Origin of the sequence: Streptomyces sp. GD-15H, from assembly GCF_045291515.1 — a bacterium.
Taxonomy (GTDB): domain Bacteria; phylum Actinomycetota; class Actinomycetes; order Streptomycetales; family Streptomycetaceae; genus Streptomyces.
Window position 1 is genome coordinate 2,640,343 of the sequence record NZ_CP149447.1, and the last position, 113,915, is coordinate 2,754,257.

Sequence of the window (113,915 nt, forward strand, 5' to 3'; positions counted from 1 at the left end):
TTTTTCTGGGTCCGCCGGGCACCGGGAAGACACACCTGGCGATCGGGCTGGCGGTCCGCGCCTGCCAGGCCGGACACCGTGTCGCGTTCGCCACCGCCGCCGAGTGGGTCGACCGCCTGGCCGCCGCCCACCACGCCGGACGGCTCCAGCAAGAGCTCACCAAGCTCTCCCGCTACCCGCTGATCGTGGTGGACGAGGTCGGCTACATCCCCTTCGAGGCGGAGGCGGCGAACCTGTTCTTCCGGCTGGTCTCGAACAGATACGAACGCGCGTCCGTGATCGTCACCAGTAACAAGCCCTTCGGACGCCGGGGAGAGGTCTTCGGCGACGAGACCGTGGCCGCCGCCATGATCGACCGCCTCGTCCACCACGCCGAGGTCCACTCCCTCAAAGGCGACTCCTACCGCATGCGAGGACGCGAACTCGGACGCGTCCCCACCACCAGCGACAACGACTGAAACAACCGAAACCGAAGACACCCGGGTCAGATTTCAACCGGCCAAAGTGGGTCCAAGTTCAGCCGCCGCCGACAATCGGTCAGTGACGGCCATTCCGGCCGCTGGGCGGGCCCGGAGGGACGCCACCGTGCGGGGGCGGTTGCTGGGGTTGCGGTACCTGGCTGCTGTACCGCAAGATCCAAACGGCGGGTGACCACGGAACGGCATGTGCTGGAATCGCTGTTGGCCGGTGATGACGAGGCATCCGTGATAGCTCTGGCCACCCTCCGCAGCGGCGCCACCTACTGGGTGGCAGACCGGGCACAACCCGCTGGCGCGCATGCCGGAGTCTTCAAGCGCCGACTTCAGCGCATGCGGATGCACGGATTCGAACCTCTTGGGCTGGAACGAGCAGTGCAGCTCATCCGCGAACATGGCCAGCCCGTGCGCACAGGGCTGATCGATGCTGCCGATCGGACATGGACCACCCTGCTCTTCCTCACCGAGGACGGCAGCGCACTAGTGGCCTGCGCCGGCTGGCCGCTGCCGTTGGTTGCCAGGAAGCCACCGCTTTAGGAGTGAGGTAGAGCGATTTGGCCGTTGACCTGCGTGCCACTGGCATCCGACTCTGCTGGCTGTGGCCTCCGCCCGCACCCGCGATTCCCTGCCCGATCTGGCGCGGTTGTGACACGGGCTAGGGGTCGCTACATGAACAACATGCCCACCGTGATGAGTGCGAGTCCACCGAGCGGAACGGCGTACCGGAAGGCCCAAGTAGGAACGGCCGCGTACAGACGCTTGAGAGGTCCTGTCTGCAGTCTCTCTTGCGTCCGCGAGTTGAGCTTTCCGACATCGAGGGCCAGCGCCAGACAGAACACAACGAAGACCAAGTAGCTGATCAGTGGGCCGTAGTCCCCCGAACGTGCAGCGTGCAGCATGGTCCCTCCCAGATTCTATCTCTGCGCCCAGCATGCCCGGGCGCTCTGACGAGCACCAGTTTGGAAGATCCCGTACGTGGATTCCGGTTGACCTGCCAGTTCGCTGACCTGCAGGGGAGCGGCTTCGTCACTCTCGTTCCCCGTGGCTCCCCCTCGCCCCCGGCCGATCGGGCACGCGTGGGGCACGGGCACCCGCCAGGCGCGCAGATCGCCGGATCGAGCATCATGTGCGCATGCTGCTGACATTCGGTCCCGACCGCCAGACTCGCGAGTTCACGTGCGACTGCTGCAATGCCCCCATTGAGCGGGCGTGGGACTTCATCTATGCCGACGGTGCTCCGCACGCCGTGTACTTTGCGAACTGCTACCACCACACTGACCGAGACCACGATGCCTGGATAGACGTCATCTTCGGTACGTGGGGCGAGGGGCCAGATCAGTGGAGTGACCACGTTGCCTTCGCCTGCCGTGTCGGTCCGGTGATGGGGCAGACCACGCCTGCCTCCACGCTTGTGACCGCTGGCCTGGCCCACCCCGATGGGCCGCTCTTCGGGCGCAAGCTCGATCGCGAAGCCGCCTTGCAGCACCCGCGGCTGAACGAGTTCTGGAAGGTCTCAGACTTCGCCCTGGAGAACGACCCACTGGTGCGAGGGCACATCTACGGCCACTAGGAGACGAGGTCGGCGGAGTCTCAATGGGCGAGTCAAGCTCCATCGAGCGCGATCAGTAGCCGAAGAAGTGAAGGGCCGGGTCTCTGACCTGCGGCCGTGTAATCGATCAACGCTGCGACCTGCGACTTAGCTGTCGGTGGTTGTCAGCGTTGGTCATCGTTGAGCACCCTCCGACGGCCCAGAGACGGCCCGGGGACGTCTAGAGCTGGTCTCGCCACCACGGGACGTCGGGGGAATGAGCGTGGATGACCTTGGCTCGTCTGAGGATCTTGGAGTCGAGACCCCATACGAGCTTGCGCAGCTCTCGTGCTGACTTCTTGGGTAGGGCATGCATGATCTCTTCGAGGTGATCGCGGGAGTAGCCCGGATCGCAACCACACTCTGGGATCCCACACCTGGTCGAAGTGAAGGGATCAGCGATCCTCTTCAGTGGGCCGTGAGCGAGAGCAGCCCAGTGACAGAAGGCCTTCTCCGTGGCGCCTGGCCAGAAGCGCCGATGTTCGAGCCTGCGGATGTGGGCTTTGCACGCCCCGGACAGCCTATTGATCGGCGGATACGGGTAGCGGAAGTAGTGTCTGGGGAGGCGTACGGGGAGATCGTCCCGTACGGCAGATGGGCGCCTACGCGGCATTGCCCTTTCGGTTGTGAGTCATGGTGGCAAGGTACCGTCGGCTGCGCCGATGATCTAGAGCCTGTGCGTGGGCACGCGGTCGGCGGAGCGGCTTTGGGCTGGAGCTGCTTTGGGGCGAGTGATCATGGCCCCGTAAGCTGATGGCGAGTCGGGCAGTCTGTGGACCTGCCCGTTAAAGCACGACGTTGGGGCCATGATCTTAGAGGCTCGCGCCAAAGTGGCTGCCTAAAGCCGTGGAGCCGACCGCCCCAGCCACGACGTGTTCTGACCTCATGCCCGTGTGCCTGCCTCTTGGGCGGGAGCGGGCGGCCGGCGGTGCCGAGCGGGGCGGAGACATGAGCGCGGGCGCCGCCGGCCGCCCGCGCCCGCCCGGAGGAGCGGAGCGACGACGGGTGCTTGATGAGGTAGAGAAACCTGTAACAACTGGCCCGGCGTCCGTGGAGTCTCGTGCCTTCGAGCGTCAAGCAGAGGGCGTGCCCGCCATGAGGAGCCGGCTCGTGAAGCCGCTTTGGCACAGTCGCTCGTATGCCTCGCTGACGTCGCCCGGTACCGGCTGGCTGACCATGAACCCCTGCGCCGGGTAGATCACCAGTCGCTGGAGCGCGCCTACCAACATGTCGATCACCAAACGAGCGTCACCGATGGAGTCGACGTACTCGGCGAACGTCATCGGAGTGGAAGCGCTCACGATCTCGACGTCGGGCCAGAGCTTGCGTGCTGTGGCGTACGCTCGCCGCTCCTCGTACGGCTTGCTGATCAGGAGGACGGAGGACACGTCGACGCCGGCCTCTTCCAACAGGTCTCGGGAGAAGCGGATGTTCTCACCCGTGTTGCGGGCGCGGGGCTCAACAAGCACGGCTGAGCTAGGAACACCAAGTTGAAGGGCCCGCTCCTGGTAGTGGACGGCTTCGCCTCGCGGCATGCGGTCCCGCGTCGTCGGGCTGGTGGCTCCGGTGAACACGAGCAGTGGGGCCATGCCGCGCTTGTACAGGTCCACCGCCGTGTCGGCGACCCCTAGGTCGTGGCTGCCGAGACCGATGGCGACCGAGCATGGCCGGAGCGAGTGGCCCATCTGGTGGTACTCCCACAGGCGCCGCGCATCTGCCCAATCCTGCGTCGAGATCACTGTTGACCTTCCCTGTCCTTCGCTGAGTCCGGCACCTTGAAGTCGTACTCCCAGGCAAAGCGTGAAGCCGCGTGTACCCCGATGGCGAACTCAACCACTGTGTCTGACGCCGTATAGGTGGTCCGGTGCAGCTCCACCACCGGTTCGCCCGGTGGCAATTGAAGCGACTTCACCTCATCCGGTGTGGGAGCACGGGCATAGAGTTCTTCCTTCATGTGATCGATCTCGTAACCCGCGTCGTACAGCACGCGAAATCCTCCGCCCCGGCCGGCCGGTCCTGGCGTGGGGTCCACCAGGCGCGTGCCTTCCACGTGCTCGGGACGGTAGTAGCTGGTCAGCGTGTGTGTTGGCTGCTCGCCTTCCTTCACGAGCCGCGCGCGTGCGTAGACCTCAGCGCCCACCGGTAGGCCATGCGCGGCGGCTACCTCGGGGGGTGCTTCAACGAGACTGATCGTCTGGGTCTGCTCGTTACGGCGATACCCGCGCCCAGAGGCCACCCTGTCCGCGATGAACGCCACCTCGTCGCCGTCCCGCCACTTGGCTTTGTCGTAACGGGCGATGCCGAGTCGCTTGAGCGGCACTTGCTGTCGCACGACGGTGCCGTGCCCCCGCGAGGAGGTAACCAGGCCTTCGGCTTCCAGCGCCTTGTACGCGGCATGGACGGTGGACTTGGAACCCTCGCCGACCTCGACAAGCTCTCTGATGTGCGGCAACTGCTGGCCCGGTGCGTAGTCACCCCTCTTGATCTGCTCAGCCAGCCTGTCAGCCAGCTCTCGCCACTTGGGCGCCATCTCGAACCCCTCTCGACGGGTCCAGTGAAACATAGTCCCAGGACTGCGGTGCACTATCTCTCTTAGTTGCTAGCAGTCCTAGGACAGTGGGCTCCGGGGGCCTTCTTTGGGCTGCCCGACGTCAACGCAGGGAGAAGTCATGCCGTCCTTCAAGATCGACCTTTCGTCCGCCGTGGTGTTCGTGGCGACTGCCCCGGAACCCAAGATGGCCAACAAGAAGACCGGGGAGCGGGCCCTGGACCGGGAGACCGGTGCGGGTCTGTCCACCGTCGGCCTGTTCGTCTCGGACGAGGGGGAGGGCAACCTGTACCAGGTCACCATCCCGGAGACCGGCTACCCGGAGGGCCTGGTGCCGGGCATGCCGGTGCGGGTGGTCGGCCTCAAGGCCCGCGACTGGGAGAACACCTTCAACGGTGAGAAGCGGCACGGCATCTCGTTCCGCGCGGTCGCGATCACGGCGGCCTGACCATGGCCGACCTGACAGTGTGGCTGGAGGCCACGGGAGCCATAGCGGGGGCCGGCGGGCTCGGCTACGCGAAGGTACGCGCACCCCGCGTGTACTGGTCGCTGGTCGGCCTGCCGGTCACCTGGGGCCGCTTCACCTTCTCCTACCGGTCGACCATGGACGTGTGTGGCCTGACGGTGCAGCCGTCCGGCCTGCGGGCGTTCATGACCCGCAACGTCGCCCGCCGCGAGGTGCAGCCGGTGCCCCCGAAGATCCGTCGAATCCGGCCCACCTCGACCGGACTGCGGGCCACGCTGCGGCTCCCGGCCGGCCTGGAGCCCGCCGACGTGGCCGCCTCCTCCGAACGGCTGCGGCACGCCTGGGGGGTGCACTCGGTGACCGTGGTGGAGACCCGGCCCGGCTTCGTCGAGCTGCGCATGACCGGCTACGACGTGCTGCGCCGGGTACGCATGCCGCGCCACGCCGCACCGCGTGACCTGGTCGTGCCGGTGGCGCTGCGGGAGGACGGGACCGCCTTCGAGCGGGACTACCGCAAGGCCCCCATGGCCCTCACGCTGGGCGCTAACCACTCGGGCAAGTCGATGTATCAGCGCAACCTGATCAAGGGTCTGGCCCGGTTGCCGGTGGCGCTGGTCGGCATCGACTGCAAGCGCGGGGTGGAACAGTCCGCGTTCGCGCCCCGGCTGTCGGCGCTGGTCACCACCCCCGACGATGCCGCCTCGCTGCTCGCCGTCCTGGTGGCGGAGATGGAAGACCGCTTCGACCTGCTGAGCGGGCACGGCGTCTCCGACGTGTGGGAGCTGCCCGAGCACCTGCGGCCGGTGCCGGTCGTCGTCCTGGTCGACGAGGTGGCGGAACTGTTCCTGATCTCCTCGAAGAAGGACGAGGAACGCCGCGAGAAGATCGTGACCGCGTTGATCCGGCTGGCGCAGATGGCCCGTGCGGTCGGCATCTACCTGGAGATCTGCGGGCAGCGCTTCGGCTCCGACCTGGGCAAGGGCGCCACCATGCTCCGCGCCCAGCTCACCGGCCGTGTCGTGCACCGGGTCAACGACAAGCAGACCGCCGAAGTGGGGTTGGCCGACGTGGCGCCGGACGCGGTCCTGGCCGCCGGCCTGATCCCGATGGAGCGCCCCGGCACGGCTGTCGCGGTGGACTCCGCGGGCGGCTGGTCGAAGATCCGCACCCCGCACACCTCCCGCGCGGACGTGGTGGCGGCCTGCCGGGAGTTCGCCCACCTGGTCCCGGACTTCCCCGCCCTCGACCCGTTCCGCCCCCACGTGCCCGACGTGCCCGTCGAGGCGCCGACGGCCGGTCCGTCGCTGGTCAAGCCCCGCCCGGTCACCGACTGACCACCGGGGCCGGGCGGCCGGACACCGCTGCCCGCCCGCCCTCGGCCCCACCCCTTCGAAGGGAGGTGCCCCATGCTCCGCTCGATCCGCATCGACGCCGTGCTCGTCCAGGCCGTCATCGCCGGCGCGCTGTCCTTCGCCCACCTGCACGACCTGGCCGAAGCCGCCGGACAGACCGGCTGGAAAGCCTGGGCCTATCCGGTCTCCGTCGACCTGCTCCTGGTCGCCGCCTGGAGCCGACTGCGCACGGCCCGCCGGGACCGCTCGGCCTGGACCTGGTTCGTGATCGCCCTGTTCGCCTCACTCGGCGCGAACATCGCGACCGCCGGACTCCTCGACCTGCACCACGTGCCCGACTGGCTGCGCATCCTCGTCGCCGGCTGGCCCGCCCTGGCCTTCCTCGGCGGAACCCTGCTGGTCCACACCCCCGCCGCCAAGCCGACCCCCGCACCACCCGTGGACGACGAACCGGCAACCCCGCCGGAAGTCGACGTGACCCGCACCGACACCCCCGCGCCGACCCCGGTCCCGGCGCCCGCCGCACCGGAACTGACCCCGGCGCCGCCTCCGCCCGCCGAGGTGCCCACCGTCCCGGCCGCGCTGCTGGACCACGCCCGGAAGCTCGCCGACGCCCATCAGGCGTCCACCGGCGCCCCGATGCCCGCCGAGGCACTTGCGGCCCGGCTCGGCCTGCCCGCCCCGATGACCAACGCGATCGCCGCCCAGCTCCAGCTCACCTGACCGCCCACCCCGCACAGGAGGAAAGCCCATGCAGACCTTCGACCGCCCGTCCGACTACATGGACGCGGCCCGTGAGATGGCCGCCGCCGGCCGCCCGACCCTGGCCCGCCTGCTCGCCGAGGAGGCCGCCGACCGCACCTCGAACCCGCAGGACAAGGCCCGCATCCTCGCCGAGTTCCCCGGCCACAGCCTCCGACAGGAGGGCTGACCTCATGGCCGTGTACCGCCGCTTCCGCGACCGCATCCGCATCGGTCCCGTGCAGGTCGGCACCTACTACGACGGCCGGGGCCGGGAGATGCACACCGCCGCCTGCACCGCCCCACGGTGCGGCTTCTCCGCCGACTACCACGACCGCTCGGCCGCCGAACTCGCCGCCCGCACCCACCGCTGCACGGCATAGGAGGACACCGCGTCATGGACGTTCCCCTCTGGCTCGCCCTGATCGTCGTCGGCTGGCTCGGCGTCAAGCTCATCCGCCCGCCCTGGTGGCTGATCACCGTGCTCCTCCTCGGCGGCTACCTCCTCGCCGACAGCCTCTTCGCCCCGGTCATCGGCACCGCCGTCAAGTAAGGAGATCCGCTCATGTTCCGGCCCAAGCCCCCGACCATGCCCCAGCCCACCGGCCTGGTCGCTCCGCCCGCCGTCGTCGAGCCGACCACCATCACCCCCGCCGCCTCGGCCCCGCCGCCGGCCTCCATCGCCCCGGCGCCGTCCCGCCCGACGGTTCAGTTCACCCCGGGCACCGCGCTCGCCCTGGTCGGCGGCGGCACCGCTGTCGTCCTGGTCGTCGGCGCGGTCCTGGTCTCCATGCTCCTCGCGGTCGCCATCACCGCCACCTCGGTCGCCGTCTGCGCCGTGGTCCTGCGCTCGCTGGTCGGCTCGCAGCACAAGAACCGCTGAACGGCCCCCGGAGCGGCATCCTTCGCCAGATATCCGCCGCTCCGGGCGCCTGCACCCCCTCCAGATCCACCGGACCCGAAAAGGGAAACCCCATGATGCCCCAGCGCACCCGGACCACGCGCGTCTGCCGCGCCTGCGACGGCTTCCCGGTCGTCGCCGTCACCACCGGCACCCGCCACCGCGACGGCACCCGCACCACCCTCCGCATCACCTGCCCGACCTGCCAGGGCACCGGCCATGCCCTCCTGACGGCCCGGCAGGAGGTGTTCGCGTGACCGACACCGCCACTGCGGCGGGCCTGGATCCGGCCACCCTCGCCGATGTGCTGAGGCTGGCCGGGTCCCCCGGCTTTGACCGCGTCCAGGAGCAGCTCCGCCGCACCGGCGGCTGCACCGACCCGATCCACCTGCAGGGCTCGACCGTCACCCGCGATGCCGCGACCGGGCAGGTGCTGCACTCCTACTCGACCGAGACCGAGCCCGGCGGACGCCTCCGGGTCGCTTGCGGCAACCGCCGGGCCTCCCGCTGCCCGGCCTGTGCCTGGACCTACGCCGGGGACACCTACCACCTGATCCGCGCCGGCCTCGTCGGCGACCCGGCCAAGGGCACCCCGCACACCGTCCGGGACCACCCGCGGGTGTTCGCCACCCTCACCGCCCCCTCGTTCGGCCCGGTGCACAACCGGCCCGGCAACCGGCCCTGCCGCTGCGGCACCCGCCACACCGAGGACGCCCCTGAGCTGGGCACCCCGCTCGACCCCGAGAGCTACGACTACGCGGGCGCGGTGCTGTGGAACAACCACGCCTCCGAGCTGTGGCGCTACTTCACGATCTACCTCCGCCGGGAGATCGCGAAGCGGGCCGGGCTCACCCAGAAGGACGCCCGCGAGCAGTCTCGTGTCTCCTTCGGCAAGGTCGCCGAGTACCAGAAGCGCGGGGCCGTGCACTTCCATGCCGTGATCCGCTTCGACGGACCCGCCGGGCCCGACGACCCCGCCGGCCTGGGCCACCCTCGACCTGCTCACCGACGCCATCCACGCAGCCGCCACCCGTGTGGAAGTCGACGTGCCCCCGGCCGGGGACCAGCCCGCCCGCACGCTGCGGTGGGGCACTCAGCTCGACGTCCGCCCGATCCAGGCCTTAGGCGACGGTGAGGAGATCAGCGAGCAGGCGGTCGCCTCGTACGTCGCCAAGTACGCCACCAAGGCCGCCGAGACCACCGGCACCGTGGACCGCCGGATCGGCAACAAGGAGGCCCTCGTCCTGCTCGGCGTCGCCGACCACCCCCGCCGGCTGATCGAGGCGTGCCTGGACCTGCACGCGCTCTACCCGGACCGCAAGCTCCGCGACTGGGCCCACATGCTCGGCTTCCGCGGCCACTTCTCCACCAAGTCGCGCAGCTACTCCACCACCCTGGGCGCCCTGCGCCAGACCCGCGCCGACTACCGCGCGGCCCAGCAACGCGAAGCCCTGGGCCTGCCCGACCCCGACAACGAGGAGGCAACCACCCTGACCCTCGCCCACTGGACCTACGCCGGCCACGGCCACACCCCCGGCGAGTCCTGGCTCGCCGCCAACATCCGCCGCGACATCCAGCACAACCGCGAAACCGCCCGCGAGGAACTACCCGCCCTGCTCGCCGACGAAAGGAACTGCTGACCATGGCCTCAGAGCTGCCCAACCGGTTCCTGACACCTGAGGACCTGGTCGAGATGTTCGAGCTTCCCAGCGTGGAGACGGTCTACCAGTGGCGCCGGAAGCGCACCGGTCCCCGTGGCTTTCGGGTTGGCCGGCATCTGCGCTTCGACCCTAGTGATGTGCGGGCCTGGGTGAACTCTCAACTTGGCGAGGCTGCCTGATGGCTGGCCACATCCAAGACCGCTGGTACAAGACCGAGTCCGGGTCGAACGGCAAGCCTGTCAGGGTCAAGACCGAGCGATATGGCACCGGCATGCGCTATCGCGCTCGATACGTCGGCCCGGACGGCACGGAGAAGTCCAAGAGCTTCCCAGATCGACAGAAGCGTCTCGCTGAGCAGTGGCTGACCGACATTGCGTCGGACATGTCGCGCGGCCAGTATATCGACCCGCGTGCAGCTCGGGTCACCTTCAAGAGCTACGCCGAGAAGTGGCTCAAGACGCACGGCATCGACCCGGCCAGTCAGGTCGTGGTCGAGCAGCGGTTGCGCCTGCACGCGTTCCGACTGATCGGCTCTCGGCCGTTGGATTCTTTCCGCCCGGAGCACATCCGCGGCCTGGTGAGCGCACTGGAGAACGACCCGGCCGTGAGCGGCGGCTATGCACGGAACATCTACGGCGACGTGCGGGCCGTGCTCAGTGCTGCGGTTGACGACGGGCTGTTGCCCCGCAACCCCTGCGCCGCGAAGTCTGTCCGTCCGCCTGCCGCCGAGCAACGCCGGGTTGTGCCGTGGCTGCCTGCTCAGGTTCGGGCGGTCCGTGCAGCGCTCCCCCAGCGCTACCGGCCCATGGTGGACGTGGGTGCCGGGTGCGGGCTCCGTCAGGGCGAGATCGTGGGACTGGCTGAGGATGCGCTCGACTTCGATGGCGGCATCATTCGGGTGGTTCGGCAGGTGAAGCTGATTCGGGGCAAGGCCGTGTTCGCTCCGCCGAAGTGCAACAAGGAGCGGGACGTACCGTTGCCGCCCTCGGTCGTTGAGGCACTGCGGGACCACATGGACGCCTTCAAGCCTGTCGAGATCACCTTGCCCTGGCGTAAGCCGGACGGCCCGAGGGTGTCGGCTCGCCTCCTGTTCACGAACACCGCGAGCGGGCTCGTCTGGCGCAGCAACTTCAACATCCAGGAGTGGAAGCCCGCCCTCGCATCGGCTGGCTTGATCGCGGAAGCCGGGGAGGACGGTAAGTACGAGTCCGCTCGTGAGCACGGCATGCACGCGCTGAGGCACTTCTACGCCTCGGTGCTGCTGGACGCTGGCGAGAGCATCAAGGCCGTGAGTGAGTACCTGGGGCACTCCGACCCTGGGTTGACGCTGCGGGTGTACGCGCACCTGATGCCGTTGAGCCAGGAGCGTACGAGGAAGGCCGTGGATCGGGTGCTTCTGCCGGCCCCGCGTGAGCCTGACGGCCCAGAGACGGCCCAGTGACCTGAGCCAGGCCCCCTATCCGCGCCAAACGCGCTGGTGGGGGGCTTTTTGCTGCCCAGTCACTGCCAGTTCTCCGGGCTTAGGCATGGCCGTACCAGTGTCGCAGATCCAACCGGGTGACCGCGCGAGCCGGCCGAGGGCGCCCGGGACTGCTCGGAACGACCCGCCGACCACAGCTGCGGCCCATGAGCCGTAGCTCTTCCAGCGGTGGGACATCCGGCGGTACAGGCGCGGTGTGCGCCGCCCGCCCCGGTCGATCAAGGTGCCGCACCAACCGGCACGGCAGTTCACCCCGGTACCTGCCGTCGTCCCCTTAGCCGTGCCTGCGCCATGGCGGAACCCTGCCTGTGCGCGCACGCGCCGGACAGGGCGGGGAGAACGGCGGTGGACGTGCTCGGGGCGGCCGAGCCCTCCCTTCGACGGGCCGAGCCCCCGCGTCCGGCAGGACGTGGGGGCTCGAAGAGGTGCCGGGGCCGACGGGATCAGCTGCCGACGAAGAGGACCAGCAGGAGCCAGACCACCGGGGCCGTGGGCAGCAGGGAGTCCAGGCGGTCCATGATGCCGCCGTGGCCGGGGAGCAGGGTGCCCATGTCCTTGATGCCCAGATCCCGCTTGATCATGGACTCGCCCAGGTCGCCGAGGGTGGCGCTGACGGCGACCGCGAGACCGAGCAGCAGCCCCTGCCACCAGCTGCCGTCGTCGATCAGGAACTGCATGCACAGCGCGCCCACCACCATCGCGAACCCGACCGCGCCCAGCAGGCCCTCGCGGGTCTTGCCGGGGCTGATGCGCGGGGCGAGCTTGTGCGTGCCGAAGCGCCAGCCGACGGCGTACGCACCGGTGTCACTGATGACCGTGAGCAGCAGGAACACCAGGACCCGCCAGTGTCCGTCGTCCGCGGCCAGCATCATCGTGACGAAGGTCGCCAGGAACGGCACGTAGAACGCGGCGAAGACCCCCGCCGTGACATCCCTGAGGTAGTTTTCGGGCGGTTCGGTCATCCGCCAGACCAGCACCGTCAGCGCGGTGAGCGCCATGGCGACCCAGGCGCCCTCGGAGCCCCGGACGTACCCGGCGACGACCATGGCGGCGCCGCCGAGCGCGAGCGGCACGAGCGGCGCCCGGATGCCCTTGCGTTCCTCCAGCCGCTTGGTCAGCTCCCACAGGCCCACCACGACGGCGGCCGCGACGACGCCGACGAAGGCGGCCTTGACGACGAACAGCGACACGGCGATCACCGCGCCGAGCCCGACGCCGACCCCTATCGCGGCACCCAGGTCACGTCCCGCGCTCTTCTTCTGCGGCAGGGGCGCCGGCTGCGGGGCGTCGGGCATGGGCTCCGGATTCTGCGGTATCTCCCCCGGATGGGGGCGCGCCCGCGTCGTCTCGTCTTGGAACAGAGGGCCGCTCAGCCGAGCGGTCCCCCGGTCCATGTCCTGATCAGCGCCGGGTTCGGGGAGGTCGGGCACGATGGGCATGGGGCGAGTCTGCTGCGCGTAGTGCGCATCGTACGTGGGACCCGCCGGGACAGCTCCCTGGACGGGCCCCTGCTCGGGCGGCCCCCAGTACCCGGCCTGCGGCGGCGCCCCCCAGGAAGAGTCGTTCATCAGACCTCGAGCAGTTCCGCTTCCTTGTGCTTCAGGAGCTCGTCCACCTGCGCGACGTACTTCGCGGTGGTGTCGTCGAGCTCCTTCTCCGCCCGGCGGCCCTCGTCCTCGCCGACCTCGCCGTCCTTGATCATCTTGTCGATGCCGTCCTTGGCCTTGCGGCGCACGGCACGGATGGAGACCTTGGCGTCCTCACCCTTGGCCTTGGCGACCTTGATGAACTCGCGGCGGCGCTCCTCGGTGAGCTCGGGGAACACCACTCGGATGATATTGCCGTCGTTGCTCGGGTTGACGCCCAGGTCGGAGTCGCGGATGGCCTGCTCGATGTTGCGCAGGGCGCTCTTGTCGAACGGCGTCACCACGGCCATGCGCGGCTCGGGCACGGAGAACGAGGCCAGCTGGTTGATCGGCGTCAGTGCGCCGTAGTAGTCCGCCACGATCTTGTTGAACATCGCCGGGTGCGCACGACCGGTGCGGATCGCGGCGAAGTCCTCCTTGGCGACCACGACGGCCTTCTCCATCTTCTCCTCGGCCTCGAGGAGGGTCTCTTCGATCACCACTTGCTCCTGCGTGTCTTGAGTAGGCCCGGCCGCGGTTCCCTGTCGGGGCGGCGGCCGGCTGCGTCGCGTCTTCTTCCTGCACGGTTCCCGACCGGCGGGACGTTGTCCATCCCCCGGCCGGCCCGTCCCGTCCGTCCCCAGAAGTGTCCTCCCTCGGACGGGTGGTTCTGGTCCGGTCAGTTCTGGTCCGTCTGGTCACCCACAAGCGTGCCGATCTTCTCACCCTTGACGGCGCGCGCGATATTGCCCTCCGTCAGCAGCTCGAAGACGACGATCGGGAGCTTGTTGTCACGGCACAGGGTGACGGCCGTGGCGTCGGCGACCTTCAGGTCACGCGTGATGACCTCCCCGTACCCAAGGTGGTCGAACTTCACCGCGTCGGGGTTGGTCTTCGGGTCGGAGTCGTAGACCCCGTCCACACCGTTCTTGCCCATCAGCAGCGCCTCGGCGTCGATCTCCAGGGCGCGCTGGGCGGCGGTGGTGTCGGTGGAGAAGTACGGCATGCCCATACCGGCGCCGAAGATGACCACGCGGCCCTTCTCCAGGTGCCGTACGGCTCGCAGCGGGATGTAGGGCTCCGCGACCTGGCCCATGGTGATGGCGGTCTGCACCCTGCAGTCCACGCCCTCCTTCTCCAGGAAGTCCTGGAGCGCCAGGCAGTTCATCACGGTGCCGAGCATGCCCATGTAGTCGGAGCGGGCCCGGTCCATGCCGCGCTGCTGCAGTTCCGCGCCGCGGAAGAAGTTGCCGCCGCCGATGACGGCGGCGATCTGCGCACCGTCGCGGACGACCGCCGCGATCTCGCGTGCGACGGCGTGTACCACGTCGGGATCGACGCCCAGGCCCCCGCCACCGGAGAACGCCTCTCCGGACAGCTTCAGCAGAAACCGGCCGTGTACTTTGCCGTCGTCGCTCTTCTCGGCCTTGGTGGTCATGGGGATCCCGCCTCTTTCACCTGTTGCACATACGAAGGAGGCCACTGCCGGTGGGGTGTGCTTCGCATCCCATGCGGCAATGGCCTCCTCGTCAGATCTGCTGTCACCCGGCACGCGCGCGTGCGTGACGGCGTGTCCGAGCGACTACTGACGACCCTATCGGGGTCGCGCGCCCGTCGCGGTACGGACTCAGATGCCGACCTTGATGCGCGTGAAGCGCTTCAGGCTGACACCGGCCTCATCCAGGACCTTCTGGACGGACATCTTGTTGTCCAGCGCGTAGGGCTGGCCCAGCAGCGTGGCCTCCTTGAAGAAGCCGTTGAGGCGACCCTCGACGATCTTCGGCAGGGCGGCCTCGGGCTTGCCCTCCGCGCGGGTGGTCTCCTCGGCGACGCGGCGCTCGGTCTCGATGACCTCGGCCGGCACGTCCTCCTTGGAGAGGTACTTCGGCGCGAACGCGGCAATGTGCTGGGCGACGCCCTTGGCGACCTCGGCATTCGGCTTGTCGAGCTCGACGAGGACACCGATCTGCGGGGGCAGGTCGGGCATCGTGCGGTGCATGTACGCCGCCACGTAGCCGTCGGTGAACTGGGCGAAGCGGTCCAGGACGATCTTCTCGCCCAAGTTGGCGTTGGCCTCGTCCACGAACGCCTGGACGGTCTTGCCGGCCTCGATCTCGGAGGCGAGCAGGGCCTCGATGTCGGCCGGGGAGGTCTTGGCGACGTGCTCGGCGATGGCGGCGGCCACGCCCTGGAACTTCTCGCCCTTGGCGACGAAGTCCGTCTCGCACTTCAGCTCGACGAGGACGCCGGAGGAGTTGTCGTCGGCGATGATCGAGACCACGGCGCCGTTCTCGGCGGAGCGGCCCTCGCGCTTGGCGACGCCCTTCTGGCCCTTGATACGGAGCGCCTCGACGGCCTTCTCGACGTTGCCCTCGGCCTCGTCCAGCGCCTTCTTGCAGTCCATCATGCCGGCGCCGGTGAGCTCCCGGAGCTTCTTGACGTCGGCGGCGGTGTAGTTCGCCATGAGTCTGTGAGTCTTCCTCGAAGTCTGGAGAATCGGAGATCTGCGGGGCCTGCGGTCCACAGCGGACTGTCCGAGCTGGGGAACCGTGACGCGCCGCGCACCTACGGGTGAACGGCGGGAGCGGACTTCTTGTCACCCGCTCCCGCCGTCATCAGCACTGACGGGCCGGTCAGGCCTGGTCGGCCTCGGCGGCCGGTGCGGCCTCGGCGGCGGGGGCGGCCTCGGCGGCGGGGGCCTCGGCCGGCTTCTCAGCCTCGGCGGCGGCGGCCTCGGGAGCCTCGGCGGGCTTCTCGGCCTCGGCGGCGGCCGGGGCCTCGTCGGCCTTCTTCTCACCCTCGAGCAGGTCGCGCTCCCACTCGGCGAGGGGCTCTCCGACGGCCTTCTCGCCCTTGCCCTCGGTGGCGACACCGGAGCGGGAGATGAGGCCCTCGGCGACCGCGTCGGCGATCACGCGGGTGAGCAGGGTGACCGAGCGGATCGCGTCGTCGTTGCCCGGGATCTTGTAGTCGACCTCGTCGGGGTCGCAGTTGGTGTCGAGGATGGCGACGACCGGGATGTTGAGCTTCCGGGCCTCGCCGACCGCGATGTGCTCCTTCTTGGTGTCCACGATCCAGACGGCGCTGGGCACCTTCTGCATCTCGCGGATACCGCCGAGGGTCTTCTCCAGCTTGGCCTTCTCGCGGGAGAGGACCAGCAGCTCCTTCTTGGTGAGGCCGGATGCGGCCACGTCCTCGAAGTCGATCTGCTCGAGCTCCTTGAGGCGCTGCAGACGCTTGTAGACGGTCGAGAAGTTGGTGAGCATGCCGCCCAGCCAGCGCTGGTTGACGTAGGGCATGCCGACGCGGGTGGCCTGCTCGGCGATGGCCTCCTGCGCCTGCTTCTTCGTACCGACGAACATGACCGTGCCACCGTGGGCGACGGTCTCCTTGACGAACTCGTAGGCGCGGTCGATGTACGACAGCGACTGGAGCAGGTCGATGATGTAGATGCCGTTGCGCTCGGTGAAGATGAAGCGCTTCATCTTCGGGTTCCAACGGCGGGTCTGGTGACCGAAGTGGACGCCGCTTTCCAGCAGCTCCCGCATCGTGACGACGGCCATGGCCGTATCTCCTTGGGTTCTCGGTTGTGCCGCGGAGCCGGCGGTTCCCGCGCCTGACGCCCACGACGCGCCGTTGCCACAGAGGACCGAGGGGCGCTGACACCGGGAGCGGTCGTGACCGGACCTGGTGTCGGGGCGTGCGAAGTCGACCCGGTGACCCGGATCGCCATCAGAAGTGTACGGGACCCGCGGGGCACCGGGTGACGTCGTTGTCCACAACTGGGCGGTGGTCCACAGGTCCCGGCCGTGATCACGGATCTCGGGGAGGCTTCCCGCATGCGAGTGAGCCGATTTCTGAGGACGTGTGCGCGCGTGGCCGTCCTGCTGGTACTGACGCCGGCGGTGCTGCTGTCACCACCGCCGCCTTCGCTGCTGCCGCTCGCGGCTCGGACGGGTGACACGGCTCCGCCGGATGCCGACGCCGATATCACCGGTGCCGGTTCCGGCTCCGGGGCGGCGGCCCCCGGGTCCGGGGTGCCGGTCGTCGGGCGGGTCTGGCCCGTGGGGGTACGGCCACGGGTACTGCGCGGCTGGGAACCGCCGGAGACCAGGTACGGGCGCGGGCACCGCGGTGTGGATTTGACGGCGGCGCCGGGGACACCGGTACGGGCGGTGGCTGCGGGCCGGGTCTCCTACGCCGGCCGGGTGGCCGGCCGGGGCGTCGTCTCGGTGGAGCTGTCCGGCACGGGTGTCCCACCGCTGCGTACGACCTACGAGCCGGTCCTGCCGTCGGTGGAGAAAGGGGCCGAGGTGGCGCCGGGCGAGGTGATCGGCACGGTGGCGGCCACGGGCTCCCACTGCACGGCCCCCTGCCTGCACTGGGGCCTGCTCAGAGCGGACGTCTACCTCAACCCGCTCGCCCTGCTCCCGCCCCAACTCCTCGGCGGCGGCCCCTCAAGACTCCTCCCGGTCCTCGGCGTGCCCCTGCCGGAGTAACCAACCGGCACGGCTCAACCGGCCCGAGCCGCACCGTGGCGAGCCTCGCGGGGCCGGGCTGCCGCCGTCAGGGACGGACGCCTCGGAGGGTCATGGAGACCGCTGCCTCCGTGATCGTCTCCGGCTTTTCCGCGGCGCCCAGTTCGATCCGGCGCACTGCGGCGTCGACCACCCCTTGGAGCAGCATCGCCGCGAGCCGGGGCTGCTCGTGGCCCAGTTCGCCCAGCGCCTCGACGATCATCGCGATGAGCCCGCCGTGCGCCGCGCGGATCTTCTCCCGGGCGCCCGCGTCGAGCTCGCTCGCGGAGATGGCCACCACGGCGCGGTGGCGCCGGTCCCCGACCAGTTCCAGCTGTTTGCGGACGTACGCCTCGATCTTGGCCTCGGCGCCGTCGGCCGCGGCCATCGCGAACTCGACCTCGGTCGCCCAGACCGGGAAGTCGACCTCGCACAGCTCCTCGACGACGGCCGCCCGGGAGCGGAAGTACTCGTACACGGACGAGCGCGCCAGGCCGGTGCGCTCGGCGAGGGCCGGGAAGGTCAGCGCCTCCGTACCGCCCTCGGACAGCAGGGAGCGTGCCGCGTCCAGCAGGGCGGCTCGCTGCATCGACCGGTGCTCGGCCACGGAGGCCGCTCGAATCCTTGGCACGCCCACCACTTTACGGACGCCCCGCGCGAGGTGGGAGTCCTCCGGCCGTAACCGCAGGTCGGACGGCCATACCCACGGTCCGCCGAGTCAGCGGCCAGGCAGCGGGCCCGGTGCGGGCCCGGTGCGGGCTCGTCGCCGGTTCAGCTCGGGTTCAGCCGCCGAAGCTCGCCAGTTTCGCCCTCAGCTGGAGTACGGACTTGGTGTGGATCTGGCTGACCCTGCTCTCCGTGACCCCCAGCACATGGCCGATCTCGGCCAGGGTGAGCCCTTCGTAGTAGTACAGCGTGACCACGGTCTTCTCCCGCTCCGGGAGCGTGTTGATCGCCCGCGCGAGGAACCGTCGCAGCTCCCGGCCCTCGACCACCTCCACCGGGTTGTCGGCGGCGGTGTCCTCCAGGGTGTCCATCAGGCTGAGCCGGTCGCCGCTGTCGCCGCCGGCGTGCAACAGCTCCTCCAGGGCGACGACGTTGGCGAGGGACAACTGGCTGAAAACCGCGTGCAGCTCCTCCACGGCGATGCCCATCTCGGCGGCGACCTCGCTCTCCGTCGGCGTGCGCCTGAGCCTGGCCTCCAGCGTCGCGTACGCCCGCTCGACGTTGCGCGCCTTCTGCCGCACCGAGCGCGGGATCCAGTCCAGGGCCCGCAGCTCGTCGATCATCGCGCCCCTGATACGGGTGATCGCGTAGGTCTCGAACTTGATCTCCCGGTCGACGTCGAACTTCTCGATCGCGTCGATCAGCCCGAACACCCCGGAGGAGACGAAGTCCGCCTGGTCCACATTGGGCGGCAGCCCCACGCTGACCCGGCCCGCGACGTACTTCACCAACGGCGAGTAGTGCAGGATCAGCTGCTCCCGCAGCCGCTCGTCCCCCGTCGCCTTGTACGACCGCCACAGCTCGTCGAGCGTCGAGGGAGCGGGCGGCCGCACGCTGCCACCGTCACGGGCGGCTGGGGGGATCGCCGCCCGGTCGGACCCGGAGGTGTGCTGGGGCATTCGTCGCCTTGTGCCGTTCTGCAGTGGACCGTTGCCGCCTGCGTGAGCTGTCTGTCCGATACCGAGCCGCCTGTCTGCGCCTGCCCGTATCGCCTGCCGTGGTGCCTGCCGTGGTGCCTTCCGTACTGTCTTTCCGTATCGGGACGCTTGTGAGCGTAGCGTGACTGCGGGGTCGCGGTGCGCGAAGAAGTGAGGTCGGGGCGTGCGTGGAGGTGTCCCGCCCCCGGCCCCGCCGGGTCACACTCGTCGCTCTGCGTGTTCACCCGGGTGTCCCAACTGACGCATTTTCCAAGGGCTGTAGACGTTCCCCCGGACGGCCGAACACACTCCGTCAGTGATCATCGGACCCGTCGCCGACCGGGATCACCGCCTGGCGTGTCAACTTCCAGTCGTCGCCATGTCGTTCGACGTACCCAAGTGCTCGCAGTTCGTACAGTCTCGCGATCGCGTCGTCGCGGGTGGTGCGCGCACCGCGCGCGATCTCGTCCACCCCGGCCGTCGCGCGCGCCGGCAGCGCGTCGAGGACCTGGCGGGCGGCCGGTTCCAGCAGGTCGCGGGGCAGTACCGGGCCGCGCCGGTCCGGGGCCAGTTCGCCCATGTCTCCGACCAGTTCGATGATCTCCGCGGCGTCGGTGACGAGCACCGCCTCCCGCCGCAGCAGTTCGTGCACCCCGGCGGAGCGCCCGCTGGTGGCCGGCCCGGGTACCCCCATCATGTGGCGCCCCAGGCGCCGAGCCGCCCTGGCGGTCACCAGGGAACCGCTGCGGTGGGCGGCCTCGACGACCACGGTGCCCCGGGTGAGTGCGGCGATGACCCGGTTGCGGAGGATGAACCTGCTCGGTGTCGGATGGTCACCGGGCGGCAGCTCGCCGATCACCAGCCCCTGTTCCGCGATCCTGGTGATCAGTCCGGTGTGTCCGCGCGGGTAGGGCCGGTCGACTCCGCAGGCGAGTACGGCGACGGTGGCGCCGCCCGAGCCGAGCGCGCCGCGGTGTGCGGCGCCGTCGACCCCGTAGGCGCCGCCGGAGACCACGACCCATCCGCGTTCGGCGAGTTCGGCGGAGAGGGTGGCGGCCATGTGGGCGCCGTACTCGGTGCAGGCGCGGGCACCGACGACGGCGACCGAGCGCAGCGCCCACATCCGCAGGTCGGCGGGGCCACGCACCCACAGCCCGAGGGGCCGGCCGTCCCCCAGGTCGTCGAGCTGCCGGGGCCACTCGGCCGTCCCGGGGCAGACGAACCGCGCCCCGGCGTCCCGCGCGACGGCGAGATCCCGGCCCGGTTCGGCCCGCTCGGCCCGCGCCAGCAGTCCGGCCCACCGCCGGCCGCTCACCCCCGGCAGCGGCGCGGTTCCTTCCCTCAGCCGCGACACCACCTCCCGCGCACCCAGTTCCCGCACCCACCGGCCACCGGTCTCGTCACCGGGTTCGAGGACACGTGTGAGGAGGATCCGGGCGAGGAACTCGTCACCGGGGCCGTCGGCCGGTTCCCCGGCGGATCGGTCCACGCGTACCGACGGCTCGCCGGCGCAGCTCATGTCAACGCTCCGATGGCCATGGGCACACCGCGGGGAACGCCGGTGCGCAGTTGCAGCGCGAGGGCGACGTCCGTGGCGTCGGGCCGGCCGTGGCCGACCAGGTCGGCCACGGTCCAGGCGACCCGCAGCACCCGGTCGAGTCCGCGGGCGCTGAGCACACCGCGCTCCAGGCTCCGCTCGGCATCCTCCATCGCGCCGGGCGCCGCGTGCCAGCGTCGGCGCAGCTCCCGTCCGGGGATGTCGCCGTTGGTCCGCCACGGGGTGCCGGTGAGCCGCGCGGCGGCACGTTCACGGGCCGCGCGCACCCGGTCGGCGACCGTGGCGGTGGATTCGCCGCGGGCTCCGTCGGCGGTCAGTTCGGCGCGTGTGACGCGCTCGGCCTCGACCCGCAGGTCGACCCGGTCGAGCAGCGGGCCGGACAGCCGGGCCTGGTAGCGGCGAATCAACGAGGGCGGGCAGTCGCACAGGGTGTCCTTCGGCGAGAAGCGGCCGCAGGGACAGGGATTGGCGGCGAGCACCATCAGGAACCTCGCCGGGAAGCGCACGACGCCAGAACTGCGCGCGATGACGACGTGCCCGGCCTCCAGCGGCTGGCGCAGGGCGTCCAGGGCACGGCCGCCGAACTCGGGGGTCTCGTCCAGGAAGAGCACACCCCGGTGCGCGAGGGACACCGCTCCGGGCCGGGCGATTCCGGGGCCGCCGCCGACGAGTGCCTGCATCGTGGCCGAGTGGTGCGGGGCGCAGTAGGGGGCGATGTCGATCAGGGGCTTGCCCGGGGGCAGCAGACCGGCCACCGAATGCACCGCCGTGACCTCCAGCGACTCCTGCCGGTCGAGCGGGGGCAGGAGCGAGGGCAGCCGCTCCGCGAGCATGGTCTTGCCCGCGCCGGGCGGTCCCTCGAGGAACAGGTGGTGCCCTCCGGCCGCCGCCACCTCCACCCCGGTCCGCGCCGGAAGCTGGCCGACGACGTCGGCGAGGTCGTGGCCGGGGTCGTAGTGGGCCGCGCCGGCGCTGTGCATGCCGGTGGCCGCGCCGGTGCCGGGCACCCGCAGCCCGGCCAGGAGCGGATCGGGCCGCCCCTGGCCGCCCGGTTCCTCCTCGGGCACCGGTTCGTCGGTGAGAACGGCGATCAGCTGGCGCAGGCTGCGGACGCCCAGTACCGACACACCCGGCACCAGCGAGGCCTCGGCGGCGGCACACTCGGGCACCACCACCTGTTCGTACCCCGCGTCGGCCGCCGCGATGACCGCGGGCAGCGTGCCCCGGACCGGTCGCACCCTGCCGTCCAGTCCCAGCTCACCGATCATCACGAGGTCGGCGAGCACCCGCGGATCGATCCGCTCTGCGGCGCCCAGGACGGCACTGGCGACGGCCAGGTCGAAGCCACTGCCGGCCTTCGGCACCGATGCCGGGCTGAGTCCCACGGTGAGCTTCTTCTGCGGCCATTCCGCACCGGAGTTGACCACGGCGGCCCTGACCCGGTCCCGGCTCTCCGTCAGGCTCTTGTCCGGCAGCCCCACCAGGGTGAACGCCGCCACTCCCGGTTCCAGGTCGGCCTGGACCTCCACGACCACACCCTCGACGCCCACCAGCGCCACCGAGCAGGTACGGGCGAACCCCATCTCAGGCCACCCCCCGGACGTGCTCGACCCGGGGCGCGCCCCGCTCCGGCAGCAGGACGCCGACCAGGTCGATGCGGACGCCGCCGGGCGGTGCTCCCCGTGTTCCTGGAGCCAGCGCTGCGCCAGGTCCCGCAGGCGGCTCGCCTTGGCGGGGTCGACGGCCTCCATGGGGTGCTGGAAGGCCGCGGCCCTGCGGGTCTTCACCTCACAGACGACGAGGACGTCTCCGTCCCTGGCCACGATGTCGATCTCACCGGTTCTGCCGCAGCGCCAGTTGCGCTCCAGGACCGTCATTCCGGCCTGCGCCAGCCGCCGCGCGGCCAGCGCCTCGCCGTACCTGCCGAGTGCGCTGCGTGCCTGCTGGGTGTTCATGTCGGCACCACCTCCGGCGCCAACCGTCACGCAGTCGGCCGCCCGAAGTGGATCTTGGTGGATAACCCGGCGGTTGTGGACAACTCCGTCACCCGCCACGGGGCTGCGGTCACCCGCCGGGGAGCTCCAGATCGCTCTTGTTGAGCTCTTCGATATTCACGTCCTTGAACGTCAGGACACGTACCTGCTTCACGAACCTGGCCGGCCGATACATGTCCCAGACCCAGGCATCCGCCATGGACACCTCGAAGAACACCTCGCCCTGGACCGAGTGCACCTGCATCTCGTAGTCATTGGTCAGATAGAAGCGGCGCTCGGTTTCGATCACGTACTTGAACAGGCCGACGACATCGCGGTACTCCCGGTAGAGCTTGAGCTCCATCTCGGTCTCGTACTTCTCGAGGTCCTCGGCGCTCATGGCATGTTCCCCTTCACCCGTGCGATCCCACCATTGTGCGCCAGTCCCAGGGGCCCTCGCCCCTGAAGCCGGCCTGCCCTGCCGGACAGCCCTCGGGGCCTTTCGCTAGACGATCTCGGTGTCGAGGGTCACGGGTCCGGCCGGAGGGCCCTCGTCGAGCAGCGTGCGCAGCAGTTCGGCGAGTCTGGTCGGGTACACCGTCTCATGTGTCAGCGCCAGTTCCGGGCACGTCCACCAGCGCGCTCCGGCGACACTGCGCCGCTCCAGTTCGGTCAGCGCCGTGGCCCCGGTGGCCGTCCGGGCGGTGCGGGCGAGGTAGTACCACTCGTCCTGGTCCCAGCGGCGGCCCGCGAACGGGAAGGAGCACTGTCGCCGCCACAGCACGGGTCCCAACTCCACCTCGGTGATGCCCGTCTCCTCCGCGAGTTCCCGCAGCGCGGCCTGTTCCCGGGTCTCGTCGCCCTCCACGCCGCCGCCGGGTGTGAACCACCAGTCGTCGGCCGGGTCGTCCGGTTCATGGCCGTGCAGCAGCAGGATGCGGTCCCGCGGGTCGAGCAGCACGACGCGGGCGACCCTGCGCAGCCCGCCGTCGTAGGAATCCTCGGCCGGGCGGACCGCCTCAGCGGCCACCGGACGCCCCCGCGTCCGCCTTCCGGGCCCGGGCGGCTCCGGCACGCTTGGCGAGGGGGTCGTACGCGGCGCCGCCGAGAATGAGCACGGCGCCGGCGCTCACCAGGGCGACGATCGTCCGCAGCGGCCCCGGCGACGAGAGCGCGCCGAGTTCCTCGAAGCCGGTGGGGGCCTTCAGCATGCCGTCCACCGGCCAGACCACGGCGTCGACCCGGGCCCGGACGGCCCCGCGGGAGACGGTGCCGTTCGCGGCGTCGGTGAGATGGGAGGTGGAGTCCACGGAACCGGCCCGCTCGTCACCGAGCAGGAACAGCCGTCCCTTCGGCACGGTCACTTCCGGGAAGTCTCCGGACCCGGCCACCTCGTCCTCGGGGAGGTACGGTTCGTCGATCTCCGTACCATTGACCTTCAGCCGGCCGTCCTCGCAGCAGGAGACGGTGTCGCCGCCGACGGCGACCACCCGCTTGAGGACCGGTACGTTCGCCCAGTTCGTGTCCTCGAAGACCACGACGTCACCGCGGCGCACGTCACCGCTGTCGATGCGTTGGGCCAGCACCCGGTCACCGGCGCCGATCGTCGGCGCCATCGAGGTGGTGGGCACGGTGTACGGCCGGTACACCACCGCTCCCCAGGCGAATCCGCCGAGGAAGAGCACCACGCCCAGCGCCACGGCCAGTGAGGACAGTCGCTGCCCGGTCCGGCCGCCCGCCGGGCCCCGGCCCGCACCGCCGCCCCGCGAAGCCGTACGCGTCGTGCTCTGACCAGTCATGGGCGGCACCCTACCCGGCGGTACCGAACCGGGGCAGCCCCTCCTCGGCGGCGCTCAGCGCTCGCCGCCACCGCTGAGCCTGCGCCGCCAGAGCACCAGCGGCACGGCGCCCACCAGCGCGAGCCCCTGGGGCGCCACCGACAGGGCCGCCCCGGCCGACGCCTCGGTGTTCAGCGCGGGCTGGTCGAAGGTGTCCGGGACCTCGAGGTAGTCCCAGCGGTCGACCGGCCAGCCGATGACGACGGCACGGCCGACGACTTCCTGCACCGGGACCATGCCGTTGTTCTTGTCGGCCTGGTTGTACCGGGAGTCCCGGGAGTTCTGCCGGTGGTCGCCCATGACCCAGATGTGGCCCTCGGGCACCTCGACCCTGAACTGGCCGCCCTGGTCGTCCTGGCTGCACGGTGTGTTGCCCGGGTAGACGTACGACGCCTCGTTCAGGGCGACGCCGTTGACCGTCAGCGGCCCGGTGCCCTTGCACTCGACGACGTCTCCGCCGATCCCGACGACCCGCTTGATCAGGTCCTTCTCCTCCGCGGACGGCATCAGGCCGATCCAGCTGAGGACCTTCTGCAGCGCGTTGGGGTCCGCCGTCGGCTCGCCCGCCAGCCAGTTGTCGGGGTCGTGGAACACCACGACCTCGCCGCGCTCGGGCTCGGAACCGAACCAGGGGGTGAGCTTGTCGACCAGGACGCGGTCACCCTGCTGGAGGGTGTTCTGCATCGAGTCCGACGGGATCGAGAACGCCTGCAGCAGGAATGTCTTGATCAGCAGCGCCAGCACCAGCGCGACACCGACCAGGATGGGCAGTTCCTTCCAGAAGGACCGTGGCTTCTTCTGCTGACGGGGCGGCTCGTTCGGCCCCTGGTCCCCGGTCCTCGTCCGGTCGTCCCTCACTCTGCCCTCCTGGACCGCCGGGGAGTCATTCCCGAAGGCCGCGGCGCTGTCCTCGGCCGGGACGTCCGGCCCCGCGGGCCGATCGCGGTGCTCCTCGCCGTCGGCTCCGGACCGTGCGCCAACCGCCACATCCCCCACGCCAGCTCCTCACTCTGTGCCGCCGCCTGCCCCATGCGCGGCGCAGGCCCACCACTCCCATAACGAGCGGGAGTTCCGCAGGGCTCGGGAGCTGAATCATTCCGTTCGAATGGTCCTGGGCAACCCTATGCGACAGCGGGGCTGCAGCGGTCGATCCGCGTGTCGGGTCCGCCACGGACGCATAGGTTTTCGGCTCGTCCAGAGTGTTCCAGTGACCGAACGGCCAGGCGATGACCATGGCCCGGCCCACCACCTCCTCCTCGGAGACGGTGCCGCCGTAGTCGGTGTCCTGGTGGAAACGGGAATCGGCGGAGTTGGACCGGTGGTCGCCCATCACCCACAGGCGCCCCTCGGGCACGGTGACCTCGAACGGCGTCGTGGACGGGGCGTTGCCCGGGTAGAGGTAGTCGCCCTCCTCCAGGGGCACGCCGTTGACGGTGACCCGGCCCTGCGTGTCACAGCACTTGACCTGGTCTCCGCCGATTCCGACGACCCGCTTGATGAGGTCCTTCTCGTTCTCCGACGGCAGCAGCCCGATGAACGTGAGCCCGTCCTTGACCTGCTTGATGCCGACCGGGTCGTCCCTCGTGGGAGTGGTCTGCTCGTCCTGCAGCCAGCCACCGGGGTCCTTGAACACGACGACGTCGCCGCGCTGCGGCTTGGAGCCGAACCACGGGGTGAACTTGTCGACCAGGACGCGGTCGCCGATCTGGATCGTCTGCTCCATGGAGCCGGACGGGATGACGAAGGCCTGGACGAGGAACGTCTTCAGCACCAGCGCTATCACGACGGCGACCCCGATCAGGAGCGGTATCTCCTTGACCGCGCCGCGCCTGCGCCGCCGCTTGACCTTCCGCTGGAGTTTGCGCCGGTCGGCCCGGCTCCGCCCGCTGGACGCGCTGACCGCGCGGCGCGCGCCGGTGGGCAGCAGGTTCTCCGCGGCGCTCACCGGGACGCCGCGGGGTTTGCCGCGGTTACCCATGGGCTCCCTCCCCGGGGTGCGCCGCGTTCGTACCCGGGGCCGGCACGCGCGCGTAGGCGTCGGGGCGGTGCAGCCGGGTGGTGCGGTCGAAGGGCGAGACGATCCAGTCGGCGCGGCCGATCACCGCACTCACCGGGATCATGCCGCCGCCGGGCGATCCGAGGTGGTCGCGGGAGTCACTGGAGTCGCCGCGGTGATCGCCGAGGACGAACAGGCGTCCCTCGGGTACGGCGACGTCGAAGGGCACCGTGGACGCGCCCTCGCCGGGGAACAGGAAGCCCGACTCGTCGACCGACCGGCCGTTCACCCGGATTTTCCCCTCCCTGTCGCAGCAGACCACGTGGTCCCCGCCCACACCGACAACGCGCTTGATGTAGTCGGTGTCCCCGAAATACCCGGTGCCGTCGAACACCACCACGTCGCCACGCTGCGGCTCGGCTCCGAAAAGGTATGCCAACTTCAGTACGACAACGCGGTCCCCGGCCCTCAATGAGGGAGCCATCGATCCGCTGGGGATCTGGAACGGCCGCACTACGAATGTGCTGAGCGCGAGCAGGAGCAGCAGGGCCGCGGTCATCCACCGTCCGGGGAGCCGGCCCACGAGACGCGGCACCAACGAGGAACGCGACCGTTCCTCCGGACCCGGGGCCTCCGAGGTCTCCTCGGGTCCGGCCGGGTGGGAGGAACGGTCGCGTTCCGTCGGCTGTGCTTCGGTGTCCATCGAGGCCAGATGTTATCCGGCCCCGGGCTCACCTCGGAAAAGCGCTCAGCTCTCGCGCTTCTCCTTGATCTTCGCCGCCTTGCCGCGCAGGTCACGCAGGTAGTACAGCTTGGCGCGACGGACGTCACCCTTGGTGACGAGCTCGATCTTCTCCACGATCGGGGTGTGCACCGGGAAGGTGCGCTCGACGCCGACGGAGAAGGAGACCTTGCGAACCGTGAAGGTCTCGCGTACGCCGGCACCCTGGCGGCGGATCACCACGCCCTTGAACTGCTGCACACGGGTGCGGTTGCCCTCGATGACGCGCACGTGGACGTTGACGGTGTCGCCGGGACGGAAGTCCGGGACGTCGCTGCGCAGCGACGCGGAGTCTACGGAGTCGAGCAGGTGAGACATTTCGTCTGCTTTCTTCGCTGATGCCGCAGGTCATCAACGGCAACTAGAGGTTCGGATCTCGGATGTGCGGTCCGGGGCGGGCGTCGTGTCCCCCTACGGCAGGGGCGCACGCCGGACGGCGCACAACAGCGGCCTATTCTTCCACGCCGCCGGTCCTGCGCCAAAATCGACCGTAGGGCTTCCCCTCCGGGTCCGGTTCCCAGCCCAGGATGGAGAGCATCTCGCGGTCCTTCTTGTCGAAGGCCCCCGGATCGCAGCGTTCGATGAGATCGGGCCGGTGCGCGGTGGTGCGCCTGAGCGCCTCGTCGCGCCGCCAGCGGGCGATCTTCCCGTGGTGCCCGCTGAGCAGCACCTCGGGAATCCCCCGGCCGCGCCAGACGGGCGGCTTGGTGTGGACCGGCCCTTCGAGGAGGTCCGCCATGGCGCCCGGAGCGAAGGAGTCGTCCCGGTGGGACTCGGCGTTGCCCAGGACGCCGGGCAGCAGCCGGGCCACGGCCTCGGTGACGACGAGGACGGCCGCCTCGCCGCCGGCCAGGACGTAGTCGCCGATGGACACCTCGTGGACGGGCATACGGGTCGCGTACTCGTCGACGACGCGCCGGTCGATGCCCTCGTAACGGGCCGGGGTGAAGATCAGCCAGGGACACTCGGAGAGTTGGACGGCGAGTTCCTGGGTGAAGGGGCGGCCGCTGGGGGTGGGGACGACCAGGACAGGCGCGTGCGCGCCGGTCTCGTAGCCATCCGCCAGGACCTCGTCGAGCGCCTCGCCCCACGGTTCGGTCTTCATGACCATGCCGGGTCCGCCGCCGTACGGGGTGTCGTCGACGGTGTTGTGCCGGTCGTGGGTCCACGAGCGGAGATCGTGCACCTGGACGTTCAGTTGTCCACGCGCGCGTGCCTTGCCCACAAGGGAGACGTTCAGCGGTTCGAGGTACTCGGGGAAGATGGTGACGATGTCGAGCCGCATCACGTCTCGTCCCGCGCGGAGTCGATCTCAGCCCGGTCGTCGATCAGGCCCGGCGGCGGATCGATGACCGCGCGCTGCTCCTCGAGGTCGATCCCGGTGACGATCTGCTCCACGAACGGCACGTACACCTCGCTGCCGTCGGGGCGCTCCACCACGAACAGGTCCTGCGCCGGCAGGTGGGAGATCTCGGTGATCCGGCCGACGTGCCGCCCGTCCTCGGTGACGACGTCCAGGTCGATCAGCTGGTGGTCGTAGTACTCGTCCTCGTCCTCGGGCCGCTCGTCCGGGTCGACCTCGGCGATGAGGAGGGTGTTGCGCAGCGCCTCGGCGCCGGCGCGATCGTGGACGCCCTCGAAACGCAGCAGGAGGCGACCGCTGTGCACCCGGCCGGTCTCGATGGTGAGCGGACCGACGGTGGCGGGATCGGTGGTGAGGACCGCGCCGGGCCCGAGCCTCAGCTCCGGCTCATCGGTGCGGACCTCCACCGTGACCTCGCCCTTGATGCCGTGGGCACGGCCGATGCGAGCGACTACCAGCTGCACTGTGCTTGATCTCCTGTCGTACGACGACGGGCCGGGGACGGCCCTGAGGCCCTCCCCGGCCCGAGCCGGTTGCGCTGAGCGTCAGCGGACGTGGTCCACGTCGACGAGGTCGACACGGACACCGCGGCCGCCGATGGCGCCCACGACGGTCCGCAGGGCGCGTGCGGTGCGGCCATTGCGGCCGATCACCTTGCCGAGGTCGTCCGGGTGGACCCGGACCTCGAGCACCCGCCCGCGGCGCAGGTCGCGCGAGGCGACCTGCACATCGTCAGGATTGTCGACGATGCCCTTCACGAGGTGCTCGAGAGCGTCCTCGAGCATGCTCAGGCCTCGGTCGACGCAGACGAGGAGGACTCAGCGGCGGCCTCGTCCTTCTTCTCGGTCTTCTTCTTCTGGGTGATCGCCTCACCCTTGCCCTCGTCCTCGCCGCCGAGCGCCTCGAACGACGGGCGCACGGACTTCTCGGCCTGCTGCAGCAGCGGGGCCGGAGCGGGCTCGCCCTTGAACTTCTGCCAGTCGCCGGTCTTCTTGAGGATGGCGAGCACGGACTCGGTCGGCTGAGCACCGACACCGAGCCAGTACGCCACGCGCTCAGCGTCGACCTCCATCACCGACGGGTTGTACGTCGGGTGGTACTTGCCGATCTCCTCGATGGCCCGGCCGTCACGGCGGGTACGGGAGTCGGCGACGACGATGCGGTAGTGAGGCGAACGGATCTTGCCCAGACGCTTCAGCTTGATCTTGACTGCCACGGGAGTGGATTCTCCTGGATTTGACGTGGTTGGGCACGGCGGGAAGGCCGCGTGGGGTTGCGGTACCCGATTGCCCGATGGACGCGTCAGCCGGAGGCGAGAGGGTTCCTGTGCGGCTGTCGAGTACAGCTAGCCATTGTGCCACACGCCACGGGGCACCCGGGACCGCAGGTCCGCGCGCGGGCAGGCCTCAGCCCCACCCGGCGCGACGCGGTGGTGCCGCCGCGCCGGGTGGGGCCGCCCCGGCGGCACGACCGGCCTCGAACCGGCGGGCGGGACGGCACCCGCGCGCCTCCGGAGCCTGTCCGATGCGTCCGGCACCCACGAGATGCCGGGTTGCTGTCAGCTCGCCGCCGAGGCCACCGTCTCGGGGATCCTGAACGGCTTGCCGCAGCCGCCGCAGACGATGGGGGCCTGGGCCAGCACCGACGGGACGACGCGCACATTGCGACCGCAGTCGCAGACGGCTTTGACGCGCACACCACCGCCGGACGAACCGTGCCGTGCCGCCGGACCTCGGAAGCTGCGGGCGGTGTCACCCGCGGTCGCGGCGGAATGTGCCTTCAGGGCTCGCTGGAGTCGCTCCGTCGTCGGGCGGTAGCGGCGCTTCGCCTCCGGAGTGAGTGCGACCAGCGAGAAGCCGCTGCTGGGATGCGGCTCGTCGGGGTGGTCCAGGCCCAGCTCCTCGGCGATCGCGAGGAATCTGCGGTTGTGGTAGCGGCCGGCTCGGGAGGTGTCGCGTACGCCGCGCGCGGCGGCGACGCCATGGACTGCCTCATGCAGCAGTCGCTCGAAGGAGAGTTCGTGACCGCACGCGGACGACGACTCCCCGATCAGGGACTCGGGCGCGGCAAGATCGGGCAGCTCGGGGTGGTACCGCTGGATATCGGCCCACGCCTGCGCCAGTTCTGCGGCGAGTACAGGTGGTGTCTGTGTCGTGCTCACGTAATGACAACGAGCCGGGGTGCCTCTGTGTTCCGATTCCGGGGCATCCCAAATAATTTGCCCTTACCCGTCAGTACCCGCTCATGCGTCCCGACGATGGGCGGGTGCGCTGATCTGCGGAGAAGCCTCGCAGCTCCTCTCAAGGTGGTGCGTAGGCCGACGTACACCGCCCCCCGGCCCGGCGCGTACGCGGAGCCCGCGCGTCGGTGCGCCTGCGATCCACGGGTACGCAAGAGGCGTTTCGGCCGCTCTCTCACGGCGGAGCGCCCCCGCCCGGTGGACGAGTGCCACACCCGCGACGTTACCGGGTCCGCCGACGGCGCCCTGCACCGGTCCGCCCACCGCGACGGGACGCCACCGGACGCGACCGCGACCACCGGTTTGCGGACCTTGGCCGGAACATGCTCATCGCCCCGCGATTACCGGAATATTAGTTCTTGCCACTGGCACGAGCGACTACCAAGCCACCGCCCCGTTCCACTGGACGCCGGGTCGAGGGCGGAGTTTCCTGGCATACGGGGGAGTGCGAGCGCACTGCACGGGGGCCATGTGATCAGGCAAGGCGGCAACTCTCGGCTGATTGGGGCGCTTACCTATGACACCTACGCTCGCGCGGCAGCAGCTTCCCCGCACGGGACACAGTCCTCGCGTGGACCGGCGAGTACGCGCGCGTGACTGGTCCGAGATACAGGAGAGGATGCTCGTACCGCTCTACGAGGCCGTCTACGAGCGCCTGGGCGTGGGGCCCGCGACACGGCTGCTCGGCCTCGGCTGCGGTTCGGGGCTCGCCCTGCTGATGGCGGCCTCCCGGGGCGCCGCGGTCATCGGTGTCGACACCTCGCCCCACCGGCTGGCCCACGCGCGCGAGCGACTGCTGCCCACCGGGCGGGGCACACGCGCGCGTGCGGACACCGGGATCGACGCCCGGATCGTGGACGGCTCCCCCGGGGACACGGCCGTCGGGAACACCGCCGCGTACACCGTGGTGACCGCCTTCGAACCAATCGGATGCCTCGCGGGCGACGCGGAAGAGCTGGGGGAACTGCTCGCCGAGGCGACGCCGCTCGCCGAGCGCGGAGCGGCCGTGGTGCTCGCCGGCTGGGGTCCGCCGGAGCGCTGCGCCACGGTGTCCGTGCTCCGGGTGGCCACCAGGCTGGCGGAGCCGGTTCGCGGCACGGGCAACTGGCGGCCCGGACACCGCGACGACTTGGAGGAGGTCGCCCAGCGGGCGGGCCTCAGGCCGGACGGCTCGGGACGGGTGGCCTGCCCCTTCGGGTACGCCGACGTGGACAGCGCCGTACGGGGGCTGCTGTCGACGGGACTGTTCGACCCGGCGATCGCCGCGACGGACCAGGTGCAGGTGAACAAGGAACTGGCCGAGGCACTGCACCCGTACCGGCGGAAGGACGGAACCGTGTGGATGCCGAACGTGTTCCGGTACCTGATCGCGCGGACACCCTGACGCCGTCACGGGGGCACCCCTTCGGCAAGGGGCGCCCCCGTGACGTACGGACGGGGCCGTCAGCCCCGCACATCTCAGCCCATGAACTTCTTGAACTCATCGGGCAGCTCGAATTCCTGGCCACCCTGCTGCGGCAGCCCGAAGGCGTTGCCGCCCTCTGCGGCGGCCGCGCGGCGCGCGGCCGCCTCCTGCTCCTGCTGCTTGCGCTTCATCGGATTGCCGGAGCGCTGCTTGCCCTTGGCCTTCTTCTGCTGCTTCTTCTGCCGGCCGGGGCCGCCACCCGTGCCCGGCATCCCGGGCATCCCCGGCATGCCGCCGCCCTGGGCCATGCGGGACATCATCTTGCGGGCCTCGAAGAACCGCTCCACAAGGGACTTCACTGCACTGACCTCGACACCGGAGCCCTTGGCGATACGGGCGCGGCGCGAGCCGTTGATGATCGACGCGTCCTGGCGCTCGGCCGGGGTCATCGACTTGATGATCGCGGCCGTGCGGTCGACGTCCCGCTCGTCGAGATTGTTGATCTGGTCCTTGATCTGCCCCATGCCGGGCAGCATGCCGAGCAGCTTGGAGATGCTGCCCATTTTCCTGACCTGCTCCATCTGGGCCAGGAAGTCGTCCAGGGTGAAGTCCTGGCCCTTCTTGGACGCCAGCTTGGAGGCCATCTGGGCGGCCTCTTCCTGGCTGAACGTCTTCTCCGCCTGCTCGATCAGGGTGAGCAGGTCACCCATGTCGAGGATGCGGGAGGCCATCCGGTCGGGATGGAAGGCGTCGAACTCGTCGAGCTTCTCGCCGTTCGACGCGAACATGATCGGCTTGCCGGTCACCGAGGCGATCGACAGGGCCGCACCACCGCGGGCGTCACCGTCGAGCTTGGAGAGCACCACGCCGTCGAAGCCGACGCCGTCGCGGAAGGCCTCGGCGGTGTTGACGGCGTCCTGACCGATCATCGCGTCGACGACGAACAGGATCTCGTCGGGCGAGACCGCGTCCCTGATGTCCGCGGCCTGCTGCATCATCTCCTGGTCGATGCCCAGGCGGCCCGCGGTGTCGACGACGACGATGTCGTGGACCTTGGACTTGGCGAACTCGATGGAGTCCTCGGCGACCTTCACCGGGTCGCCCACGCCGTTGCCCGGCTCGGGCGCGTAGACGGCGACCCCGGCGCGCTCGGCGACGACGCTGAGCTGGTTGACGGCGTTCGGGCGCTGGAGGTCGCAGGCCACCAGGAGCGGCGAGTGGCCCTGTTCCTTGAGCCAGCGGCCGAGCTTGCCCGCGAGCGTGGTCTTACCGGCACCCTGCAGACCGGCCAGCATGATCACGGTCGGCGGCTGCTTGGCGAACCGCAGACGACGCGTCTCGCCACCGAGGATGCCCACCAGCTCGTCATTGACGATCTTGATGAACTGCTGTGCCGGGTTGAGGGCCTTGGAAACCTCGGCTCCGAGCGCCCTTTCCTTGACGCTCTTGATGAACGCCCGGACGACTGGCAGTGCCACGTCCGCTTCGAGGAGGGCGATACGGATGTCGCGCGCCGTGGCGTCGATGTCCGCCTCGGACAACCGCCCCTTGCCGCGCAGATTCTTGAAGGTCGCTGAGAGGCGATCGGAGAGAGTGTCGAACACGGCGGCGTCGGTCCTCGGAGTCGGGGTCGTTTCGGGCTGCCCTCCAGGGTATCCGTCCCGGCAAGCAAATCGTCCCCGCCCACGGAACACCGTGGGCGGGGACGCACCCCCACATCGGCGGGGAGCACGTGCGACATCCTCTCCGACCGCCTCGGCGCGACGGATCATCCCCACGTCTACGGGGAGCACACCCGATAGACGAACGACATGACCGCAAGGTCACGCCCGCAGCGTCTCTTCCGGTTTCCACGCCACCACGGCCGCCTCATCCGTCGGCAGCGGATCGCCCGCCTCACGAGTCACATGGAAGGCGTCGCCGGTGTTGGACCCCAGCGGCGACGCGTGCGCGCTGCGGACCCGGACGCCGACGTCCTCCAGCGCCCGCCCGATCCGGAACAGCAGCCCCGGGGCGTCCTGGGCGCGGACCTCGATCACCGTGGCCAGGCGGGACACGGCGGCGGCGACCGTGACACGCGGCGGGGGCGCGACCACGCCCCGCCGCCTCGGGTACGCGGCGTCCCGTTCGGCGAGGCGGCCGGCGATGTCCAGGGTGCCGTCCAGGGCACGGACAGGGTCGGCGTGCAGGCGGACGGCCTGGGGCAGGAGCCGTACTCGGCGACGAGGAGCAGATCGGGCCGGTGCACGCGGCGGGTGAGCGCGAAGGCGTGTACGGCCGTCTCGATGAGGTGCCGATCGACGGTCCAGAGATGCACGGCGTTGCGCTGCGGGTGGCAGCGGACCCGCTCCCAGTCGGGCAGCAACCGCGTGACCAGGCCGTCCGCCTCCAGCGCCGCCCAGACGTCGACGGTGGGGCGGCCGGAGCCCAGCAGGGTCACCAGTTGTTCGCGGGCCTCGGCGGGCCAGGGCGTGGGCAGCGGACGCACGGTGGCCGCCAGCCGCCGGACGGCGTGCGGCGAGAGCGGGAGCCCGGCCTGTGCGGCGGCGGCCGCGGCGCACAGGGGGAGCACGGGGTCGCGGTCGGGCCGGGCGGTGCGGGCGAGCACCACCTCGCCGCCCTGCTCGACGACGTCCTCGGCCAGCGGAGAGCGCTCGGCGCCCGGCTTGCCATCCGGCAGCGCCCTTCTCAGGAAGTCGTTTCGCCCCCTCGCCAGTTCGCGCAGCCGGGGGCGGACGGCTCGGGAGCGCAGCACACGCGCCACTTCGCGCCAGGTGACGTCACTGGCGTACGCGATGCCCCGGGCCGCCTCGTACACCTGCCGCAGCAGGGTGTCGGCGTCGAGCAGGCCCAGTTCACCGGCCACCTGGTCCTGTTCCTGGAGCGCGAGCCGATCGGTGGCGCGGCCGGTCGTCAGGTGCAGGGCGTCCCGCACGTCGAGGAGCCGGCGGCGGGCGTCGGCGAGTGCCTCGCGCGGGACGTCGGCGAGCCAGGAGGCGGCGACGGCGCGCAGCGCGGTGGCGTCGCGCAGCCCGCCGCGGGCTTCCTTCAGGTCGGGTTCCAGGAGGTACTGCAGTTCGCCCTGCCGCTCGGCGCGTCCGACGCAGAGTTCCTGGAGTTCGGGGAGTCGTTTCGGCGCCTGGTCGCGCCAGTCGGCCAGTGCGGTGGTGCGCAGTGCGGAGGTGAGCCCGAGGTCTCCGGCGATGTGCCGGGCGTCCAGCAGTCCCAGCTGCACCTTGAGGTCCTCGCCGGCCGTGCGGCGGGCCTCGGCCGGAGTGCGTACGGGAGTGGTCCAGGGTGAGGCCGAGGTCCCAGACGGAGTACCAGAGCCGGTCGGCGAGGGCGGCGACCGGCTTGGGGTCGCCGCCCTCGTGCAGGAGGAGCAGGTCGAGGTCGCTGCGCGGGGAGAGTTCGCCGCGTCCGTAGCCGCCGACGGCGACCAGGGAGACCCCGCGCGCGTGTTCCGCGCCGGCTGCGAACAGTCCGGTGAGCCAGTCGTCCGTGAGCCGGGCGAGGGCGGCGCGGCGCGGCGGTCCGGACCGCGCCTCCTCGGTGAGGAGGCGCAGCCGGGCCGCCGCGTAGCCGCCGGGTCCCGGGTCCTGTGCCTCGTCATGTGTGTCCGTGCTGGTCACCCGGCGACTCCTGTTCCGTCGGTCTGTCTCAGAGTGCTTTCGGGCCACGCTCGCCGGTCCGGACCCGTACGGCCGTGTCGACCGGCAGGGACCAGACCTTGCCGTCACCGATCTTGCCGGTGCGGGCCGCCTTGACGACGACGTCGATCAACTGCTCGGCATCGTCGTCCTCCACCAGCACCTCGATGCGGATCTTGGGCACCAGGTCGACGGTGTACTCGGCACCGCGGTAGACCTCGGTGTGGCCGCGCTGGCGGCCGTAGCCGCTGGCCTCGGTGACGGTCAGCCCGTGCACCCCGAAGGCCTGCAGTGCCTCCTGGACCTCATCGAGCCGGTGCGGCTTCACGACGGCGGTGATGAGCTTCATGCGTCCACCTTCTTGCTCTCGGCCGGGGCGACGGGCGCCGGGGCGGCGTTGCGGGTGGCACCGCCGCCGGCGCCGCTGAAGTCGTATGCGGTCTCGGCGTGCTCGGCCCGGTCGATGCCTGCCACCTCGTCGTTCTCGGAGACTCGCATGCCGATCGTCCTGTCCAGGAGGAAGGCGAGGACCGCGGAGACGGCCAGGGAGTAGGCGAGGACGCCGAGGACTCCGGCGCACTGCTTCCAGAACTGGTCGAGGCCGCCGCCGTAGAAGAGTCCCTGGACGTCCGACTGGCCCTTGCCGCTGGCGAAGAAGCCGACGAGCAGGGAGCCGATGACGCCGCCGACGAGGTGGACGCCGACGACGTCCAGGGAGTCGTCGTAGCCGAACCGGTACTTCAGGCCGACGGCCATGGCGCACAGCACACCGGCGACGGCGCCGACGGCGATCGCGCCGAGCGGGGAGACCGCCCCACCGGCCGGCGTGATGGCGACCAGGCCCGAGACCGCGCCGGAGGCGGCGCCCAGCGTGGTGAACGCGCCGTGGCGGATCTTCTCGTAGGCGAGCCAGCCGAGTACGGCGGCGGCGGTGGCGACCTGGGTGTTGACGAACATCAGCGCGCCGACGCCGTCGTCGTTGCCGAGCCAGGAGCCGGCGTTGAAGCCGAACCAGCCGAACCACAGCAGCGCGGCGCCGAGCATGACCAGCGGCAGGCTGTGCGGGCGCATCGGATCCTTCCTGAAGCCGACCCGCTTGCCGATCACCAGGACCACACCGAGCGCGGCGGCACCGGCGTTGATGTGGACGGCCGTCCCGCCGGCGAAGTCGATGACGCCCAGCTCGAAGGCCCAGCCGCCGGCGCCCCAGACCCAGTGGGCGACCGGGAAGTAGGCGATGGTGGCCCACAGGGCGATGAACAGCGCCCACGCGGTGAACTTCACGCGGTCCGCGAGCGCGCCGCTGATCAGGGCGGGGGTGAGGACGGCGAACATCAGCTGGAAGACCAGGAAGACGAAGACGGGGATGGTGTAGCCGTCCCACAGCTCGGTCAGGCCGATGCCGCCGAGGCCGACCCAGTCGGAGTTCCATCCGACCAGGCCGCCGGAGTCGGTGCCGAACGCCATGGAGAAGCCGTACAGCACCCACAGGACGGTGACGATTCCCAGGCTGATGAAGCTCATCATCAGCATGTTCAGGGTGCTCTTGACGCGGACCATGCCTCCGTAGAAGAAGGCCAGGCCCGGGGTCATGAGCATCACCAGGGCGGAACAGATGAGCATGAACCCTGTGTTGGCGGCAGAGAGCGTGGGCGTCTCCGCGGCAAGGGTGACGGCTGCTGCCATCGGCGTCTCCTCGTCGTTGGTACGGCCCCGTGCGGGCGAAGCCTGAGCGGGTCGTGAGGGGTGGGCCGGTTCTGCACCAGGAGATTCGCGCAGCGCCGTTTCGGTGGAAGCCCCTCGCTGTTTCGCCCCCGTGACGAAGACATCCGGGGTGTTACGTGCCGTTGAACGGCCGGGTCCGGGGAGTGCCGATCGTGGTCGTGACGCGGTCTTCGCCACACGGCACCGCGACCATCGATTGAGGAACCACGACGGCGGACAACCGGCTCCGCGAGAGCGGCGCCGGTTCAGGCGCAAAAAACCGACCGCGGCGGGCCTTCCGATGACCTGGCATGGGGGAGCCGAGTCGGGCAGTTCGGGAGGACCGGCCGCGGCCGGGGCCTGGGGTTTTCCCGGAGGTTCCTACGAGCCTTCGGGGGTTCCTGTCGTGCTTCGGGTGTCAGACCGCTTCGGCGGTCTCGGGCAACTCGATGGCGAGCCGATCGGTGAGGTCGACGACCTCGGCGAGGTCGCCGAAGTCACGGACGGCCGTGTCGACCGTCTTCCGGATACGTGTGTTGACCCGCTCGGAGCGGACCTTCTTGGCCGCTCCGATGGCCTCGGTGGCGAGGACCGCGCCCCGCTCGGGCTCACGCTGGAGGAGATGCACGGTGGCCATGCCGATCAGGTTGAGCGCGTACGACCGCTGGTAGTCGCCGCGTTCCTGCGCGAACAGTTCCACGGCCCGCTCCATCAGCGGCTCGGCGAGGGAGGCGTAGGTGGGACTGCGGCCGGCGACGTAGGCGAGGTCGCGGAAGGAGTGGGAGTTCTCGCCGTACAGCTCGGCCTCGGAGAAGAAGCGGATCCAGTCGGGGTCCGGTTCGTCCCATTCGCTGGCCTCGGCAAAGGTGTCCTCGGCCATCCTGACCGCGCGCTTGCACCGGCCGGGCTGGCCCATGTTTGCGTAGGCGCGGGCCTCCATCGCATACAGCATCGACTGGGTGCGCGGACTCGCGCAGTCACGGCTGCCGTACTGCGCGAGATGGATGAGTTCCAGGGCGTCCTCGGGCCGGCCGAGGTGGATCATCTGACGGCTCAGGTTCGACAGGATGTACGAGCCGAGCGGCCGGTCCCCCGCCTCCTTGGCCGCGTGCAGGGCGAGGACGTGGTACTTCTGCGCGGTGGGCTGGAGCCCGACGTCGTACGACATCCAGCCTGCCAGTTCGGCGAGCTCGGCGGCGACCTTGAACAGCCGCCGCCGGATCGGGTCGGACTGGGGTTCCTGGAGCAGCTCCGTCACCTCGTGCAGCTGCCCGACGACGGCCTTGCGGCGCAGGCCGCCGCCGCACTGGGCGTCCCACTGCCGGAACATCACGGTGGTGGCCTCCAGCAGGTCCAGCTCCGGCTGGGACAGCCGGCCGCGGGTGTGCCCGGAGGCGGCGTGCGCGAACTCCGGGCGGGACTGCGCGGCGGACGGTGTGGGGACGAGCCAGCGCTGCATGGACTCGATGAGGGACGGGCCCGCGGAGAGGGTCAGCGAGCTCCCGAGGAAGCCGCGCCGCGCGAGCATGAGGTCGCTGCGCGAGAACTCGCTGAGCAGGGCCACGGTCTGCGGGCCCGTCCAGGGCAGGTCGACGCCGGTCGCGGAGGACGAGGGCCGGGTGGCGCGCAGGCCCAGGTCCTCGACGGACACGACGACGCCGAAGCGCTCGGAGAACAGCTCGGACAGAATGCGCGGGATGGGCTCGCGCGGGTTCTCGCCGTCCAGCCAGCGGCGCACGCGCGAGGTGTCGGTGGAGATGTGGTGGGCACCCAGTTGGCGGGCTCTGCGGTTGACCTGGCGGGCGAGTTCGCCCTTGGACCAGCCGCTGCGGATGAACCACGAGGCGAGCAGCTCGTTCGGACGCTTCTCCGTACCCGCAGTGTTCGTCCCGCCACCGCCGTTGCCACTCACTGGAACGCCCCCATTCCCTGAAAACCACTCGCCGCTGAGTGCGCCGAGCCCTATCAGAATGCCGGTTGCTGGGGCCGCCGTCCGGCGGACGCCACCCATCGAACGGAAAGCCGAGTTGCCTCCGGCATACCCGTATGTGCATGTGCCCCAAGAAGCCGTGCACACAACGTAGCGCTACGATCACCCGTCCAGCCATGGCGAACCAAGAATCGCCACCATTCGCCACCCCATCGAATGAACTCACGGTGGCCGCCTCGCGATTCACTTGACACAGGGCAGCCGCGGTGAATGCGGCGACGCACTCGGGAGCGCGCGCCACCGTACGCACCACCTCGGACGCTTCCAGGCGCCGACCGAGCCGAGCGGTACCGGGGAAGTCGAAAACAGAGAGTCACGTTGCACGCCCGCTGCGTAACCACCGGTGCGCCGGACCCGTTGGAGGGGGCATGGGCTTCACGATCGGCATCAGCCGGGGCATCCGCGACATCCGGTCCGGATCACGCCGCCGGGGCCGCGCGTCGGACGGCACCAGCGTGGCGGAGTACACCGGGCTGTGGGGCTGGGCCGTGGTGCCGGGTGCCCGCGCCGCGGCCGGTGCCTGCTCCTGCGGCCGGGCGGGATGCCGGGCACCGGGCGCGCATCCGCTGGACTTCGCACCGGAGATCCCCGCCGGGGCCCCGCTGGACGACGTGACGGAGATCTGGGCCGGGTATCCGGGCGCCGCGATGATGCTGCCGGTGGGGCGGGCGTTCGACGTGATCGAGGTGGCCGAACCCGCCGGGTGCCGCGCCCTGGCCCGACTGGAGCGCATGGGTCTGCCCGTCGGCCCGGTCGCCGCCACCCCGGACGGCCGGGCCCAGTTCTTCGTCGCCCCTGGCGCCGCCGCCGCACTCCCCGAGCTGCTCTACCGCATGGGCTGGGACGACCCGGCCACCCTCGACCTGCGCGGCCTCGGCCCCGGTACGTACATCACGGCACCGGCGTCGGACCGGGGCGGCCTCGGCCCGGTGCGCTGGCTGCGCTCCCCCGCCCTCGACTCGGCGCCCCGCCCTCCCGAGGCCCGTCTGGTGCTGGGCACGCTGGCGTACGTCGTCCATCGGTCGCAGGCGTAGACCCCGAAGCCGTACGGGGAGCAGTCACGGCGAAGCGCCCGTTTCCGGGTTTCCGGAAGCGGGCGCTTCTTCGCGTCGGTGCGGATGCCGTCCGGCGGGTCGCCTCGGCCTTACTCCCCGATGAGCGCGTCCACGAACGCGTCGGGCTCGAACGGTGCCAGGTCGTCCGCGCCCTCGCCGAGACCGATCAGCTTGACCGGGACGCCCAGTTCGCGCTGGACGGCGATCACGATGCCGCCCTTGGCCGTGCCGTCCAGCTTGGTGAGCACGATGCCGGTGACGTCGACGACCTCGGCGAAGACCCGGGCCTGGACCAGGCCGTTCTGACCGGTGGTGGCGTCGAGCACGAGCAGCACCTCGTCCAGCGGGGCCTGCTTCTCCACCACCCGCTTGACCTTGCCGAGCTCGTCCATCAGTCCGGTCTTGGTGTGCAGCCGGCAGGCGGTGTCGATGAGCACGACGCCCGCGCCCATCTCCTTGCCCTCCTTGACCGCGTCGAACGCGACGGAGGCCGGGTCGCCGCCCTCCGGGCCGCGCACGGTGTGGGCACCGACGCGCTCGCCCCAGGTCTGGAGCTGGTCGGCGGCGGCGGCGCGGAACGTGTCGGCGGCGCCGAGGACGACGGTGTTGCCGTCGGCGACCAGGACACGGGCGAGCTTGCCGGTGGTGGTGGTCTTGCCGGTGCCGTTGACCCCCACGACCATCACGACGCCCGGACCACCGGTCTCGGTCTCGGTACGCACGGTGCGGTCCATCGTGGGGTCGACCAGGGTGATCAGCTCCTCGCGGAGCAGCCCGCGCAGCTCGGCGGGGGTGCGGGTGCCGAGCACCTTCACGCGCTCGCGCAGCCGCTCGACCAGCTCCTGGGTGGGCTGCACGCCGACATCGGCGGTGAGCAGGGTGTCCTCGACCTCCTCCCAGGTGTCCTCGTCGAGGTGCTCGCGGGAGAGCAGGACGAGCAGGCCCTTGCCCAGGGCGTTCTGTGAACGGGAGAGACGGGTGCGCAGCCGGACGAGCCGGCGCGGTGGGCTCCGGGATCTCGATCGCGGGAGCCTCGATGGGCGGCTCCTCGACGACGACCGGGGCGGAGCCGTCCGGAAGATCAACCTCCTCTACGGTGCGCCGCGGTTCCTCCCGCGGCGTCTCGGCCTCGTCGCCGACGTGCGGCTCGGCCGGGGGGCGGTGATGTCGGGCGCGGTGGGCGGCGGCGGGGGCAGCTGCTTCTTGCGGCGGCTGCCGACGATGAGCCCGCCGAGCGCACCGAGCACGACCACGGCGATGACTACAGCAAGGATGACGATGTCCATAACGGGTCCAGTATCAGCCATGGGCAGCCCGGCCGAGCCGAGGTCGACCGCCGCAGAACGGTCCGTGCCGTCCCGGGCCGGCGACTTGGTGGCCCGCGGCCGACGACGCACGGCACAGGACGTGCGGGACACGGCACGGGACACCCCGCCGCCCCGGCCCGGATGGTTGTCCGGAGCGGGGCGGCGGGGTACGAGGAGAGGGGCAGCGGGGACTTGAACCCCTCTCCTCGGGCTTTGTGGGACGGATCCGTGGACCCGTCGGGCCTGCGGGCGCGGTCAGCCCATTTCCTCCAGGGCCTTGCCCTTCGTCTCCTTGACGAACTTCAGGACGAACGGGATGGAGAGCGCCGCGAACACCGTGTAGATCACGTAGGTGGTCGACAGGTTCCAGTCGGCCAGCGACGGGAAGCTCGCGGTGATGGCCCAGTTGGCGATCCACTGCGCGGCGGCGGCCACGCCCAGCGCGGCGGCGCGGATCCGGTTCGGGAACATCTCGCCGAGCATGACCCAGACGACCACACCCCACGACAGGGCGAAGAAGAGGACGAACACGTGGGCGGCGACCAGCGCGACCCAGCCCTGGGTGGCCGGAAGCTTGCCGTCGACGAGGTCGAAGGAGAACGCCCAGGCCTCCAGCGCGAGGCCGATCACCATGCCGACGGAACCGATGATCGCGAGCGGCCTGCGGCCGATGCGGTCGACGAAGATCATCGCGATGACGGTGCCGACGATGTTGATGATCGACGTGGTGAAGGAGTAGAAGAACGAGTCCGCCGGGTCGACGCCGACCGACTGCCAGAGCGTCGCCGAGTAGTAGAACGCGACGTTGATGCCGACGAACTGCTGGAAGACCGACAGGCCGATACCGATCCAGACGATCGGCTTGAAGAAGAAGCTGCCGCCGAGCAGGTCCTTGAAGCGGGACTTCTCCTCGCTGTGCATCGCCGTCTCGATCTCGCTGACGCGGACGTCCAGGTCGACGTTCCTGCCCTCGACCTCTTCGAGGACCTTCCGGGCGCGCTCGTGCTTGCCGACGGAGATCAGGTAGCGGGGGACTCGGGGATGGCGAAGGAGAGCAGTCCGTACAGCACGGCCGGGACGACCATGACACCGAGCATGAGCTGCCATGCCTCCAGACCCAGCAGCTTGCCGCGCTGGTCGCCGTCGGCGGCGTTCAGGATGCCCCAGTTGACCAGCTGCGACACGGCGATGCCGACGACGATCGCGGCCTGCTGGAAGGAGCCGAGCCGGCCGCGGTAGGCGGGCGGGGCGACCTCGGCGATGTAGGCCGGGCCGATCACCGAGGCCATACCGATGGCGACGCCGCCGACGACCCGCCAGAAGGCGAGGTCGTAGAGGGAGAAGGGGACGGCGGAGCCGATGGCGCTGACGGTGAACAGGACCGCGGCGATCTGCATGACCCGGATGCGGCCGATGCGGTCGGCTACGCGGCCGGCGGTCGCGGCACCGAGGGCACAGCCGATCAGCGCGACGGCGATGACCTGGGCGAGCGCGGCCGAGCCGATGTCGTAGCGGTCCCGGATGGCCTCGACGGCGCCGTTGATCACGGAGCTGTCGTAGCCGAAGAGGAAGCCGCCCATGGCGGCTGCCGCCGTGATGAAGACGACGTGCCCGAGATGCTCGGGTTGAGCCGTCCCGGCTCCTGACTTCTGTGCCTGCGCTGAGCTGGTCACGTGTAACTCCTCGGGCTACCGGCAACGTCGCCGGATGGGGTCAGCCCTTCGAGGTCCACCTGAAGGTACCTGAAGGTAAAAACAACATGGCGAAGACTATGCGTTCAAGTTTCGAAGCCAACAGGAGGGTCTGAGGCGGATAGTTGCAGACCTCGCGAACTGGAGTTCAAGAGTCGAAGTCACAGCCGCGTGATACGAGTCGGGCGGTTACGGATACATGTAGGCCGCACTTACCTAGCGGAGACGCTGGCTGATGACCTTGGACACGCCGTCACCCTGCATGGAGACGCCGTAGAGCGCGTCGGCGACCTCCATCGTGCGCTTCTGGTGGGTGATCACGATCAGCTGCGAGGCCTCCTGCAGCTCCTGCATGATGCGGATCAGCCGCTGGAGGTTGGTGTCGTCGAGAGCGGCCTCGACCTCGTCCATGACGTAGAACGGGCTCGGCCGTGCCTTGAAGATCGACACCAGCAGCGCCACGGCGGTCAGTGACCGCTCGCCGCCCGAGAGCAGCGACAGCCGCTTGACCTTCTTGCCCGGCGGACGCGCCTCGACGTCCACGCCCGTGGTGAGCATGTTGTCGGGGTCGGTCAGCACCAGCCGCCCCTCACCGCCCGGGAACAGCCGGGAGAAGACGCCCTCGAACTCCCGGGCCGTGTCCCAGTACGCCTCGCTGAAGACCTGCTCGACGCGCTCGTCGACCTCCTTGACGACCTGGAGCAGATCCGCGCGGGTCTTCTTCAGGTCCTCCAGTTGCTCACCGAGGAACTGATGGCGTTCCTCCAGCGCCGCGAACTCCTCCAGCGCGAGCGGGTTCACCTTGCCGAGCCGCTGGTAGGCCCGCTCGGCGGCCTTCATCCGCTTCTCCTGCTCCGCCCGTACGAAGGGGCGGGGCGTGTTGCGTGGGTGCTCGGGGTCGTCCGGGAGGTCCTCCCCCTCGGCGGGGGGCGAGGGCGGCACCAGTTGGTGCGGGCCGTACTCCGCCACCAGCCCGGCCGGTTCGACACCCAGTTCCTCCAGCGCCTTGGTCTCCAACTGCTCCATCCGCAGCCGTTTCTCGGCGCCGAGTACCTCGCCCCGGTGAACTGAATCCGTCAACTTGTCGAGTTCCGCCTTGAGATCGCGTCCCTCGGTGCGGGCCCGGGCGAGTTCCTGCTCGCTGCGGGCCTTGGCGGCCTCGGCGGCGGTGCGCTCCTCCTCGGCGCGCGCGAGGGACACCTCGACGTGTGCGAGCAGTTGGCGGGCGCCCCCCGCGACGGCCTCGGCGACGGCTGCCTCGTGCCGCAGCCGGGCCCGCCGCTGCTCGGCACGCGCGCGTGCCTCGCGTTCCGCGCGGGCGGCCCGGTCGAGGGAGTCGGCCCGCCCGGCGAGCCCCTTGACCCGCTCCTCGTGCGTACGCACCTGGAGCCGGGCCTCCATCTCGGTCTGGCGGGCGTTGGCCCCGTCGGCGGCGAGCCGGTCGCGCACGGAGGTGTCGGGCTCCTCCACCCCTCCCTCCCCGAAAGGGGCACTCTCCTCGGCGACGGCGAGCCGTTCGGCGAGTTCCTCCACGTCGGTGAGCGCCTTGTCGAGGGCCTCCTGTGCCCTGGCGGCCGCGGCGGCGGAACGCTCGGCCTCCCCGGCCGCACCACGTGCCTGCCCGGCGAGCCGGCCCAACTGCTGGGCGACGGAGGACTTCTCCCGGTCGGCGGCCCGGCGCCGCTCCCCCAGTTCCTCGACGAGGGCCGCGCACCGGCCGCGCTCCTCGGCCGCCGTGTGCTGTGCCAGGGTCAGCTCCTCGCACCGCACCCCGAGCTCCTCCAGCTCGGCGGCGGCCTCGTCCACGGACGCCCGCACCTCCAGCAGGCTCGGGGCTCCCGCCGAGCCGCCGTGCGCGAAGTGCGCGCCCAGCAGGTCACCCTCGGCGGTCACGGCGGTCAGCTCGGGCCGCGCGCACACCAGGCCCTCGGCGTCCTCCAGGGTGCCGACGACGACGATGCCGCGCAGCAACCGACGTACGGCGGGCAGGAGTTCGGCGGGCCCGCGCACCAGGTCGGCGGCGTACGGGGCGCTGTCGGGAGCATCCGCGCACGGCTCGTGCGGTGCGTCGGTGGGCGCTTCCCGCGGTCCTTCGTCGGAGGCGCCGGTGAGCAGCAGGGCGGCGCGACCCGCTTCCTGTTTACGCAGCAGGCGGATCGCGTCGGCGGCGGTGGCGGGGCCGGTGACGGCGAGGGCGTCGGCGGCGGCCCCGAAGGCGGCGGCGAGGGCGGCCTCGTGGCCCGGGGCCACGGTGAGCAGTTCGGCGGCGGGGCCGAGCAGTCCGGTCAGCCGGTCCTGCGCCGCGAGCAGCGCGCCGGTGCCGTCCTTGCGGCGCAGGCCGAGGGCGAGGGCCTCGTGGCGGGCCCGGGTCGCGGCGCGCTCGCGCTCGACGACGGTGGCCGCCTCGCGGGCGGCGGTGAGAACGGCCTCGGCCTCGGCGAGCCGCTGCTTGGCCTCCGCGTGCCGTCCGGCGAGTTCCGCGTCGCCGGCGTCGAGGCCGTCGACCTCGGTCTGCAGGGCCTCGTACTCCTCCTGGGCGGCGACGGCCCGTTCCTGGGCCTCGTCGCGGGCCGCGGCCAGGCGCTCGATCTCGGCCTGGGCCGCCGCGGCACGCGAGCGGGCCGCGGCCACCTGGCCCGTGAGCCGGGCGAGCCCCTCACGCCGGTCGGCGAGGGCGCGCGCGGCGTCCTTCAGACGCCGTTCCTCCTGGGCGAGGTCGCGTTCCAGCTCCGCGCGGTGGGCGACCGTGTTCTCCAGGGCGTGTTCGGCGGCCTCGAGGGCGGCCTCCAGCTCGGCCTCCTGTTCGCGGACGCGGGCGGCCTCGCGCTCCATGTCCTCGGGGTCACGTCCGCGGCGCTCCTCCGGAGGTGCGGAGGTGGCGCTCTTCACCCGCGCTTCGGCCAGCGAGAGGGTGCCGCGCACCCGCTCGGCGAGCTGGGAGAGCTCGTACCAGGTCTGCTGGGCGTTCTGCAGGCGCGGGGTGAGCCGGCGCACCTCGTCCTCGAGGGCCGCCTCCCGCTGGAACGCTTTGCGCAGTTCCTGCTCGGCGGCGTCCTTGCGCTCCTTGAGGGCGGCCTCGTCGGCGATCTCCGCCTCGACCGCATCGCGCAGCCGCACGAGGTCGTCGGCGAGGAGACGCAAACGGACGTCGCGCAGGTCGGCCTGGATGACCGCGGCCCTTCTGGCGACCGCGGCCTGCCGGCCGAGGGGCTTGAGCTGGCGACGCAGTTCGTCGGTGAGGTCCTGCACGCGCGCGAGGTTGGCCTGCATCGCGTCCAGCTTGCGCAGCGCCTTCTCCTTGCGCTTGCGGTGTTTGAGCACACCGGCTGCCTCCTCGATGAAGGCGCGGCGGCCCATCGGGTCGGCATGCAGCACGGAGTCCAGCTGGCCCTGGCCGACGATGACGTGCATCTCACGGCCGATGCCGGAGTCGGAGAGCAGTTCCTGGATGTCCAGGAGGCGGCAGGTGTCACCGTTGATCTGGTACTCACTGCCGCCGTTGCGGAACATGATCCGGGTGAGGGTGACCTCGGCGTACTCGATGGGCAGGACCCCGTCGGCGTTGTCGATGGTCAGCGACACCTCCGCACGGCCGAGCGGCGGGCGGCCGGTGGTTCCGGCGAAGATGACGTCCTCCATCTTGCCGCCGCGCAGCGACTTGGCGCCCTGCTCGCCCATGACCCAGCTGAGCGCGTCCACGACATTGGACTTGCCCGAGCCGTTCGGCCCGACGACGCACGTGATGCCCGGTTCGAACCGGAGCGTGGTCGCCGAGGCGAACGACTTGAAGCCGCGGAGGGTCAGGGCCTTGAGATGCACGCCGCCGGACTTTACCTGCCCGGGATGTCCCACTCCATGCACCGGCGGTTTCACGGGTGAACGCGCAGGGCACACCAAACGTTAAAGACGGTGAAAGGATGCGCAGGGCAAGGAACTGGGGGAACCGGGCGGCGCAGGGGGTACGGAGGCAAGAAGAAGGGACGCCGGGGCGTCCCTTGCACTCCTGACAACGCGGCGGTGATGAGGGGCGAGCCGACCGCTGCTGTGCTGGGGTGGAGCGGTGCAGCGATCAGGTCAGCGCAGGCTCCGCCTGGTGTGCGTCAACGCTCTCCATGCTCCTGTCGTGAGAAGCGGCAGCCGCAAGCTCGTCGTTCTCCGCCTGGATCCGTACGAGTTCGGATTCCAGGTCCTGGACGCGCTGCTGGAGCCGTCGCATCTCGGCGAGGAGTCGAGGGTCGGAGCCGCCGACGTAACCGAGAAGCGCCTTTGCCATGATGGATGGTCCTCCACAATGCGTGACCGACCTGTACGGTGTGGGTCGTGAGGGATGAGCACCCGCGGTGCTTGGCAGACCTGGAGTTGTGCTGCCGTTCAGCCATGCCAAACAGCTAAGGTGCGGGGGGCTTTCAGCGTCTCACCAAAAAGTTTGACGGTCAACACGATCACGCCCCGTATCGGCGGATGGCCGAACGCACACGGCCGGGAGGCGGTGGCGCCGCCGCTCGTGTCGGCCCTCGGGGTGTGGTGGGTCGGATGTGCGGGGGAGCGTCCCACGACGGGGGCGTTCTCGGCAATCACCAGGAGCTTTCCGCGTCTTCGGGTCCCCCAGGGCCCCCTTCCCGGACCCCGGGGGCTTCGGGAGGGCGGCGGGATCAGCGGATGGCGAAGCCCTCGTAGCCGCCGCGGGGTGTGTCCCATATCTCGGTGACCCCGTCCACGCGTCCGGGCGTGTCGCCGTTCTGGAGCCAGTCGAGCAGGCCCTCGCAGCGCTCACGGGAGCCCTCCGCGACCACTTGGACCCGTCCGTCGCCCAAATTGAGAGCAAAGCCACTCAGGCCGCCGATCTCCAGCGCCTTGGCCCGCGTGAACCAGCGGAAACCCACACCCTGGACCCGTCCTCGCACCCAGGCGACCAGTCGCACATCCTCGCTCATGACTGCAACCTAACCGGACATTGTCACTCGGAGCACTCCTTCCCCTTGCGCCATGCGGTACCGTCCCGATCGAACGAATCTCATATGAAACTCACTCGATCGTGTGAGTTTCGTGTTGATCGCGAGGACGAGTCGACCGCAAGGACCAGGAAGGCCAGGACATGGGACGCCACCGACGCTCCGCCGCCGGCCGCGCCGCCACGGGCCGCGCCGACACAGAGGTCACTCAGTACGACGGAAGCCACGACCCGCTGAGCGCTCATGCGGCAGACGCCCCGCCGATGGGCATCGCCCCCTACCTGAACCCGGAGGCGTACGCCGAGACGTCCGCGAGGAGCGAGGCCTACCTCTTCGCGACGGAGGAAAGCCCCGGGAACGGTTACGCCGGCGACTTCACGCAGGACGACTTCGCGTACGGCGGCTTCTCCGGAGCCGCCTTCCAGGAAAACCACGGGAACGGCCACCCGGGCGGCTTCCCGGCCGGCCCGACCGCTTCGGGGCCGCCGCCGAGACGGCTGTCTTCGCGAGCGACGGTCTGCCGCCCAGGGACGCCCCGCGGGGCGGTTTCCCCGACGACGGCTTCACTCCCGGCGAGGGCTTCACGCCCGGCGACGGCGACCGGCCCTCGGGCGGGCGGCGCCGGAAGAAGAAGGCCGCGACACCGGTCCGTACCGGACTGCTCGGGGTGTCCGCCGCGGTGGCCCTCGGCACGGTCGTGGTGGCCACGGGCGCGGTGCCGGGCCTCGAGAACTACAAGCTCGGCGGTGACAGCGCCCCCGGCGACACGGTGGAGGCCGCGGGCACCCCGACCAACACACCCGGCGAGCAGGGCGGCACCTCGGGCAGCCTCAAGAGCCCGAGCCGTGACGCCGGCACCCCCGCCAGCCGCGACTCCGAGCGCTCCACCTCGCCGAAGCCCTCGCCGTCGACCCCCTCGGCCGAGCAGTCGAAGACGCCGGAGACGGAGGCACCGGAGAAGGCACCGGAGCAGAAGAAGCCGGCGGCGACGCCCAGCGAGAAGCCCGAGACGACGCCCTCGCGCAAGGCCACTCCGGAGCCGGGGAAGAAGGCGCCGAGCAACCCGGTGACCGTCACCGAGGAGGCCGCCGCCGGAGCCCAGGTGCTCCGGCTGGTCAACCAGGAGCGGGCCAAGGTGGGCTGCAGACCGGTCGCCGCGAACAGCGCGCTGACCGGTCTGGCCACGGCGTTCAGCGAGGACATGGCCGAGCGCGGCTTCTTCGACCACACCGACCCCGACGGCGACACCCCGTGGGACAGGGCGAAGGCGGCCGGAATAGCCGACCTCGGCGGGGAGAACATAGCCCGCGGCCAGGCGACCGCCGCGGCCGTGATGGAAGCCTGGATGGACAGCCCCGGCCACAAGGCGAACATACTGAACTGCGACTTCAAGACGCTGGGCGTGGGCGTGCACTCCGGGCCGGGCGGCCCGTGGTGGACCCAGAACTTCGGCTACTAGTCGGGAAACAGCGGTACGCGGACGGCGGTCCGGGGTTTCCCGGGTCGCCGTCCGCACTTCTCTCTGCACTAACTTTGAGTTAGTGCATTCTGTTGGTAAGCGCTGCGCTGAAGTACGCTGATCGCATGACGACCACGCGGCGGTACCCGGAGGATCCGGGGCTCCCCTACAACGCGTTCGCCAAGGAGTGCCCCTCGCGCGGCACGCTGGAGCATGTGACGGGACGTTGGGGCGCGCTGACGCTCGGGGCGCTGTGCGAGGGCTCGCTGCGCTTCAACGAGCTGCGCCGCCGCGTCGACGGCGTGAGCGAGAAGATGCTCTCCCAGACACTGCACGCGCTGGAACGCGACGGCCTGGTGCACCGTGAGGCACAGCCGACCAACCCGCCCCGGGTGGACTACGAACTCACCCCGCTGGGCCACGAGGCCGCGCGGCGCGTGCTGTCCCTCATCCACTTCCTGGAGGACAGCATGGACGACGTGCTCCTGGCGCGGGAGAGTTACGACGCGCGCGGCGCCCGCTGACACCTCGGGCAGAAGTAGCTGGACCGGTTCATCCAGGGCCGTCGGCGTATCGGCGTGCCGCAGCGGCGGCAGGGCAGGTCTTCCCGCCCATAGGCGTCAAGGGACCGGTCGAAGTAGCCCGATTCGCCGTTGACGTCGACGTAGAGGCTGTCGAAGCTGGTGCCGCCCACCGCGAGGGCGGCGTTCATCACGTCCCGCGCATGGTCCAGGAGGAGCTGGGAGCGCGGGCGGGTGAAGGTCTCCGTCGGGCGCTCGTAGTGGATGCGGGCGCGCCACAGCGCCTCGTCCGCGTAGATGTTGCCGACGCCACTGATCAAAGACTGGTCCAGCAGGGCCCGCTTGACGGTGGTGCGCTTGCGGCGCAGCGCCCGGTGGAAGGCCTCGTCGTCGAAGAGCGGGTCGAGCGGGTCGCGGGCGATGTGCGCGATGACGTCGGGCAGGCCCTCGGGAGTGTTGTCGTGCAACGACAGCCCGCCGAAGGTGCGCTGGTCGACGAAGCGGAGCTCGGTGTCCAGTGCGTCCGTGAAGCGGACCCGGACCCGCAGATGCTTCTCGTCCACCGCCGTGTGCGGCTGGACCAGCAGCTGGCCGCTCATGCCGAGATGGGCCAGGACGGACTGGCCCGTGCCCTCCAGGGGCAGCCACAGGTACTTGCCGCGGCGGCTGGGGACGCCGACACGATGACCCTTCAGACGGTGCGCGAAGTCTTCGGCGCCGGCGACGTGGCGGCGTACCGCGCGCGGGTGCAGCACCTCCGCCTCGGCGACGGTCCGGTGGGCGACCCACCGCTCCAGTCCCCGCCGTACGACTTCGACCTCGGGCAACTCGGGCATCGTTCCCCCTCCGAGGACCGGTCCACGAGCGCGACCCGAGCGCCCGCCCCTGGCGGGGTGGGCGCTCGGGTCGCGCTCGGCGTATGTACAGCGTCAGGCGGAGGCCGACGGTGCGCCTGCCGCTGGCCCGACGCCCGCGTCGACAACGACATCGGCGTCGACGGCGACGGCTGGTCCGTCCGTCTCGGCCTTGAGGACCGCCACAGCAGCAGCAGGCTCGTCGGCCGCGGCCCGGATGGACCGCCAGGCGGACTCGGCGGCCTGCTGCTCCGCTTCCTTCTTGCTGCGGCCGGTGCCGGTGCCGTACGAGACGCCTCCGACGCGGGCGGCAGCAGTGAAGACCTTCTCATGGTCGGGGCCGGTCTCCGTGACCAGGTACTCGGGCACGCCGAGTCCTTCGGTCGCGGTGAGCTCCTGGAGGCTGGTCTTCCAGTCCAGGCCGGCACCGAGGTTCGAGGACTTCTCGATCAGCGGGTCGAACAGGCGGTGCACCAGTTCGGAGGCCGCCTCGAGGCCCTGGTCGAGATAGACCGCGCCGATCACCGCTTCGAGGGTGTCGGCGAGGATGGACGCCTTGTCCCGGCCACCCGTGCCCTCTTCACCGCGGCCGAGCCGGATGAAGGAACCGAGGTCGAGCCCGCGGCCCACCTCCGCCAGCGCACGCGAGTTGACCACCGCGGCCCGCAACTTGGCCAGCTGGCCCTCGGGCAGGTCGGGGTGGGTGCGGTACAGCGTGTCCGTGACGACGAGGCCGAGCACGGAGTCCCCGAGGAACTCCAGCCGCTCGTTCGTCGGCAGACCGCCGTTCTCGTACGCGTAGGAACGGTGGGTCAGCGCACGCACCAGAAGGGCGGACTCGAGCCGGTAGCCGAGCCGCCCTTCCAGAAGCGTGTGGGACGAGGCCTGGTTGTTGTCCGCCGATCCGCTCCCGCTCACGCGGGGCGACTGCTTCTTGGGCGTGGACACAGTGCCTCTCACCAGCCGCTCAGACCTCGAGGACCTGGCGCTTGTTGTAGGTGCCGCAAGACGGGCACGCGATGTGCTGCCGCTTGGGCTCGTGACAGCGCTCGCACGCAACCAGGGTGGGGACCGCAGCCTTCCACTGCGACCGGCGGTGGCGCGTGTTGCTGCGCGACATCTTCCGCTTCGGAACAGCCACGGCTACTTCTCCTGCTTCTCGTCGACGTCCGGTTCGGCGCCGCTCATCTCGTCCTTCTCGCCATCTTCGAGTGAACCGGCGAGTCCCTGCAGTGCCGCCCAACGGATGTCGACGGCGTCGTGGTGGTGGTCCGGGTCGTCCGCGAGCCGGGCTCCGCATTCGGAACACAGGCCGGGGCAGTCGTCCTGGCACACCGGCTGCATCGGCAGTGCGAGCACCACCGCATCACGCAGCACGGTCTCGAGGTCGAACATGCCGTCCTCGAGGAAGAATCTGTCCTCGTCGTCCTCGGCGTCGTCGCCCGGTTCCGCGATCACACGGCCCCGGTCGTCGGCGTCAGGGTACGAGAACATCTCCTGGAAATCCGCCACGAGTTCCAGCTCGAGCGGCTCCAGACACCTTACGCACTCCCCCTCGGCCGTCGCACGGGCGGTGCCTGTGACGAGCACCCCTTCCATGACCGACTCGAGCCGGAGTTCAAGCTCCACCGGGGCGCCTTCCGGCACTCCGACGACTCCCTGGATACCGAGGTCCCTGGGCGCCTCGACCGAGCGGGTCAGCCGCTGCAGCGCGCCCGGCCTCCGTCCCAGCTCGTGCGTGTCGAACACGAGGGGATTGCGGTGGTCGAGGCGGGCGTTCAGAGCCATTCCTGCTTTCGGTCTTCGAGCTTGGGGGAAACGCCGGCCCGTGAAGTTCCCGGGCAGCGTGGATCGCGGACGTGTACACGACCGAGGAGCCAGGATACTGGACCTTTGGCTCTCCGCCCAATCCGGTCCCCGCGGCGGTCGGCGCCGGGCCGGTCAGCCGTTGCCGCGGCCCTGTTCGTAGGCCCGCAACTGTTCGGCGCTGATCATGCTGGTGTCGAAGAGGCTGGTCTCGTCGAGGGTGGCCGGGGTCTGTTGCTGCTGCGGGATGTAGCCCTGCTGGGCCTGGCCGGGGTCGTACGCCGGCTGCTGCGGGGCCTCGTAGCCCTGGTAGGCGGCATACGGGTCCTGCTGGGCGGTCTGCTGCTGGTAACCGTACGGGTCCTGCCCACCGCCGTACTGCTGCGGGTAGCCGTCGTACGGGTCGGGCTGCTGGGCGGCCTGCCGCTGGTAGCCGTACGCCGCCTGCTGCTGGGCGTAGTCCTGTTGCTGCGGATCCTGCTGGGGGATGTGCGGACCCTGTTGGGGCTGCTGCGGGATCCGCTGGGTGGCCGGGGTGTCCGGCATGGCCGCGAGGTCGGCGAGGTAGTCGGCGTCGCTGGAGTGCTGGAGCGTGGTCAGGTCCTCGGAGAGGGCACCGAGGTCGTCGCTGGCGATCCGGCCGTGCAGGGTCTGACGGCCCCGGCCCACCGCCTCCAGGGTCTTGGCGAGGACCGCCTCGAAGGCGCCGAGCTTGACGTCGACGTACTCGTCTGCGCTGCGGCGCAGGGCCTCCGGGTCGTGGCTGCGCTCGGGGGCGTCCTCATCCTCGTGGCCCTGCTCGTCGAGGCCGGGCCCGGTGCCGAGCAGCTTCTCGCGGCCGCGGCCGACGGAGCCGAGGGTCTTGGTGAGGACGACCTCGAAGTTGGCGAGCTTGGAGTCGACGTAGTCGTCGGCCTCCGCCCGGACCTCTTCGGCCTCCTTGCGGGCCTCGGCGAGAATCCGGTCGGCCTCGGACTGGGAGCGGCGGGCGACCTCCGTGCCGGAGATCAGGGAGCCGCGCTCGGCGTGCGCGTCCTCGATGATCCGCTCGGCCTCCTGGCGGGCCTGCTCGACCATCTGCTCGCGGCCGCCGATGAGTTCCTGGGCCTGGGCGAGGGAGTCGGGCAGCGCCGCGCGCACCTCTTCGAGCATCGAGAGCAGGTCTGCGCGGTTGACCACGCACGAGGCCGACATGGGCATCGACCGGGCGCCGGAGACCGCGGCGACGATCTCGTCCAGCTTCTTCTGCACGTCCACCGTGTGCTCGCCACTCTCTACAGCTGTGTTGGAGACGGACGCAACGACTGTACGGCCCTGGGGCGGGCGGGGAACACCGGCCGGGGGATCGCCGGGTCGCCGCCGCCCCGGGGCGGCCGTCCTGGCGGCGCTCAGTCCTTGCGCAGCCGCTCGGAGAGGGCGGAGAGGACCTCCGGGGGCACCAGGTGCGAGACGTCGCCGCCCCAGGTGGCGACCTCTTTGACCAGGGAGGACGACAGGAAGCTGTAGGTGGGGTTGGTGGGGATGAAGAGGGTCTCCACACCCGAGAGGCCGTTGTTCATCTGGGCCATCTGCAGCTCGTAGTCGAAGTCGCTGACCGCGCGCAGGCCCTTGACGATCGCGGGGATGTCCCGCTGCTTGCAGAAGTCGACGAGGAGACCGTGGAAGGCTTCGACCCGGACGTTCCCGTACTCGGCGGTGACCCGGCGGATCAGGTCGATCCGTTCCTCGATCTCGAACAGGCCCTTCTTGGCCTGGTTGATCATCACCGCGACGTAGACCTCGTCGTAGAGGCTGGAGGCGCGGCCGATGATGTCGAGATGTCCATTGGTGATGGGGTCGAACGACCCGGGGCATACGGCGCGGCGCACTTGTGATCCCTCGCTCTCCGGTCCGGTCATCGTGCGTCTTCGCACGTAGAGGCGGCGCGACCGTACCAAAACGTTCCCTCGCCGTAGCGGCGGGCCCGGATCGCGTCGAAACCGGGCGGCCACCCGAACTCTCCGCCTCTGGTGCTGCGCTCCACGGTGACGACGGCTTCCTCGGCGAGCCACCCCCCGGAGCGGAGTGTGAGCAGGATCTCGCGAAGGTCGTCGTCGGAGACGGCGTACGGGGGGTCGAGGAAGACGATGTCGTACGGCCCGGCCGTCGGCGGGGGTGTGCGGATGACCTGTTCCGTTTTGCCCGGTCTGACTTCGGCGCCGGGCAGTCCCAGCTCCCTGATGTTGTCCCGGACCGTGCGGACGGCCCTGGCGTCGGCCTCGACGAGGAGGGTGTGCCCCGCTCCTCGGGACAGGGCCTCCAGGCCCACGGCGCCGGAACCGGCGTACAGGTCGAGGACGCGCTCGCCGTCCAGCGGGCCGCCGAGGAGGGCCTGCCAGGTGGAGAACAGGCCTTCGCGCGCACGGTCGGAGGTGGGGCGGGTGCCGTTGCCCGGCGGTACGCCCAGGCGGCGCCCGCCGGCCGGCCGGCGATCACGCGGGTCATGTCCTGGTCCTCGTCCTTGTGTCGGTGCGCTCGGGATGTGTTCGGGATGCGTTCACGTACGTGGCTGGGTGCCGCGTGCCCGACGGGTGGCTCCAGTCTGTCAGCCCTTCTCCAGATACTGCTCCCGCTCGTCGTCCAGCAGAGCGGCCAGTGCTGTGCGCAGCCCCGGCAGGCGCTCCAGGTCGGGGTCGGCGGCGACGACCGCGACCGCCTCCTCACGGGCCTCGGCGATGATCTCCTCGTCGTCGATGACGGCGAGCACGCGCAGGCTGGAGCGGGTGCCGGACTGGGCCTGGCCCAGGACATCGCCCTCGCGGCGCTGTTCGAGGTCGACGCGGGAGAGCTCGAAACCGTCGAGGGTGGCGGCGACCGCGCCCAGCCGCTGCCGGGCCGGGCTCGCCTCGGGCATCTCGGTGACCAGCAGGCACAGGCCGGGGGCCGAGCCGCGGCCGACCCGGCCGCGCAACTGGTGGAGCTGGGAGACGCCGAAACGGTCCGCGTCCATGATCACCATCGCGGTCGCGTTGGGGACGTTGACCCCGACCTCGATGACGGTGGTGGCGACCAGCACGTCGGTCTCGCCCGCGGCGAAGCGGCGCATGACGGCGTCCTTGTCGTCGGGCTGCATCCTGCCGTGCAGGACCTCCACGCGGAGGCCCTTCAGCGGGCCCTTCGCCAGGTGGTCGGCGACGTCGAGGACGGCGAGCGGCGGGCGCTTCTCGGCATCGGCCTCCTCCGTGGCCGTAGGGGGCTTCTTCTTCCCGGCCTTCGGGTCGTCCTCCTCGTCGCCGATGCGCGGGCAGACCACGTACGCCTGATGGCCGCCTTCGGCCTCCTCGCGCACCCGCTCCCAGGCACGGGCCAGGAAGTGGGGCTTGTCGGCGGCGGGGACGACATGGCTGGCGATGGGCGAGCGGCCGGCCGGGAGCTGGTCGAGGACGGAGGTCTCCAGATCGCCGAAGACGGTCATCGCGACCGTGCGCGGAATGGGTGTGGCGGTCATGACGAGCAGGTGCGGGGGCTGCTTGCCCTTGCCGCGCAGGGCGTCGCGCTGTTCCACACCGAACCGGTGCTGCTCGTCGACGACGACCAGGCCCAGATCGTGGAACTGGACCTTGTCCTCGATCAGCGCGTGTGTGCCGATCACCACGCCGGCCTCGCCGGTGGCCAGGTCGAGCAGGGCCTGGCGGCGGGCCGCCGCTCCCATGGAGCCGGTGAGCAGCACCACCTTGGTGGCGTTCTCCGCCCCGCCCAGCATTCCTCCCTCGGCCAGCTCGCCCATCATCTCGGTGACCGACCGGTGGTGCTGCTGGGCGAGCACCTCGGTGGGCGCGAGCATGGCCGCCTGCCCCCCGGCGTCGACGACGGCGAGCATGGCGCGCAGGGCGACCAGGGTCTTTCCGCTGCCCACTTCGCCCTGGAGCAGCCGGTGCATCGGGTGCTCCGTCGCCAGGTCGTCGAAGATCTCCTTCGAGACCTTCTGCTGGCCTTCGGTGAGCGTGAAGGGAAGGCGGTCGTCGAAGGCTGCGAGCAGACCGTCCGGCTTCGGTCTGCGGGCGACGGCGGGAAGCAGGGCGTCGGCATGGCGGCGGCGGGCGAGGGCGATCTGGAGGACGAAGGCCTCGTCCCATTTGAGGCGGGCGCGGGCGTCCTCGATGTCGGCCCTGGTCTGCGGGCGGTGGATCTTCAGCAGGGCCTCGGGCAGCGGGACCATGCCGCGCCCCTCGCGCAGTGCGCCGGGGAGGGGGTCCACGGCGTCCCGGGCGCTGGGCAGGACGGTCTGGAGCGCCTTGCCGATCTTCCAGGACTCCAGCTTGGCGGTGGCGGGGTAGATCGGGATCAGCGCGCCGGCCCAGGTCTCCACGCTCTCCTCCGAGTCGCCGCGCAGCAACTCGTAAGCGGGGTGGGCGAGCTGGAGGCGGCGATTGAAGACGGAGACCTTGCCGGCGAACATCGCGCGAGTGCCCGGCAGGAGCTCCTTGTGCGGTTTGTGGACGCCGGTGCCGAAGAAGACCAGTTGGAGCCGGCCGCTGCCGTCCGTGATGGTGACCTCCAGGCGCTGGCCCTTGCCGCGCGGGGCCTTGGTGGAGGCGAAGGTGCGCAGGCGGGCGTCGGCGACCTGGGCGACGACGGTGACGTGCTCGTCCATGGGGAGGTCCGCGAGGTGCGTGAGCTGGCCGCGCTCCTCGTATCTGCGGGGATAGTGGTGGAGGAGGTCGCCGACCGTGTGCAGGCCGAGGTGCTCGGCCATCACCTTCGCGGTGGGAGGGCCGAGCACCGACTTCAGCGGCTGTTCCAGTGGTTCTCGCAGTGCGGGCACGAGATCCATTGCACACCAAGGCACTGACAAAGGGGGAACGCGGGAGCCGAAACGACCCGGGACGTCTGGGGAATCCCTGGTCAGCCGAATCGGCCGGCCGGTGTCCGCGGGGTGGCGTACGTGCTGCCGTCGGCGGCCGGCCCGGCCCGGCGCGCGGGGCACCGCGTGCCCCCTGAAGGGCATGCTGCTCACCGAGCGGGTCGACCAGTTGCTGTCCGACCGGGCGTTCTCCGTGAATGGACGTGCGGCGGGTGCGGCACCGTGCACGACCGCGACCACAGCGCAGCCCGCAACGTCCTCTTCGAAGGACGCCGTATCGTCGCCGCCGGACGGAGACACCGGACGCCTCGCAGAGCGCCTGGCAGGGCCCGGGCGGAGGTCCCGGCGCAGCGCGTCGGGACGGGAAGCTCCCGGAAGGGTCAGCGACGGGACGGACCCGGTGTTCACTCCACGCCGATGAGGAGCAGGGCGCCCTGTCTGCCGCCGTGGTAGAGCACCGTGTCGACCGCCAGGTAGCCCTCGCGGACCCGGGCCTCCAGGTGGGCGGCGACGGTGTGGGGGTCTCGTCGCCGAGGACCAGGGTGACCATCTCTCCGCCCGCGGCGAGCATCCGGTCCAGGACGGCCGCGGCGGTGGCCGTGACATCGTCGCCGATCACGGCCACGTCGCCCTCGACGAGGCCGAGGACATCACCGGCCTGGCAGATGCCGGCCATGGTCCAGGACTGCCGTTCGGCGACGGTGACCTCGGCGTACCGGGTCGCGCCGGCCGCCGAGGTCATCGCCACCACGTCCTCGTCGAAGCGGCGCTCCGGCTCGTGCACCGCGAGCGCCGCGATGCCCTGGACCGCGGAACGCGTCGGGATGAGGGCCACCCGGAACCCTTCGGAGCGGGCCTGTTCGGCCGCTGCGGCGGCGGTGTGCCGCAGCTCTTCGTCGTTGGGCAGCAGCACCACCTCACGCGCGTGCGCCCGCCGCACGGCCTCGACGAGCTCGCCGCTCGCCGGCGGCTCGCCGGGCCGGGCGAGCACCGTGATCGCACCGGCCTCGGTGTACAGGCCGGCCAGCCCTTCTCCGGGAACCACGGCCACCACGGCCCGCCGGGCACGTTCCCGGGGCGGACGCCCGGCCCCGGAGGTGTGTGCGTCACCGGCGCCGAAGTGCGTGATCCGGATGCGGTGCGGGCGCCCGGCCTCGACCCCCGCCTCCACGGCGGCGCCTGCGTCGTCGACATGGACGTGGACGTTCCACAGTCCGTCGCCGCCGACCACGACGAGTGAGTCCCCGAGACCGTCGAGCCGCTGCCGCAGCCGATCCACGGCCGCGTCCGAGGCCTCCAGGAGGTAGATCACCTCGAAGGCGGGACCGGTGAGCCCTGTCACCCCCTCACCGTCGGCGCACTCCACGGGCCCGGCGGATGCGCCGTGCTCCACGCGCGCGGGGAGCACGGAATCGGGCGCGGGGCCTCTCGGCGTCTCCCCGGTGAACGTCTCCACCAGCGCCGCGAGCACCGCCACCAGGCCCCGGCCGCCCGCGTCCACCACTCCCGCCCGCTGGAGCACGGCCAGCTGGCCCGGTGTCGCGGCGAGGGCCGCGCTGGCTCCCTCGTAAGCCGCCCGCGCGACCGCCCCGCAGTCGCCCTCCGCGCCGCCGGCCGCCTCGGCGGCGGCGTCGGCGGCGGCCGAGGCGACGGTGAGCACGGTGCCCTCGACGGGGTGGGCCACGGCCTGACGCGCGGAGTCGGCCGCGTTGCGCAGGGCGTGCCGCAGCCCTTGGCCGTCGGCGTGGGTCGCCGCCTCGTACCCGGCCAGCACCTGCGCCATGCCCCGCAACAGCTGCGCCAGGATCGTCCCGGAGTTCCCGCGGGCGCCGATCAGCGCACCGTGTGCCATCGCCCGCGCCGCGTCGGCCAGCGTGGGCCCGTCGGCGCCCTGAGCCCTGTCGATCCGCTCGGCCTCGTGCCCCGCGAACACCGCCTCGACCGCCGTGGCGGCGGACTCGACCGTCAGGTAGAGATTCGTACCGGTGTCGCCGTCCGCCACGGGGTAGACATTGATCGCGTCGATCTCCTCACGCGCCCGCCCGAGGGCGTCGAGCGCGAGTCCGCACCAGGCACGCACCGCGAGAGCATCGAAGAATGTCTGCGGCACCTGCGCCACCTGCGCCTCCCAGAACTGCTGGACGTGGCTCGCAGCGTAGACCTTGGGGCACCGGACGGCGGAAGCGGGCCGGGACGGGCCCCTGAGCTGGCATGGTAGTTTCGTTCTACTGGTGCAGCCGTTGTATGCTGCTCCGGTTGCCCGATCCGAATCGGGCCTCTCCCTGGCAAAGCCACTCAGATTCCCAAGGGCTCCTGGAGCTCCGGCATCCTGATCCCGGCGTGCCGGGATCAACCGTAAGTGCATCTGAAGTCTTTGGAGTGACCCGTGGCTGCCAACTGCGACGTCTGCGGCAAGGGGCCGGGCTTCGGCAACAACATCTCGCACTCGCACCGCCGTACGCCCCGCCGCTGGAACCCGAACATCCAGCGCGTGCGTACCGTGGTGGGCGGGACGCCGAAGCGCGTGAACGCTTGCACCTCGTGCATCAAGGCCGGCAAGGTCTCGCGCTGACGCTCTCGCTGAGCGCGCGGCCACAGCTGGCTCACCGCACTGAGCCGGTCCACCTGAGGTGGACCGGCTTTTTGCCGTCCCCGTACGCACGCCTGCCGCACGGACGCTCTCAGCCCGCGTCGGACCGCGTCAGCGCCCACCCGTGATCCACCGGCCCGATTCCGCCGCCCAGCGCGAATCCGGCCGCGATCGCCCCCGTGACGTACTCCTTGGCGGCCGTCACCGCCGCCGGCACCGGCTGCCCCTTCGCCAGTTGCGCGGCGATCGCCGAGGCGAGGGTGCAGCCCGTGCCGTGGGTGTGCCGGTTGTCGTACCTCGGGGCGCGCAGCCAGTGCTCCTGTGAACCGTCCGTCAACAGGTCGACGGCCTCGCCCGTGCCCCCGGCGAGGTGACCGCCCTTGATCACGACCCACCGCGGTCCGAACGCCAGCAGCGCCTCCGCGGCCCGGTGGAAGTCCTGCTCCGACTCCACCCGGACACCGGCGAGTTGCGCCACTTCGTCCAGGTTCGGCGTGGCCACGGTCGCGACCGGCAGCAGCTTCGTCCGTACGGAGTCCAGCGCGGAGGACGCCAGCAGCGCGTCCCCGTGCTTGGAGACGCCGACCGGGTCGACGACCACCGGCGCCCGGGTCCCGGAGACCAGATCGGCCACCGCCTCGACGAGTTCGGCGGAGGCCAGCATGCCGGTCTTGACCGCCTGGACGCCGATGTCGTCGACGACGCTGCGGTACTGGGCCCGTACCGCCTCCACCGGCAGCGGCCAGGCGCCCTGCACACCGAGGGAGTTCTGCGCGGTCACCGCGGTGATCACGCTCATGCCGTGCGTGCCCAGCGCGAGCATCGTCTTCAGGTCGGCCTGGATTCCCGCGCCCCCGCCGGAGTCCGAGCCGGCGACGGTCAGCACCCTCGGTGGAGCGGCCCCGGCGCTCATGACTCGATGTCCCCGAAGTGGTCCCAGCCGGCCTGAGCGGTCCAGGGCGCCCCGTCGACCGTCACCTGGGGCAGCGCCGAGGGGTTGAGCACCTCGCCTATCACCTTCCAGCGGGCGGGCAGTTTCACGTCCGGCGGGAAGGTGGCCACGATCGCGTGGTCCTCTCCCCCGGTCAGCACCCACTGCATGGGGTCGACGCCGACGGCCTGTCCGATGTCGTTCATCTGGGAGGGGATGTCGATCGCCCCGGAACGGATGTCGATGCGTACCTTGCTGGTTTCGGCGATGTGCCCGAGGTCGGCGATCAGGCCGTCGCTCACGTCGCACATCGCGGTCGCGCCCAGCCCCGCGGCCGCGGGGCCCGCGTGGTACGGCGGTTCGGGGCGTCGGTGCGCCTCGACGAAGGCGCGCGGCGAGCGGAAGCCGCGCGAGAGCACCGCGTGCCCGGCCGCGGACCAGCCGAGCCAACCGGTCACCGCGACGAGGTCACCGGGCTGTGCGCCGCCCCGGGTCACCGGCTCCTGGTTGCGCAGGTCACCGAGCGCGGTGATCGACACCATGATCGTGTCGCCGCGGACGACGTCTCCGCCGACCACCGCGGCGCCCGCGACCTGGCACTCGTCGCGCAGGCCGTCCATCAGCTCCGAGGGCCAGGTCACCGGCAGTTCCGCGGGGACGACCAGGCCGAGCAGCAGCGCGGTCGGCACGGCGCCCATGGCCGCGATGTCGGCGAGGTTCTGGGCGGCGGCCTTGCGGCCGACGTCGTAGGCCGTGGACCAGTCGCGGCGGAAGTGACGGCCCTCCAGCAGGATGTCGGTGCTGGCCACGACCCTGCGGTCGGGTGCGGCGACCACCGCGGCGTCGTCGCCGGGGCCGACCCGGACCGCCGGCGTGGTGGTGAGACGGGAGGTGAGCTCCCTGATGAGCCCGAACTCCCCGAGCTCACCAACAGTGCCCTTCATTTCCCCAGCTCCCCTTCTTTCCCTGTCCGTTCCCGGTCCCGTTCCCGGTCGCGAGTCGTCTGTGTCCTCGCTACGGTCGAAGTGACCGTCAACTTCTGTGCAGTCCGGACCCCGGCGCGCGGAGTCCGGGTCCCGCAGGTCTCCCCGCGACGAGCGGCGACGCGATACCGTGGCGTTCCTTTTCCCCACATGATCCTCGTGGCCGCTCTGGAGGTTTCGTGGTACAGGCGTACATCCTGATCCAGACGGAGGTCGGCAAGGCGTCGACCGTCGCCGATCTGATCGGCAAGATCCCCGGAGTCATCCAGGCCGAGGACGTGACCGGACCCTACGACGTCATCGTGCGCGCCCAAGCCGACACCGTCGACGACCTGGGTCGCATGGTGGTCGCGAAAGTCCAGCAGGTGGACGGCATCACCCGTACCCTGACCTGCCCGGTCGTCCATCTGTAACCCCCGTCTACCCTGTGTCGGTGAGCTCCTTCCGTCACCGTCACGCAGTCCTGCCCGCACTCGCCGCCGCCGTGCTGATCACCACCGCGGGCTGTTCCTCAGCAGACGGCAGCGCGTCGACGGCGGTTCCCAGCCCGGACGCGAAGGTCACCAAGCTGTGCCAGAAGCTGGACAAGGCCCTGCCGGCGACGGTGGACGGTGAGAATCGCGACGATCCCGAACCCGCGTCCGAACTGACCGCGGGCTGGGGCGGCGTGGCGATCATACTGCGGTGCGGTGTCGGGCAGCCGCCGAAGATGATCGACCCCAAGGTGGCGAACGGCAACGACCCGGACGCGATGGCGGGGGGCGTGAACGGCGTCGACTGGCTGATGGAGCAGCAGGACGACGAGACGTACCGCTTCACGACCGCCAGCCGTGAGGCCTATGTCGAGGTCCGGGTGACCGGCGGACGGGACAGCACGGGCGTACTGATCGATCTCGCCCCGGCCATCAAGGAGGCGATCCCCGAGGGGATCGCCTCCTAGATGATCAATTCCAAGTCAGTGGTCGTAGGCGGTCAGTGAGCGTAGGACGGGCTGTCCGGTGTGGTCGTTGTGCCAGATCGCGGCGGTCAGCGCGAGGATGCGCTGCATGACGCGGGCGATCACGCCGCCTGGTGTGCGGCCTCGGTGCTGTTCGAGGTTGAGCTGGCCCTTGAAGGTCTCGTTGACCGACTCGATGACCTGCCGCAACGGTTTGAACAGCGGGGCGCCGGGCCGTTCCGCCTCGCCCTTGCGGGCCGGCCGCAGCAGCCGGATGTCCAGTTCGGCAAGCCGGTCTTCGAAGGTGCGGCCGAAGTAGTTCTTGTCACCGATCAGCGTCTGTCCAGGGCGGGCGGAAGTCAGGCCCGGTTCGGCGGCGAGCAGGTCCAGCAGGGTTTCGCGTTCGTCGGCCTTGGCGCCGGTCAGGGCGAAGGCGACGGGCAGGCCCTGCAGGGTGCACACCAGGTGCAGCCGCATGCCCCAGAAGAAGCGGCTGTGACTGGCGCAGTACCCGTACTCGGCCCATCCGGCCAGGTCGGAGCGTTTGACGGTCTCGCGGGAGCGGCCGCATTCCACCGGGGTGGAGTCCACGATCCACACGTCGTCGCTCCATACCGAGGTGTCGGCGGCCAGCAGCCGGGTGACCCGCCGCAGCAGCGCGGCGGCCTTGCGCAGGCGCTTGTTGTAGCCGGGCTGCTGGGGCAGGTACGGGAAGAGGTGCCGCAGGTGACCGCGGGCGTGGCGGAGCCACCTGGCCTCGGAGGTGAAGCCGAGCATGGCCTGCATCATTGCCAGCGTGACGAGTTCGGCGTCGGTGAGCTGCGGGGCGATCCCGACGGCCGGACGCCATGGCGCCAGATGCGGAGACGCTTTCAGCAGGTCGTCGGTCTTCACATAGAGTGCCGTCGCGAGGGTGTCCAGGTTGTTCGTCACAAAACGATCTTGGACGCCCTCGTTTTCGTCTCCGCCGGCACCCCTTGACTTTGATCATCCGGTGAGTCGTGTCCCGCCACCGGTGCACAGAAAGGATCGTGGCATGTCCAGCGACCGTCTCATGCGCATCCGCAGCGCCGAGTTCCAGGCCATGGCCGAGAGGGTCTTGCGGGTCACCGAGCTCACCTCCCGCCTGAACGTCCTGCCTTTCGAAGACGAAGCGGGCAAGGCGGAACTGTTCGAGCAGATCCTTGGCAAGCCACTGCCGCCGAGAGTCACGATCTATCCGCCCTTCTACACGGACCATGGCCTGAACCTCGACCTCGCCGAGCGCGTCTTCATCAACCAGAACTGCACGTTCCTGGACTATGCCGGTATCCGGCTCGGCGAGCGCGTGATGATCGGACCGAAGGTCACGTTCATCACCAGCGGCCACCCGGTTGATCCCGAGGAGCGGCGGTTATACCTCACCGGCGCACCCATCGACGTGGCGGAGAATGTGTGGATCGGTGCCGGTGCCACGATCCTGCCCGGCGTCAGCATTGGCCGTGACGCCGTGGTTGCCGCTGGCGCGGTCGTGGCCGATGACGTTCCGCCGGCAAGCTTGGTGGCCGGCAGTAAGGCAACCGTGCACCGAAAGTGGTGACGGCCTCTTCGGGGCCACGCCGAGCCCAACTGCGGGCAGCCATAACCACATCGGAAGCCTGGAGTCTTCCCGAAGCAACTGGCTCCAGTCCAAGGTGTAAGAGACCCTCCGCTCGCTCCCCGACCCCTTGGAATTGATCATCTAGGTTCTGTCCGGCGGACCATGCCGGAGACGCGGGGTGGGCACCGTCCGTTTCCCCCGACTTGATCCGCCGGGCAGGACCTGGGCCTGCCGTCGCATTCCGATGTGCCGGCTGCGGCTCAGCGCAGTCCGGTCGGGCGGCGGAGCGCCGCCTGCACCAGTCGGTCCACCAGCTCCGGGTACTCGACACCGGTGGCCTGCCACATCTTCGGGTACATCGAGATGGGCGTGAAGCCGGGCATCGTGTTGATCTCGTTGATCACGAACTCGCCGTCCTCGGTGAGGAAGAAGTCCGCGCGCACCAACCCCTCGCAGCCGACCGCCTCGAACGCCTCCACCGCCAGCCTGCGCACCTCGGCCGTCTCCTCGTCGGTCAGCGGTGCGGGCACCAGGCCGGGCGTGGAGTCGATGTACTTGGCCTCGAAGTCGTAGTACGCGTGCGCGTCGGGCGGCGGGATCTCGGCGGGGACCGAGGCGCGCGGGCCCTCCTCGAACTCCAGCACACCGCACTCGATCTCTCGGCCGCGTAGGGCCGCCTCCACCAGGATCTTCGGGTCGTGCCGCCGGGCCACGGCGATCGCCTCGTCCAGGCCGGAGAGGTCGTCGACCTTGGTGATACCGATCGAGGAGCCCGCCCGTGCGGGCTTCACGAACAGCGGCCAGCCGTGCTCACCGGCGAAACCGATGATCTTCTTGCGGGCGGCGGACTCGTCGCGCTCCCATTCGCGCGGCCGGATCACCACGTACGGGCCGACCTTCAGCCCGAAGGAGGTGAACACCCGCTTCATGTACTCCTTGTCCTGGCCGACGGCCGAGGCGAGCACTCCGGATCCCACGTAGGGGACGCCTGAGAGCTCCAGGAGGCCCTGCAGGGTGCCGTCCTCCCCGTAGGGGCCGTGCAGCATCGGGAAGACGACGTCGACCTCGCCGAGCGCCTTGGGCACCGAACCGGGCTCGCTGTAGACGACTTCGCGGTTGCCGGGATCGAGGGGGAGCACCACCGCGCCCTCGGCCGAGTCGGTGAGCTGGTCCACGCTGGGCTGCCGCCGGTCGACGATGGCCATGCGGTCCGGCTCGTCGGCGGTGAGCGCCCACCGGCCGTCCTGGGTGATGCCGATCGGCAGGACCTCGTACTTGGTCCGGTCGATGGCCTTGAGGACGGCGCCGGCGGTGACCACGGAGATCCCGTGTTCGGAGCTGCGCCCGCCGAACACAACGGCCACACGCGGCTTGCGAGGCGGCTGCTCGGGGCTCTGGGGAAGGTTCTCGGTGCTCATATGGCGATGAGAGTACCCGGTGGTACAGCCACGATGAAGCGTCCGCAACGCCGCAAACGGAGGGTCGGCCCGCTGCCGTCGCACGGACGCCGCTCGGTGCGGCTCAGCGCCGCTCCGGCTTCGCGCTGCGCGACATCAGCTCCTTGAGGGCGACCACCGGCGGCTTGCCCTCGTGCACGATGCCGACGACCGTCTCGGTGAGCGGCATGTCGACGCCGTGCCGGCGGGCCAGATCCAGCACCGACTCGCAGGACTTGACGCCCTCGGCGGTCTGCTTCGTGACCGCGACGGTCTCCTCCAGGGTCATACCCTTGCCGAGGTTGGTGCCGAAGGTGTGGTTGCGCGAGAGCGGTGAGGAGCAGGTGGCCACCAGGTCGCCCAGGCCCGCGAGTCCGGCGAAGGTCAGCGGGTCCGCGCCGAGCGCGGCACCGAGCCGGGTGGTCTCGGCGAGCCCGCGGGTGATGAGCGAGCCCTTGGCGTTGTCGCCGAGCCCCATGCCGTCCGCGATGCCGACGGCCAGCCCGATCACGTTCTTCACGGCGCCGCCCAGTTCGCAGCCGACGACGTCGGTGTTGGTGTACGGGCGGAAGTACGGCGTGTGGCAGGCGGCCTGGAGCCGCTGGGCCACGGCCTCGTCGGTGCAGGCGACGACGGCGGCGGCCGGCATCCGGGCGGCGACCTCACGGGCGAGGTTGGGTCCGGTGACCACGGCGATCCGGTCGGCGCCGACTCCGGCGACGTCCTCGATCACCTCGCTCATCCGCATGGCGGAGCCGAGTTCGACGCCTTTCATCAGCGACACCAGGACCGTGTCCGGGGCGAGCAGCGGCTTCCACCCGGCGAGGTTGGCGCGCAGCGTCTGCGAGGGGATCGCGAGGACGGTGAAGTCGGCGTCGCGCGCGGCCTCGGCGGCGTCGGTGGTGGCCCGCAGGTTCTCCGGGAGTTCGACACCGGGCAGGTAGTCGGGGTTGGTGCGGGTGGAGTTGACCGCTTCCACGAGTTCGGGACGCCGTGCCCACAGCACGACGTCGCATCCCGCGTCGGCGAGCACCATGCCGAAGGCCGTGCCCCACGATCCGGTGCCGAAGACGGCAGCCTTGACCGGCTTGCTCACTTGCCCAGCCCCTCTTTCCGCGCGGCGGCCCGTTCGCCGGGCCTGTGCTCCTCCTGCCGCCGGTCCTCCGGCGATCCCTGCTCCGGCACGCCGCGCCCCGGTGACCCGTGGTCGGGCGAACCGTGGTCCGACGATCCGTCCCGCCGCCTCCGCCGGGTCTGCGCCCGGGTCCTGCGGCCCTGCTCCGAGCGCTCACGGCGCGGGTCGTAGGGCACCTCGGGGGCCTTCTCCCCGCGGATCTCCTCCAGCAGACGGGTCACCGCCGCCATGATGGCCTCGGTCGCCTCCTTGAGCAGCTCCGGGGTCATCTCCCGGTCGTAGAAGCGGTCCAGGTCCACGGGCGGTCCGGCCAGCACGCGGTGGGTCTTGCGCGGGAAGAAGCGGGGCTTGGTGGCGTACGGCGGCAGCACCTCGTTGGCGCCCCACTGCGCGACCGGGATGACGGGGCACTTGGTCCGCAGGGCCACTCGCGCGGCACCGGTCTTGCCGGTCATGGGCCAGCCGTGCGGATCGCGGGTGAGGGTGCCCTCGGGGTAGAAGGCGACGCATTCACCGCGCTCCACGGCGTCGATCGCGGCCCGGAAGGCGCTGAGCGCGTCCGTGCTTTCCCGGTAGACGGGGATCTGCCCGGTACCCCGCATCGCGGCACCGACGAATCCCTTCTTGAAAAGACCGCTCTTCGCCAGGAATCGCGGAACGCGACCGGTGTTGTATTGAAAGTGCGCATAGGCGAAGGGGTCGATGTGCGAATTATGGTTCACCGCGGTGATAAATCCGCCCTCGGCCGGAATATTCTCCATTCCGCGCCAGTCCCGCTTGAGCAGAACCACCAGCGGCGGTTTACAGAGAACCGCGGCGAAGCGGTACCAAAAGCCGATTCTGCGGCGCGGCACAGGGACACCTTCCTCTAAGTCCTGGAGCCGGGGGGCCAGGCGGGCCGCACAAGTGTCGCCCCGGGCCGCCGGTCTGTCGAGAACACCGTACGCCCCGGCCCCCTGGCCACCGGGTGCCACGGGGGACAATGGCGCCGACGAGAGAGGGACGTAACACGCGTGCAGTGGACCCTGGTGGTACCCCTGAAACCGCTGGCCGAGGCCAAGAGCAGGCTCGCGGACACCGCGGACGACGCGGTGCGTCCGGAGCTCGCCCTGGCCTTCGCCCAGGACACGATCGCGGCCGCGCTGGCCTGCCGCGCCGTGCGCGAAGTGGTGGTCGTCACGGACGACGCCCTGGCCGGCCGTGAGCTGGCCGCGCTCGGCGCCCACATCGTCTCCGACGAACCGGGCGGCGGCCTGAACGCGGCACTCGCCCACGCGGCCGCCACCGTGCGGGCCTTCCGGAACGCGGGGCCCGTGGCGGCCCTCAACGCCGATCTTCCCGCGCTGCGCCCGGCCGAATTGACCCGTGTCCTCGACGGGGCCGCCGCATTCCCGCGTGCCTTCCTCTCCGATGCCGCGGCCGTCGGCACCACACTGCTCTCCGCTGCACCGAACGAGGAATTGCGCCCTTCCTTCGGCCCCGGTTCCCGGGCCCGGCACCGGGCGTTCGGAGCCGCCGAACTCCGCCTGGACGCGGTGGATTCCGTACGGCAGGACGTGGACACGGGCGACGATCTGCGGGCGGCGCTGGCGCTGGGCGTGGGACCCCGCACGGCAACCGCCACCGCGCGGCTGCTGATCGCGGAGCAGTAGGCTGCCGACATGCAGGCGACCGCGTACACCTACGACCCCGAAAGCCGCAGCGGCCAGGTGCTGCTGGACGACGGCACGCCGGTGCCCTTCGACGCGCGGGCTTTCGACGCCGGAGGCCTCAGGCTGCTGCGCCCCGGGCAGCGTGTGCGCGTCGAGACCCAGGGCGAGGGCGAGGCCCGGCGGATCACGCTGGTGACGCTCCACACGTTCTGACCCGCCGCCGCAGCGCACGGCGCGGGTGCCGGACACACCGCGGGCCGGACTCCGTGAAGGAGTCCGGCCCGGCGCGTGAGTACCGCTCGACTGCCGTTACTTCTTGCGGGCAGTGGTCTTCTTGGCGGTGGTCTTGCGTGCGGTCGACTTCTTGGCGGGCGCCTTCGTGGCCGTGGCCTTCTTCGCCGGGGCCTTCTTGGCGGTCGTCTTCTTCGCCGCGGTGGTCTTGGCGGCCGGCGCGGCCTGCTGGGTGGCGGCCTTCTTCGCCGTCGTCTTCTTGGCGGTCGTCTTCTTCGCCGTCGTCTTCGTGGCGGCGGCCTTCTTCGCGGTCTTCTTGGCGGCGGCCTTCTTCACCGTCGCCGAAGCCCCGCCGGACAGGCTGCCCTTGGGCGCCTTCTTGACGGCGACCTCGCCACCGCGCGGCAGCTTCTTCGAGCCGCTCACCAGGTCCTTGAAGCCCTGTCCCGCCCGGAAGCGCGGCACCGACGTCTTCTTGACCCGAACCCGCTCGCCGGTCTGGGGGTTGCGGGCGTAGCGGGCCGGACGGTCGACCTTCTCGAACGAACCGAAACCGGTGACGGAGACCCGGTCTCCCGCCACCACGGCGCGGACGATGGCATCGAGGACCGCGTCGACGGCGTCGGCGGCCTGCTGTCGGCCGCCCATCTTGTCGGCAATCGCTTCTACGAGCTGCGCCTTGTTCACGTCTTCCCCTTCGGAGACATCGCCCGAACGAATTCGTTCAAGCATTTTCGCACGTTAGGCAGATATATACCGCAAATCAAACACGAAACGGGCTTATCACCCTTGTGCCGCAACGAACTCGGCTGCCTTGACTGGTTCAGCGTTCCTCGTCGGGGAATCGGCCCTCGTCGAGGTCCGTGATGAACAGTTCCAGCCGCCTTGCCGCGTTGGCGAGATCGTGCTTGGCCGCGGCCGTAATGACCAGCAGCTTCCGGGTCAGCGCCATCCGTACGCCCTCCGGTACTTGCAGTGCGCGCACTTTTGCATGCGCTTCTTTGAGCCGGGCCGCGACCAGCGTGTAGAGCTCGAGTTGGCCGTCGCGTTCCATGCACAGATTGTGCCATCTGGGGCAAGTTGTCGCCTGCGCAGGGGGCAACTGGCGCCTCGGACGGCGGTCCGGGCACACTCGGAGATCACGCGCACGCGACACGTGTACCCCGACAACCACCTTCATAACGTGGGAAGTTGCAAGGCCTCAAGAGGGCGCGCGGGGCCGAACGGGTGCAGACACGGCCGTACCCCCGATCGGTCCGATCGGGGGTACGGAGGGAGGGTTGGGGTGGCTGAAAGTCGACCTGCCGCGAGGACTTCGCGTCAGGCGGCCGGGACTGTGATCGTCTGCGGCTTGTACGACGGGCGCTTCGCCTCGTAGGCGGAGATGTCCGCCTCGTTCCGCAGGGTGAGGGAGATGTCGTCGAGCCCGTTCAGCAGCCGCCAGCGGGAGTTCTCGTCGAGCTCGAAGGGGGCGGTGATGCCCTCGGCGCGCACCTCGCGGGCCTCCAGGTCGACGGTGATCTCGACCTGCGGGTCGCGCTCGGTGAGCTCCCACAGCGCGTCCACGGTCTTCTGCTCGAGGACCACGGTGAGCAGTCCGTTCTTCAGCGAGTTGCCGCGGAAGATGTCGGCGAAGCGGGAGGAGATCACGGTCTTGAAGCCGTAGTTCTGCAGTGCCCAGACGGCGTGCTCGCGGGAGGAGCCGGTGCCGAAGTCGGGGCCGGCCACCAGGACCGTGGCGCCTTCCCGCTCGGGGCGGTTGAGCACGAACTCGGGGTCCTTGCGCCAGGCCTCGAACAGCCCGTCCTCGAACCCGTCCCGCGTCACCTTCTTGAGCCAGTGGGCGGGGATGATCTGGTCGGTGTCGACGTTGCTGCGGCGCAGCGGGACGGCCCGGCCGGTGTGCGTGGTGAATGCTTCCATGGCTCTCAGACTCCAGCGGGCGTACGGGTGTCGGCGGCGAGGTCGGCCGGGGAGGCCAGGTGGCCGAGGACCGCGGTGGCGGCGGCGACCTGCGGGGACACCAGGTGGGTACGGCCGCCCTTGCCCTGCCGGCCCTCGAAGTTGCGGTTGGAGGTGGACGCGGAGCGCTCACCGGGGGCGAGCTGGTCGGGGTTCATGCCCAGGCACATCGAGCAGCCCGCGTGCCGCCACTCGGCGCCGGCCTCCTTGAAGACCACGTCCAGTCCCTCGGAGACGGCCTGCAGCCCCACCCGCGCGGAGCCGGGGACGACCAGCATCCGTACGCCGTCGGCGATTTTGCGGCCCTTGACGATGTCCGCGGCGGCGCGCAGGTCCTCGATCCGGCCGTTGGTGCAGGAGCCTACGAAGACGGTGTCCACGTTGATGGAGCGCAGCGGCTGGCCGGCCGCCAATCCCATGTACTCCAGGGCCTTTTCGGCGGCGAGGCGCTCCGAGGCGTCTTCGTACGAGGCGGGGTCGGGGACCTCGGCCGAAAGCGGCACGCCCTGGCCCGGGTTGGTGCCCCAGGTGACGAACGGGGACAGCTGGGAGGCGTCGATGACGACCTCGGCGTCGAACTCGGCGTCGTCGTCGGTGCGCAGCGTCTTCCAGTAGGCGACGGCCGCGTCCCAGTCCTCGCCCTGCGGGGCGTGCGGACGGCCCTTGAGATAGGCGAAGGTCGTCTCGTCGGGGGCGATCATGCCCGCGCGGGCACCGGCCTCGATCGACATGTTGCAGATGGTCATGCGGGCCTCCATCGAGAGCTTCTCGATGGCCTCGCCCCGGTACTCCAGGATGTAGCCCTGGCCGCCGCCGGTGCCGATCCGGGCGATGACCGCCAGGATCAGGTCCTTGGCCGTGACACCGCCGGGCAGTTCGCCGTCGACGGTGATCGCCATGGTCTTGGGGCGGGCCATCGGCAGCGTCTGGGTGGCCAGTACGTGCTCGACCTGGGAGGTGCCGATGCCGAAGGCCAGTCCGCCGAACGCGCCGTGCGTGGAGGTGTGCGAGTCTCCGCAGACCACGGTCATGCCGGGCTGGGTCAGACCCAGCTGCGGCCCGACGACGTGCACGACGCCCTGCTCGACGTCGCCCAGCGAGTGCAGCCGGACGCCGAACTCGGCGCAGTTCGCCCGCAGCGTCTCCAGCTGAACCCGGGAGACCGGGTCGGCGATGGGCTTGTCGATGTCGAGGGTCGGGGTGTTGTGATCCTCGGTCGCGATGGTCAGGTCGAGCCGGCGCACGGTGCGGCCGCTCTTGCGGAGGCCGTCGAAGGCCTGGGGGCTGGTCACCTCGTGCAGCAGGTGCAGATCGATGAAGAGGAGGTCGGGCTCGCCCTCGGCGCGCCGGACGACGTGGTCGTCCCAGACCTTCTCCGCGAGTGTCCTACCCATCGCTTTCCCTCCGACCGGCACACACGCGCCGGCCCAACTAGAGATCTGTGAGGAGACGGCGCCCCCACCCCTGATTCCGGGCGTCGCCGCCAGGCCCGGTGATCCACGGGCCACGGTGCTTCCTACTGGTCAGCGCCCAGCACTGATCGCGTCGTGCGGAATGCTTCGCGCTGATTGCCTCGTACGTCAAGAGTGGCGTGTTCCACCGAAAACTGAACTTGCGTTTCACAGAGTGAGACGCAAGTATCGTTGCATGGACAACAGTAGCGGCGTCGGCGTTCTGGACAAGGCGGCCCTCGTCCTGAGCGCTCTGGAGTCCGGCCCGGCCACCCTCGCGGGGTTGGTCGGTGCGACCGGACTGGCACGACCCACGGCCCACCGCCTGGCCGTGGCACTGGAACACCACCGCCTGGTGGCGCGCGACATGCAGGGCCGGTTCATCCTCGGCCCGCGCATGGCCGAACTGGCCGCGGCGGCGGGCGAGGACCGTCTGCTCGCCACGGCGGGCCCGGTACTCACCCATCTCCGCGACATCACCGGCGAGAGCGCCCAGCTCTATCGCCGGCAGGGTGACATGCGCATCTGCGTCGCCGCCGCGGAGCGCCTGTCGGGCCTGCGGGACACGGTCCCGGTGGGTTCCACGCTCACGATGAAGGCCGGTTCCTCCGCGCAGATCCTGATGGCCTGGGAGGAGCCGGAGCGACTGCACCGCGGCCTGCAGGGCGCCCGCTTCACGGCGACGGCCCTGTCGGGTGTCAGGCGCCGCGGCTGGGCGCAGTCGATCGGGGAGCGCGAGCCCGGTGTCGCCTCCGTCTCCGCGCCGGTGCGCGGCCCGTCGAACCGCGTGGTGGCCGCCGTCTCGGTGTCGGGGCCCATCGAGCGCCTGACCCGTCACCCGGGCCGTATGCACGCCCAGGCCGTCATCGACTCCGCCGCCCGCCTCTCCGAGGCGCTGCGCCGCTCCTGACCCCATCCGCCCTTCGGGAACGGGCCCGCCTCAACGCCGCGGCAGGCCCTCCCCGGGCTCACGTCCCGCCGCACCTCGATACGCGGACAGGAAAAAGCCCCCACCGAGGTGGAGGGCTTTCCTTCTGTATACCTGTGTACCCCCGACCGGATTCGAACCGGCGCTACCGCCTTGAGAGGGCGGCGTGCTAGGCCGCTACACAACGGGGGCGTGGACACTGCGTTTCCGCAGGTCCGAGCTGGTCTACCTGGACTCGAACCAAGACTAACTGAACCAGAATCAGTCGTGCTGCCAATTACACCATAGACCAATGATGGTTTAGACCAGTTCAGTACCCCCGACCGGATTCGAACCGGCGCTACCGCCTTGAGAGGGCGGCGTGCTAGGCCGCTACACAACGGGGGCCCTGGCGATCCTCACCCGGCCGAAGCCGGATGGTGTCACCGTGAGGACAGTGGGCGCTACCCGGCCGCCCTCGCGGGATGGATCTGTACCCCCGACCGGATTCGAACCGGCGCTACTGCCTTGAGAGGGCAGCGTGCTAGGCCGCTACACAACGGGGGCTTCGCGGATGAGATCCGCAGGTGCAGATGAGCTCTGCGAGCTGGCCTACCTGGACTCGAACCAAGACTAACTGAACCAGAATCAGTCGTGCTGCCAATTACACCATAGGCCACTGGAACGCAATCCCCGGAGGGTCCTTGTTCTAGCAGTGCGCCCGAGGTTTGTGGCCTTCCGGCCCGGTCCCCCGCGACGCAGGAAGAACATTACCCGATGCCGGACCCGGCTCCAAAACGAGTATCCGCGCCGAGGAGCGCGGGGAGTTCGCCGAGGGAGGCGATCCTGCGCGGCCCGACGGGTGGCTCCAGGGTCGCGTACGCACCGCCGCGGTCGATCCACACCGACAGCAGTCCCGCGTCCGCGGCGCCCCGGCCGTTGATCTCCGGGTGGTCGCCCACGTACGCGACCTGGTCGGGCGGCAGCGCCAGGACCTCGCAGGCCGCCAGGAAGGCACCGGCCTCGGGTTTGGAGACGCCCAGCTCGGCGGCGCACAGGATGGCCTCGAAGCGGTCGCGGACGCCGAGGACGCGCAGCTTGCGGTCCTGGACGTGGAGACTGGAATTGGACAGCACCGCGTGCCGGTGGCTGGCGGCGAGCGCGTCGAGGACCGGCAGGACGTCCGGGAACAGGGCCCAGGCCGACTCGTAGTGCACCAGGTAGCGCCGGAACCAGTCGTCGGCCTCGTCGTCGGTCAGCTCGCGCCCCAGGAAGACCCGGGTGCGGTCGCGCCGCTGGGTCTCGAAGTCGACCTCCCCCGCGGCGAACCGGGCCCACTGGACATCGGTGATCTCCCGCCAGCGCAGCAGCGCCTCCTCCACGGAGGCGTACCCGGCGAGCAGTTCCTCGGCCAGCAGATGCGCCCGCATGCCCTCGCGGTTGGCGGAGGTGTAGTCGAAGAGTGTGTCGTCCACGTCCCAGACGACGGCTCGGATCGCCATGGGACCGACGGTACCCAAGAACGGCCGAGGGGCGGCGCCCGGGTGCTCCGGACGCCGCCCCTCACCTGCGGTCGAGCTACGCGGCGAGCCTCGCCAGGGCCGCGTCGATGCGGGTCAGGGTCTTCTCCTTGCCCAGGACCTCGAGGGACTCGAAGAGGGGCAGGCCGACCGTGCGGCCGGTGACGGCGACGCGGACCGGGGCCTGGGCCTTGCCGAGCTTGAGGCCGTGGGCCTCGCCGGCGGCCAGGACGGCCTCCTTCAGGGACTCGGGGGACGTCCAGTCGGCCGCGTCCAGCTTCTCGCGGGCGGTGCGCAGCAGGGCGTCGGAGCCCTCCTTCATCGCCTTGGTCCAGGAGGCCTCGTCGAAGACCGGCTCCGGCAGGAACAGGAAGTCGACGTTGTCGGTGATCTCCGACAGCACCTTCAGCCGGGTCTGCGCGTGCGGGGCGATGGCCTGCCACTTGGCCTCGTCGAAGGCCTCCGGGGCCCAGGGGGCGACGGGCGCCTTCAGCCAGGGGCGGCAGCGCTCGGTGAAGTCCTTCACCTCCAGCAGGCGGATGTGGTCGGCGTTGATCGCCTCGCACTTCTTCAGGTCGAAGCGGGCCGGGTTCGGCTGCACGTCCGCGACGTCGAAGGCCGCGACCATCTCCTCCATCGTGAAGATGTCCTGGTCGGCCGAGAGCGACCAGCCCAGCAGGGAGAGGTAGTTGAGCAGTCCCTCGGGGAGGAAGCCGCGCTCGCGGTAGAGGTTGAGCGAGGCCTGCGGGTCACGCTTGGAGAGCTTCTTGTTGCCCTCGCCCATGACGTAGGGCAGGTGGCCGAAGCGGGGGGTCTGCTTGGCGATGCCGAGTTCGGTCAGCGCCTTGTAGAGGGCGATCTGGCGCGGGGTGGAGGAGAGCAGGTCCTCGCCGCGCAGGACGTGGGTGATCTCCATCAGGGCGTCGTCGACCGGGTTGACCAGCGTGTACAGCGGGGCGCCGTTGGCGCGGACGATGCCGTAGTCCGGGACGTTCTCCGGGGTGAAGGTCAGCTCGCCGCGGACCAGGTCGGTGAAGGTGATCGTCTCGTCGGGCATCCGGAAGCGGACGATCGGCTCGCGGCCCTGGGCCTTGTACTCCTCGACCTGGGCGTCGGTCAGGTCACGGCAGTGGCCGTCGTACCCGGAGGGCTTGCCGGCGGCGCGGGCGGCCTCACGGCGGGTGTCCAGCTCCTGCTGGGAGCAGTAGCAGCGGTAGGCGTGGCCGACGTCGAGGAGCTTGGCGGCGACGTCCTGGTAGATGTCCATGCGCTGCGACTGGCGGTACGGCGCGTGCGGGCCGCCGACCTCGGGGCCCTCGTCCCAGTCGAAGCCGAGCCAGCGCATCGCGTCGAGGAGCTGGTCGTACGACTCCTCGGAGTCGCGGGCCGCGTCGGTGTCCTCGATGCGGAAGACCAGCGTGCCCTGGTGGTGCTTGGCGAACGCCCAGTTGAACAGGGCGGTGCGGACCAGGCCCACGTGGGGGTTGCCGGTGGGGGACGGGCAGAAACGGACGCGTGGGGGTACCCCCTGTCCGAGCGTGGTCGAGGACTTGGGGGAGGGGGAAGGGGAACCTGCTGCGCTAGCCACGCTTGACAACCTTGTTGGTGAGAGTGCCGATGCCTTCGATGGTGACGGCGACCTCGTCGCCGACGTTGAGGGGGCCGACGCCGGCCGGGGTGCCGGTGAGGATCACGTCGCCGGGGAGCAGCGTCATCGCCTCGGAGATGTTGACGATCAGGTCCTCGATGGAGTGGACCATCTCGCTGGTACGGCCGAGTTGGCGCTGCTCTCCGTTGACCGTGAGCTGGACGGTGAGGTCGCCGGCGGCCGCGATGTCCAGGTCCGTCTCCACCCAGGGGCCGAGCGGACAGGAGGTGTCGAAGCCCTTGGCCCGCGCCCACTGCTTCTCCCGCCGCTGGACGTCACGGGCGGTGACGTCGTTGGCGCAGGTGTAGCCGAAGATCACGTCCTTGACCCGGTCGCGCGGGACCTCACGGCACATCCTGCCAATCACCACGGCCAGTTCGGCCTCGTGGTGCACCTCCTGGGAGAAGGAGGGGTACTGGATGTCGTCGCCGGGGCCGATCACCGAGGTGGCGGGCTTGAAGAAGGCGAACGGGGCGTCGGGCACCTCGTTGCCCATCTCCCTCGCGTGTTCGGCGTAGTTGCGGCCGAAGGCCACCACCTTGTTGGGAAGCACCGGGGGCAGCAGCCTGACCTTGCTCACCGGGACCTTCGTACCGGAGAGTTCGAAGTCCGTGAACGGGATGCCCTTGATGATGTCCAGGACGAGCTCGTCCTGCTGGTCGCCCTCGACCGCGCCGAAGGCGACGTTCCCGTCGATGGAGAATCTGGCGATGCGCACGGGATTCTTGGCCCCTTGACCTTGACTGAGCTGGCTGGAGTCTGACGCTCCAGGCTAACGCGGCAGGGTGCGCACGCCTCGCGCATGACAGGCGGCGCCCCCTGACCGGGGGACAGGGGACGCCGCCTGGATGCGGGCCCGGCACGGGACCGGACGGGCCCGGGCGCCTTGAGCGTTTCGGGGCCGGCGCGCGTACTGATCGACACTGGGGCCGGGGAAGGCTGGGAGGGTGCTAGTTCGCGGCGCCGGCCGCGACCGGGACCTCCATGAGGACGGTGCGCCTGGGATTGGCGGTCTGGGCCGGGAGTTCGGCGGTGTGCTCCTGGTGGACCGGCGTCTGCAGTTCGGCGGCGCCGTCGAGGTGCGCCAGCGTCGTGCGCCGCGGGTTGGCGATCTTGTGGAACATCATCGTCGTCTTCACTGTTTACTCGAACCTGTCCTGTTCACGAGGCGTCCGAAGGGGGTCCGGGGACCACCCTTCGGACGCGGGTTGTCTGTTTTGCCATCCCTGTAAAGCGCCAGGCTAAACACCTGATTCCCCGCCGATCGCCGCGAGGAGTCACGATCATCGTGTGAGTTTGCTCACGAATCGATGACCAAATGGGTCAATCCGGACCGGTGCGTCATCCCGCCGAAACGGACATTGACCCCCTGAATGCACCATTCCGCTCCCGATCATCGCTACTGGGACACCTCGCGAGCCCTGCCGAATCAACCCCATTGACCCCCTTTGCGCGAGATCAATTTCCACGGCCGGTGATCCCTCCGTCACGCGGCGTCACGCAAGTCACGGCATGACCCGCGGGCCTTGTTGGGGCATCCCGCACTGTGCTGGAATTCCCCGGACCGCCGCAGTTATCGATCCGGCGCACAGGGGGCGCACAAAGGCGCCATTGTGGCGGTGAGCAGCAAGGGGGAACCCACGCCGGTCACTCACGACCACCACGGGGGCGTATTCAGGGCGCCCCTATGACGCCGACACCGTGCCCCGCCGTTCACGCGGAGGGGCGCCTGGTCCAGAGGTTGCGACGCTAGTGCAGGGACGTTTCAAGAGGGATGGCAGCGCTTCGGCGGAGCCGGAGCAGCACGGCGGGACTGGCCCCAGGGCCGTCGGCTCCTCGCCCCAGCACGCCCAGAACCAGGGCCCGGCCGCGAACGGTGACGGCGGCGAACGACCTGGCCGTCCCGGCGTCACGCTCGCGGGACCGGCGGGCACGCCCCCCACTTTGCCGAAGCCCTCGCAGGGCCCCGACGGCCCGGGGCCGCGCGTGGCCCTGCGCAACTGGCGCATCTCCACCCGTCTGGTGTCGCTGCTCGCGCTTCCGGTGGTCGCGGCCACCTCGCTGGGCGCCCTGCGTATCAACCAGTCGATGGACGACATCCAGCAGCTCGACAACATGAAGCTGCTGACGGACATGACCCAGGAGGCCACCGAGCTCGCCGCCGCGCTCCAGGAGGAGCGCGACCAGTCGGCCGGCCCGCTGGCGCACGGCGGCAAGGCCACCGACTTCACGGTCAAGGGCCACCGCGAGAAGACCGACCGGGCCCTGAAGAACTTCCTCGACAGCTCCGAGGAGATCGACAGTGCCAGCAAGGACGGCAACCTCAAGGGCGTCCGCGACAACCTGGTCCAGCTCGCCGGCGACCTGGGCAACCTCGCGAAGATCCGCAACACGGCCTACGTGTCGGAGCGGAACTCCACACAGACCGTCGAGGGCTACCACCGTCTGATCGAGAAGCTGACCGACCTCTCCCAGGACATGGCCGAGGCGACCAGCAACCCCGAGATGATCCAGCGCACGCGCGCCCTGGCCTCTTTCTCCGCCGCCAAGGAGTACGCGTCGATCCAGCGCGCGGTCCTCGCGGCGGCGCTGCCCGCCAGCAACACCACCTTCGGCGACCTCTCCGAGAACGACCGGCTCTACGCCGAGTCGGCGCTGGAGAGCCAGACGTCCGAGCTGCGCAGCTTCAAGAGCATCTACGGCGAGGACAAGGCCACCGAGCTGCTGCTGCCCATCGAGAACGGCAACGCCACCATCAAGGCCACCGACAAGTACGCGGGCCGCGCCCTGGTGTCGGCCGGCGGTCTGGAGTCGATGGACAAGCGGTCCTACCGGGACTGGCTGGACGACAGCTCCACCAAGATCCAGCAGATGAAGAACGTCGAGCACACGCTGCTCGAGGAGATGGAACAGAAGGCCCGTGAGCTGCGCAGCGCCACCGAGCGCGACGCGATCATCTCCGGTGCGCTGATCCTGATCGTGCTCGGTGTGTCGCTGGTCGGCGCCTTCGTCGTGGCCCGCTCCATGATCCGCTCGCTGCGCCGCCTCGAGGACACCGCGACCAAGGTCGCCCAGGAACGCCTGCCCGAGCTGGTCAAGCATCTGTCCGAGTCCGACCCGCAGGACGTCGACACGTCCGTGGAGTCGGTCGGTGTGCACTCCCGGGACGAGATCGGCCGGGTGGCCGCGGCCTTCGACGACGTGCACCGCGAGGCGGTCCGACTGGCCGCCGAGCAGGCCCTGCTGCGGGGCAACGTCAACGCGATGTTCACCAACCTCTCGCGCCGCTCCCAGGGCCTGATCCAGCGCCAGCTGTCGTTGATCTCCGAACTGGAGTCCCGCGAGGCCGACCCGGACCAGCTGTCCTCGCTGTTCAAGCTGGACCACCTGGCCACGCGTATGCGCCGCAACGGTGAGAACCTGCTCGTCCTCGCGGGTGAGGAGCCCGGCCGACGGTGGACCCGCCCGGTCCCGCTGGTCGACGTGCTGCGTGCCGCCGCGTCCGAGGTGGAGCAGTACGAGCGCATCGAACTGACCGCCGTGCCGACCACCGAAGTGGCCGGCCGGGTCGTCAACGACCTCGTGCACCTGCTGGCCGAGCTGCTGGAGAACGCGACCTCGTTCTCCTCCCCGCAGACCAAGGTCAAGGTCACCGGTCACGCGCTGCCCGACGGCCGCGTGCTGATCGAGGTCCACGACACCGGTATCGGCCTGTCGCCGGAGGACCTGGCGGCGATCAACGAGCGGCTCGCCTCGCCGCCCACCGTGGACGTGTCCGTCTCCCGCCGCATGGGCCTGTTCGTGGTCGGCCGGCTGTCGCAGCGGCACGGCATCCGCATCCAGCTGCGCCCGTCCGACTCCGGTGGCACGACCGCGCTGGTCATGCTGCCCGTCGATCTCGCCCAGGGCGGCAAGAAGCCCCAGGGCAAGCCCGGTCAGCCGGGTGCCGGCGGTCCCGCCGCCGCGCAGGCCGTGGCCGGTGCCTCGGCGGCACGGCGGTCCGCCGGTGGCGGTCAGTCCGGCGCCGGTGCCCCCGGTGCCGGTGCGCCCGGCGGTGGCAGGCTCGCCACCGGCCAGGGTCCGAGGGCCGCGCTGCCCGGACGGGACGGCCAGGGCCGGCCGGGTGCCCCGGGCGGGGCACGTGGTCCGCAGGGTCAGCCGGGCAGGTCTTCCGCGCCGTCGTTGTTCGAGCAGGGCGGCGCTCCCTCCGCACCCGGTCAGGGCCGTCCGTCCCCGCCGGCGCGGGTGCCGGCTACGGCGGCCAGGCTCCGGGCGCCCCGCAGGGGCTGCAGTCCCCGGGCCAGGGCAGAGCACAGGGCCAGGACCTGTTCGGCGGCCGGGGTTCCGTGCCGCCGCAGCGGGGCGACGGCAACATCGAGCGCGGCCGTCGTCCGCAGCTGCCGCCGCGCGGTGGTCCGCGCGCCGAGCTGCCCGGCGGCGACCAGCAGCCGCGGGTACCCAGCTGGAGCGACGAGAACGCCCAGCCGCCGGTGCCCCGAGCCCCGCTGGACGCCCCGCGCGGCCACGAGGAGCCGGACGCCTCCCGGACGAGCGCCATGCCGCGGTTCGACGACCTCCAGGGTCCCGGCGCGACGGCCGAGATGCCCCGGTTCGACGCCCGGCAGAACCCCGGCTCACCCGCTCCCTACGGCTCCCCCGGTGCCGGCGCTCCGCAGAACGCCGGCCAGTACGGCGGGCCCGACGCGAAGGGCGCCCAGAACACGGGGCAGTTCGTCCGCGGCGACATCTACGGCACTCCCTCGGACCAGTACAGCGGACAGAACCCGTCCCACACCGGCCAGTTCCCCGCCCCGCAGGGCTACGACAACGGCTCCGCCGACCGGTACCCGGCTCCGGAGCGGGACGGCGGCGCTCCCGCGCGGCACGCCCTCCCGGAGGGCCCGAACCTCGCGGACCCAGCCTCCACCGGCCAGTTCGAGCGTCCGCAGTCGAACGGAACGCGTGGAGCCGACTTCGGCGCCCAGCGTCCCGCGGCTCCGCAGCAGCGGCCGGACCGCCAGCAGCCGGGCCACGGGTCCGCGCCGCAGCGGCCCGGCGACGGCCGCGCGCCGAGCGACGCCTGGGCACTGCCGCCGGCGTCCGGCCCCGGTGACGGGCGCACCCCCCTCTACGACACCCTGGAGACCAACTGGTTCCACGGTGCCCGGGAGCAGGAGCAGGGCGATCCCCCGGCTCCGGCCCAGCAGCCGCAACAGCAGCAGCCGTCGCAGCCGCAGGGGCCCACCGGCCCGCAGCGGTCCGTTGCCTCCACCTGGCGCAGCTCGCCCAACGACGAGCTGGTCCGGCAGGCCGAACGTGTCCGGCAGCCGGCCGCGGGCGGCGTCACCACCTCCGGCCTGCCGCGCCGGGTGCCCAAGGCGAACCTCGTCCCGGGCACGGCTCAACAGCAGACCCACCAGAGTGGTCCGCAGGTCTCCCGCGCGCCCGACGACGTGCGTGGACGGCTGACCAATCTCCGTCGGGGTATCGCACAGGGTCGTCAGGCCGGATCCACGCAGACCGGTGGCTTCCCTCGACCCACTCACCAGCAGGAGCGTTAGTTGAGCCCGATGAGCCAGGCGGCACAGAACCTGAACTGGTTGATCACCAACTTCGTGGACAACACCCCCGGGGTGTCCCACACCGTCGTCGTGTCCGCCGACGGTCTCCTTCTGGCGATGTCCGAGGGCTTCCCGCGCGATCGCGCGGACCAGCTCGCGGCCGTGGCCTCGGGGCTGACCTCCCTGACGGCCGGCGCCTCCCGCATCTTCGAAGGCGGCGACGTCACACAGACGGTCGTCGAGATGGAGCGGGGTTTCCTCTTCCTCATGTCCGTCTCGGACGGCTCGTCGCTGGCCGTTCTCGCGCACCCCGAGTGCGACATCGGCCTCGTCGGCTACGAGATGGCGCTCCTGGTCGACCGCGCGGGGGCGGTCCTCACCCCGGACCTGCGCGCCGAACTACAGGGAAGTCTGCTCCACTGACCGGCCTCGGCACCACCCGTCTCACCAAATCACCGTCCGGCCGCCACAATCCCCCCACCGGCCTCGTCAGACGGCTTGACTGACCGACTTGCTGTCCCGTCCGGAGGACCCATGACCCCGCCCACCGCTTCTCATGATCCGTACGCGGAGCCGTACGAGGATGAGGGCGACCAGCCACTGGTACGTCCGTATGCGATGACCGGTGGCCGGACCAGGCCCCGCTATCAGCTGGCCATCGAGGCACTGATCAGTACGACGGCCGACCCGGCAGCGCTCATGGGGCTCCTCCCGGAGCACCAGCGCATCTGCCATCTGTGCCGTGAGGTGAAGTCGGTCGCCGAGGTGTCGGCGCTCCTGAACATGCCGCTGGGCGTGGCCCGGATCCTGGTGGCGGACCTGGCGGAGGCGGGTCTCGTCGCCGTCCATCAGCCGGGCGGCGACGAGAACACCGGCGCACCGGACGTGACACTGCTCGAAAGGGTGCTCAGTGGACTTCGCAACCTCTAGCGGCGAGGCGGTCTCCGAAAGCCGTGCCACCACTTCCGCGAAGATCGTGGTGGCGGGCGGTTTCGGCGTGGGCAAGACCACGTTCGTCGGCGCTGTCTCGGAGATCAACCCCCTGCGCACCGAGGCCGTCATGACGTCCGCTTCGGCGGGCATCGACGACCTGACCCACACCGGCGACAAGACCACCACCACGGTGGCCATGGACTTCGGCCGTATCACCCTGGACCAGGACCTGATCCTGTACCTCTTCGGTACACCCGGCCAGGACCGCTTCTGGTTCATGTGGGACGACCTGGTGCGCGGCGCCATCGGCGCGATCGTGCTGGTGGACACGCGGAGGCTCGCCGACTGCTTCCCCGCGGTCGACTACTTCGAGAACAGCGGTCTGCCGTTCGTCATCGCGCTGAACGGCTTCGACGGACAGCAGCCGTACCAGCCGGAGGAAGTGCGTGAGGCGCTGCAGATCGGACCCGACACTCCGATCATCACCACCGACGCCCGGCACCGCTCGGACGCCAAGAGCGCGCTGATCACCCTGGTCGAGCACGCCCTCATGGCGCGTCTCCGGTAGCCAATGCCATAACTCCATACGGCAGTTGTCGTAGATATGCCGGGGCCGGCTGTGTCCTTGGACACGGCCGGCCCCGGTGTTCATAACATTTCGGCAGAGGAATCGGGTCGTGCCGACACCCGACGCGTTCGGGCCGTACCCCTATGCGCACGAAGGCCCCGCCTTTTGGCGGGGCTCGTTCTGTTTGACCGTTTTATCTGCGACTTATCTCACTCCGGAACCCCTCCGTCCGCTGTTTGGAAGAGCACTGGTCGACATGCTGGAATGCCTGAACTGCCCATTGGTCAAAGACGCACTCAGTAGTCGTTGGCATGCCGGGCTCTGAGACACTGCGGCACAACGTTGGTGCCGACCGCCGAGAGGTTGTTGGTCGAGTGAGGCGAAGCACGAGCAGTCCCGAGCCGTCGGCCCGGGGCAACTTCACCCCGCCGCCGCGCGGAGCGGCGCCCACCCCCGTGCACGGTGCGGAACCGACGGCCGCGGCCGCCCCGAGCGGCGGCCGCCTCTCCCCGCGCAACTGGCGGGTGGCGACCAGACTGAACGCGATCCTGCTCATACCCGTGCTGGTCGGCCTGGTCATGGGCGGCTTCCAGGTGAAGGACTCGATCGACACCTGGCAGGAGGCCCAGGACGCGGAGAACACCGCGCGTCTGGTCCGGGCCTCCCTCACCTACGCCAACGCCCTCTATCTGGAACGGGACCTCACCGCGGCCCCGCTGCTGCAGGGCAAGGGCGAGGACGACCCGGCCGTCGTCAAGGCCCGTGCCGCCACGGACGAGGCGGCCGACGCCTTCGACGAGGCCGCGCAGAACATGCCGGCGAAGCCGGGCCTGGAACGCCGGCTGGAGCTGCTGCGCGAGGTCGAGCCCAAGCTGACGCCGCTGCGCGAGGCCGCGTACACCTCCAAACTCAAGGGCGTGGAGACCGAAGAGGGCTATCTCGAGGTCGCCCACCCCTTGACGCAGTTCGCCAACGAACTCGGCCTGGGCACCGGCAACATCACCAGCTACGGCCGTACGGTCTACGCGATCTCCCTGACCAAGTCGGCGGTGTCGCTGCAGCGGTCCATCGGTACGCACCTGCTGGTGAAGCCCGGGCCCACCGACAGCCAGCTCGCCAGCCAGCGCGTCGCGCTCTCCTCCTACGCCTACCTCGAGGGCATCGCCGTCCGGGAGTACATCGGCGGGGGCACCGGGGCCGACGCAGCCAAGCTGGATCAACTCGAGCAGGAGATCAAGGCCGACGGCGCGGAGCAGGCCAAGGAGGCGGCGGCCCAGGACCCGGACTACGTCCCGCCGCCCTCCGACCCGCGCACGATGGTCTCCGAGGTCGCGCGCCTCAACTCCACCGACCCGGCCGCCCGCGCCGAGATAGCCGGACGCGGCATCACCCCCGAGAACTGGTGGGCGGTCAACACCCTCAAGTTCGACGGCTACCGCGAGATCGAGTCGGACCTCGCCGACACCGCGGTGGACGAGGCGGCCACCATCGCCGGCGACGCGCAGCGCGATGCCTTCGTCACCGGCAGCGCCGTCGTACTCGCCCTGCTCGCCGCGTTCATCCTGGCCGGCATGGTGGCCCGCCAGATGAGCCGCTCCATGCGCCAGCTGCGCAACGCCGCCTTCGGTATCGCCGAGCAGCGGCTGCCGATGCTGGTCGACCAGCTCTCCCGTACCGACCCCGGCCGGGTCGACACCCGGGTCGCCCCGATCCCGATCACCTCCACGGACGAGATCGGCGAGGTCGCCCGCGCCTTCGACCAGGTCCACCGTGAGGCCGTCCGGCTCGCCTCCGAGCAGGCGCTGCTGCGGGGCAACATCAACGCGATCTTCACCAACCTCTCGCGCCGCAACCAGTCGCTGATCGAGGGACAGCTGACCCTGCTCACCGGCCTGGAGAACAACGAGGCCGACCCGGATCAGCTGGAGAACCTCTTCAAGCTGGACCATCTGGCCACCCGTATGCGCCGCAACGGCGAGAACCTGCTGGTCCTCGCCGGCGAGGAACCCGGCCGCCGCTGGGACCAGCCGGTGCCGCTGGTCGACGTGATCCGCGCCGCCTCCTCCGAGGTGGAGCAGTACGAGCGCGTCGAGCTGTCCGGTGTCCCCGAGGCCGAGATCCACGGCCGGGCCGTGACCGACCTCGTGCACCTGCTGGCCGAGCTGCTGGAGAACGCCACGACGTTCTCCTCCCCGCAGACCAAGGTCCGCGTCACCGCGACCCGTCTCCCCGACGGCCGCGTGATGATCGAGATCCACGACAAGGGCATCGGCCTGACCGCCGAGGACTTCGCGGACATCAACCACAAGCTGGCCAACCCGCCGACCGTGGACGTCGCGATCTCGCAGCGCATGGGCCTGTTCGTGGTCGGTCGGCTGTCCGACCGGCACGGCATCCGCGTCCAGCTGCGCCCCTCGGGCGAGCAGGCCGGTACGACCTCGCTGGTCATGCTGCCGGACGCGATCACCCACGGTGGTGGCGGCGAGACGCAGACCGGTCCCGACGAGTTCACCGTCTCCCAGATCATCCCGGAGCAGAACTACCCGGGCGAGGACTTCAGCCAGCAACAGCAGCAGCCGCTGCGCACCGCGGCGGAACTCGGCTTCGACGACAGCCGCTACGAGGTCCCGGACGACATCCGCGACCTGGACCCGGTCGGCCGTACCCGGATGCGCGAGGAGCGCCGGGCGGCCATGGAGACGCAGAGCCCGCAGCCCGCGCTGTCCGGACCGGACCAGCCCGGCGGCCGGGACGGCGCCGACGAGTCCGCCTACCCCGACGAGTTCGCCGCCCCGCAGGGCTACGACAACGGCCAGGGCTACGACGGCGGTCCGACCGGTTACCCGGATCAGCGGCAGCCCGCCGGATACGACCAGCAGGCGTACGGCGACGGGCAGCAGTCCGCGTACGAGGGACAGCAGCAGCCGGCATACGACGAGTCGTACTACCAGCCGAACAGCCGGCTGCCGCAGGACGACATCCTCTCGTCGAACGGCGGCTACCCGGACCCCTCCTACGCCGAGCCTGCCCAGGACGACTGGCCGCGGCAGGACGGCTACCAGAACGGCTACCCGGCGCAGTACCCCGCGGGTGCCCCGGAGGCGGAGCCCGCCCCGGCCGCTGACGCGACCGCGCAGGACAGCGTAGGCTTCGACCGTCCGGGACCGGCCCACTCCACCTCCCACGAACTCACCGACGCCGGACTTCCGCGCCGGGGGTCCGCCGCGAGCGGCACCGGCGGAGCGCGGCGCGCGAACCAGGAGCCGACGGTCCCGGCACCGGCTTCCGCTGCGGCTCCGGCTCCGCAGGGCGACGGCGACAACTGGCGTTCGGCGAACGACGAGCGCTGGCAGCAGGCGTCCTCGCTGCGGAAGCCCAAGGCGGGCGGGGTGACCTCATCCGGTCTGCCGCGGCGGGTACCCAAGGCCAACCTGGTCGAGGGCGCCGCCGAGACCACCCCTCAGGGAGGCCCCCAGGTCTCCCGCGCCCCGGAAGACATCCGGGGCAGGCTGAGCAACCTGCGGCGCGGCGTCCAGCAAGGCCGCAACGCAGGCAGTGAAACGAACGGCCAGGCCACTGGGAATCACCGCAGTGGTCCTGACAGCACCTACAACCAGGAGCGTTAGTGTGAGCCCGATGAGCCAGGCGGCACAGAACCTGAACTGGTTGATCACCAACTTCGTGGACAACACCCCGGGGGTGTCCCACACGGTGGTGGTCTCCGCCGACGGCCTCCTTCTGGCGATGTCCGAAGGATTTCCCCGTGACCGCGCGGATCAGCTCGCGGCCGTGGCCTCCGGGCTGACGTCGCTGACGGCAGGCGCCTCCCGGATCTTCGAGGGTGGCAGCGTGAACCAGACGGTTGTGGAGATGGAGCGGGGATTCCTGTTCATCATGTCCATTTCCGACGGTTCCTCGCTCGCGGTTCTCGCACATCCCGATGCGGACATCGGTCTCGTCGGGTACGAGATGGCCCTTCTGGTCGACCGAGCCGGTACGGTCCTGACCCCGGACCTTCGTGCGGAGCTCCAAGGGAGCCTGCTCAACTGACAGACGGACGGTGCGGTTTGGCGTCCCGTGGCCGTAAGGTTTCGAGACGCGGCTACCACATGATGGGTGCCGGGCACAGTCGGAGGAGGAGAAAGTGGCAACACCACCAGGCGGATCGTCTTCGGGCAACTGGTCGTACGACCCTGCCCAGGGTCACAACGACGGTTCCCAGAACCGGTACGGCTACCCCTCCGCTCCGGACCACCGGCAGCCGTACGTGCCGCAGGGCCCCGGCCCTTCGCCGTACGACCAGCCGCATGCGCCGCACCTCCAGCCCGGGCAGCCGCAGCGCCGCACCCCCGAGCCGGCGCCCGCCGGGGCGTCGAACAATCCCCTGGTGCGCCCGTACGCGATGACGGGCGGCCGCACCAGGCCGAGGTACCAGCTCGCCATCGAGGCACTGGTACACACCACCGCGCAGCCGCACCAGATGCAGGGTCAGTTGCCCGAGCATCAGCGGATCTGCCACCTCTGCCGGGAGATCAAGTCGGTGGCCGAGATCTCGGCCCTGCTGACCATCCCTCTCGGTGTGGCCAGGATTCTCGTCGCCGACTTGGCGGAGGCAGGACTGGTCGCCATCCATCAGCCCGGCGGCGACGAGAGCGCCGGCGGCCAGCCAGACGTGACACTGCTCGAAAGGGTGCTCAGTGGACTTCGCAAGCTCTAGCGGCGGTCCTTCCCGCTCTACCACTTCCGCGAAGATCGTGGTGGCGGGCGGTTTCGGCGTGGGCAAGACCACGTTCGTCGGCGCTGTCTCGGAGATCAACCCCCTGCGCACCGAGGCCGTCATGACGTCCGCTTCGGCGGGCATCGACGACCTGACCCACACCGGCGACAAGACCACCACCACGGTGGCCATGGACTTCGGCCGTATCACCCTGGACCAGGACCTGATCCTGTACCTCTTCGGTACACCCGGCCAGGACCGCTTCTGGTTCATGTGGGACGACCTGGTGCGCGGCGCCATCGGCGCGATCGTGCTGGTGGACACGCGGAGGCTCGCCGACTGCTTCCCCGCGGTCGACTACTTCGAGAACAGCGGTCTGCCGTTCGTCATCGCGCTGAACGGCTTCGACGGACAGCAGCCGTACCAGCCGGACGAGGTGCGTGAGGCGCTGCAGATCGGACCCGACGCCCCGATCATCACCACCGACGCCCGGCACCGCTCGGACGCCAAGAGCGCGCTGATCACCCTGGTCGAGCACGCCCTCATGGCGCGGCTGCGGTAGGCACGAGAGACAGCGGCTCCGCGGCTCCGCGGGATCGACGAATGTGGGGCGCTCCCTCCGGTTTTCGGAGGGAGCGCCCCACATTCGTCGTGCCGGCGCGTGCGGCGGGCCGCGCGGTGCACGACGCCGGACGCGGTGCACGAACGCCGGAAGGGGGCCCACCCGGTGCGGTGGGCCCCCTTCCCGGGGTGCTGCGTGCTCAGCGCCAGCTGTGCGGGGCGCGGAAACCCGGCTCGCGTTCGAGGCGGCGCCAGTCGGCCCTGGCGCGGCCGCGGTGGGCCTGGACGTCGGGGGCGGGGCGGGTGGCCGCGCGGGCGAGGAGGATCGCCGTGATGGCGGCGACTTCTTCGGGCCCTGCGTGGCCCTTTTCGACGCGGATGTCAGGTGTGCTCATGGGTGTCAGTCTCCCTGGGAGAGAGGTCCGCGGGGTTGCCGCGATGGGTCCGCCGGGTTACTGCGGCGGGTTGCCGTGCTTGCGGGAGGGCAGGTCGGCGTGCTTGCTCTGGAGCATCGCCAGGGACCGGATCAGCACCTCGCGGGTCTCGGCGGGGTCGATGACGTCGTCGACCAGACCGCGTTCGGCCGCGTAGTAGGGGTGCATCAGCTCGGACTTGTACTCCTTGACCATGCGCGCCCGCATGGCGTCCGGGTCCTCGGCGTCGGCGATCTGGCGGCGGAAGATGACGTTGGCCGCGCCCTCCGCGCCCATCACGGCGATCTCGTTGGTGGGCCAGGCGTAGGTGAGGTCGGCGCCGATGGACTGGCTGTCCATGACGATGTACGCGCCGCCGTACGCCTTGCGCAGGATCAGCGAGATCCTCGGCACCGTGGCGTTGCAGTAGGCGTAGAGCAGTTTGGCGCCGTGGCGGATGATGCCGCCGTGCTCCTGGTCGACGCCCGGGAGGAAGCCGGGGACGTCCAGGAAGGTGAGGATCGGGATGTTGAAGGCGTCGCACATCTGCACGAAGCGGGCGGCCTTCTCGGACGCCTCGATGTCGAGCACGCCCGCCAGCGCCTGGGGCTGGTTGGCGACGATGCCGACGACCTGGCCGTCCATCCGGGCCAGCGCGCAGATGATGTTGCGCGCCCAGCGCTCGTGGACCTCGAGGTACTCGCCGTCGTCGACGATCTCCTCGATGACCTTGGCCATGTCGTACGGGCGGTTGCCGTCGGCCGGGACCAGGTCCAGCAGGACCTCGCCGCGGCGCTCCGCGGTGTCGGTGCTCTCGACCCGCGGGGGGTTCTCGCGGTTGTTCTGCGGGAGCAGCGAGAGGAGGTAGCGCACCTCGGCGATGCACGTCTCCTCGTCGTCGTAGGCGAAGTGGCAGACACCGCTGGTCTCGGCGTGCACGTCCGCGCCGCCCAGGCCGTTCTGGGTGATCTCCTCACCGGTGACGGCCTTGACCACGTCCGGGCCGGTGATGAACATCTGTGAGGTCTCGCGGACCATGAACACGAAGTCCGTCAGGGCGGGGCTGTAGGCCGCGCCGCCCGCACACGGGCCGAGCATCACGCTGATCTGCGGGATGACACCGGACGCCTTGGTGTTGCGCTGGAAGATGCCGCCGTAGCCGGCGAGCGCCGAGACGCCCTCCTGGATACGCGCGCCCGCGCCGTCGTTGAGGGACACCAGCGGCGCGCCCGCCGCGATGGCCATGTCCATGATCTTGTGGATCTTGGTGGCGTGGGCCTCGCCCAGCGCACCGCCGAAGATCCGGAAGTCATGGGCGTAGACGAAGACCGTACGGCCGTCCACCGTGCCCCAGCCGGTGATCACACCGTCGGAGTACGGTTTCTTGGTCTCCAGACCGAAGCCGGTCGCCCGGTGCCGGCGCAGCTGCTCGACCTCACGGAAGGAACCCGGATCAAGTAGCAGTTCGATGCGCTCCCGCGCGGTCAGCTTTCCCTTGGCGTGCTGCGCCTGGGTCGCCTTCTCGCTCGGGCCGGCCAGCGCCTGCGCGCGAATCTCGTGCAGTTCGGCCACGCGTCCGCGCGCGTCGGTCGGCTCACCCGGCGCCTCATCCAAAACGGTCATGTAGTGACCTTACGAAGCTCACCCGGGAATGCGAGCCGTCGACTCCTCACAGTCTCCGGGGCGTTTTCCTGGTGCCACTGAACAGAACCGAGGCGGCATGCAGGCGTTCCGACTGCTCAGAGGGCCTCCGGCTTGTAGGGGTCCAACAAATCCCGAGACCGAGACTCCCCTCACACCCCTGCGTGGCGCGGACCTCCCGGAGCGTACGGCCCGACCCCGGCCGACGCGCCCCACGTCCGGGGATTACCGGGTCGACGGCGGTTGCCCGCCCGCGCTCCCGGGCGATCCCAGATGTTCTCCCGGGGTTCGCCCGTTCGGGTCGGTCCACCCCGCAGGGGGTAGCGGCCCGAGGGAACCGATCAGTGCCGGACATGAAGGACGGGATCGGAGGGGACCCGTCCTGAATGCCGCCGAAGGGGGAACCCTTCGCCGAACCGGTCGCGTTCCGCCCGTTCCGATGGTCCAAGCGGGAGGGTCCTCGGCATCTCCGAAAGATGTTGAACTTTAAAGGGAATAGGTCTACAGTGAGTCTCGTTGAAAGTGATTGAACGTTCAACGGGATCATTCGATTCCCCCCGTCCCCAGGAGGAACACACCATGGGCATCTTCAGCCGCAAGAACAACGCCGCCACCGCGACCGCCCCGGCCGCCGTGAACCCGGACCTGGCCGCCCTGACCGGCGACTACACGATCGACCCCTCGCACACCACCATCGGTTTCGTCGCCCGGCACGCGATGGTCACCAACGTCAAGGGCAGCTTCCAGGACTTCACCGGCACGCTGCACCTGGACGGCTCCAACCCGTCCGACTCCACCGCCAGCCTCGACGTGGTGATGGAGAGCATCGAGACGGGCAGCGCCGACCGTGACGGCCACCTGAAGAGCTCGGACTTCTTCAAGATCGACGAGTTCCCGGCGATGACGTTCCGCTCCACCAAGGCCGAAGCCCTCGGTGGGGACGACTACCGCATCACCGGTGACCTGACGATCCTCGGCACCACCAAGCCGCTCACCATCGACCTGGAGTTCAACGGCTCCGCCACCGACCCGTTCGGCAACCAGCGCGTCGGCTTCGAGGGCAAGGCCGAGATCCTGCGCTCCGAGTGGGGCCTGACCTGGAACGCGGCGCTGGAGACGGGCGGCGTCCTGGTCTCCGACAAGATCAAGCTGAACTTCGACATCTCGGCGATCCGCAACGCCTGATCCCGCCGACGAAGCGGCCTCGACCGCCGCTCCCCTGAGCGCGCCCGCCCCCGGTACCCCGTACGGGAGGGCGGGCGCTCGGCATGTCCGGACCTGACCCGGAACCGGGCGCGGGCCTGGTGTCCGGCTTCCCCCGGTGGCTCGGCGTTCAGAACCCTCCGCCGAAGTCCCCGCCCCCGCCGAAGCCTCCCACGTCTCCCCCGCCGAATCCGCCGCTGAAGTCCCCGCTGTCGAAGTCGGCGCCGGAGACGTCTCCGCCCGTGTAGCCGCCGAAGTCTCCGTACCCGGAGCCGTAGTCGGCCGCGTAGGCGGGGGCGGCCATCATGCTGCCGAGCAGCGTGCCGACGAGCAGACCGGGCAGCACACCGCCGCCGAAGTAACCACCCGCCCAGGGACCGTAGGCCGGGCCCGCCTCCCAGTAGGGGCGGCGGCCCATGTCGGTGTCGACCTCGCGGACGGCCGGGTCGTGGCCTTCGGCCAGGCGGGTCCGGTCCGCCGCACAGACCGGGACCTCCCGGTCGGTGCCGCCGGGGGGTGTCCAGACGGCGTCGGCGACCGAGGGACCGTGGCGCGGATCGAAGAAGCAGGGCGGCCTGCGCTCCGGCAACGACCGGCCCACACGGCGGGCGTCGAGCCGCGCCAGTGCGAAGCGGCCGTCCTCCACGGCCTGGGTGACCGCCCGGACGTCCTCCGGCCTGCCTGCCGCGTCCATCAGCCGCTTGGACTGCTCGTAGGAGTCCAGCGCGCGCTCGTAGTCCGCGCGCATGGCGTCGTCGGCGCCGGGCTCACCGGGGTGGAAGTCGAGCCGGTCGAGTTCCTCTCCGAACGCGGTGATGTCCTCGTCGACCACTACCCGGAGCTTCTCCAGCGCGGCCCGCTGCTCCTCCTCGTGGCGCCGCCGGTTGCGGCGGGTCACGGCGTACGCGCCCGCGCCGCCCGCCGCCAGCACCGCGCCGACGGCGATCAGTCCGCCGACCGGCGCCTCACCGCCGCCCCCGCTCCACGACGTGGGCGCCGAACCGCCGATGTTGCGCAGCGCGTCGTCGACGAAGTCGTTCAGCTGGGCCTTGGCGTCGCCCGCGCCCTGCGCGGCCGTGACCAGGTTCCCCACGCCCTGGCGGCTCAGCACGCTGCTGTCGGCGCGCGCGTCGAACTCGTCGCCGAGGCGGATGCCGTAGAGACCGGTGATGCCGGTCTCGGTACGCAGGTTCCGGAAGAGGTTCTCGGTCGGGTAGTCCTCGGGAAGAACCGCCACCAGGACGGGTTTGTCCGCGTCCTCGATCTTGTTCGCGAGGGCCTCGGCGTCCGACTCGGACAGGATGTCCGTCGCCTCGGGGTCGACGTAGACGGGACTCTCCCGCAGGGCCTCGGCCACGGTCGAGAGGTCGGTGGCCGCGCGCGCACCCGGCGCCCCGGCCATCAGGACCGCCAGCGCGGCGGCCATGGGCACGATCAGCAGGCGTACGAGGGTACGCGTCAGCGCGTCCTTCATATGTTCGAAGCTACCCGAACCGGGGCGGAAACGGGCATCGGGCCCGGCAGGGATTTTCCCCGCGCCGGCGCGGGGCCCCTGCCGGGCCCGATCCCGTTACGCCGCCGGTTCGACCCCGGCCCGCAGCAGGCCGTAGGTGTACGCGTCCTCCAGTGCCTGCCAGGACGCGGCGATGACGTTGTCCCCGACGCCCAGGGTCGACCACTCCCCCTCGCCGTCGGACGTGGAGATCAGGACCCGGGTGGTGGAGTGCGTACCGTGCTTGCCCTCGAGGATGCGGACCTTGTAGTCGACCAGCTCCAGCTTGGCGAGCTGCGGGTAGATCCGCTCCAGGGCGACGCGCAGGGCCCGGTCCAGGGCGTTGACCGGACCGTTGCCCTCCGCCGTGGCGACGATGCGCTCGCTCTTGGCCCACAGTTTCACCGTGGCCTCGTTGGCGTGGGTGCCGTCGGGGCGGTCCTCGACGATCGCGCGCCAGGACTCGACGTCGAAGTACTTCAGCTGCCTGCCCTCGACCTCCGCGCGCAGCAGCAGTTCGAAGCTGGCGTCGGCGGCCTCGTACGTGTAGCCCTTGAGCTCGCGTTCCTTGACCCGTTCCACGACCCGGCCGACCAGTTCGCGGTCGTCTCCCAGGTCGATGCCGAGTTCCCTGCCCTTGAGCTCGATGGAGGCGCGGCCGGCCATGTCGGACACCAGCATCCGCATGGTGTTGCCGACCTGCTCGGGGTCGATGTGCTGGTACAGGTCCGGGTCGACCTTGATGGCGGAGGCGTGCAGGCCGGCCTTGTGGGCGAAGGCGGAGACACCCACGTAGGGCTGGTGCGTGGACGGGGTCAGGTTGACCACCTCGGCGATGGCGTGCGAGATGCGCGTCATCTCCCGGAGCCGGCCCTCGGGCAGGACCTTCTTGGCGTACTTGAGCTCCAGCGCCGCCACCACCGGGAACAGGTTGGAGTTGCCGACGCGCTCGCCGTAGCCGTTGGCCGTGCACTGGACGTGGGTGGCGCCGGCGTCGACGGCGGCGAGGGTGTTGGCGACCGCGCACCCGGTGTCGTCCTGGGCGTGGATGCCGAGCCTGGCGCCGGTGTCGGCGAGCACCGTCGAGACCACGGCCTGGACCTGGGCGGGGAGCATGCCACCGTTGGTGTCGCACAGGACGACGACGTCGGCACCGGCTTCCGAGGCCGTGCGGACGACCGACTTGGCGTACTCGGGATTGGCGCGGTAGCCGTCGAAGAAGTGCTCGCAGTCGACGAACACCCGGCGGCCCTCGGCCTTGAGGAAGGCGACGGTGTCGCGGACCATCTCCAGGTTCTCGTCCAGGGTGGTGCGCAGGGCGAGCTCGACATGACGGTCGTGGGACTTGGCGACCAGCGTGATCACCTGCGCGCCGGAGGCGAGGAGCGACCTTACCTGCGGGTCCTTATCAGCGGTGGTGCCGGCACGGCGGGTGGCGCCGAAGGCGACCAGTTGGGCGTGCCGGAACTCGATCTCCTGCTGGGCGCGGGCGAAGAACTCGGTGTCCCTCGGGTTCGCGCCCGGCCAACCGCCCTCGATGAAGCCCACGCCGAAGTCGTCCAGGTGCCGTGCGATGGCCAGCTTGTCGGCGACCGTGAGGTTGATGCCCTCGCGCTGGGCGCCGTCGCGCAGGGTGGTGTCGAAGACGTGGAACGAGTCGTCGGGCTCTCTGGTTGCGGTCATGGTCTGAAGGCTCCTGATGTTGGATCTCGGTCTACCGGAATGACCGGTTCCACCGTCCCCCCATGGTCCCTCGCGCACGGTTTCCGGCTTCTGGTGGGCCAGGAAACAAGAAAAACCTCTCGCGGGTGCGAGAGGTCTGCGCGCGGGTCGAGGACGACGATGTCCGCCCGTATGTTGTCGTACGTGCGGTCACTGCGGACCGGCGCGCCTGCTGCCAATAATCGTGGCGAACGAGAGCACGGGGGAAGTCTGGCACAAGCCGTCCCCACGATCACCGTCCGTCTCAGGATACGGGCGCCGGGTGTCCGCTCCTCCGGGCCCGGACAGACCGCCCCCGCCGAACGGGCCGCCAGCGCGGGCGGGCCGCCGCGGACGGTGGGGTCCGGGGCGGCCCTGACGGGGCGGGCGGGAGTCAGCCCAGGGGGTGCATCCAGCCCTGCTTGTCCTCGGCCGTGCCGCGCTGGATGTCGAGCAGAGTCTGGCGCAGGCGCAGGGTGACTTCGCCGGGCTCGCCGCCGCCGTGCCGCCACTCGCCGCCGGCCCGCTTGACGGTGCCGACGGGCGTGATGACGGCCGCGGTGCCGCAGGCGAACACCTCGGTGAGGGTGCCGTTCTCGGTGTCGCGCTGCCACTGGTCGACCGAGACCCGCTCCTCGACGGCCTCGTAGCCGAGCTCGCGGGCGACGCTCAGCAGGGAGTCACGGGTGACGCCCTCCAGGATGGAGCCGGTGAGCGCGGGGGTGACGATCACGGGCTTCGAATTGGACGCAGCTCCGTACACGAAGTACAGGTTCATACCGCCGAGTTCCTCGACCCAGGTGTGCTCCACGGCGTCGAGGTAGCAGACCTGGTCGCAGCCCTTGGACGCGGCCTCGGCCTGGGCGAGCAGCGAGGCGGCGTAGTTGCCGCCCGTCTTCGCGTCGCCCACGCCACCGGGGACGGCGCGGACACGGTCCTCGGAGACCCAGATGGAGACCGGCTTCACGCCGCCGGGGAAGTAGGCGCCGGCCGGGGAGGCGATCACCAGGAACAGGTACTCGTTGGCGGGCTTCACGCCCAGGCCGACCTCGGTGGCGATCATGAAGGGGCGCAGGTAGAGGGATTCCTCACCGCCGTGCGCCGGCACCCACGCCTTGTCCTGCCCGACCAGCGCGTCGCAGGCCTCGATGAACGTCTCGACCGGCAGCTCGGGCATCGCGAGGCGGCGGGCGGAGCGCTGGAAACGCTCGGCGTTCTTCTCGGGGCGGAAGGTCGCGACCAACCCGTCGGGCCGACGATAGGCCTTCAGGCCCTCGAAGATCTCCTGTGCGTAGTGCAGGACGTGGGTCGCCGGGTCGAGGGGGATCGGCGCGTACGGGACGAGCTGTCCGTCGTGCCAGCCCCGGCCCTCGGTCCACTTGATCGTCACCATGTGGTCGGTGAAGTGGCGGCCGAACCCCGGATTGGCCAGGATGGCCTCCCGCTCGGTGTCCGAGAGCGGGTGGGCGGAGGGCTTGAGCTCGATCGTGGGCGTCGTCATGAGTGGTTGTCCTTCACCGGTTGTAGTGACGGGCCGCGTTCACGCCCGTACGGCCGGTGGCCAGTGACAGGGCGTCCGAGCATTCCCTCATTCCGCGGCTCCGCGTTCGAGTATCGCCCGGGGGCGACGGCGGAGGAAATGCGGGGTGAATGCGGCCCGGTGGTCGATGGTGGCACCCGGCGGGGACATGGGAAAGCCGCCGGGCGGTTGCGACCGGCGGCTTCGAGTGTGCGCGCCCGGTCAGCCGGCTACGCGTACGGCGAGCGCGTCGCCGATCTCGGAGGTGCTGCGCGCGGGCAGGCCGCCGCGCTCCGCGAGGTCGGCGGAGACGGCTTCCTCGATGCGGGCCGCCTCGGTGTCGTGGCCGAGGTGGCGCAGGAGGAGGGCGACGGAGAGAACCGTGGCGCTCGGGTCCGCCTTGCCCTGGCCGGCGATGTCCGGCGCCGAGCCGTGCACGGGCTCGAACATCGACGGGAACGCGCCGGACGGGTTGATGTTCCCGCTCGCGGCGACGCCGATGCCGCCGGAGACGGCCGCGGCGAGGTCGGTGATGATGTCACCGAAGAGGTTGTCGGTGACGATCACGTCGAAGCGCTCGGGCTGGGTGACGAGGTAGATCGTCGCGGCGTCGACGTGGATGTAGTCGGTGGTGACCTCGGGGTACTCCGCGGCCACCTTGTGGAAGACGTTCGTCCACAGGTGACCGGCGAAGGTCAGCACGTTGTTCTTGTGGACCAGCGTGAGCTTCTTGCGCGGGCGGGCCTGGGCGCGGGCGAAGGCGTCACGGACGACGCGCTCGACACCGTAGGCCGTGTTGACGGAGACCTCGGTGGCGACCTCGTGCTCGGTGCCCTTGCGGATGGTGCCCCCGTTGCCGGTGTACGGACCCTCGGTGCCCTCGCGGACGACGACGAAGTCGATCTCCGGCTGCCCCGCGAGCGGAGTGGACACGCCCGGCAGGAGCTTCGACGGCCGCAGGTTGACGTGGTGGTCGAAGGCGAAGCGGAGTTTGAGCAGGAAGCCGCGCTCCAGGACGCCGGAGGGCACCGACGGGTCGCCGATCGCGCCGAGCAGGATGGCGTCGTGCTGCTTCAGCGCGTCGAGGTCGGCGTCGGTGAGGGTCTCACCGGTGGCGTGGTAGCGCCGCGCGCCGAAGTCGAACTCCTTGGTCTCCAGCTTCACATCCTGCGGAAGGACGGCGGAGAGGACCTTGAGGCCTTCGGTCACGACCTCCTGGCCGATGCCGTCACCGGGAATCACTGCGAGATTGATGCTGCGAGACATGCGGGCACCCTACTCCTCGTCCCATGCTCTGACACGAGCCGTCCGGGATGCGGACACCCGCATGGAGGACGACGCGGCCCGACGCGGCTCAGTGACCGGTCGAACCGCCGTTGTCCCGACGGTCGAGGGCGCGCTGGAGGGCGGCTGCGGCGTTCTTGCGGTCGGACTCGCTCGTACGGGAAGCGTGGCGGACGCGGCGGCGGACGGTGGTCTCGGCCATGGGGAATCGACTCCTTCGACAAGCCGGGAATGCGGAGGGGGAAACGCGTCACCGGAAGGGGCGGGGAGCGGGGGCCGCAGGGATTGCCTGCACAGGGCCCGGCTCACGACCGCCATTCGCTTGATCGAGCGAGACGTTCGGCTCCTACAAAAATAAGGGCGCGCAGGGCATCTGTCTGCACAATTACTCGGACTTCCTACCATCTGAGACGGTGGATCGCATCACATCGCCGCGACCTGCGAAAACGTCGGACGGGCCAGGTCTGTACAGACCTGGCCCGTCCGACGGGGCCGCAGCAGCGGCACGGAGGTTTTCCCGGTGCCGGGGGTGTCACCCCATGTGCGGATACGTGTAGTCGGTCGGCGGGACCAGCGTCTCCTTGATGGCACGGGTCAGGGTCCAGCGCATCAGGTTCTGCGGGGCGCCGGCCTTGTCGTTGGTACCGGAGGCACGACCGCCGCCGAAGGGCTGCTGGCCGACGACGGCACCGGTCGACTTGTCGTTGATGTAGAAGTTTCCGGCCGCGTAGCGCAGCTTCTCCATCGTGTACGCGGCGGCCGCGCGGTCGTTCGCGATGACCGAGCCGGTCAGCGCGTAGTCGGACACCGCCTCCATCTGGGTCAGCATCTCGTCGTACTTCTCGGCGGAGCTGTCGTCGTAGACGTGCACGGCGAGGAACGGACCGAAGTACTCGGTGCGGAAGACCTCGTTGTCCGGGTCGTCGCACTCGACGACGGTCGGACGGACGAAGTAGCCGACGGAGTCGTCGTAGCTGCCACCCGCGACGATGGTGCAGGACGGGTCTTCCTGAGCGCGGTCGATCGCGGCCTTGTTCTTGGCGAAGGCCCGCTCGTCGATGACGGCGCCGATGAAGTTGGACAGGTCGGTGACGTCACCCATCTTGATGCCGTCGACCTCGGCGGCGAACTCCTCCTTGAACCCGGAGTTCCAGATGGAGGCCGGGATGTACGCGCGGGAGGTCGCCGAGCACTTCTGGCCCTGGTACTCGAAGGCGCCGCGGGTCAGCGCCGTCTTGAGGATCGCGCGGTCGGCCGACGGGTGGGCGACGACGAAGTCCTTGCCGCCGGTCTCCCCGACCAGCCGCGGGTAGGTGCGGTACTTCTCGATGTTGTTGCCGACCGTCTTCCACAGGTGCTGGAAGGTCTTGGTCGAGCCCGTGAAGTGAATGCCCGCCAGATCCCGGTGCTCGAGCGCGACCTCGGAGACCTCGATGCCGTCACCGGTGACGAGGTTGATGACGCCCTTGGGCAGTCCGGCCTCCTCCAGCAGCCGCATGAGCAGCACGGCGGCGTGGGTCTGGGTCGGGGACGGCTTCCAGACCACGACGTTGCCCATCAGCGCGGGCGCGGTGGGCAGGTTGGCGGCGATGGCGCTGAAGTTGAACGGCGTGATCGCGTAGACGAAGCCCTCCAGCGGACGGTGGTCCATACGGTTCCACACGCCCGGCGAGTTGGCCGGGGGCTGCTCCGCCAGGATGCCGCGCGCGTAGTGGACGTTGAACCGCCAGAAGTCGATCAGCTCGCAGGGGCTGTCGATCTCGGCCTGCTGGGCGGTCTTGGACTGGCCCAGCATGGTGGAGGCGGCGATGGTCTCGCGCCAGGGGCCCGACAGCAGTTCGGCGGCGCGCAGGATGATCGCCGCGCGGTCGTCGAAGGACATCGCGCGCCAGGCGGGGGCGGCGGCCAGGGCGGCGTCGATCGCGTCCTGGGCGTCCTGCCGGGTGGCGTTGCGATAGGTGCCGAGCACGGCCTTGTGGTTGTGCGGCTGGACGACCCGGAAGGCCTCGCCGCCGCCCATCCGCCGCTCACCGCCGATGGTGCAGGTGAGGTCGATCGGGTTGTCGGCGAGCTCCTTGAGCTTGGCCTCCAGTCGGGCGCGCTCGGCCGAGCCGGGGGCGTAGCCGTGCACCGGCTCGTTGACGGGGGTGGGGACCTGGGTCACAGCGTCCATGAGCTCCTCTTCCGAGTGAATCCCTGGCTTCGGTCCGTGGAGACCAAAACCCTGTACGTACCTTGGGTGGCGGTCAGGGCTTGACCGTCACGAGTTCGCTGCGGCGAGCGAGTGAGAAGCCCCCACGGGGGCGGAGTCACGGTGTCCGTACTCCTTGGCTTCGGACGGAACCGGGTCGGCTCAGCCGGCCGATGGGCGGTAGCTGTCGCTATCCAGCGTGCACCCGGGTGTCCACAGCTGCCGCTCATCCCTTGCTGACCATCGAGCGCATGAAGAAGCGCAGGTTCGCCGGCTTCTCCGCCAGACGGCGCATGAAGTAGCCGTACCAGTCGGTGCCGTAGGCCGTATAGACGCGCATGCGGTGGCCTTCGGCGGCCAGGCGCAGGTGCTCGTCGCCGCGGATGCCGTAGAGCATCTGGAACTCGTACTCGTCGAGCTTGCGGCCGGCGCCGCGGGCCAGTTCCTGGGCGATGGAGATCAAACGCGGGTCGTGGGACCCGATCATCGGGTACCCCTCGCCCTCCATCAGCGTCCGCAGGACGCGCACGTACGCCTTGTCGATCTCGTGCTTGTGCTGGTGGGCGACCTCGGCGGGCTCCTTGTAGGCGCCCTTCACCAACCGTACGCGACTGCCGTCGGCGGCGAGGCGGCGCGCGTCGGCCTCGGTGCGGAAGAGGTACGCCTGGATGACGCAGCCGGTCTGTGGGAAGTCCTTCCGCAGCTCCTGGTGGATGGCGAACATCGAGTCGAGGGTGGTGTGGTCCTCGGCGTCGAGGGTGACGGTGGTGCCGATCGCGGCGGCGGCCTCGACGACCGGGCGGACGTTGGCGAGTGCCAGGTCGTGGCCGCCGGGGAGCGCCTGTCCGAACATCGACAGCTTCACCGACATCTCGGCGCGGGTGCCGAGCTCCAGCGGTGCGAGCCGGCGGATCAGTTCCAGGTAGGCGTCGCGGGCGGCGGTGGCCTGGACGGGGGTGGTGATGTCCTCGCCGACGACGTCCATGGTCAGTTCGAGGCCGTTGCCGGTGAGCTCCTGGATGACGGGCAGGATCGCGTCGACGGTCTCCCCGGGGATGAAACGGTCGACGACCTGCTTGGTCACCGGGGCCGCCGAGATCAGGCGTCGCATCCGGTCGCTGCGCGACGCGGCGAGAATCACGGGACCCAGCACGGGGCACCTCCACAAGCTACGAAATGTCCGCTGCCCGACGTTTCGGGTACGACACGGGGAACCACCGTGAAACCTAGGGATCCGTTCGATCGTGGGCCATCGACAGCTGTCACGCATCCGCGCCACTGATCTCAGACAGTTGTATGAAGGCTGCGCGGTTCTGCGGGACAATGCGGAGGTGACGTCGGAATACAGGGGTGACTACCAGGAGCTGGTGGACGAGATCTCGGAGCTGCTCGGCGCTCCGGCGACCCTGGAGAGCCGTGACTTCGAGCTGATCGCCTTCGGCGCGTACGACAGCGAGGGTGACCTCGATCCGTCCGCGCTGGACCCGGTGCGCACCCGCTCGATCCTCACCCGCCGCTCGACGGCCGCCGTCCGGGCCTGGTTCGAGGGTTTCGGCATCACCCGCGCGAGGGGTCCGGTCCGCATCCCGCGCACTCCGGAGGCGGGCGTGCACCGGGGCCGCATCTGTCTGCCGGTACGCCACAAGGGTGTCGTCCTCGGCTACGTCTGGCTGCTGGACTACGACCCGGGCCCCTCCGAGGGGCAGCTGAGCGCGGCCATGGGCGTGACGGCCCGGATCGGGGCGCTGCTCGCCGACGAGGCGCAGCACGGCGCGGACCTGACCCGCGAGCTGCGGGCCGTCCTCGGCGCGGAACGCGACTGGCAGCGCGACATGGCGGTCGCCGAACTCCGTACCGCCCTCGGCGGCCGCGCCGGCGGCCCGCACATCATGGTCTGCGTGGCCCCGTGGCCCTCCGCCGACCCCGACGACGCCCCGTCGGTCCGTACGGTGCCGGGCGCGACGGCGCTGTGCACTCTGCCGTGGGGGGAGACCGACCTGTCCCTGGCCCTGCTGCTGCGGTTGCGCGCGTCCGACGTGCTGACCCCGGCGACGACGGCCGCCTCGCGGCTCCTGGAGCGGGCGCACGGGAGCGGCCCCGGACACCGGGACGGGGCGGTCGGTGGCCGGGAGGGCCGGGGCGCCCGTTCCGGTCCCGCCGTGGCCGCCGGGATCGCCGCACCCCGCGCCGGCCTCGCCGAACTCGACGTCGCCTGGGGCGAGGCGTCGGCGGCGGCCCGCGCCGCCCTGGCCGAGCCCCGGTTCGGCCCGGTCGCCCGCTGGGCCTCGATCGGCCCCTACCGGCTCCTGACCGCGCTCCCCGCACGGGCCGCCCACGACCCCGTCGTCGGCCCGCTGCTCGCCCCGGCGCACCGGGGCCTGGCCCGCACCGCCGAGACCTACCTCGACTGCGCGGGCCAGGCCGGCCGCGCGGCCGCCGAACTGGGCGTCCACCGCCAGACCCTGTACTACCGCCTGTCCCGCGTCGAGCAGCTCACCGGCCTCGACCTGGACGACGGCGAGGACCGGCTCCTGCTGCACATGGCGCTGAAGGCGCACCGCCTGTGATCACCGGGAGGCCGGGCGGCGCCGGGTGGCGGCCTCGGGCACCCGGCGGAGGCCGGCGGTGAGCCGCACCGGGCGCGGTCCGCGGGTCGAAGGTCCACTGGGCGATGAGCCCCGCCCTCGGGGTCACGTAGAGCATGCCGACGGTGTCGGCGGTCTCGTCGCAGACGCCTTCCTCCCGGCCCCGGCGGCGGGGCCGGCGTCGGTGACGCTGCGGGGAGACCCCCGTGCGGGCCGAGGAGGCCGCGGTGGAAGCTGCCGTCCGAGACCCGCGCGAAAGGCGCCGGGCGGCCGAGACGGTTCTCGGTCGCCCGGCGCCTTTCAGACCGGACCGGGGCCCGGGAGCGGAGCTCCCGGGGACGGCGGGCTCAGACCAGCTCCACCGAGCGGGCGGACGTCGCGCCGATCTCCGCCGCGACCTCGGCCAGTACCACGGAGGGGACCGTGTCGTCGACCGTCAGGATCGCGAGGGCCTCGCCGCCGACCGCCGCGCGCGCGACCTGCATACCGGCGATGTTGATGCCCGCCTCACCGAAGATCCGGCCCACGGTGCCGACGACACCCGGACGGTCCTCGTAGCGCAGCACGGCCATGTGGTCCGCGAGCGCGAGGTCCACGTCGTACTCGCCGACCGCGACGATCTTCTGGACGTTCTTGTGCCCGGCCAGCGTGCCGGAGACCGCGATCTCCTCGCCGTCGGCGAGGGTGCCGCGCACGGTGACCACGTTGCGGTGGTCGGCCGACTCGGAGCTGGTGGTCAGCCGCACCTCGACGCCCCGCTCCTGGGCGAACAGGGGCGCGTTCACGTAGGACACCGTCTTGTCGACGACATCCTCGAAGACGCCCTTGAGCGCGGAGAGCTCCAGCACCTTCACGTCGTGCTGGGTGATCTCGCCGTACACCTCGACGTCGAGGCGGACCGCGACCTCACCGGCGAGCGCGGTGAAGATCCGGCCGAGGCGCTCGGCCAGCGGCAGGCCCGGCTTGACGTCCTCGGCGATGACCCCGCCCTGGACGTTCACCGCGTCCGGGACCAGCTCACCGGCGAGCGCGAGACGCACCGAGCGGGCGACGGCGATACCGGCCTTCTCCTGGGCCTCGTCGGTGGAGGCACCGAGGTGCGGGGTGCACACGACCTGGTCGAACTCGAAGAGCGGGGAGTCCGTGCACGGCTCCTTCGCGTACACGTCCAGGCCCGCGCCGGCGACGCGGCCCTCCTTGAGCGCCGCGTACAGCGCCTCCTCGTCGACGATGCCGCCGCGCGCGGCGTTGATGACGCGCACACCCGGCTTGACCTTGCGCAGCGCCTCGTCGCCGATCAGGCCGAGCGTCTCGGGGGTCTTGGGCAGGTGGACGGTGATGAAGTCGGAGACCCCGAGCAGCTCGTCCAGCGACAGCACCTTGACGCCCATCTGCGCGGCCCGCGCGGGCTGTACATAGGGGTCGTAGGCGACGACCTTCATGCCGAAGGCGGACATGCGCTGCGCGACGAGGGCGCCGATCCGCCCCAGACCCACGACGCCGAGGGTCTTCTCGGCGAGCTCGACGCCCGTGTACTTGCTGCGCTTCCACTCGTGGTTCTTCAGCGCGGCGTTGGCCTGCGGAATGTTGCGCGCGGTGGCGATGATCAGACCGCAGGCGAGTTCCGCGGCGGTCACGATGTTCGAGGTGGGGGCGTTGACCACCATCACGCCGGCCTTGGTGGCGGCGGAGACGTCGACGTTGTCCAGGCCGACTCCGGCCCGCGCGACGACCTTGAGCTTCTTCGCGGCGGCGATGGCCTCGGCATCGACCTTGGTGGCCGAGCGGATCAGGATCGCGTCCACTCCGGCGATGGCGGGCAGGAGTTCCGCCCGGTCCGCGCCGTTGCAGTGGCGGATCTCGAAGTCCGGGCCGAGCGCGTCCACGGTCGCGGGCGACAGCTCTTCGGCGATGAGTACGACGGGTTTCGAGCTCACGTGAGTCCTCACATGTCCATTGCGACGGCCGTCCCGACGGCCGCATGCGGTGGAGGGGAGCGGCGCCGGGGTGTGCCTGCATTCCTCGGTGTCGCTTAGCCGCGTGGAAGACGCACGACGCTGTGGGCCTGACGCGTATGTTTCAGCAGTGTAGTGGCGCCGGGGCGTCGTCCTGCGTCACTGCGGACGGACTCATCCGGAAGTGGCCGGACAGGCCTGCCAACGAAGAATCCAGCCCCTGTGGCGTGGGAGATACGGGGTGTGGGGCAAAGCCTCCGCGACGGCGCCCGCAGGGTCATGGCCCGGGCGCGGCACCGTCGCGGAGCGCTCGGCTCACGCCTCTTCGTCGACCCAGCTCATCAGCTTGCGCAGCTCCTTGCCGGTGGTCTCCAGGAGGTGCTCGGAGTCCTGCTGCTTGTACTCGTTGTACTTCTTCAGGCCGCCGTGGTACTCGTCCATCCACTGCTGGGCGAAGGAGCCGTCCTGGATCTCGGCGAGGATCTTCTTCATCTCGGCCTTGGTGGCGTCGGTGATGATCCGCGGGCCGGTGACGTAGTCGCCCCACTCGGCGGTCTCGGAGATCGACCAGCGCATCTTCTCCAGGCCGCCCTCGTACATGAGGTCGACGATCAGCTTCAGCTCGTGCAGGCACTCGAAGTAGGCGATCTCCGGCTGGTAGCCCGCCTCGGTCAGCGTCTCGAAGCCCGCCTTGACCAGTGCCGCGGTGCCCCCGCAGAGAACGGCCTGCTCACCGAACAGGTCGGTCTCGGTCTCCTCGGTGAAGGTCGTCTTGATGACTCCCGCGCGGGTGCCGCCGATGCCCTTGGCGTACGACAGGGCCAGCGCGAAGCCGTTGCCCGTGGCGTCCTGCTCGACGGCCGCGATGCAGGGAACGCCGCGGCCCTCCTCGTACTGGCGGCGCACCAGGTGGCCCGGGCCCTTGGGGGCGACCATGCAGACGTCCACGCCGGCCGGCGGCTTGATGAAGCCGTAGCGGATGTTCAGGCCGTGCCCGAAGAACAGGGCGTCGCCGTCCTTCAGGTTGCCCTTGATGTGCTCCTCGTAGACCTGGGCCTGGATCGGGTCCGGGACGAGGATCATGATGACGTCGGCCTCGGCGGCGGCCTCGGACGGGGTCACCACGCGCAGGCCCTGCTCCTCGGCCTTGGCCCTGGACTTGGAGCCCTCGTGCAGACCGACGCGCACGTCGACGCCGGAGTCGCGCAGCGACAGGGCGTGGGCGTGGCCCTGGCTGCCGTAACCGATGACCGCGACCTTGCGGCCCTGGATGATGGACAGGTCGGCGTCGGCGTCGTAGAACAGCTCGGCCACTTTGGGTTCTCTCCTTGTGTGCGGGTGTCGCGTCCCACCGTATGACGGTGAGGGGACGGGAAGTTTTGGAGTCTCGGAATACGGGCGGCCGGGTTGTCGCCGGCCGCCCGTTTGCCGGTCTTACGCCGACCGGTCGAGAGCGCGCAGCGACCGGTCGGTGATCGAACGGGCACCACGTCCGATCGCGATCGTGCCGGACTGGACCAGCTCCTTGATGCCGAACGGTTCCAGCATCTTGAGCATGGCGGACAGCTTGTCGCTGCTGCCGGTGGCCTCGATGGTGACGGCCTCCGGGGAGACGTCCACGGTCTTGGCGCGGAACAGCTGGACGATCTCGACGATCTGGGAGCGCGTCTCGTTGTCGGCGCGCACCTTCACCAGGACGAGTTCGCGCTGGACGGCCTGTGCCGACTCGAGTTCGACGATCTTCAGCACGTTGACGAGCTTGTTGAGCTGCTTGGTCACCTGCTCCAGCGGGAACTCCTCGACGCTCACCACGATGGTGATGCGGGAGATGTCGGGGTGCTCGGTGACGCCGACCGCGAGCGAGTCGATGTTGAAGCCGCGGCGGGAGAACAGCGCGGCGATCCGGGCCAGGATGCCGGGGGTGTTCTCCACCAGGACGGAGAGCGTGTGCTTGGACATGATCTCTTGGGTCTCTCTCGCTCAGTCGTCTTCGTTGTCGCCGAAGTCGGGGCGGACGTCGCGGGCGGCCATGATCTCGTCGTTGGAGGTGCCGGCGGCGACCATCGGCCACACCATGGCGTCCTGGTGGACGATGAAGTCGACGACGACCGGGCGGTCGTTGATCGAGTTCGCCTCCTCGATGACCTTGTCGAGGTCCGCCGGGTCCTCACAGCGGATCGCGTAGCAGCCCATGGCCTCCGACAGCTTGACGAAGTCGGGGACGCGGGTGCCGGCGCTCTTCTGCGTGGCCGGTCCCACGGCGGAGCCGCCGTTCAGATCGGCGGGGGCGCCGTTCGGCTCGATGGGGCCGGAGCCCAGCACGGTGTTGGAGTACCGCTGGTTGTAGAACAGGGTCTGCCACTGGCGGACCATCCCGAGGGCGCCGTTGTTGATGATGGCGACCTTGATCGGGATGTTGTTCAGGGCGCAGGTGGTGAGTTCCTGGTTGGTCATCTGGAAGCAGCCGTCGCCGTCGATCGCCCAGACGGCCCGGCGGGGCTGTCCGGCCTTGGCGCCCATGGCCGCCGGGACGGCATAGCCCATGGTTCCGGCGCCGCCGGAGTTCAGCCAGGTGGCGGGCTTCTCGTACTGGATGAAGTGCGCGGCCCACATCTGGTGCTGGCCGACGCCCGCGGCGAAGATCGTGTCCTCGGGCGCCAGTTGTCCGATGCGCTCGATGACCTGCTGCGGGGAGAGCGAACCGTCCTCGGGCTGGTCGTAGCCCAGGGGGTAGGTGTCGCGCCAGCGGCTCAGGTCCTTCCACCAGGCGGTGTAGTCGCCCCGGTGGCCCTCGGCGTGCTCCTTCTGGACGGCCTGGACGAGGTCGGCGAGGACCTCGCGGGCGTCACCGACGATCGGCACGTCGGCGGCGCGGTTCTTGCCGATCTCGGCCGGGTCGATGTCGGCGTGGACGATCTTGGCGTACGGGGCGAAGCTGTCCAGCTTGCCAGTGACGCGGTCGTCGAAGCGGGCTCCGAGGGCGACGATCAGGTCGGCCTTCTGCAGCGCGGTGACGGCGGTGACCGCACCGTGCATGCCCGGCATTCCCACGTGCAGCGGGTGGCTGTCGGGGAATGCGCCGAGCCCCATCAGGGTGGTGGTGACGGGAGCTCCGGTGAGTTCCGCGAGGACCTTCAGCTCGGCCGTGGCGTGGGCCTTGAGGACGCCGCCGCCGACGTAGAGGACCGGGCGCTTCGCGGAGGTGATCAGCTTGGCGGCCTCGCGGATCTGCTTGGCGTGCGGCTTCGTGACGGGCCGGTAGCCGGGCAGGTCCATGATGGGTGGCCAGGAGAAGGTGGTGCGCGCCTGGAGGGCGTCCTTGGCGATGTCCACCAGCACCGGGCCGGGCCGGCCGGTGGCGGCGATGTGGAAGGCCTGCGCGATCACCCGGGGGATGTCCTCGGCCTTGGTGACCAGGAAGTTGTGTTTGGTGATCGGCATGGTGATGCCGACGATGTCCGCCTCCTGGAAGGCGTCCGTGCCGATCGCCTTGGAGGCGACCTGGCCGGTGATCGCGACCAGCGGCACGGAGTCCATGTGCGCGTCGCCGATCGGGGTGACCAGGTTGGTGGCGCCGGGACCCGAGGTCGCCATGCAGACGCCCACCTTGCCGGTGGCCTGCGCGTACCCCGTGGCCGCGTGACCGGCGCCCTGCTCGTGCCGGACCAGGACGTGGCGCACCCGGGTGGAGTCCATCAGCGGGTCGTAAGCGGGAAGGATCGCACCGCCGGGGATGCCGAATACCGTGTCGGCGCCGACCTCCTCGAGAGAGCGAATGAGGGACTGCGCGCCCGTGACGCTCTCGGGGGCGGACTGCTGTCCTCCGGATCGGGGCCGCGGCTGCGGATGGGCCCCGGTGGCCTGCTCGGTCATCGGCTTCTCTTCTCGATGCTGAGGGTTCTTGCGAGGTTCGTGCGGTGTGTGCGGGCAGTGCGGCAGGTGCTGGTGCAACAAAAAACCCCTCGTGCCAAAAGGCAATCGAGGGGAGCGCGCCGGGCGGGGACGTTGAGCAGTCGATGCTCAGCGTCAGCCGACGCGCTTTCCAAGTACGAGAATTCGGGTGCGCATGGCATTGACCCTCCCCCGGCGCACACCGACTGTCAAGTGGGTGGGACGGGCGTCTCATCATGTGAGCGCAGGGTCGTGTCGCCTCTGAGCATGGTGGCGACCCCCGACGCGTACACGCCGGAGCCACCACCCACGAACGCGGGTTCGACCGGTCCGTGCGGCGCCGGACAACGGCCGGCGCCGAGTGCCCTGCGCAGCCGGTACTCGTCCAGGGGTCCGGAGAAGGCCATGCCCTGCCCGTGCGTGCACCCCATCGCGCGAAGGGCGACGACCTGCTCGGGCAGGTCCACCCCGTCGGCCACGGACTGCATACCGAGGTCACCGGCGATCCGCAGCAGCCCGCTGGTGATCTTGTGCAGCCGCGCGGACTCGACCACGCCCTCGACCAGGCTGCGGTCGAGTTTGAGCACGTCGACGGGGAGCCGCCTGAGAGCGGTGATCGCCGCGTAGCCGCTGCCGAAGCCGTCCAGGGCGATCCGGACGCCGACCCGCCTGAGGGCGGTCAGGCGGCGCTCCAGCTCGTCCAGGCAGACCCGCGGGTCGGTTTCGGCCACCTCGACGACCAGCGAGCCGGAGGGCAGTCCGTGCCGGGTGAGCAAGGCCTCGATCGAGCCGAGCGGCAGCGAGCGGTCCAGCAGCCGGCGGGCGCCGAGCCGGACGGTCACGGGCACCGACACCCCCGTCGCATGCCGTTCGGCGGCCTGCTCGACCGCTTCCTCCAGCAGCCATCGGCCCAGCTCGGCGGTCTTCTCGCTGTCCTCGGCGACACGCAGGAACTCCGCGGGGGTGAACAGCACGCCCTGCGCGGAACGCCAGCGCGCCTGCGCGCAGACCGAGGTGATCCTGCCGTCCTCCAGGGACACCACCGGCTGGTGCAGCAGCGCGAACTCCCCGTCGTGCAGCGCGGCGCGCAGCCGGGTGGCCAGCTCCGCCCTGCGGACGACGTCCTGCTGCATCTGCGGCCGGTACAGCTCCACCCGGCCCTTGCCGCCGGCCTTGGCCCGGTACATGGCGAGGTCCGCGTTGCGCAGCAGTTCACCCGCGCCGAGGGCCGGTTCGGCGAAGGCGACACCGATGGAGGCGTTGACCCGGACATCGTTGCCGTCGATGAGGTAGGGCTGGGACAGGGTCGCTCTGAGACGGTCGGCGAGTTCCAGGATGTGCCGCTCGCGGGCCTCCCGGTCACGGGCACCGTCGCCCACGATCAGGGCGGCGAACTCGTCGCCGCCCAGCCGGGAGGCGGTGTCGCCCTTGCGGACAGCGTCCCGGAGTCTGCGGGCGGCGTGGATGAGCAGCTCGTCCCCGGCCTGGTGGCCGATGGTGTCGTTGACGGCCTTGAAGCCGTCGAGGTCGATGAAGAGCACAGCCGTGCCCCTGAGGGCGGTGCCCCGGTCGGAGGCGCGGCGGCCGGACAGGGCCTGCTGGACGCGCCGGGTGAACAGGGCGCGGTTGGGCAGGTCGGTCAGCGGATCGTGTTCGGCGCTGTGCTGGAGCTGCGCCTGCAGGCGCACTCTCTCGGTGACGTCCCGGCTGTTGAAGATGAGGCCGCCTTGGTGCCGGTTGACGGTCGACTCCACGTTCAGCCAGCCTCCCCCACCGCCGGAGCGGAAACGGCACTCGATGCGCGTGGTGGGTTCCTCGACGGGGCTGGCGGCGAGGAAACGGCGTACCTCGTGCACGACGCAGCCCAGGTCCTCCGGGTGGATGAGCTGCGCCAGTTCCGTACCCACCAGCTCCTCCGCGGGACGGCCGTACACCCCGGCGGCGGCCGGAGAGACGTAGCGGAGCATGCCGTTGGGCGCGGCGATCATGATGACGTCGCTGGAGCCCTGCACCAGGGAGCGGAAGTGGTTCTCCTTGTGCGCCAGTTCCTGGGTGAGGGTGATGTTGTCGAGCAGCATGATGCCCTGGCGCACGACGAGTGCGAGCACCACGGTGCCACCGGTGAGCAGGACCACGCGGTCGACGCTGCGGCCGTTGAGGACGGTGTAGAGGATGCCCAGGGTGCACACCGCCGCGGCGAGGTACGGGGTGAGCGCGGCGAGGGAGCCGGCGATGGGCCGGGAGACCGGATAACGGCCGCGCTCACCACCGGGCGCGGGGGGAGGGTGGTGGCCGGGTCCGCCGCGCTGTCCGGGCAGGTGCTCGCGCACCACGCGCGTGTGCCCCTCGTCCTCGGACCGGCCGCTCCTCGGTCCGGTCCAGGGGGCGTACGCCAGGAGCAGTGAGCCGGCGAACCAGCCCGCGTCGAGCAGCTGTCCCGAGCGGTAGGTGTCGTGCAGCAGCGGGGAGGTGAACACGGCGTCACACATCACGGTGAGCGCGAGCGCGCCGATCGCGGTGTTGACCGCGGAGCGGTTCACCGCCGACCGCCGGAAGTGCAGCGCGAGCACCATGCTGACCAGGGCGATGTCGAGAAGCGGATAGGCCAGGGACAGCGCGGTGTGCGCCACGTCCTCACCGCCGGCCTGCGCGGCCTGGGCGAGCGCGAGGCTCCACGCGAGGGTGAGCAGGGAGCCGCCGATCAGCCAGGCGTCCAGTCCCAGACAGACCCAGCCGGCCTTGGTCACGGGCCGTTTGGCGAGCACCAGCAGCCCGACGATGGCGGGTGGCGCGAAGCACAGGAAGAACAGGTCCGCGTAGCTGGGGCTGGGCACGGGCAGCCCGAGAACGACCTCGTACCACCCCCAGACCAGGTTGCCCAGGGAGGCCATGGCGGAGGAGATACCGAACAGCAGCCAGGCGGGCCGAAAGCGGGTGCGGCGGCCGCGCGCGTAGAGGAAGCAGGACACGGCCGCCGCGGCCGCGGCGGCGCTCAGCCCGAAGTCACCCATGATCAGAGCAAGGTGATCCGATCCCCAGCCGAACGCGGCCCCCAGGGCATAGACCGCGCAGACGAAGGCCAGGACGAGCTGCGGGACCAGGTCCGACCGGCGCTCCACGGCCGTCGGGCGGACCGGCATCGCCTCCGGGGCGGGCTGCGTCCGCACCGCCCCGTCGAGGGTGGACGTGGAGGCCGGCGCGCTCACCGGTCCCTCCCGGTCCGCGCTGCCCCCGCGTCCCCCGTGCCCCTCGGGTACCCCGACACCCCCGCATCCTCCGGGTTCCGGGGCGCGGGGCGGGCCGGGCGCCCGCTGGGGTGATGGCCGCGGTGGTGAAGTCCGTGAAGGCCGCCGCCGGAGCGGTCGCTGCTCCGGGTGTGGTGGCCGTCGTGGTGCCCTCGGTTGCGCGCGGTCGTGCGCCAGGGTCGCCGACGGCGGCTCCGTCGCGTCGGATCGCTCGTCCATAGGCCGTGCATCGCCCGTCGCCCCCCTCACAGTCTGCAATGTCAATCCCCCGCGCCGATCGGTCAGCGGCGCAGCCCCTGTCGGGACGATACACCAGTCTCGTCACTCAGGGACATAGCTTCTCTACTCTCCGTGACGACCGCCTGGCGTACGAGTACCCACCGCACCCGGGGAGTCGCGGACAGTGCTCGAAGCGGACTACGCGCTTGCCGCCCCCGTCACCAGGATCACGTTCCTGAGCTCCTCCTGGTTCAGGAAACGGGTCAACTGGTCCACCAGCAACCGCTCGGCGCGCGGCCGGAAGGCGGAGGTGGGTCCGCCGGCGTGCGGGCTGATGAGGACGCCCGGTGCCCGCCACAGGGGGTGTTCCGCGGGAAGGGGTTCGGGATCGGTGACGTCGAGGGCCGCGGTGATGCGGCCGCTCTCCACCTCGGTGAGCAGGGCCGAGGTGTCGACGACGGGCCCCCGCGCCATGTTCACGAGCAGGGCGCCGTCCTTCATCCGGGCCAGGAATCCGGCATCCACGAGGTGCCGGGTGGACTCGGTCAGCGGGGTGGAGAGGACGACGACGTCCGCTTCCGGCAGCAGCGAGGGCAGTTCGGTGAACGGATGCACCGGGCCGCGCGCCGTGGTGCGCTCGGAGCGCGCGACGCGCGCCACCCGCGCGAGCTCGAACGGGGCGAGCCGGTCCTCGATCGCCTCGCCGATCGATCCGTACCCCACGATGAGCACGTTCCGGTCGGCGAGCGCGGGCCGGAATCCACCGAGCCACTCCCCCTTCTCCTGCGCCCGCACGAAATCGGGCAGGCCCCGCAGTGAGGCCAGGATCAGGGCGAGCGCCAGCTCCGCCGTGCTCGCCTCGTGCACACCGCGCGCGTTGCACAGCCGCACACCGGGGCGCAGGTGCCGCAGGCCCGGCTGCACGTGGTCGATGCCGGCGGACAGGGTCTGCACGACCCGGACGGAGCTCATCAGCGGCAGCGGGCGCACCCCGATCTCGCTGGGCTTCATGTACGGCACGACGTAGAACGCGCAGTCGGCCGGGTCGGCGGGGAAGTCCTCGGCGCCGTCCCAGAAGCGGTACTCGGGCCCCTCGGGAAGGCCCTCGATCTCGTCCGGCGGAATGGGAAGCCATACGTCAGCGGTCATGGCCAGGAGGCTATGTCAGGGGCGCACGGCGGCAGAGGTTAGGTTGGTGGCCGGGAGAGGGAGGGTCACGACCAGGTGGAGCGCAGGACGATCGGCGCGACGGCGCTCGCGGTGGGGGCCGTCGGACTCGGATGCATGCCGA

101 protein-coding genes, 5 tRNA genes and 8 pseudogenes (2 of these 114 only partly in view) are annotated in these 113,915 nt (G+C 70.4%); 37 read left to right on the forward strand and 77 right to left on the reverse strand.

The genetic code is table 11. The features are described 5' to 3' along the window. The 3 genes from istB to WJ438_RS12290 form a co-directional block, all read left to right on the forward strand. Positions 1–458, forward strand: the 3' portion of a protein-coding gene (istB, locus tag WJ438_RS12280) for an IS21-like element helper ATPase IstB (RefSeq protein WP_406729662.1). It extends 241 nt beyond the left edge of the window; only the last 458 of its 699 coding nucleotides appear in the window; its start codon lies beyond the left edge, outside the window; the stop codon is at positions 456–458. Between the two features lie 207 nt (positions 459–665). Beyond that, positions 666–1,013, forward strand: a complete 348-nt coding sequence (locus tag WJ438_RS12285; RefSeq protein WP_406725275.1) for a hypothetical protein — start codon at positions 666–668, stop codon at positions 1,011–1,013. Between the two features lie 595 nt (positions 1,014–1,608). Next, entirely contained in the window at positions 1,609–2,046 is a 438-nt protein-coding gene (locus WJ438_RS12290; RefSeq protein WP_406725276.1) for a hypothetical protein, read from the forward strand. 1,091 nt (positions 2,047–3,137) lie between these two features. Here the strand turns inward: WJ438_RS12290 and WJ438_RS12295 are convergent. Further along, positions 3,138–3,803, reverse strand: a complete 666-nt coding sequence (locus WJ438_RS12295) for a YdcF family protein (protein WP_406725277.1) — start codon at positions 3,801–3,803, stop codon at positions 3,138–3,140. Beyond that, complete coding sequence (locus tag WJ438_RS12300; protein WP_406725278.1) at positions 3,800–4,594, reverse strand: GntR family transcriptional regulator; 795 nt, start codon at positions 4,592–4,594, stop codon at positions 3,800–3,802. The genes WJ438_RS12295 and WJ438_RS12300 overlap by 4 nt, the downstream gene beginning before the upstream one ends. Before the next feature lie 139 nt (positions 4,595–4,733). On the opposite strand from WJ438_RS12300, the gene WJ438_RS12305 reads away from it, so the two are divergent. The 11 genes and pseudogenes from WJ438_RS12305 to WJ438_RS12355 all read left to right on the forward strand — a co-directional run bounded on the left by WJ438_RS12305 (position 4,734) and on the right by WJ438_RS12355 (position 11,174). Then, positions 4,734–5,060, forward strand: coding sequence for a hypothetical protein (locus tag WJ438_RS12305; RefSeq protein ID WP_406725279.1), 327 nt, complete (start codon positions 4,734–4,736; stop codon positions 5,058–5,060). A gap of 2 nt (positions 5,061–5,062) precedes the next feature. Then, positions 5,063–6,412 carry an FtsK/SpoIIIE domain-containing protein gene (locus WJ438_RS12310; protein ID WP_406725280.1) on the forward strand — a complete coding sequence of 450 codons (1,350 nt, stop codon included), beginning with the start codon at positions 5,063–5,065 and terminating at the stop codon, positions 6,410–6,412. Positions 6,413–6,484: 72 nt separating this feature from the next. Further along, a complete protein-coding gene (locus tag WJ438_RS12315; protein ID WP_406725281.1) occupies positions 6,485–7,153 on the forward strand; it encodes a DUF2637 domain-containing protein in 669 nt (222 codons plus the stop codon). Between the two features lie 28 nt (positions 7,154–7,181). After that, on the forward strand, positions 7,182–7,361 hold the full coding sequence (locus WJ438_RS12320) for a hypothetical protein (RefSeq protein ID WP_406725282.1): 180 nt from the start codon (positions 7,182–7,184) through the stop codon (positions 7,359–7,361). Positions 7,362–7,365: 4 nt separating this feature from the next. Further along, the gene (locus WJ438_RS12325) at positions 7,366–7,554 is read left to right on the forward strand and encodes a mobile element transfer protein (protein ID WP_406725283.1); all 189 of its coding nucleotides are present in this window, start codon (positions 7,366–7,368) and stop codon (positions 7,552–7,554) included. Positions 7,555–7,568: 14 nt separating this feature from the next. Beyond that, a complete protein-coding gene (locus WJ438_RS12330) occupies positions 7,569–7,724 on the forward strand; it encodes a hypothetical protein (RefSeq protein ID WP_406725284.1) in 156 nt (51 codons plus the stop codon). A 12-nt stretch (positions 7,725–7,736) separates the two neighbouring features. After that, the gene (locus WJ438_RS12335; protein WP_406725285.1) at positions 7,737–8,054 is read left to right on the forward strand and encodes a SpdD-like protein; all 318 of its coding nucleotides are present in this window, start codon (positions 7,737–7,739) and stop codon (positions 8,052–8,054) included. 95 nt (positions 8,055–8,149) lie between these two features. Continuing rightward, positions 8,150–8,329 (forward strand): hypothetical protein, encoded by a 180-nt coding sequence (locus WJ438_RS12340; protein ID WP_406729663.1) that lies wholly within the window; start codon positions 8,150–8,152, stop codon positions 8,327–8,329. Next, positions 8,326–9,712: pseudogene (gene repSA / locus WJ438_RS12345) on the forward strand (replication initiator protein RepSA). Before WJ438_RS12340 ends, repSA begins: the two are co-directional and overlap by 4 nt. Before the next feature lie 2 nt (positions 9,713–9,714). After that, on the forward strand, positions 9,715–9,912 hold the full coding sequence (locus tag WJ438_RS12350) for a helix-turn-helix transcriptional regulator (protein ID WP_406725286.1): 198 nt from the start codon (positions 9,715–9,717) through the stop codon (positions 9,910–9,912). Further along, positions 9,912–11,174, forward strand: a complete 1,263-nt coding sequence (locus tag WJ438_RS12355) for a tyrosine-type recombinase/integrase (protein ID WP_406725287.1) — start codon at positions 9,912–9,914, stop codon at positions 11,172–11,174. Before WJ438_RS12350 ends, WJ438_RS12355 begins: the two co-directional genes overlap by 1 nt. Positions 11,175–11,656: 482 nt before the next feature. Here WJ438_RS12355 and WJ438_RS12360 read toward each other — a convergent pair whose 3' ends face one another. From WJ438_RS12360 to rpsB, 5 genes are all read right to left on the reverse strand, one after another. Further along, the gene (locus WJ438_RS12360) at positions 11,657–12,781 is read right to left on the reverse strand and encodes a phosphatidate cytidylyltransferase (RefSeq protein ID WP_406725288.1); all 1,125 of its coding nucleotides are present in this window, start codon (positions 12,779–12,781) and stop codon (positions 11,657–11,659) included. Next, complete coding sequence (gene frr, locus WJ438_RS12365; protein WP_109381790.1) at positions 12,781–13,338, reverse strand: ribosome recycling factor; 558 nt, start codon at positions 13,336–13,338, stop codon at positions 12,781–12,783. The genes WJ438_RS12360 and frr overlap by 1 nt, the downstream gene beginning before the upstream one ends. 179 nt (positions 13,339–13,517) lie before the next feature. Then, a complete protein-coding gene (pyrH, locus tag WJ438_RS12370; RefSeq protein WP_406725289.1) occupies positions 13,518–14,276 on the reverse strand; it encodes a UMP kinase in 759 nt (252 codons plus the stop codon). 189 nt (positions 14,277–14,465) lie between these two features. Next, positions 14,466–15,302, reverse strand: a complete 837-nt coding sequence (tsf, locus tag WJ438_RS12375; RefSeq protein ID WP_406725290.1) for a translation elongation factor Ts — start codon at positions 15,300–15,302, stop codon at positions 14,466–14,468. A gap of 169 nt (positions 15,303–15,471) precedes the next feature. Beyond that, positions 15,472–16,401, reverse strand: coding sequence for a 30S ribosomal protein S2 (rpsB, locus tag WJ438_RS12380; protein WP_406725291.1), 930 nt, complete (start codon positions 16,399–16,401; stop codon positions 15,472–15,474). Between the two features lie 276 nt (positions 16,402–16,677). Here rpsB and WJ438_RS12385 point away from each other — a divergent pair, with 276 nt between their 5' ends. Continuing rightward, complete coding sequence (locus tag WJ438_RS12385) at positions 16,678–17,337, forward strand: M23 family metallopeptidase (RefSeq protein WP_406725292.1); 660 nt, start codon at positions 16,678–16,680, stop codon at positions 17,335–17,337. Between the two features lie 67 nt (positions 17,338–17,404). Here WJ438_RS12385 and WJ438_RS12390 read toward each other — a convergent pair whose 3' ends face one another. The 16 genes from WJ438_RS12390 to WJ438_RS12465 form a co-directional block, all read right to left on the reverse strand. Beyond that, positions 17,405–17,962: a TetR/AcrR family transcriptional regulator gene (locus tag WJ438_RS12390; protein WP_406729665.1), complete on the reverse strand. Its 558-nt coding sequence runs from the start codon at positions 17,960–17,962 to the stop codon at positions 17,405–17,407. A gap of 175 nt (positions 17,963–18,137) precedes the next feature. Continuing rightward, positions 18,138–18,980, reverse strand: a complete 843-nt coding sequence (gene whiG / locus WJ438_RS12395) for an RNA polymerase sigma factor WhiG (RefSeq protein ID WP_406725293.1) — start codon at positions 18,978–18,980, stop codon at positions 18,138–18,140. 331 nt (positions 18,981–19,311) lie between these two features. Then, entirely contained in the window at positions 19,312–20,517 is a 1,206-nt protein-coding gene (gene dprA, locus WJ438_RS12400; protein WP_406725294.1) for a DNA-processing protein DprA, read from the reverse strand. Next, complete coding sequence (locus tag WJ438_RS12405; protein ID WP_406725295.1) at positions 20,514–22,511, reverse strand: YraN family protein; 1,998 nt, start codon at positions 22,509–22,511, stop codon at positions 20,514–20,516. The genes dprA and WJ438_RS12405 overlap by 4 nt, the downstream gene beginning before the upstream one ends. Positions 22,512–22,620: 109 nt before the next feature. Continuing rightward, positions 22,621–22,929, reverse strand: a complete 309-nt coding sequence (locus WJ438_RS12410) for a DUF2469 domain-containing protein (RefSeq protein ID WP_003965949.1) — start codon at positions 22,927–22,929, stop codon at positions 22,621–22,623. Between the two features lie 105 nt (positions 22,930–23,034). Continuing rightward, entirely contained in the window at positions 23,035–23,559 is a 525-nt protein-coding gene (locus tag WJ438_RS12415; RefSeq protein WP_406725296.1) for an NUDIX hydrolase, read from the reverse strand. Beyond that, on the reverse strand, positions 23,549–24,328 hold the full coding sequence (gene lepB, locus WJ438_RS12420) for a signal peptidase I (protein WP_406725297.1): 780 nt from the start codon (positions 24,326–24,328) through the stop codon (positions 23,549–23,551). The genes WJ438_RS12415 and lepB (WJ438_RS12420) overlap by 11 nt, the downstream gene beginning before the upstream one ends. 54 nt (positions 24,329–24,382) lie before the next feature. Beyond that, positions 24,383–25,363: a signal peptidase I gene (gene lepB, locus WJ438_RS12425; protein WP_406725298.1), complete on the reverse strand. Its 981-nt coding sequence runs from the start codon at positions 25,361–25,363 to the stop codon at positions 24,383–24,385. After that, a complete protein-coding gene (gene lepB / locus WJ438_RS12430; protein ID WP_406725299.1) occupies positions 25,251–26,345 on the reverse strand; it encodes a signal peptidase I in 1,095 nt (364 codons plus the stop codon). Before lepB (WJ438_RS12430) ends, lepB (WJ438_RS12425) begins: the two co-directional genes overlap by 113 nt. Next, the gene (lepB, locus tag WJ438_RS12435) at positions 26,338–27,066 is read right to left on the reverse strand and encodes a signal peptidase I (protein ID WP_406725300.1); all 729 of its coding nucleotides are present in this window, start codon (positions 27,064–27,066) and stop codon (positions 26,338–26,340) included. The genes lepB (WJ438_RS12430) and lepB (WJ438_RS12435) overlap by 8 nt, the downstream gene beginning before the upstream one ends. Before the next feature lie 45 nt (positions 27,067–27,111). Further along, positions 27,112–27,462 carry a 50S ribosomal protein L19 gene (gene rplS, locus WJ438_RS12440; protein WP_406725301.1) on the reverse strand — a complete coding sequence of 117 codons (351 nt, stop codon included), beginning with the start codon at positions 27,460–27,462 and terminating at the stop codon, positions 27,112–27,114. A 133-nt stretch (positions 27,463–27,595) separates the two neighbouring features. Beyond that, entirely contained in the window at positions 27,596–28,429 is an 834-nt protein-coding gene (gene trmD / locus WJ438_RS12445; protein ID WP_406725302.1) for a tRNA (guanosine(37)-N1)-methyltransferase TrmD, read from the reverse strand. Next, on the reverse strand, positions 28,429–28,971 hold the full coding sequence (rimM, locus tag WJ438_RS12450; protein ID WP_406725303.1) for a ribosome maturation factor RimM: 543 nt from the start codon (positions 28,969–28,971) through the stop codon (positions 28,429–28,431). Before rimM ends, trmD begins: the two co-directional genes overlap by 1 nt. Positions 28,972–29,052: 81 nt before the next feature. Then, positions 29,053–29,292: an RNA-binding protein gene (locus tag WJ438_RS12455; RefSeq protein ID WP_224307518.1), complete on the reverse strand. Its 240-nt coding sequence runs from the start codon at positions 29,290–29,292 to the stop codon at positions 29,053–29,055. 2 nt (positions 29,293–29,294) lie between these two features. After that, entirely contained in the window at positions 29,295–29,723 is a 429-nt protein-coding gene (gene rpsP, locus WJ438_RS12460; RefSeq protein WP_406725304.1) for a 30S ribosomal protein S16, read from the reverse strand. A 342-nt stretch (positions 29,724–30,065) separates the two neighbouring features. After that, positions 30,066–30,668, reverse strand: a complete 603-nt coding sequence (locus WJ438_RS12465) for a hypothetical protein (RefSeq protein ID WP_109381756.1) — start codon at positions 30,666–30,668, stop codon at positions 30,066–30,068. 595 nt (positions 30,669–31,263) lie between these two features. On the opposite strand from WJ438_RS12465, the gene WJ438_RS12470 reads away from it, so the two are divergent. Next, the gene (locus WJ438_RS12470) at positions 31,264–32,130 is read left to right on the forward strand and encodes a methyltransferase domain-containing protein (RefSeq protein ID WP_406725305.1); all 867 of its coding nucleotides are present in this window, start codon (positions 31,264–31,266) and stop codon (positions 32,128–32,130) included. Between the two features lie 74 nt (positions 32,131–32,204). Here the strand turns inward: WJ438_RS12470 and ffh are convergent, their stop codons facing one another. The 5 genes and pseudogenes from ffh to WJ438_RS12495 all read right to left on the reverse strand — a co-directional run bounded on the left by ffh (position 32,205) and on the right by WJ438_RS12495 (position 39,417). Further along, positions 32,205–33,755 (reverse strand): signal recognition particle protein, encoded by a 1,551-nt coding sequence (ffh, locus tag WJ438_RS12475; protein ID WP_406725306.1) that lies wholly within the window; start codon positions 33,753–33,755, stop codon positions 32,205–32,207. A 219-nt stretch (positions 33,756–33,974) separates the two neighbouring features. Beyond that, positions 33,975–35,783 (reverse strand): annotated as a pseudogene (locus WJ438_RS12480) (ACT domain-containing protein). Between the two features lie 28 nt (positions 35,784–35,811). After that, entirely contained in the window at positions 35,812–36,150 is a 339-nt protein-coding gene (locus WJ438_RS12485; protein ID WP_406725307.1) for a P-II family nitrogen regulator, read from the reverse strand. Beyond that, positions 36,147–37,487: an ammonium transporter gene (locus WJ438_RS12490; RefSeq protein WP_406725308.1), complete on the reverse strand. Its 1,341-nt coding sequence runs from the start codon at positions 37,485–37,487 to the stop codon at positions 36,147–36,149. The genes WJ438_RS12485 and WJ438_RS12490 overlap by 4 nt, the downstream gene beginning before the upstream one ends. 436 nt (positions 37,488–37,923) lie before the next feature. Then, positions 37,924–39,417 carry a hypothetical protein gene (locus WJ438_RS12495; protein ID WP_406725309.1) on the reverse strand — a complete coding sequence of 498 codons (1,494 nt, stop codon included), beginning with the start codon at positions 39,415–39,417 and terminating at the stop codon, positions 37,924–37,926. A gap of 446 nt (positions 39,418–39,863) precedes the next feature. On the opposite strand from WJ438_RS12495, the gene WJ438_RS12500 reads away from it, so the two are divergent. After that, a complete protein-coding gene (locus WJ438_RS12500) occupies positions 39,864–40,529 on the forward strand; it encodes a bifunctional DNA primase/polymerase (RefSeq protein WP_406725310.1) in 666 nt (221 codons plus the stop codon). A gap of 110 nt (positions 40,530–40,639) precedes the next feature. On the opposite strand, the pseudogene ftsY reads toward WJ438_RS12500, so the two are convergent. The 5 genes and pseudogenes from ftsY to WJ438_RS12525 form a co-directional block, all read right to left on the reverse strand. After that, positions 40,640–41,836: pseudogene (gene ftsY / locus WJ438_RS12505) on the reverse strand (signal recognition particle-docking protein FtsY). Between the two features lie 276 nt (positions 41,837–42,112). Further along, positions 42,113–43,530, reverse strand: a pseudogene (locus tag WJ438_RS12510) (sugar porter family MFS transporter). 234 nt (positions 43,531–43,764) lie between these two features. Continuing rightward, a complete protein-coding gene (smc, locus tag WJ438_RS12515) occupies positions 43,765–47,367 on the reverse strand; it encodes a chromosome segregation protein SMC (RefSeq protein ID WP_406725311.1) in 3,603 nt (1,200 codons plus the stop codon). A 250-nt stretch (positions 47,368–47,617) separates the two neighbouring features. Next, positions 47,618–47,821 (reverse strand): hypothetical protein, encoded by a 204-nt coding sequence (locus WJ438_RS12520; RefSeq protein WP_406725312.1) that lies wholly within the window; start codon positions 47,819–47,821, stop codon positions 47,618–47,620. Positions 47,822–48,200: 379 nt separating this feature from the next. Next, positions 48,201–48,482 carry an acylphosphatase gene (locus WJ438_RS12525; RefSeq protein ID WP_406725313.1) on the reverse strand — a complete coding sequence of 94 codons (282 nt, stop codon included), beginning with the start codon at positions 48,480–48,482 and terminating at the stop codon, positions 48,201–48,203. A gap of 685 nt (positions 48,483–49,167) precedes the next feature. Here WJ438_RS12525 and WJ438_RS12530 point away from each other — a divergent pair. Together WJ438_RS12530 and WJ438_RS12535 are read left to right on the forward strand one after the other, a co-directional pair. Continuing rightward, the gene (locus tag WJ438_RS12530) at positions 49,168–49,959 is read left to right on the forward strand and encodes a CAP domain-containing protein (protein ID WP_406725314.1); all 792 of its coding nucleotides are present in this window, start codon (positions 49,168–49,170) and stop codon (positions 49,957–49,959) included. A 125-nt stretch (positions 49,960–50,084) separates the two neighbouring features. Further along, positions 50,085–50,483: a winged helix-turn-helix transcriptional regulator gene (locus WJ438_RS12535; protein ID WP_406725315.1), complete on the forward strand. Its 399-nt coding sequence runs from the start codon at positions 50,085–50,087 to the stop codon at positions 50,481–50,483. Here WJ438_RS12535 and mutM read toward each other — a convergent pair. The 9 genes and pseudogenes from mutM to WJ438_RS12580 all read right to left on the reverse strand — a co-directional run bounded on the left by mutM (position 50,459) and on the right by WJ438_RS12580 (position 60,102). Next, positions 50,459–51,316 (reverse strand): bifunctional DNA-formamidopyrimidine glycosylase/DNA-(apurinic or apyrimidinic site) lyase, encoded by an 858-nt coding sequence (gene mutM, locus WJ438_RS12540; RefSeq protein WP_406725316.1) that lies wholly within the window; start codon positions 51,314–51,316, stop codon positions 50,459–50,461. The genes WJ438_RS12535 and mutM overlap by 25 nt on opposite strands. 93 nt (positions 51,317–51,409) lie before the next feature. Next, the gene (gene rnc, locus WJ438_RS12545; RefSeq protein ID WP_406729666.1) at positions 51,410–52,282 is read right to left on the reverse strand and encodes a ribonuclease III; all 873 of its coding nucleotides are present in this window, start codon (positions 52,280–52,282) and stop codon (positions 51,410–51,412) included. Positions 52,283–52,301: 19 nt separating this feature from the next. Further along, positions 52,302–52,475 carry a 50S ribosomal protein L32 gene (gene rpmF / locus WJ438_RS12550; protein ID WP_406725317.1) on the reverse strand — a complete coding sequence of 58 codons (174 nt, stop codon included), beginning with the start codon at positions 52,473–52,475 and terminating at the stop codon, positions 52,302–52,304. Between the two features lie 2 nt (positions 52,476–52,477). Beyond that, positions 52,478–53,122: a YceD family protein gene (locus tag WJ438_RS12555; protein ID WP_406725318.1), complete on the reverse strand. Its 645-nt coding sequence runs from the start codon at positions 53,120–53,122 to the stop codon at positions 52,478–52,480. 153 nt (positions 53,123–53,275) lie between these two features. Further along, a complete protein-coding gene (locus tag WJ438_RS12560) occupies positions 53,276–54,397 on the reverse strand; it encodes a cell division initiation protein (RefSeq protein WP_406725319.1) in 1,122 nt (373 codons plus the stop codon). A 131-nt stretch (positions 54,398–54,528) separates the two neighbouring features. Further along, positions 54,529–55,008, reverse strand: coding sequence for a pantetheine-phosphate adenylyltransferase (coaD, locus tag WJ438_RS12565; protein WP_406725320.1), 480 nt, complete (start codon positions 55,006–55,008; stop codon positions 54,529–54,531). Positions 55,009–55,034: 26 nt separating this feature from the next. Next, positions 55,035–55,624, reverse strand: a pseudogene (gene rsmD / locus WJ438_RS12570) (16S rRNA (guanine(966)-N(2))-methyltransferase RsmD). A 100-nt stretch (positions 55,625–55,724) separates the two neighbouring features. Continuing rightward, the gene (gene recG, locus WJ438_RS12575; RefSeq protein WP_406725321.1) at positions 55,725–57,953 is read right to left on the reverse strand and encodes an ATP-dependent DNA helicase RecG; all 2,229 of its coding nucleotides are present in this window, start codon (positions 57,951–57,953) and stop codon (positions 55,725–55,727) included. Positions 57,954–58,387: 434 nt separating this feature from the next. Next, positions 58,388–60,102 (reverse strand): annotated as a pseudogene (locus WJ438_RS12580) (DAK2 domain-containing protein). 267 nt (positions 60,103–60,369) lie between these two features. Here WJ438_RS12580 and rpmB point away from each other — a divergent pair. Then, complete coding sequence (gene rpmB / locus WJ438_RS12585) at positions 60,370–60,555, forward strand: 50S ribosomal protein L28 (RefSeq protein ID WP_004924906.1); 186 nt, start codon at positions 60,370–60,372, stop codon at positions 60,553–60,555. 109 nt (positions 60,556–60,664) lie between these two features. Here rpmB and thiD read toward each other — a convergent pair whose 3' ends face one another. Both thiD and WJ438_RS12595 read right to left on the reverse strand, forming a co-directional pair. Continuing rightward, a complete protein-coding gene (thiD, locus tag WJ438_RS12590) occupies positions 60,665–61,486 on the reverse strand; it encodes a bifunctional hydroxymethylpyrimidine kinase/phosphomethylpyrimidine kinase (RefSeq protein ID WP_406725322.1) in 822 nt (273 codons plus the stop codon). After that, positions 61,483–62,448, reverse strand: coding sequence for a thiamine-phosphate kinase (locus WJ438_RS12595; protein WP_406725323.1), 966 nt, complete (start codon positions 62,446–62,448; stop codon positions 61,483–61,485). Before WJ438_RS12595 ends, thiD begins: the two co-directional genes overlap by 4 nt. A 218-nt stretch (positions 62,449–62,666) precedes the next feature. Between WJ438_RS12595 and WJ438_RS12600 the strand changes: the two genes are divergently transcribed. Next, on the forward strand, positions 62,667–62,900 hold the full coding sequence (locus tag WJ438_RS12600; protein ID WP_052579718.1) for an Lrp/AsnC family transcriptional regulator: 234 nt from the start codon (positions 62,667–62,669) through the stop codon (positions 62,898–62,900). A 20-nt stretch (positions 62,901–62,920) separates the two neighbouring features. Then, complete coding sequence (locus tag WJ438_RS12605) at positions 62,921–63,427, forward strand: DUF3515 domain-containing protein (protein ID WP_406725324.1); 507 nt, start codon at positions 62,921–62,923, stop codon at positions 63,425–63,427. Between the two features lie 15 nt (positions 63,428–63,442). On the opposite strand, the gene WJ438_RS12610 is transcribed toward WJ438_RS12605, so the two are convergent. After that, positions 63,443–64,357, reverse strand: a complete 915-nt coding sequence (locus WJ438_RS12610) for an IS982 family transposase (protein WP_406725325.1) — start codon at positions 64,355–64,357, stop codon at positions 63,443–63,445. A 103-nt stretch (positions 64,358–64,460) separates the two neighbouring features. Here WJ438_RS12610 and WJ438_RS12615 point away from each other — a divergent pair, with 103 nt between their 5' ends. Then, on the forward strand, positions 64,461–65,003 hold the full coding sequence (locus tag WJ438_RS12615; protein WP_406725326.1) for a DapH/DapD/GlmU-related protein: 543 nt from the start codon (positions 64,461–64,463) through the stop codon (positions 65,001–65,003). 260 nt (positions 65,004–65,263) lie between these two features. On the opposite strand, the gene WJ438_RS12620 is transcribed toward WJ438_RS12615, so the two are convergent. The 3 genes from WJ438_RS12620 to WJ438_RS12630 form a co-directional block, all read right to left on the reverse strand. Further along, positions 65,264–66,421 carry a D-alanine--D-alanine ligase family protein gene (locus WJ438_RS12620; RefSeq protein WP_406725327.1) on the reverse strand — a complete coding sequence of 386 codons (1,158 nt, stop codon included), beginning with the start codon at positions 66,419–66,421 and terminating at the stop codon, positions 65,264–65,266. 103 nt (positions 66,422–66,524) lie between these two features. Next, positions 66,525–67,535 (reverse strand): NAD(P)H-dependent glycerol-3-phosphate dehydrogenase, encoded by a 1,011-nt coding sequence (locus WJ438_RS12625; protein ID WP_406725328.1) that lies wholly within the window; start codon positions 67,533–67,535, stop codon positions 66,525–66,527. Beyond that, a complete protein-coding gene (locus tag WJ438_RS12630) occupies positions 67,532–68,428 on the reverse strand; it encodes a lysophospholipid acyltransferase family protein (RefSeq protein ID WP_406725329.1) in 897 nt (298 codons plus the stop codon). Before WJ438_RS12630 ends, WJ438_RS12625 begins: the two co-directional genes overlap by 4 nt. A 159-nt stretch (positions 68,429–68,587) precedes the next feature. Here WJ438_RS12630 and cofC point away from each other — a divergent pair, with 159 nt between their 5' ends. Continuing rightward, on the forward strand, positions 68,588–69,226 hold the full coding sequence (cofC, locus tag WJ438_RS12635) for a 2-phospho-L-lactate guanylyltransferase (protein ID WP_406725330.1): 639 nt from the start codon (positions 68,588–68,590) through the stop codon (positions 69,224–69,226). 9 nt (positions 69,227–69,235) lie between these two features. Beyond that, positions 69,236–69,439, forward strand: coding sequence for a hypothetical protein (locus WJ438_RS12640; RefSeq protein ID WP_202276163.1), 204 nt, complete (start codon positions 69,236–69,238; stop codon positions 69,437–69,439). A gap of 96 nt (positions 69,440–69,535) precedes the next feature. Here the strand turns inward: WJ438_RS12640 and WJ438_RS12645 are convergent, their stop codons facing one another. The 4 genes from WJ438_RS12645 to leuC all read right to left on the reverse strand — a co-directional run bounded on the left by WJ438_RS12645 (position 69,536) and on the right by leuC (position 72,813). Further along, positions 69,536–70,144: an HU family DNA-binding protein gene (locus tag WJ438_RS12645; protein WP_406725331.1), complete on the reverse strand. Its 609-nt coding sequence runs from the start codon at positions 70,142–70,144 to the stop codon at positions 69,536–69,538. Positions 70,145–70,280: 136 nt separating this feature from the next. Further along, a complete protein-coding gene (locus tag WJ438_RS12650) occupies positions 70,281–70,511 on the reverse strand; it encodes a hypothetical protein (RefSeq protein WP_406725332.1) in 231 nt (76 codons plus the stop codon). 266 nt (positions 70,512–70,777) lie between these two features. Next, positions 70,778–71,380 (reverse strand): 3-isopropylmalate dehydratase small subunit, encoded by a 603-nt coding sequence (gene leuD / locus WJ438_RS12655; protein ID WP_406725333.1) that lies wholly within the window; start codon positions 71,378–71,380, stop codon positions 70,778–70,780. A 5-nt stretch (positions 71,381–71,385) separates the two neighbouring features. Beyond that, a complete protein-coding gene (gene leuC, locus WJ438_RS12660) occupies positions 71,386–72,813 on the reverse strand; it encodes a 3-isopropylmalate dehydratase large subunit (protein ID WP_406725334.1) in 1,428 nt (475 codons plus the stop codon). A gap of 253 nt (positions 72,814–73,066) precedes the next feature. Between leuC and ndgR the strand changes: the two genes are divergently transcribed. Continuing rightward, positions 73,067–73,780: an IclR family transcriptional regulator NdgR gene (gene ndgR, locus WJ438_RS12665; protein ID WP_406725335.1), complete on the forward strand. Its 714-nt coding sequence runs from the start codon at positions 73,067–73,069 to the stop codon at positions 73,778–73,780. A 137-nt stretch (positions 73,781–73,917) separates the two neighbouring features. Here the strand turns inward: ndgR and WJ438_RS12670 are convergent. The 9 genes from WJ438_RS12670 to WJ438_RS12710 form a co-directional block, all read right to left on the reverse strand. Further along, positions 73,918–73,990 (reverse strand) — tRNA-Glu (locus WJ438_RS12670). 28 nt (positions 73,991–74,018) lie between these two features. Then, positions 74,019–74,090 (reverse strand) — tRNA-Gln (locus tag WJ438_RS12675). Positions 74,091–74,112: 22 nt separating this feature from the next. After that, positions 74,113–74,185 (reverse strand) — tRNA-Glu (locus tag WJ438_RS12680). A gap of 86 nt (positions 74,186–74,271) precedes the next feature. Then, positions 74,272–74,344: transfer RNA gene (locus WJ438_RS12685), tRNA-Glu, on the reverse strand. A 40-nt stretch (positions 74,345–74,384) separates the two neighbouring features. Further along, a tRNA-Gln gene (locus WJ438_RS12690) sits at positions 74,385–74,456 on the reverse strand. A gap of 91 nt (positions 74,457–74,547) precedes the next feature. After that, positions 74,548–75,279, reverse strand: a complete 732-nt coding sequence (locus tag WJ438_RS12695; RefSeq protein WP_406725336.1) for an HAD family hydrolase — start codon at positions 75,277–75,279, stop codon at positions 74,548–74,550. 76 nt (positions 75,280–75,355) lie between these two features. Continuing rightward, positions 75,356–76,885, reverse strand: coding sequence for a glutamate--tRNA ligase (gltX, locus tag WJ438_RS12700; protein ID WP_406725337.1), 1,530 nt, complete (start codon positions 76,883–76,885; stop codon positions 75,356–75,358). Beyond that, entirely contained in the window at positions 76,878–77,663 is a 786-nt protein-coding gene (locus tag WJ438_RS12705) for a fumarylacetoacetate hydrolase family protein (protein ID WP_406725338.1), read from the reverse strand. Before WJ438_RS12705 ends, gltX begins: the two co-directional genes overlap by 8 nt. Before the next feature lie 232 nt (positions 77,664–77,895). After that, entirely contained in the window at positions 77,896–78,084 is a 189-nt protein-coding gene (locus tag WJ438_RS12710) for a hypothetical protein (protein WP_406725339.1), read from the reverse strand. A 613-nt stretch (positions 78,085–78,697) separates the two neighbouring features. Between WJ438_RS12710 and WJ438_RS12715 the strand changes: the two are divergent. The 8 genes and pseudogenes from WJ438_RS12715 (at position 78,698) to WJ438_RS12750 (ending at position 89,286) form a co-directional block, all read left to right on the forward strand. Next, positions 78,698–82,506 (forward strand): annotated as a pseudogene (locus tag WJ438_RS12715) (nitrate- and nitrite sensing domain-containing protein). Between the two features lie 9 nt (positions 82,507–82,515). After that, positions 82,516–82,929 carry a roadblock/LC7 domain-containing protein gene (locus WJ438_RS12720; protein ID WP_406729667.1) on the forward strand — a complete coding sequence of 138 codons (414 nt, stop codon included), beginning with the start codon at positions 82,516–82,518 and terminating at the stop codon, positions 82,927–82,929. Between the two features lie 111 nt (positions 82,930–83,040). Continuing rightward, positions 83,041–83,436 carry a DUF742 domain-containing protein gene (locus tag WJ438_RS12725; RefSeq protein ID WP_109381170.1) on the forward strand — a complete coding sequence of 132 codons (396 nt, stop codon included), beginning with the start codon at positions 83,041–83,043 and terminating at the stop codon, positions 83,434–83,436. Further along, positions 83,417–84,007 (forward strand): GTP-binding protein, encoded by a 591-nt coding sequence (locus WJ438_RS12730; RefSeq protein ID WP_406725340.1) that lies wholly within the window; start codon positions 83,417–83,419, stop codon positions 84,005–84,007. The genes WJ438_RS12725 and WJ438_RS12730 overlap by 20 nt, the downstream gene beginning before the upstream one ends. Positions 84,008–84,381: 374 nt before the next feature. Then, positions 84,382–87,633, forward strand: a complete 3,252-nt coding sequence (locus WJ438_RS12735; protein ID WP_406725341.1) for a nitrate- and nitrite sensing domain-containing protein — start codon at positions 84,382–84,384, stop codon at positions 87,631–87,633. Between the two features lie 10 nt (positions 87,634–87,643). Further along, complete coding sequence (locus tag WJ438_RS12740; RefSeq protein ID WP_037791334.1) at positions 87,644–88,057, forward strand: roadblock/LC7 domain-containing protein; 414 nt, start codon at positions 87,644–87,646, stop codon at positions 88,055–88,057. 94 nt (positions 88,058–88,151) lie between these two features. After that, a complete protein-coding gene (locus tag WJ438_RS12745; RefSeq protein ID WP_406725342.1) occupies positions 88,152–88,724 on the forward strand; it encodes a DUF742 domain-containing protein in 573 nt (190 codons plus the stop codon). Next, a complete protein-coding gene (locus WJ438_RS12750; protein ID WP_406725343.1) occupies positions 88,705–89,286 on the forward strand; it encodes a GTP-binding protein in 582 nt (193 codons plus the stop codon). Before WJ438_RS12745 ends, WJ438_RS12750 begins: the two co-directional genes overlap by 20 nt. A 199-nt stretch (positions 89,287–89,485) precedes the next feature. On the opposite strand, the gene WJ438_RS12755 is transcribed toward WJ438_RS12750, so the two are convergent. Next, the gene (locus WJ438_RS12755; protein ID WP_406725344.1) at positions 89,486–89,680 is read right to left on the reverse strand and encodes an acyl-CoA carboxylase subunit epsilon; all 195 of its coding nucleotides are present in this window, start codon (positions 89,678–89,680) and stop codon (positions 89,486–89,488) included. A gap of 57 nt (positions 89,681–89,737) precedes the next feature. Next, a complete protein-coding gene (locus WJ438_RS12760) occupies positions 89,738–91,321 on the reverse strand; it encodes an acyl-CoA carboxylase subunit beta (RefSeq protein ID WP_406725345.1) in 1,584 nt (527 codons plus the stop codon). A 597-nt stretch (positions 91,322–91,918) separates the two neighbouring features. Here WJ438_RS12760 and WJ438_RS12765 point away from each other — a divergent pair. Beyond that, on the forward strand, positions 91,919–92,524 hold the full coding sequence (locus tag WJ438_RS12765) for a YceI family protein (protein ID WP_406725346.1): 606 nt from the start codon (positions 91,919–91,921) through the stop codon (positions 92,522–92,524). A 148-nt stretch (positions 92,525–92,672) separates the two neighbouring features. On the opposite strand, the gene WJ438_RS12770 is transcribed toward WJ438_RS12765, so the two are convergent. The 7 genes from WJ438_RS12770 to WJ438_RS12800 form a co-directional block, all read right to left on the reverse strand. Next, positions 92,673–94,016 (reverse strand): hypothetical protein, encoded by a 1,344-nt coding sequence (locus WJ438_RS12770; protein WP_406725347.1) that lies wholly within the window; start codon positions 94,014–94,016, stop codon positions 92,673–92,675. Between the two features lie 96 nt (positions 94,017–94,112). After that, positions 94,113–95,717 (reverse strand): citramalate synthase, encoded by a 1,605-nt coding sequence (gene cimA / locus WJ438_RS12775; protein WP_406725348.1) that lies wholly within the window; start codon positions 95,715–95,717, stop codon positions 94,113–94,115. Between the two features lie 412 nt (positions 95,718–96,129). Next, the gene (locus WJ438_RS12780) at positions 96,130–97,236 is read right to left on the reverse strand and encodes a branched-chain amino acid aminotransferase (RefSeq protein WP_406725349.1); all 1,107 of its coding nucleotides are present in this window, start codon (positions 97,234–97,236) and stop codon (positions 96,130–96,132) included. A gap of 240 nt (positions 97,237–97,476) precedes the next feature. Further along, positions 97,477–98,520 carry a 3-isopropylmalate dehydrogenase gene (locus tag WJ438_RS12785; RefSeq protein WP_406725350.1) on the reverse strand — a complete coding sequence of 348 codons (1,044 nt, stop codon included), beginning with the start codon at positions 98,518–98,520 and terminating at the stop codon, positions 97,477–97,479. A gap of 88 nt (positions 98,521–98,608) precedes the next feature. After that, complete coding sequence (locus tag WJ438_RS12790) at positions 98,609–98,740, reverse strand: hypothetical protein (protein ID WP_095534071.1); 132 nt, start codon at positions 98,738–98,740, stop codon at positions 98,609–98,611. A 330-nt stretch (positions 98,741–99,070) separates the two neighbouring features. After that, complete coding sequence (gene pruA / locus WJ438_RS12795; protein WP_406725351.1) at positions 99,071–100,711, reverse strand: L-glutamate gamma-semialdehyde dehydrogenase; 1,641 nt, start codon at positions 100,709–100,711, stop codon at positions 99,071–99,073. 244 nt (positions 100,712–100,955) lie between these two features. After that, positions 100,956–101,882: a proline dehydrogenase family protein gene (locus WJ438_RS12800; RefSeq protein WP_406725352.1), complete on the reverse strand. Its 927-nt coding sequence runs from the start codon at positions 101,880–101,882 to the stop codon at positions 100,956–100,958. A gap of 178 nt (positions 101,883–102,060) precedes the next feature. On the opposite strand from WJ438_RS12800, the gene WJ438_RS12805 reads away from it, so the two are divergent. After that, positions 102,061–103,296 (forward strand): PucR family transcriptional regulator, encoded by a 1,236-nt coding sequence (locus WJ438_RS12805; protein ID WP_406725353.1) that lies wholly within the window; start codon positions 102,061–102,063, stop codon positions 103,294–103,296. Here the strand turns inward: WJ438_RS12805 and WJ438_RS12810 are convergent. The 7 genes and pseudogenes from WJ438_RS12810 to WJ438_RS12840 form a co-directional block, all read right to left on the reverse strand. Then, positions 103,297–103,477, reverse strand: a pseudogene (locus WJ438_RS12810) (TetR/AcrR family transcriptional regulator); the annotation flags it as partial. A gap of 184 nt (positions 103,478–103,661) precedes the next feature. Continuing rightward, positions 103,662–105,251 carry a phosphoglycerate dehydrogenase gene (gene serA / locus WJ438_RS12815; protein ID WP_406725354.1) on the reverse strand — a complete coding sequence of 530 codons (1,590 nt, stop codon included), beginning with the start codon at positions 105,249–105,251 and terminating at the stop codon, positions 103,662–103,664. A gap of 333 nt (positions 105,252–105,584) precedes the next feature. Continuing rightward, on the reverse strand, positions 105,585–106,583 hold the full coding sequence (gene ilvC / locus WJ438_RS12820) for a ketol-acid reductoisomerase (protein ID WP_406725355.1): 999 nt from the start codon (positions 106,581–106,583) through the stop codon (positions 105,585–105,587). A 120-nt stretch (positions 106,584–106,703) separates the two neighbouring features. Then, the gene (ilvN, locus tag WJ438_RS12825; protein ID WP_406725356.1) at positions 106,704–107,228 is read right to left on the reverse strand and encodes an acetolactate synthase small subunit; all 525 of its coding nucleotides are present in this window, start codon (positions 107,226–107,228) and stop codon (positions 106,704–106,706) included. Between the two features lie 21 nt (positions 107,229–107,249). Beyond that, positions 107,250–109,142, reverse strand: a complete 1,893-nt coding sequence (locus tag WJ438_RS12830) for an acetolactate synthase large subunit (protein WP_406725357.1) — start codon at positions 109,140–109,142, stop codon at positions 107,250–107,252. Positions 109,143–109,369: 227 nt separating this feature from the next. Beyond that, on the reverse strand, positions 109,370–112,366 hold the full coding sequence (locus tag WJ438_RS12835) for a putative bifunctional diguanylate cyclase/phosphodiesterase (RefSeq protein WP_406725358.1): 2,997 nt from the start codon (positions 112,364–112,366) through the stop codon (positions 109,370–109,372). A gap of 456 nt (positions 112,367–112,822) precedes the next feature. Further along, positions 112,823–113,773 carry a 2-hydroxyacid dehydrogenase gene (locus WJ438_RS12840; protein WP_406725359.1) on the reverse strand — a complete coding sequence of 317 codons (951 nt, stop codon included), beginning with the start codon at positions 113,771–113,773 and terminating at the stop codon, positions 112,823–112,825. 75 nt (positions 113,774–113,848) lie between these two features. Between WJ438_RS12840 and WJ438_RS12845 the strand changes: the two genes are divergently transcribed. Beyond that, positions 113,849–113,915, forward strand: partial view of an aldo/keto reductase gene (locus WJ438_RS12845; protein ID WP_406725360.1) — the 5' portion only. Its footprint extends 932 nt past the window's final position; 67 of the gene's 999 nt are visible here — the first part of the coding sequence; its start codon is at positions 113,849–113,851; its stop codon lies beyond the right edge, outside the window.

Excerpts from the sequence above, each read along its gene's own strand:
- WJ438_RS12290 (WP_406725276.1), top strand. The coding sequence starts at position 1,609 with ATGCTGCTGACATTCGGTCCCGACCGCCAGACTCGCGAGTTCACGTGC.
- WJ438_RS12300 (WP_406725278.1), bottom strand. The coding sequence starts at position 4,594 with ATGGCGCCCAAGTGGCGAGAGCTGGCTGACAGGCTGGCTGAGCAGATC.
- WJ438_RS12305 (WP_406725279.1), top strand. The coding sequence starts at position 4,734 with ATGCCGTCCTTCAAGATCGACCTTTCGTCCGCCGTGGTGTTCGTGGCG.
- WJ438_RS12310 (WP_406725280.1), top strand. The coding sequence starts at position 5,063 with ATGGCCGACCTGACAGTGTGGCTGGAGGCCACGGGAGCCATAGCGGGG.
- WJ438_RS12315 (WP_406725281.1), top strand. The coding sequence starts at position 6,485 with ATGCTCCGCTCGATCCGCATCGACGCCGTGCTCGTCCAGGCCGTCATC.
- WJ438_RS12320 (WP_406725282.1), top strand. The coding sequence starts at position 7,182 with ATGCAGACCTTCGACCGCCCGTCCGACTACATGGACGCGGCCCGTGAG.
- WJ438_RS12325 (WP_406725283.1), top strand. The coding sequence starts at position 7,366 with ATGGCCGTGTACCGCCGCTTCCGCGACCGCATCCGCATCGGTCCCGTG.
- WJ438_RS12330 (WP_406725284.1), top strand. The coding sequence starts at position 7,569 with ATGGACGTTCCCCTCTGGCTCGCCCTGATCGTCGTCGGCTGGCTCGGC.
- WJ438_RS12335 (WP_406725285.1), top strand. The coding sequence starts at position 7,737 with ATGTTCCGGCCCAAGCCCCCGACCATGCCCCAGCCCACCGGCCTGGTC.
- WJ438_RS12340 (WP_406729663.1), top strand. The coding sequence starts at position 8,150 with ATGCCCCAGCGCACCCGGACCACGCGCGTCTGCCGCGCCTGCGACGGC.
- WJ438_RS12350 (WP_406725286.1), top strand. The coding sequence starts at position 9,715 with ATGGCCTCAGAGCTGCCCAACCGGTTCCTGACACCTGAGGACCTGGTC.
- WJ438_RS12355 (WP_406725287.1), top strand. The coding sequence starts at position 9,912 with ATGGCTGGCCACATCCAAGACCGCTGGTACAAGACCGAGTCCGGGTCG.
- WJ438_RS12360 (WP_406725288.1), bottom strand. The coding sequence starts at position 12,781 with ATGAACGACTCTTCCTGGGGGGCGCCGCCGCAGGCCGGGTACTGGGGG.
- pyrH (WP_406725289.1), bottom strand. The coding sequence starts at position 14,276 with ATGACCACCAAGGCCGAGAAGAGCGACGACGGCAAAGTACACGGCCGG.
- tsf (WP_406725290.1), bottom strand. The coding sequence starts at position 15,302 with ATGGCGAACTACACCGCCGCCGACGTCAAGAAGCTCCGGGAGCTCACC.
- rpsB (WP_406725291.1), bottom strand. The coding sequence starts at position 16,401 with ATGGCCGTCGTCACGATGCGGGAGCTGCTGGAAAGCGGCGTCCACTTC.
- WJ438_RS12385 (WP_406725292.1), top strand. The coding sequence starts at position 16,678 with ATGCGAGTGAGCCGATTTCTGAGGACGTGTGCGCGCGTGGCCGTCCTG.
- whiG (WP_406725293.1), bottom strand. The coding sequence starts at position 18,980 with ATGCCCCAGCACACCTCCGGGTCCGACCGGGCGGCGATCCCCCCAGCC.
- dprA (WP_406725294.1), bottom strand. The coding sequence starts at position 20,517 with ATGAGCTGCGCCGGCGAGCCGTCGGTACGCGTGGACCGATCCGCCGGG.
- WJ438_RS12405 (WP_406725295.1), bottom strand. The coding sequence starts at position 22,511 with ATGAACACCCAGCAGGCACGCAGCGCACTCGGCAGGTACGGCGAGGCG.
- WJ438_RS12410 (WP_003965949.1), bottom strand. The coding sequence starts at position 22,929 with ATGAGCGCCGAGGACCTCGAGAAGTACGAGACCGAGATGGAGCTCAAG.
- lepB (WP_406725297.1), bottom strand. The coding sequence starts at position 24,328 with ATGACTGGTCAGAGCACGACGCGTACGGCTTCGCGGGGCGGCGGTGCG.
- lepB (WP_406725299.1), bottom strand. The coding sequence starts at position 26,345 with ATGGGTAACCGCGGCAAACCCCGCGGCGTCCCGGTGAGCGCCGCGGAG.
- lepB (WP_406725300.1), bottom strand. The coding sequence starts at position 27,066 with ATGGACACCGAAGCACAGCCGACGGAACGCGACCGTTCCTCCCACCCG.
- rplS (WP_406725301.1), bottom strand. The coding sequence starts at position 27,462 with ATGTCTCACCTGCTCGACTCCGTAGACTCCGCGTCGCTGCGCAGCGAC.
- trmD (WP_406725302.1), bottom strand. The coding sequence starts at position 28,429 with ATGCGGCTCGACATCGTCACCATCTTCCCCGAGTACCTCGAACCGCTG.
- WJ438_RS12455 (WP_224307518.1), bottom strand. The coding sequence starts at position 29,292 with ATGCTCGAGGACGCTCTCGAGCACCTCGTGAAGGGCATCGTCGACAAT.
- WJ438_RS12470 (WP_406725305.1), top strand. The coding sequence starts at position 31,264 with ATGACACCTACGCTCGCGCGGCAGCAGCTTCCCCGCACGGGACACAGT.
- WJ438_RS12485 (WP_406725307.1), bottom strand. The coding sequence starts at position 36,150 with ATGAAGCTCATCACCGCCGTCGTGAAGCCGCACCGGCTCGATGAGGTC.
- WJ438_RS12490 (WP_406725308.1), bottom strand. The coding sequence starts at position 37,487 with ATGGCAGCAGCCGTCACCCTTGCCGCGGAGACGCCCACGCTCTCTGCC.
- WJ438_RS12500 (WP_406725310.1), top strand. The coding sequence starts at position 39,864 with ATGGGCTTCACGATCGGCATCAGCCGGGGCATCCGCGACATCCGGTCC.
- WJ438_RS12520 (WP_406725312.1), bottom strand. The coding sequence starts at position 47,821 with ATGGCAAAGGCGCTTCTCGGTTACGTCGGCGGCTCCGACCCTCGACTC.
- WJ438_RS12525 (WP_406725313.1), bottom strand. The coding sequence starts at position 48,482 with ATGAGCGAGGATGTGCGACTGGTCGCCTGGGTGCGAGGACGGGTCCAG.
- WJ438_RS12535 (WP_406725315.1), top strand. The coding sequence starts at position 50,085 with ATGACGACCACGCGGCGGTACCCGGAGGATCCGGGGCTCCCCTACAAC.
- mutM (WP_406725316.1), bottom strand. The coding sequence starts at position 51,316 with ATGCCCGAGTTGCCCGAGGTCGAAGTCGTACGGCGGGGACTGGAGCGG.
- WJ438_RS12555 (WP_406725318.1), bottom strand. The coding sequence starts at position 53,122 with ATGGCTCTGAACGCCCGCCTCGACCACCGCAATCCCCTCGTGTTCGAC.
- recG (WP_406725321.1), bottom strand. The coding sequence starts at position 57,953 with ATGGATCTCGTGCCCGCACTGCGAGAACCACTGGAACAGCCGCTGAAG.
- thiD (WP_406725322.1), bottom strand. The coding sequence starts at position 61,486 with ATGAGCGCCGGGGCCGCTCCACCGAGGGTGCTGACCGTCGCCGGCTCG.
- WJ438_RS12595 (WP_406725323.1), bottom strand. The coding sequence starts at position 62,448 with ATGAAGGGCACTGTTGGTGAGCTCGGGGAGTTCGGGCTCATCAGGGAG.
- WJ438_RS12615 (WP_406725326.1), top strand. The coding sequence starts at position 64,461 with ATGTCCAGCGACCGTCTCATGCGCATCCGCAGCGCCGAGTTCCAGGCC.
- WJ438_RS12620 (WP_406725327.1), bottom strand. The coding sequence starts at position 66,421 with ATGAGCACCGAGAACCTTCCCCAGAGCCCCGAGCAGCCGCCTCGCAAG.
- WJ438_RS12640 (WP_202276163.1), top strand. The coding sequence starts at position 69,236 with ATGCAGGCGACCGCGTACACCTACGACCCCGAAAGCCGCAGCGGCCAG.
- WJ438_RS12650 (WP_406725332.1), bottom strand. The coding sequence starts at position 70,511 with ATGGAACGCGACGGCCAACTCGAGCTCTACACGCTGGTCGCGGCCCGG.
- leuD (WP_406725333.1), bottom strand. The coding sequence starts at position 71,380 with ATGGAAGCATTCACCACGCACACCGGCCGGGCCGTCCCGCTGCGCCGC.
- leuC (WP_406725334.1), bottom strand. The coding sequence starts at position 72,813 with ATGGGTAGGACACTCGCGGAGAAGGTCTGGGACGACCACGTCGTCCGG.
- ndgR (WP_406725335.1), top strand. The coding sequence starts at position 73,067 with ATGGACAACAGTAGCGGCGTCGGCGTTCTGGACAAGGCGGCCCTCGTC.
- WJ438_RS12695 (WP_406725336.1), bottom strand. The coding sequence starts at position 75,279 with ATGGCGATCCGAGCCGTCGTCTGGGACGTGGACGACACACTCTTCGAC.
- WJ438_RS12720 (WP_406729667.1), top strand. The coding sequence starts at position 82,516 with ATGAGCCAGGCGGCACAGAACCTGAACTGGTTGATCACCAACTTCGTG.
- WJ438_RS12725 (WP_109381170.1), top strand. The coding sequence starts at position 83,041 with ATGACCCCGCCCACCGCTTCTCATGATCCGTACGCGGAGCCGTACGAG.
- WJ438_RS12740 (WP_037791334.1), top strand. The coding sequence starts at position 87,644 with ATGAGCCAGGCGGCACAGAACCTGAACTGGTTGATCACCAACTTCGTG.
- WJ438_RS12755 (WP_406725344.1), bottom strand. The coding sequence starts at position 89,680 with ATGAGCACACCTGACATCCGCGTCGAAAAGGGCCACGCAGGGCCCGAA.
- WJ438_RS12760 (WP_406725345.1), bottom strand. The coding sequence starts at position 91,321 with ATGACCGTTTTGGATGAGGCGCCGGGTGAGCCGACCGACGCGCGCGGA.
- WJ438_RS12765 (WP_406725346.1), top strand. The coding sequence starts at position 91,919 with ATGGGCATCTTCAGCCGCAAGAACAACGCCGCCACCGCGACCGCCCCG.
- WJ438_RS12770 (WP_406725347.1), bottom strand. The coding sequence starts at position 94,016 with ATGAAGGACGCGCTGACGCGTACCCTCGTACGCCTGCTGATCGTGCCC.
- cimA (WP_406725348.1), bottom strand. The coding sequence starts at position 95,717 with ATGACCGCAACCAGAGAGCCCGACGACTCGTTCCACGTCTTCGACACC.
- WJ438_RS12780 (WP_406725349.1), bottom strand. The coding sequence starts at position 97,236 with ATGACGACGCCCACGATCGAGCTCAAGCCCTCCGCCCACCCGCTCTCG.
- WJ438_RS12785 (WP_406725350.1), bottom strand. The coding sequence starts at position 98,520 with ATGTCTCGCAGCATCAATCTCGCAGTGATTCCCGGTGACGGCATCGGC.
- WJ438_RS12790 (WP_095534071.1), bottom strand. The coding sequence starts at position 98,740 with ATGGCCGAGACCACCGTCCGCCGCCGCGTCCGCCACGCTTCCCGTACG.
- pruA (WP_406725351.1), bottom strand. The coding sequence starts at position 100,711 with ATGGACGCTGTGACCCAGGTCCCCACCCCCGTCAACGAGCCGGTGCAC.
- ilvN (WP_406725356.1), bottom strand. The coding sequence starts at position 107,228 with ATGTCCAAGCACACGCTCTCCGTCCTGGTGGAGAACACCCCCGGCATC.
- WJ438_RS12830 (WP_406725357.1), bottom strand. The coding sequence starts at position 109,142 with ATGACCGAGCAGGCCACCGGGGCCCATCCGCAGCCGCGGCCCCGATCC.
- WJ438_RS12840 (WP_406725359.1), bottom strand. The coding sequence starts at position 113,773 with ATGACCGCTGACGTATGGCTTCCCATTCCGCCGGACGAGATCGAGGGC.